Origin of the sequence: Nocardia sp. NPDC050712, assembly GCF_040654295.1 — a bacterium.
GTDB lineage: Bacteria > Actinomycetota > Actinomycetes > Mycobacteriales > Mycobacteriaceae > Nocardia.
The window spans coordinates 1,185,604-1,297,112 of record NZ_JBFAHT010000002.1 but is presented as its reverse complement, the minus strand read 5'-3'; the positions used below and the strand labels follow the sequence as shown (position 1 = coordinate 1,297,112).

Below are 111,509 nucleotides of genomic sequence, written 5' to 3'. Positions count from 1 at the left end.
CACCACCTGCTGTTCGTGCGCGACAAGTTCGACAAGCGCGCCGTGGCCACCGAGATCGCCGCCCGCGATGGTTTGACCATCATGTTCGTGCGCACCAAGCACGGCGCCGACCGCCTGGCCAAGCAGCTGCGCGGCGCCGGCGTCAACGCCGGCGCGATGCACGGCGGCAAGGCCCAGAACAATCGCGAACGCACCCTGGCCGCGTTCGCCGACGGCACCACCCCGGTGCTCGTCGTCACCGACGTCGCCGCCCGCGGCATCCACGTCGACGGCATTTCCCTTGTCGTGCACGTGGATCCGCCCGCCGAGTCCAAGGCCTACCTGCACCGCGCGGGCCGCACCGCGCGAGCCGGCGAGGACGGTGTGGTCGTCACGCTGGTCACCACCGAGGAGCGGGCCGACGTCGAGAAGATGACCCGCAAGGCGGGCGTCGACGTGGTCGGCGTGACGGTGCGCCCCGGCGACAAGAAGCTGATCGAGATCACCGGCGCCAAGCAGCCCTCGGGCGTGCCGATCGCCCCCGCGAAGGCGCCCGAGAACAACCCGGCCAAGAGCGGCGGCCGCGGCGCGGGCGGCGGTCGCCCGCGCCGTGCCGACGCCGAGTCCACTGCCGTGCCGACCCGCCGTTCGGGTGGAACCGGCCGTGGCACAGGCGGTTCGGGCCGCGGGGCCGGGAGTGGCTCCAGCCGCGGGGCCGCCGGTGGTTCCAGCCGCGGGGCTTCGAGCGGTTCCGGCCGTGGCGCAGCTCCGGCTCGCGACGAGAGCCGCGCGACCGGCGCTGCCCGCACCACCACCGCGCCCAAATCCACTGGCGCACACACCCGTTCCACCGGCGCCGCGTCCACCGGTCGCGCGACGCGCGCGGGCGGCACGGACACGCCCGGAAACACCCGCCGACGCGCCGGACGCCCCGAGGGCTCTCCGACGCACCGCAACCGCGGAGCAAACTAACCCGCGCCAGCTGCATAGCCTGATTCCAGACCGCATCGCCTCGCGCCCCCGCCGTCATTCGGCGGGGGCGCGAAGTGCTTCGACTGGGGATCCACCCCTCGCCAACCCCACCCCCGCACGCTGGGCCGGGCGACGCGCTGGGGATTGGGGAGTTGCGGCCGCGGCCGGGGTTCGAGGGAGACTGACGCGGTGCCAGAGCATCTGTGGGAGTCCGTCCTCTGCGCGGTAGTGGCCGCGCTGTTGTTCGCGGTGGCCGCGGTCGCGCAGCAGCGGGCCGCGGCCGCGGTGCCGGCGGGGACCGGGCTGATGGGGGCGCTGATCCGGAACCCGCGCTGGTGGGCCGCGCTCGTCGGCGACGGCGGTGGGTACGCCATGCAGGTCGCCGCGCTCGCGCTGGGTCCGGTGCTGCTGGTGCAGCCGATCCTGGTGAGCGCCTTGGTTTTCGCGCTGCCGCTGGCGGCCCGGCTCAATGGGCGGCGGATCTCGGCGCGCACCTGGGCCACGGCGGTCGCGCTGGTCGCCGCGCTGGCCTGTTTCCTGCTGATCGGCGATCCGACCGACGGCAATACCACCGCACCCCTGGGTGATTGGGTTTGGCCGTTGGCGTTGCTGCTCGGCTTCGTCGCGCTCGCCGTGCTGGTCGGACGAGGCGGTGACCCGGCCCGGTGCGCCCTATTGTTCGGCGCGGCCGGTGGGTCGCTGTTCGGGCTCGGGTCGGCGCTCACGGCGTGCGTGGCGGGTCAGTTCGATCGCGGCGTTCTCGCGCTGCTCACCAACTGGCAGACCTGGGCCTTGGTCGCCGCGGGCGTGGCCGGTTTCTACCTCCAGCAGCGCGCTTTCCACGTAGGCCCGCTAGCTGCTTCGTTGCCCGCGATCACCGTCGCCGAGCCGCTCGCCGCCGCCTTCGTCGGGTTGACGGTTCTCGACGAACGCCTGCGCACCACCGGTCTCGGCTTCCTCGCCGTGGCGGTCGCGGTAATCGTCATGTGTGTCACCACGATTCGCTTGTCCAGGACTCAGGCCGAGGAATCCACCAGGGAGGTCGTCGGCTGACACTCACCCGACGTCACAGCCGCACCCGACGGGGGCAGCCCCCAACCCCGCGGGCGCGCAGCAGGCGTCACCTTTCCAGGCGTTCACCCCTTCCTTGACCGCGATCACAGCGATCACCAGGGCAGCGATCGGATCGGCCCACGACCATCCGAACAGACTGTTGAGCACCAGCCCGACCAGCAGCACCGCCGACAGATAGGTGCACAGCAGCGTCTGCTTGGAATCGGCCACCGCCGAGGCCGAACCCAGTTCCCGACCGGCCCGGCGCTGCGCCCACGACAGCACCGGCATAACCACCAGACTCGCTGCCGCCAAGGCGATTCCGACCGACGAGTGCCGCGCCTCTCCGGCACCCACCAGTGCCCGGACCGCATCCACCGTGACGTAGGCGGCGAGCGCGAAGAACGAGAACGCGATGATCCGCAGCGCCGCCCGCTCCCGGGCCTGCGGATCCCGCCCCGCGAACTGCCAGGCCACCGCGGCCGCCGAGGACACCTCGATCACCGAGTCCAGCCCGAACCCGATCAGCGCGGTCGAGGAGACCCGCACCCCCTCGCTCAGCGCGACCGCCGCCTCGAGCACGTTGTAGGTGATCGTCGCGGCCACGAACCAGCGAATCCGCCGCGCCAGCAACGCTTTCCGCGCGCCGCCCGGCGCGTGCGCCAGCGGCATCCCCAGCTCCGTCATCAGCAGCACCCGTCGGTCGCGGCGCTCGGGCAGCACGCCGGATCAACGGCGAGCACCAGCCCGAGCAGATCGTCGAGCGCCCGGCCGATGCGCGGATCGGCCAGCTCGTAGCGGGCCCGCCGCCCCTCCGGCACCGCCACCACCAGCCCGCACCCGCGCAGGCAGGCCAGGTGATTGGACAGGATCTGCCGCGAGACCCCGATCCGCTCCGCCAGCTCCGAGGGATACCCGGGTGCGGCGCGCAAGTGCAGCAGGATCTGCGTCCGGGTCGCGTCGGAGAGCGCGTACCCGAAGCGCGACAGCGCGTCACTGTGGCGGATCGTGTCCATGCCCGGATAGTACAGAGAATTCTGTATTCAGATCAAGATGTACAAACTCTCTCGCACCCCCCGGCGCAAACGCTCGCCGATTACCCGGCAATGCCGGGTGTTTGCACAAATCGAGTCAGAGCCGGTTAGTATTGGTCAAGTGCAGTTTCTCCCTGGCCATCAGCCGCCCTACGACCTGACCTACGACGACCTCTTCCTGGTCCCGAATCGGACGGATGTGGCGTCCCGGTTCGACGTAGATCTGTCGACCGTCGATGGGTCCGGTACCACCATTCCGATCGTCGTGGCGAATATGACCGCGGTCGCGGGCCGCCGGATGGCCGAGACGGTCGCCCGGCGCGGCGGCATCGTGGTGCTACCGCAGGATCTGCCGCTCAGCGCGGCCGCCGACACCATCGCCTTCGTGAAGAGCCGCTCGCTCACCGCCGACACCCCGGTCACCCTGGATCCGGAGCGCTCGGTCTCCGAGGCCATCGCCCTGATGCACAAGCGCGCGCACGGCGCCGTCGTGGTGCTCGACGGCGACAAGCCGGTCGGCGTCGTCACCGAGGCCGCCTGCGCCGACGTGGACCGTTTCGCCCGCCTGCACGACGTGATGAACACCGACTTCGTCTCCGCGCCGGCCGACACCTCGCCGCGCGAGATCTTCGAGCAGCTCGAGGCGGGGCGCGCCAAGTTCGCGGTCCTCACCAACCCCGACGGCACCCTGGCCGGCGTGATGACCCGCACCGGCACCGTGCGCGCGGGCATCTACCAGCCCAACGTCGACGCCAACGGTCAGCTGCGCATCGCCGCCGCCGTCGGCATCAACGGTGACGTCGCCGCCAAGGCCAAGGCCCTGGTCGACGCGGGCGCCGACCTGCTGGTGCTCGACACCGCGCACGGCCACCAGGAGAAGATGCTGGAATCGCTGCGCACCGTCGCCGATCTCGGCCTCGGCGTGCCGCTGGTCGCGGGCAATGTGGTCTCCGCGCAGGGCGTGCGCGATCTGGCCGCCGCCGGCGCCACCATCATCAAGGTCGGTGTCGGCCCCGGCGCCATGTGCACCACCCGCATGATGACCGGTGTGGGCCGCCCGCAGTTCTCCGCGGTCGCCGAGTGCGCCGCCGCGGGCAAGGAACTGGGCGTGCACATCTGGGCCGATGGTGGCGTTCGTCACCCCCGTGACGTCGCCCTGGCCCTGGCCGCCGGCGCGTCCAACGTGATGATCGGCTCCTGGTTCGCCGGCACCTACGAGTCGCCCGGCGACCTGCGCACCGACCGCGACGGCAACCGGTACAAGGAGAGCTTCGGTATGGCCTCCAAGCGTGCCGTCGCCGCCCGCACCGCCACCGACAGCGGCTTCGACCGCGCCCGCAAGGCGCTGTTCGAGGAGGGTATCTCCAGCTCGCGCATGCGCCTGGACCCCGAACGCCCCGGCGTCGAGGACCTGATCGACCACATCTGCTCCGGTGTGCGCAGCGCCTGCACCTACGCCGGCGCCCGCAGTTTGCCGGCCTTCCACGACAAGGCCGTGCTCGGCGTGCAGTCCGCGGCGGGCTTCGCCGAGGGTCGTCCGCTGCCCAGCGGCTGGTAGCGCCGACACACCAGCACAACTCGGTCACCGGCCCACGCGATGCGTCGCGTGGGCCGGTACCATCATTGGCACGCCGGTCGTTCCGGCTCCCTGAATTCCACCGCCGAAAGGAACAAGTTGTCACCCGCGTCCAAGGGCGCCGCCAAGGAGGGCTCCTCTACCGAGCCGGGTGACAAACCCGGCGCTCTCCAACCCGCAGCCCCTTCCGACTCCGACGACCCCTCTCAACGCCGCCGTGACGGGTGGTGCCGGTCATGACCGTCGCACTCACCTTGCTCAGCCTGGTCGGGTTCATCGCCCTGACCGCGGGCACCGCATTGTTCGTCGCCGCGGAGTTCTCCCTCACCGCCCTCGAGCGCAGCACGGTCGAATCCCATGCTCGCGACGGTGACCGCCGCGCCCGCATGGTGCGCCAGGCGCATCGCACGCTGTCGTTCCAGCTCTCCGGCGCCCAGCTCGGCATCACCATCACCACCCTGATCACCGGCTATATCGCCGAGCCGGTCCTGGCCCGGCTGCTGAACCCGCTGTTCGACGCGTTCGGCCTCAGTCCCGGTGTCGCGGGCGGCATTTCGCTGGCCCTGGCCCTGATCCTGGCCACCTCGCTGTCGATGATCTACGGCGAACTGGTGCCCAAGAACATCGCCATCGCCAAGCCGCTGGCCACCGCGCGCTTCACCGCCGGACCCATGGTCGCGTTCTCGCGGGTGTTCAAGTGGATGATCCATTTCCTCAACAACACCGCCAACTGGGTGGTCCGGCGCCTGGGCGTCGAACCGGCCGAGGAACTGCGCTCGGCCCGCTCCCCGCAGGAACTGGGTTCGCTGGTTCGCACCTCGGCCCTGCGTGGCGCCCTGGATCAGCGCACCGCGCAGGTCATGGACCGGTCGCTGCAATTCGGCGAGCGCAGCGCCGAGGAACTGATGACGCCGCGGGTGAAGATCGAGGCCCTCGATCAGGACGACACCATCGCCGACCTGATCGAGGCCGCCGGGCGCACCGGCTTCTCCCGGTTCCCGGTGATCGATGGCGATCTGGACAACACCCTGGGCTTCGTGCACGTCAAACAGGCGTTCACGCATCCGGTCAGCGCCCGCCGCACCGTTCCGCTGCGCGTGCTCGCCGCGCCGGTGCCGGTGGTTCCGGCCAGCCTCGACGGTGACGAGGTGCTCGAACGAGTCCGTGCCGACGGCATGCAGGTGGCGCTGGTCGTGGACGAGTACGGCGGCACCGCGGGCATCGTCACCATGGAGGACCTGATCGAGGAGATCCTCGGCGACGTGCGCGACGAGCACGACGAGGAGGAACGCGACGTGCGGCGGGTCGGCGACGGCTGGGACTGCTCGGGGCTGCTGCGCATCGACGAGGTGTCCCGGGCGACCGGCTACGACGCGCCCGAGGGCGAGTACGAAACCCTGGGCGGTCTGGTGCTCACCCGGCTCGGCCGCATCCCCGTCGTCGACGACGAGGTCGTGCTGCCGAATTCGCCCGCGCACCACCGGCATCCGTACGAGACCGAGGAGGGCGGCTGGATCGCCCGGGTCGAGCGGATGGACGGCCGGCGCATCGACCGGGTCCGGCTCATCCCGGTCACCGGCGAGGTGCTCGAGGCACGCGAACGCGAGGCGGACCGCGCCGAGGAGCTCCGCGCCGACCTGCCCCTCGATCAGAATCAGGCGGATCAGGCCGAATTGACCCAGACCGAGTACAGCGCGGAGACCAGCAATGGGTGACCTGTTCGGAATCGCGCTCACGGTGGTGCTGCTGGCGGCCAACGCGTTCTTCGTCGCCGCCGAGTTCGCGCTCATCTCCGCTCGCCGCGACCGCCTGGAAGCCCTTGCGGCGCAGGGCAAGCGCAACGCCAACACGGTGATCCGGGCGGGCGAGAACCTGTCCATGATGCTGGCCGCGGCCCAGCTCGGCATCACCATCTGCTCGATCCTGCTGGGCCGGGTCGGCGAGCCCGCCGTCGCGCACCTGCTGGAGGGTCCGTTCGACCTGCTCGGCCTGCCGGAGGGGCTGCTGCATCCGGTCGCCTTCGCCGGCGCGCTGACCATCGTGGTGATCCTGCACATCCTCTTCGGCGAGATGATTCCGAAGAACATCGCCCTGGCCGGCCCGGAACGCAGTGCGCTGCTGCTGGTTCCGATCCACCTGGCCTGGCTGCGGCTGGCCCGCCCGTTGATCGCGATCTACAACTTCGCCGCGAATCTCTCGCTGCGCATGCTGCGGATCGAGCCGAAGGACGAGCTGGAGGCCACGGTTTCCAGCGTGGAGCTGGCCGAGATGATCGGTGAGTCCCGCTCGGAGGGCCTGCTGGACGAGGAGGAGCACCGCCGCCTGACCCAGGCGCTGGGCATCTCGGGCCGCACCATCGCCGATGTGATGGTGCCGCTGGCCATCACGCGCTCGGTGCCGTTGCGCGGCAACGGCACCACCCTGGGCGATATCGAGACCGCCGTCGCCGAGACCGGGTTCTCCCGGTACCCGGTCTGCGCCGACGACGGTTCACTGGTCGGCTATCTGCACGTCAAGGACGTGCTGGACAAGGTCGCCGACGAGAGTGCGGGGCCGAGCACCCCGATCCCCCGCACCGATATCCGGCCGCTGCCGACCATGGGCGCGACCACCACGCTGTACGAGGCGCTGGCCCGGCTGCGGCGCACCAGCAGCCACCTGGGCCGGGTCGTGGACAACCACGGCAACACCATCGGCATCGTGGCGCTGGAGGATCTGGTCGAAGAATTCGTGGGTACCGTGCGCGACGGGACGCACCGCGTGGCGGAATGACCGGGCCGGTCCTCGCCGAAGCCGACTGGCGGGCGCGCGCTGCCGAGCACCGCGCCCGCGTCGACGAGCTCGCCGGTCCGTACCTGGACCGGCGGGCCGCGGGCGCCACGCACCCGGTGATCGATTTCCTGTTCACCTACTACGGCCACAAGCCCGCCCAATTGCGGCGCTGGCACCCGGGTTTCGGTGTCGTGCTGGCGGGCGCGCGGGAGTACGACGGTGCGCGGGGGTATCACCGGGTCGAGGCGGGTCATACCGCCGATCCGGCGTTCCTGGCCAAGCGCCGCGACACCGTCGCGTTCGCCGCGGGCCTGTTGCGCGCCACCGCCGCCCGCCCGGCCCAGCTCTCCTGTTTCGGCCTGCACGAGTGGGCGATGGTCTATCGCACCGACGAGGTCCGCCATCAGCGGGTGCCGCTGCGCCTGGGCAGCGCGGGCACCGACGCGGTCGTCGAGTCGATGTCGTTGCGCTGCACGCACTTCGACGCGTTCCGCTTCTTCACCCCCGACGCCGTCGGCTTGAACGCCCAGCCCCTGTCGCGCGCCGACCAGGCCGACCGCGAGCAGCCCGGCTGCCTGCACGCCAACATGGATCTCTACAAGTGGAGTTTCAAGCTGGCCCCGCTCACCCCCTCGGACCTGGTGCTCGACTGCTTCGAATTGGCCTGCGCCGCACGCGAACTCGATATGCGGGCCAGCCCCTACGATCTCGCCGAGTACGGCTACGCGCCGATCGCGATCGAGACGCCCGCCGGCCGCGCCGAGTACGTGCGCCGGCAGGCCGGGATCGCGGAGCGGTCCGCCGTGCTGCGGGCCCGGCTGCGCACCATCTGCGAAGAACTCCTCACTCAGCCCTGAAACAGGGGTTGAAACGGAATGGATCATTCTGCTACTCTTCTATCAGAACAAACCATTCCGTTCCAAGGAGAAGATCGTGAACGACATTCGCCCCTTCCAGATCGACATCGCCCAGTCCGATCTCGACGATCTGCGCGAGCGGCTCACCCGGGCCCGCTGGACGCCGGCGCTGCCCGGCGCGGAATGGAGCAAGGGCGTTCCGGTCGACTACCTGCGCGGTCTCGCGCAGTACTGGGCGAACGAATTCGATTGGCGCAAGGTCGAAGCCGAGCTCAACCGGCACCCGCAGTTCATCACCGAGATCGAGGGCCAGCCGATCCACTTCAAGCACATCCGCGCCAGCCGGCCGGACGCGCCGGTCCTGCTGCTGCTGCACGACAACCCGGGTGGCGCGATGGGCCTGCTCGAACTGCTCGAGCCGCTGTCGCGGGACTTCGACCTGGTGGTGCCGTTCATGCCCGGCTTCGGCTTCTCCACCCCGCTGACCAGCACCGGCTGGACCGTTCCGCGGGTCGCCGCGGCCTTCGCGCAGCTGATGACCCGGCTCGGCTACGACCGTTTCGGCGCGCACGGCGGCGGTGGCGGCGCGAACGTCGCACTCGAACTCGGCCGTCAGGTGCCCGAGCGGTTGACCGGTCTGCACGTCAACGCCTACGTGGCGATGCCGGGCGAGGACTTCGAGGGCCTGACCGAGACCGAGCAGGCCCGGATGGCCACCGTCGAGCGGTTCATGCAGGACGGTTTCGGGTTCAACGTCATGATGTCGACCCGCCCGCAGACCATCGCGCACGCCCTCGACGACTCCCCCATCGGCGTGCTGGCCTGGGTCGTGGAGAAGTTCAAGGAGTGGAGCACCCCGGGCATCGAGCTGCCCGAGCAGGCCATCGCCAAGGACCGGATGCTCACCGACGTCAGCATCCAATGGTTCACCGCCACTTCGGGTTCCATCGCGCAGAGCTACCACGATGTGGCGCACGACCCGGGCGCCTGGGGGCCGAAGGAGCGGGTCACCGTGCCGACCGCGTTCGCGGTGTCCGCGGGCGATGTCACCATCCGGCGCTGGGCCGAGCGCGATGCCGAGGTGGCCCGCTGGACCGAATTCGATCGGGGCGGCGCCTATCTCGCGCTGGAGGAGCCCGAGCTGGTGGTCGCCGACATCCGGGAGTTCTTCGGGAGTCTGTGACAGTCACCCCGAACGACCCGGCGCCACGCGCCGGGTCGTTCCACATCGTGGTGCGGATTGCCCGAAACCGTTCCCTAAGTTACCGGCAGTTACTACCATGCAGTCAGTTCGTGCAACCGTCTGAGTCGGTTGCGCGGAGGACCGCAACCAACGAAAGTTTTTGGGGGACGCAACGATGCGCTCACTGCCGAGACCACGCCGCACCAGGCCGCTGGCCTTGCTCACCGTCGGCGTGCTCGCCGCCATGGTGCTGCCGAACAGCGCGTCGGCCGACCTGCAATCCGATATCGGCAATGCCGTCCAAGAACTCCTCGATCTCGGGCGCACCGCCGTGCCGCGCGCCGACTGCGGGCCCGGCTCGATGCCGGAATCCGGTCTGCAAGGCGACGTCCCGGCCGCCGACCGCGACAGCGGCCGCAGCACCCAGGGGTATCGCTGCAACATGTCGATGCTGGGCAACTTCCCCGGTCGCGGCGCCGGCATCACCTCCACCAGCTTCGAGCACTGCGCCTACATGGGCTCGTTCTTTCCCGGCGACCTGATCAGCGAGGGCCGCGGCGTGCAGGTGCTCGACGTCTCCGATCCGGCCAACCCGCGCCCGACCGCCAACCTCACCGAGCCCGCCATGCTGGCCGGCACCTGGGAAAGCCTGAAGGTCGATGCCGATCGGAAGCTGCTCGTCGGCACCGGTGTCCCAGTCGCCGAGGGCGTCGGCTATCTGTCGATCTACGACATCTCCGATTGCGCGCACCCGCGACTACTCAATCCCGGCCCCGGCACCAATCTGCTGATGCCGCTGCCGATCACCACGCACGAGGGCGGCTTCTCCCCCGACGGCAACACCTACTGGGCCTCGGGGATCGCGCCCGGCTTCGTCAGCGCCGTCGATATCGCCGATCCGGCCAACCCGCGCGTGGTCTGGCAGGGCCTGACCGGCATCGAGGCGCACGGCTTCGGCATCAGTCCCGACGGCAACCGCATGTATCTGTCCGCGCTCGGCGGTTTCACCGTGCTCGACATCAGCGCCGTGCAGCGGCGCGACCCGAATCCGCAGGTGCAGCACATCGGCCGGACGTTCTGGACCGACGGCTGGGCCACCCAGCACAGCATTCCGGTCACCTACGACGGCAAGCCGTACCTGTACACCGTCGACGAAGGCGGTTCCGGCGGCGTCAAACTCATCGATATCGCCAACGACACCAAGCCGAAGGTCGCGGCCAAGGTGAAGCTGGAGATCAATCTGCCGCAGCACATCGACAGCAATATCGGGTCCTCCATGGGCGGGTCGATCTTCGCCTACGAGTCGCACTACTGCGCCGCCGACCGCCCCGACAACCCCACCGCCCTGGCCTGCGGCTGGATCTCCTCCGGTATCCGGGTCTTCGACGTTCGCGACCCGTTCGCCATCCGCGAGATCGCCTACTTCAATCCGCCCGCCCGCACCGGCCGCAACCTCGAGCTCTGGAACTCCCCGCACGCCCTGGCCTCCATCATCGGCGTCCCGTTCATGACCTCGCTGCCGCTGGCCCGCACGGTGCTCGACGGCACCTTCAACCCCTACGACGCGCTCACCCCGCGCACCGGCAAGGTCGCCTTCGGCGACATGTCCACCGACTGGTGCTTCTCGCCGCCGGAATGGCGCGGCAACCAGCTCTACGTCTCCTGCTCGGACAACGGGTTCATGGTGCTGCAACTGGACAACGATGTGTATTCCGCGCCGGCGGACCAGCAGTCGATCGTCGGGTCCTAGCGTGCCGCGCCCGCTGCCGGGGCGGTTCCGGATCGCCGCGCTGGTCGCGACCGGCTTCACCCTGCTCGTGCTCGGCGCGGCCCTGCGACCCCTCGTCGTCGACGAGAACCCAACGGCCGCAGAGGTTCTCGACACCGTCGAGGTCGGCTTCACCCAGGACATGACCGCCCACCACCAGCAGGCCCTGCTGATGGTGCAGCGCCTGGACCCGGCCGCGAGCGCGCCGGTGCGGCGCCTGGCCCAGCAGCTCGCCGACACCCAGCGCATGGAGATCGGCACCATGCTCGGCTGGCTGCGCCTGGCGAACGCGTCGCCGATGCCGTCCCGCCCGATGGCCTGGATGCGCACCGAAGCCGGTGCGGCACATCAGCACTCCGGCACCTCGACGGCGACCGAAGCCGGTGCGATGCCCGGCATGGCGACCATGGCCGAGATGGACGCGCTCGCGGCCGCCAAGGGCCGTGACGCCGAGATCCTGTTCCTGCGGTTGATGATTCGCCACCATCAGGGCGGCATGAGCATGACCGAGGCCGCCGACCGGCTGCTGCGGGGCGGGCCGGTCAAGGAGACGGCGCGCTCGATGTTCCAGGCGCAGAGCCAGGAGGCCGGCGTCATGAGCGTCATGCTCGGCCAGCTCGCCCCGGACCCGGGGCCGTGACCGCGCAAACCGGCTCGGACGTGCGTATACGCCGTACACCCGGGGTCGGATAGGGTCGAGTCGACAACGATCAGTCAGTGAAGGGTTAACCGTGAACCGCGAAATGTCGGTCTTCGACAGCATTTATATCGCCGTGGACCCCTTGGTCGTCTATCGGCAGCTCAGCGATCCCACGCTGATGGGGCGGTGGAGCCCGGAGAATCTCGGGGCCACCGTGCGCGAGCCGCGCGAATCCAGCTACGTGGGCATGGAATTCGAGGGCGTCAACAAGCGCGGGCTCGCGAAGTGGGTGACCCGGTGCGTGGTCACCGCGGCGGACCCGGGCGAGCGCTTCGCGTTCCGCGTCGAGGCCATCGGCGTGCGCAAGCCCCGGTTCCGGGGCGCGATCGCCAGCTGGGAGTACCGCTTCGCCCCCGAGGACGGCGGCACCCGCGTCACCGAGACCTGGACCGACGATCGCGGCGGGTGGCCGAACGCGGCGGTGCAGGTCTTCGACCGGATCGCCACCGGCGGCGACCTGTTCTCGCAGTTCCAGGCCAAGAACATCCACCGCACGCTGCGCAACCTGAAGAAGCAGCTCGAAACCGCGTGATCCGCGCGGTCAATTCGTGAAACGGCTGACCTTGTCCGGGTGGATGACCAGGCGCACCTGCGCCGCGGCCAGCATTTCCTCGAGCTCGCCGGCCCGGACCGGGTCCTCGAGGTCCCAGTAGCGCGCGGCCAGCCGGGCGACCAGGTCGTGCGCGCCCTCGGTTTCGACCGTCGTATTACCGGCGACCGAGATCCAGCGCTCACGCTCGCCCACGGGGGCCGCGACGACGATCGAGGCCCGCGGATCACGCTCCAGCCGCCGCACTTTGAGCGTGTCCGAGCCCGTGAACAGCTGGATCGCACCCTCGTCGGTGGCTTCGAACCACACCGGCCGCGGCTGCGGCGGCAGCGGCGCCCCGGCCACGGACAGGAAGCCGTACAGGGGGCGGCCGAGGAACTCGCGATCCTCGATGGTCAGCGAACCGGGATCGGCACTCATCTAGACCCTTTCGTCAGGTAGTGGTTGCGGCGCTGACGCCGGATCAGAGCAGCGGGGCGATCGGGCTGCGGTCGACCTCGCGCAGGAGGTGCGCGACGTCGTCACAGACGAAGGCCGCGCCCTCGTCCTGGAGTTCGGCCCGCGAGATACCGCCGCTGAGCACGCCGACCGTCGGTACGCCGACGGCGGCGCAGGCGCGCACATCCCAGACCGCGTCGCCGACGAAGACCGCCCGCCGCGCGGGAACACCGGCGCGCTCGAGGGCGACCCGCACGATGCTCGGATCCGGCTTGGCGGTGTCGACATCCTCGCCGCTGGTCACGGCGTAGAGCACGGACTCGCTGTCCAGGAGTTTGCGCAGGATCGACAGCTCGTCCGGTGCCGCGGAGCTGGCCAGCAGCACGCGCAATCCCTGGTCGTGCAGATCGGCCAGCACCTCGCGGGCGCCGGGCAGCAGCGTCAGCTCGTCGGCGCTTTCCCGGTAGAAGCGAGAGTGCAGCTCGTCGGCGTGCTCGGCGGCCTTGTCGTCCAGGTCGCCCGCCAAGGTCTGGATGAGCGTCGCGCCGTCCATGCCGATGGCGCGGTGGATGCGCCAAGTGGGGACGATGACGCCGGCCTCGCGGAAGGCCGAGTGCCAGGCCCGGGCGTGCAGATAGTTGGAATCGACCAGCGTGCCGTCGACGTCGAACAGAACCGCTGCGGGATCGGGCACTACAACCTCCTCGACTGGGTCGAACGCGATGTCTGCCTCGACCGTAGCGCGGAGATCAGTACCGGGTGTCGGAGAAGGTGAGGGCATCGACCAGGCGAGTGGCTTCCTGGCGGCGCGCGAGCAGCGCGTCGTAGCGATCACCCGCGACGATCGTGGTGCGCAACTCGAAATCGAGCGCCTCCAGCCGGGTGCGCAACTTGGTGGCCTCGGCGCGCGCGACGGGGCCGTCGAGCTCGCGCAGCAGGTCCACGAACGCGTTGAATCGTTGTTCCAGACTGGGCACCACGCGGCTCCTTCCATCGCTTCGGCGGCCCGCTGCACGAGGACAAAGGGCTCTCAGGGCGATCGTGCATCAGCGCCGATGCGCAATCACCTCCACCCGGGCGGCCGAAACCGCACCGGACAGAGGGCAATTACCAGCAGGACGCGGACCTCCGCGCCCTGCCACTTCAAGATATAGCCGACCCGGCCGCGCGCGGCAAGGCCCCGGGTGCGCACGCGAAATCGGCACTTTCGGCACTCTTACCTGTGACGATGCGTCCGGGATGGACGGATTTTGTCGTGGCCTGAATGCGACCCGAGCCTTTCATTCCGAAAGACCAGGACGCGCCAGCGTATGTACTGGACCGTGCGGTCTGCTTCTGGCACCGTGTCCGCTATGACCACCTTGGAGACGGCCCCACAGCTGATCTATATGGTCGAGATCACCCGCGCCGGCGAACTCCTCGAATGCTGGTGGCACATCGGCAATTCCGGCAGCCCCGCCCAGGTCGCCGCCGCGCTGGACGAACTCGCCCACCGCACCCAGCGCGATCTACCGGCCCCCGGCGCCGACGACGCCCAGGAGCGCTACTGGCTGCGCTACCTGGTCTGCTGGCCGGACGGCGTCATCCTGGACAGCTTCGAAGGCCACCGGACCCCCTACCTGATCCCGTCCGAGCTACGCGGGCTCGCCTGCACCGTCACCGCGGCGGCGCAGCCGAGCAACCACTGCCCCTGACCATCGACTCGACCGGTTCGCCGAAGAGCCGACCCGCAGCGTCGCGGACCGGCTCTTCACGGCGTTTCAGCGGCTCAGTGCCGCGCGCTCGGCGTGCGCCACACCGCAAGGGCCGCAAGGGCACTCAGCGCCGCGCCGAACCACAGGACCGCGGTCAGTGCGACATGGTCGGTCAGTAGCCCGCCGAACAACGCGCCCAGCGCGATAGCCAGGTTGAACATGGCGGTGTTGAGCGCGGTCGCGGCTTCGGTGGAACCCGGTGCGGCGCGCAGGATCCAGGTCTGCACACCGACCGGGATGCCGCCGAAGGCCAGACCCCAGGCGATGAGCAGCACGACCGCGACGATCGGGGTCCCGCCGGCGAGGGCGAACACGGCCAGCATCGTGGCGAGCAGCGCGCTGATCGCGAGAACCGTGGCGCGAATCTCGCGACCGGCGGCCGCACCGGTGACGAAGTTGCCGATGATGCCCGCGACACCGAAGGCCAGCAGGGCGGGGCCGATCAGCTGCTTGTCGATTCCGCTGTGCGACTGCAAGAGCGGGCTGACGAAGGTGAAGGCGGCGAAGTGGCCGCTCACCAGCAGGAACGTGACCAACACACCGGCCCGGACGACGGGATTGCGGAACTGTTCGCCCAGGGTGCGCAGCCGGACCGGTTCGGTGGCCGGCATCGTCGGCAACAGCAGCAGCAACGTGACCACGACCAGCAGGCCCAGGCCACCCAGCACGCCGAACGCGACCCGCCAGTCGGCGAGTTCGCCGATCAGTGTGCCCGCCGGGATACCGAGCACGTTCGCGGCCGTCGCGCCGCCGAAGGCGATCGCGGTGGCCCGCGGCACATAGCGTTCGGGCACCATGCGCACCGCGATTCCGGCCGCGAGCGCCCAGAAACCACCGATCGCGATCCCGACCAGGAAGCGCGCGGCGAGCAGGATCGCGAAGCTCGGCGCGAACGCCGACAGCAGGTTCGCCACCACCATCAACGTGATCAGCCCGAGCAGCACGATCCGGCGATCGAGCCGCCCGATCGCGACCGGCAGCAGCGGCGCGGTGGCGGAGGCGACCAGGCCGGGCACGGTCACCATCAGCCCGGCCATGCCGTCGGAGACGTGCAGCGAGTCCCCGACCGCGGACAGCACGCCCACGGGCAACTGCTCGGAGGTCACCACCGAGAACGTGCCCAGCGCGACGCCCGCCACGGCGAACCAGCGCCGCAGCGGCACCCGCTCCGTCGCGTCGGCGAGAGGTGGTGTGGCAACAGACATTTCCATGCTCCTAGCTGTGAATTTCCAGAGAAGTGCCGAGATCAGTAGAGGCCGCCGTCGACCCGGATGGTCTGCCCGGAAATCCAGGCGGCGGCAGCGCTGGTGAGCCACATGACCACCCGCGCGGTGTATTCCGGCTGCCCCAGGCGGCCGCGCAGATTCCGCGGCACGAAGGCCGCGGAATCCATACCGGGACAGAAGGAATCGGTGACCAGCCCGGGCGCGACGGCGTTGACGGTGATGTCGCGCGCCGCCAGTTCGTGCGCGCCCGCCAGCACCAGCCGTTCGACCGCGGCTTTGGCCGCCGAATACAACCCGAGCCCCGCGGGCATGCCGGTGGTCAGCGCGCTGGTCAGCGCCACATAGTGGCCGTGATCGGCGAGATGATGGGCGGCGGCGCGCAGCGTGTTGAAGGCGCTGCGGGTATTGCGGTCGATGAGATGGTCGAAATCGGCGTCGGTGTTGTCCGCCAGCGGTTTTCCCAGTGCCGCGCCCACGGTGTGCACCACGATGTCGAGCCGGCCGTGCCGGGCCACCACACCGCCGAACAGGGTGTCCACATCGGCGGATCGCGTCGCGTCCGAGCGGATCGCCTCCGCGCTCACCCGGTGCCGGTCCAAGGCCGACAAGGTCCGGGCCGCGGCATGCTCGCCCTGGGCGTAACTGATCACCGTGGTGGCGCCGCGCGCCGCGAACAGTTCGGCGCAGGCCGCGCCCTGATTGCGGCTGCCGCCGACCACCATCGCCACCTTGCCCTCGAGATCGCGGGTCGGGAGTGTGGAAGTCATGTGCGCGCAGCCCTTTCGGAGGTCGGTGGTCGGGTTCCAGCCTGCTGCGCGCCCGGCGCGGGCGGAAACAGAAGTTTCCGGTGCCTGCCACCGGCGATCTCGGTTCCCGCCGGTGGCCCCGGGTCCGATAACCTCGTGCGCGTGATCGACCTGGATATCCGCCAGTTGCAGTCGTTCCTGGTGGTGGCCCAGGAACTGAACATCACCCGCGCCTCGGCCCGGCTGCACCTGAGCCAGCAGACGCTGTCCACCCAGATCCAGCAGCTCGAACGGGCATTGGGCGTGACGCTGCTGGTCCGGACCTCCCGCGGGGTGCTGCTGACGCCGGCCGGTGACGAGCTCGGGCGCGGCGGCAGCGCGGTGATCTCCGATCTGGGCGCGCTCACCGACCGGGTGCGCGCCGCCGACCGCGGCCGGCTGGGCACGCTGCGGGTGGCGTGCTGCCCCTACGCCACCGCCCTGTTCGCGACCGAGGTCGCCGACGCGATGGAAGCCGCGGTGCCGGGGCTCGAAGTCGAACTGACCACCGTCCGGACCCCACCCGAGGAGCGCGACCTCCTGCTGACCGGCGCGGTCGACGCCGCGTTCATGTGGCTCCCGCTGGGCGACAACCGATTCCAGCACGCCGTCGTGCGCGGCGACCGGCGCGCCGTCGCCCTGCCCGCCGGCCACCGGCTGGCCGAGCAGGACGCCGTCACCCTCGCCGACCTGGCCGACGAGCCGGTCCTGCGACCGGATATCTATCTCTCCGAAGAGAATCTGTGCCACTGGCTCGCCGACCCGCGCCCGGACGGCACCGCCGCGCCACGCGGTCCGAGGCAGGCCACGATCGAGGATTGCCTGCTGGCGGTCGCCCGCGGCAAGGGCGTCTGGCTGGCCCCGGAACCGCTGAGCCGCTGGATCCCCGCGTCCACGGTCGAGTGGCGGCCGGTGAAGGACGCGGACGTTTCCGAACTCGCGCTGGTGTGGACCGGGCAGACCAGTCAGCCCTTGATCGCCCGAATGATCGCCGAGGTGCGCGCGGTGACCGGCTGGGCAGCGGAGACCGACTGAACCGCCGGGCGGGCGCGATGAGCTTGACATTGTCACAGTGAGAAGGTGTTCTCTGTCTGTCGGAGGTGGTACCCATCAACGCGACACCACAGCACACCCAACTGCTCGACGCGCTGGCCGCGGCGAGCTCCTCGATCCGGCTGAAAGCGGCCTTGGCGGCCGGCACGCATCCGGAGGACGGTTTCGTCGACGCCCTCGTCGCGCGCTGCGCGGTCGAGCCGGATTTCTTCGTGCGGGACATGCTCACCTGGGCGCTGACCCGGCACGCGGCCGAGCTGACGGTGCCGAAGCTGCGCGCCGAACTCGGCTCCGGCACCGCGCAGGCGCGCAGCCAGGCGCTGCACACGCTGTCCAAGATCGCGGACCCGGCGGCCTGGCCCTCGATCACCCCGTCGTTACTGCGGGACGCCGACGACGAGGTCGCGCGGAGTGCCTGGCGCACGGCCGTCGTGCTCGTACCCGACACGGAGAAACCGCGGCTGGCCGCCGAGCTGGCCACGCAATTCGGCCGCGGTGACCGGCAGCTGCGGCTGAGTCTGAGCCGGGCACTGGTCGCGCTCGGCACGGTGGTCGAGCCCGTCCTGGAGGCGGCGTCGACGCGCGCGGATCCGGAGGTTCGGGCGCACGCACGCGCCACGGCGGAACTCCTGCGCGACCCGGACGCCGGATTCCACCTCGACATCGACGAGGCGAAGCGCGTCGCGGCACTCGGTCCGGAGCGGGCCGCCACGTGCTGATCGGCGAGGTGGCGCACCGCTCGGGGGTGAGCGCGCGAATGCTGCGGCATTACGACGCCCTCGGGTTGGTGCGCCCGACCGGCCGCACCGTGGGCGGATACCGGGAGTACTCCCCCGAGGACATCCGCCGGATCCTCTACGTCGAGGGCCTGCGCACCCTGGGCTTGTCCCTGGCCCAAATCGCCGGCGCCCTGGATGATTCCGGCTTCACCCCGGCCACCCTGGTCGCCGACCTCATCCAGCGGACCGAGGACCGGCTACGCCGGGAACGAGAACTCCTCGAACGGCTCCGCACGGTCGACGCGGCCGAGCCCGGCAGCTGGCAGGACGTGCTGCGCATCGTCGAACTCCTGCGCGGGCTCGGTTCCCAGCACGCCACCCGGCGGCTACAGGCGGTGCTGGCCCCGACGGAAAACACCTCGGCCCCTACCGAATTGCTGGCCGAGGCGCTGCTCACCGAGTCCGATCCGAACGTCGCGGGAGCCCTGCGGTGGGCTATCGCACGGGCCGGCGGCGACGGCGTGGCGACCCTGGCGGCCGGGCTGACCGCGCCGGAGCCGGAGGTCCGGCGGCGTGCGGTGCTGGCGCTCGCGGAGTTGCCCGGCGAGGACGTGACCGCGGCTCTCACCGAGGCGATGCGGGACACCGACACCACTGTCCGCCGCCATGCCGCTCTCGCGCTGGGTGCGCGCGGCGTCACCGCGGCCGTGCCGGAACTCGTCGCGACCGTGGTCGAAGGACCGAACGATGTCGAGGCGGGCGAATTGCTGGGTGCGCTGGCCCAGGACGCGCGGTGGGCGGACCGGATCATGAGCTGGCTCGTCGAGGCGCTCGAAGCACCCGGAGCGGACGCCGCGGCCCGGATCCGGCTGACTCAGGCACTCGCCGAAATGCCGGGGACCACCGCGCTGGAGGTCCTGCGGCAGCTCGCCGGTGACGCCGACCCGGCCGTGGCGCTCATCGCGTCGGCGTTCGCGAACATGCTCAGCGAGCGCTGAATCTACGTCAAGCGCTGTACCGCAACGTCTTTCGGTGTGCTCACCGAGCTCCCGCCCGGCACGGATTCGGCAGCGCCGACAGCGTGGCCAGGTCACAGACGCCGCCGGTCAACGCTTGAAACGGCGTGACGACCAACAGCACCAGCAGGCCGATGACGTTGCCCTGCTGCAACAGCCATGCCCCCTACTGCGCCGCCGCCGATCCGGAATCCACTGCCGCCGAACCGATTCCCGCCGCGATCGGCGACGTCTCGATCGGTTCGGCCGTCGCTCCCGCCGCCGCGGCAACAAGGGTAGCGGCGGCGACCGAGGCCGCCGCGAGCCGGAAAGTGGTACGCATCATCGCGCTCCTAGGACTAGAATACTCATTAACTTATTCTGATTGTGTCTGATGAGTAACGAGCCCAAGTCATTTTCAGCAGAATCACCTACGAAGAACTACGCGCCACTTACCACGGACGGAACTCACCACCCGGGCTCCGGCGACGGATCCGCCACACCGACCGACTCGGCCGCACTCGGCGCCCGCCACCCCGGCGGCGGATCCTCACCGACGAGCCCGTCCACCGCCTCCCGCAGGAGGTCGGCATGTCCCGTATGCCGGCCGTACTCCTCGATCAGGTCGCACACGAGGCGGCGCGCGCTGACCGCACTGCCGATCCGCTCGGAAATATGCGCCCGCTGCTCGAGCCCGCCCCGCGCCAACGCCGAATCCAGAGTGGCCCTTGATCGTTCGACCGTGGCATCCCACAGCGCATACAACTGTTCCGGACTGTCCTCGGCGGCCGAGGTGAAATCCCACTCGGGCTCGGCGTCCCAATCCGCACCGTCCCACGGCGGCCCCAGCGGTGTCCCGTTGAGCTTCGTGCCGAAACACTCGTCCTCGACCCGCGCCAGATGCTTGAGCAACCCACCGAGCGTCAGCGCCGAAGCACCGACACGCACGCCCAGCCCAGCAACATCAAGCCCCCCGGCCTTCCACCGAAACGTCGCGCGCAACCGCTCCAGCGCGCCCACCAGATGCTCGACCTCGGTCCCCGCGAGCGGCGGTTCCCATGGACATTCCCTGTCGGCCATCCCCCGAGCCTATTCGCCGCCGAGAAGATCGCCTGCGCCGTAACCCGTTCGAACGGCCCCGGCCGGACCTACCGACCTCGGCCCGTGACGGGGCTCGTTTCCGCTACAGATACGCTCATGCCACGCCACCAGGTAGATCCGTCCTCGCGCAGCTACCGTTTCTCCGCGCGAATAGTGGGTAGCCAGGCGTTGTCTCAGATGTGCGGCGAGCGGAGGTGAATGTGGTGACGACTCCCGCATGGCAAGTCCCGGGCGGCGATGAACAGGCCCTGGAGTTCGATCTCGACGCCACGCCGGCCTGGGAGATCCGGGATGCCGTCCGTGCGCTGCTCGCGCCCGACACCAGCGTCGTCGTCGAGGACGCGATCCTCATCATCGACGAAATGGTCGCCAACGCCCGCGAGCACGGCAGCCCACCCTGGCGCTGCCGCCTCGGCCTGCACACGACCCCGGCCCGGCTGCGCGTCGAGGTAGACGACAGCAACCCCGCCGACCCGCACCTGCGCACCCCCGATACGACGGGCGGCCGCGGCATGATCCTGCTCGACCGCATCGCCACCTCCTGGGGCATCGCCCACTACGGCAGATTCAAGACGGTCTGGGCCGAACTCCCCCTCGACTACCCCCGCCTCCCCCCGATGGGCGCGGCTCCGAAGCACCCCGGCTCCTAGCCGATCAAGGCCTCCTCGACGGTGTGATAGAGCGCCAAAACCTTTTCCAGGCCGGTGATTTCGAGGGGACGGATCACCGGACGGTTGGCATCGACGACGATGCGCAGTGGTTCCCGGCGGTTCTCGGCTTCGCGGCTGGTCGCGGCGAGGGTTTCCAGGGCCGCGCCGCCCAGGAAGCGCACGTCGGTCAGATCGAGGATGCAGTATCCGGCGCGAGTGCGTTCCAGGCCGCCTCGCACGGCCGCCGCCAGCTGCGCTGCCGTGTCGGTGTCGACCTCGCCGCGGATCGCGACGACGGCGACCTCGCCGACCATGCGGATCTCGACCCACAGGGTCGGGCCCGGCAGCTCTTCATGCTCACTCATGGTCGGCAACTATAGAGGCCGCCACCGACGGGTCCGCGCCGATCCGAAACGATGCGTAAGCGACGCATGCGGCCGCGGGGCTACTACAGTCGAGACATGGGCATCGAACGTTCGAGCGTCGTTCCCGCACCGCTGCGGCAGGTATTCGACTGGTATGCCCGGCCGGGCGCCTTCACCCGGCTCTCACCGCCGTGGCAACCGCTGTCGCTGGTCGAGGAGGCGGACTCGCTGGCCGACGGCCGCGCCGTCCTGCGCCTGCCGGGTGGCCTGCGCTGGATCGCCCGGCACGACCGGCGGGCTTTCGATCCGCCGCACCGCTTCGCCGACGAACTGGCCCGCGACGGCCTGGCCTCGCTGCCCGCGGCGCTCGCGATGCGCTGGCGGCACACCCACGAATTCGAAGCGGTGGACGACGAGCACACGCGCGTCATCGACCGGGTGGACACGCCCGTGCCGGCCGCGATCCTGAACTCCACCTTCGACTATCGCTATCGGCAGCTCGCCGACGACCTGGCCGCGCACCAGGAGGCCGCCCGGCACGGCCTGGGGAGCTCGACCTTCGCGGTCACCGGCGCCTCGGGGCTGGTCGGTGACGCACTGAGCGCCTTCCTCAGCACCGGCGGCCATACCGTGCTGCGGCTGGTGCGCCACCGGCCGCGCACACCGCAAGAGCGGCAGTGGGATCCGGCCGATCCGGACCCGGGCCTGCTCGACGGCGTCGACGCGCTGATCCACCTGGCGGGCGCCTCGATCGCGGGCCGGTTCACCGAGCAGCACCGGCGCGATATCACCGACAGCAGGCTCGCCCCCACCCGCGCGCTGGCGGAGCTAGCCGCACGCACCGGCCTGCGCACTTTCGTCTGCGCCTCCGCGATCGGTTTCTACGGCTACGACCGCGGCGACGAAACACTCACCGAGGACAGCGCGCGCGGCGACGGCTTCCTCGCCGACGTCGTCGCCGCCTGGGAGGACGCCACCCGCCCCGCCGCCGAAGCCGGCACCCGCGTGGTGAATGTGCGCACCGGCATCGTGCAGTCCCCGCGCGGCGGCACCTTGCGCCTGCTGCGGCCGCTGTTCGCCACGGGGCTCGGCGGCCGCATCGGTGACGGCTTGCAGTGGCTGTCCTGGATCGGCATCGACGATCTGATCGACGTGTATCACCGTGCGCTGTGGGACGATTCACTGTCTGGCCCGGTCAACGCTGTCGCCCCGAATCCGGTGCGCAACACCGACTACACCCGGGTCTTGGCCGCCACCCTGCACCGCCCCGCGCTGCTGCCGGTCCCGGCCTTCGGGCCAGCGCTGTTGCTCGGCTCGCAGGGCGCACGCGAACTCGCCACCGCCAGCCAGCGCGTCTCCCCCACGCGACTCACCGCGGCCGGACACCGCTTCCGCACACCGGATCTGGACGCCGCGCTGGCCCACCTGCTCGGCCGGGCGAGCGCCGCCTCCGGTTCGCCGGCGTAGGGACACCGCCACCGGGTAGTCCTCACCGTGAACGAGAGACGCAGCGAGGTGAGTCCGTGCCCGTCGACGGCAAGGCACTGATGACAGCCCTGTCCCGGTTCGCCCAATTACTACCCACCGAGTACGACGTGGCGACCGCATTGGACGGGCTCGTGCAGAGCGTCACCGACGTGCTCGGCCTGACCGGGGCGGGGGTGACCATGGAATCCCAAGGGCGGCTGCGGTTCATGGTCGCCCACAACGAGCGGCTCGCCACCATCGAACGGAATCAGGAGATCACCCAGGAGGGCCCCTGCGTGCAGGCACACGCGACCGGGAACGTGGTCGCCGTGAACAGCCTGCGAACCCATGTCGAGCGGTGGCCGCGCTACACCGCGGTCGCCTTGCGCCAGCGGATCGAGGCGGTGGCCGCGATCCCGATGCACCTCAGCGACAGCAAGATCGGCACCATCGAGCTCTACAGCGAGCCCGCGCGCACCTGGTCCGCCCCGGATCTCGAGGTCGCCCGCGTGCTGGCGGATATGGCCACCGGCTACGTCATCAACGCCGACAAGCGTCACCAGCAGCAGCAATTGACCGAACAGCTGCAGCAGGCGCTGCGGTCGCGAATCGTGATCGAGCAGGCCAAGGGCATCATCGCCAACGACCGCGGCATCACCACCGACGCCGCCTTCGAGGTCATCCGGCGCTACTCCCGCGATCACCAGGCCCGGCTGTACGCGGTCGCGCACGCCGTGGTGGACGCGGGTTTGCGCCTGTGACGCCTCGGGTAATCCGATAGGGAGACTGGATCGAGCACCGCGTCCCGCAGTGCCCGATTCGTTTCCTGTTTCCGCCCTGGTCCTCGGTGGATGACGTATCGCGAGGTGGCGGGCCTTCCGATCAACCCCCTCACTTCGTGATGCCGGAAACACGAGAGTGAAGGAGTTTCGCCATGATCCGCAAAAAAGACCTCGAAGGCATCGCGGTGTTCAAGGCGGCGGCCTGCGGACCCGACGGCGCCTGCGTCGGATTCGGCACCCTGCCCGACGGATCGATCGCGGTGTTCAACACCACCGACGACGACCACGGCCCGGTCGTGGTGTTCACACCCGCGGAATGGAACGCCTTCCTGCTCGGCGCGCGCACCTCGAACTTCATTCCCGCGTAATCACGAGCCGCGAAGGAGAATTCACGCGCTGACCGGCGCGAGCCCCCGCTTCACCCGGGCGAAATTGCCCGGTGACAAACCGTGCCAGGTGCGGAAGGCCGAGGTGAAGGCGGACACACTGGAGTAGCCGAGGCGGTCGGCCACGTTCTCCACCGTCAGCCCGGCACCGAGTAATTCCTCGGCCAGCAGGCCGAGGGTCTCGTTGCTGAGTTCTCGGAACGAGGTGCCCTCGTCGGCGAGGCGCCGGCGCAGCGTGCGCACACTGAGATTCAACGCGACCGCGATCCGCGACTGGTCGGCCATGCCGCCCTCGCGGACCAGCAGCTGGCGCACCTGCTTGCTGATGCCGACCCGGCTGCGCCTGCGCTGCACCAGTTCCGCGCACTGCTGCTCGTACATGCGCGCGCTCGCCACATTGGCCTGCGGCAACGGCAACTGCAGCACGCTGGTCCGCACGACCAGCGCCGTCTGCGGTGCGTTGAACCTGATGTTCTCGACGCCCAGGACGGCGCCGAACATCTCGTAGACGGGATGCGCGTCGAACTGCACCTCCACCCGCTCCACCGGAATCCGGGTGGCCAGCAGATCCTGCTGGATCGTGGAGATCGCCGCCAGATCCCGCTCTAGCGCGAAGCGCCGGATCTCCGGCGGCAGAGCCTGATCGTCGCGGCTGATCCGGACCTCGCTGCCCTCGTCGTGCAGGGTGTGCGCGGCGGCGGTGAAGGACAGATCCGCGTAGCGCAGGCCGATTTCCAAGGCGTGGCGCAGGCTCGGGCTGGTCAGCAAGGCGAACCCGAGCACGCCGAGACTCGGTGGATGGCAGAGCAACCCGGCCAGGAATCCCAGGCCGGGTTCGTCGTCGAGACCGGCGACGATGTTGCGCAGCACCGCCAGTTCCTGGCCCAGCATCACTTCACCCGCGGGTTCGTTCAGCTGTGACTCGGAGACGTCGGTGCCGCGCAGCACCGCGGCCGTGCTCAGGCCACGCCCGACGGCGTACTCCACCAGCAGGGCGACACTGGTAACGGGACGCAGACTTACCAGTTCATCCGCCACACGGCTCCTCGCAAAACGGTTGGCTCGGTACTACGGCCGGCTCCCCACGCCAGCCGGTCAATTCTAGACCGAGAGCCCGGATGACTTGCCGTTTCAGCGAATTGGACGCCCGTTCGACTATGTTCCCGCGGTGTCGAGCAGGAGTTTCGCCGCGACCGTCGCCCCATCGGTACCGATCATGGCCGCCACGGCCGTGGCGCGTGGCGCGGTGGCCAGCGCGGCGCCGAGCGCGGCCGACAGCGAATCGACGGTCGGGGCCGGGCCGTCGTGTGCCACACCGATACCCAGCTCGGCCACGCGGGCCGCCCAGAACGGCTGGTCCGCGATCTGGGGCACCACCACCTGGGGCGCGCCCGCCCGCGCGGCCGTCGTCGTCGTGCCCGCACCGCCGTGGTGCACGACGGCCGCGACCCGGGCGAACAACGCCTGCTGGTTGACCTCGCCGACCACGAAGCAGTCGGCGGCCTCGTCGACCGCGGTCAGCCCGGCCCAGCCGCGGGCCAAGACCACACGATGGCCTTGCGCACGCACCGCGGCGATGGCGACCTGGGCGATGTCCTTCGGGAGATAGGACGCGATGCTGCCGAATCCGATGTACACCGGCGGCTTTCCGGCGTACAGGAAGGTTTCCAGCTCGTCCGGGAGCGGGCGGTCGTCGGGCAGGATCCACGCCCCGGTCTGGATCAGATCGAAATCGGTCAGTCCTTCGGCCGGGCACAGCGTCGGATCCGCGGCCAACCAGGGCTGCTCGGTGAACACGTAGTCGCGGACGTTGTCGATCGGCGGCAATCCCAGCGCGGCCCGATGGGTGTTGAGCGGGCCGCCGTAGAGGGCGTTGACCCGCTCGGCGTCCTGCTTCCACAGCGCGCGATTGTCGGTCTCGGCCCCCGGCGACTGCTTGCCCGGCCGCGCGCCGGGACCGAAATACGGCGACGGCAGACCGTAGAGCTGGTAGGACGCGTAGACGTAGCGAATACCCAACTGCTCGGCCACATCTCGCGCACCGGCGGGCATCAGCCCGGTCGCCACGATCGCGTCACACCCTTCGGCCGCTGCCGTCAGCTTCTCGAACCGGGCGGCGACCAACTCCGCGGCGAACCGGAACGCGTCCTCCATGGTCGGTGGCTTCGTCCCCGCGACCACCGAGCGCACCGTCGGCCCGAGCGGCACCAGCGGCACCCCGACGCGCGCGAGCAGCGCCGCGAAGTCCTCGTCCGGCGGCGCGCACACGCGCACCTCCGCACCGAGTCCCCGCAACGCCGCCGCGAGCGCCGCCACCGGCTCGACATCGCCCCGCGACCCCACCGTCGTCAACAACACACGCACTTCGTGACCCTCGTTTCTGCAGGTAGTGGCTTTGGCTCGACGATTCTGCGCCACTACCCGGGTCTTGCCGCAAGCCCCCCGGTGCGCTATACGTTGAAGAGGGGAGGAATTACGACCGCACCTGATAGGTGAGCATCGCGAACTGACCGAACTGCTTCAGCTCGGTCAACCGCAGCCGCGAAGCCGGAATTCGGCGCGGCAGCAACTGCGCGCCACTGCCCAGCGTCACCGGCGCCACCGACGCGATGATCTCGTCCAGCAACCCGGCGTCGTCGAACTGCCCGACGAGTTCACCGCCGCCCATCAGCCAGATGTTCTTCGCCCCCGCGGCCTCGGCCATCTCCTTGTGCACCGAGGCCACCTCCCCGGAGACGAACCGCAGATTCGCGCCCGGGATCGCCGGGAGGTCGCGATGGGTGAATACCCAGCACGGCAGATCGCCGTACCATTTCGCCCACGACTCCGCCCCGTCGTTCGCTCGCACCCATTCATAGGTGGTCGCGCCCATGCACAGCGCGCCGACCTGCGCTACGAATCCGGAAGTCTCGCCTTCGGTCTGCCCGTCGTCCTCCACCTCGAACAACCAATCCAGCGAATTGTTCTGATCCGCCAGGAAGCCGTCGAGACTGGTCGCTGTGTAGTACTGAGTCGCCATAACCGCAATCCTGCCGCACAACCTTGACATCTACTGTCAAGGTTTCCGAGCGAGAGAATTCGTGTTGTCGGGGCGGCTCGGTAGGGTCGATCTCGATCGCGAGTGGGTGAAGGGGTTGTGCTGAATGGTTGAGGTGGCGGTCCGGATTCCGGGGTACGCGCACGGATATCCGGAGGTCGCGTTCGGCGGATATGTGGCCGGGCTGCTGGCCGCGCATTCCGCGGATCCGACCGAGTTGCGAGTCGATTTCCGGGCGCCGGTGCCGATCGAGACCCCGCTCACGGTGCGCGCCACCGACTCCGGAGATCGGGTGCTGACCACCGCCGAGGGCTTGCTGCTCGCGGAGACGGCGAAAGCGACGGTGACCATCACCCCGCCGCCGGTGCCGTCGTGGGCCCAGGCGCAGGCCGCCAGTGCGGCCGCGGCGACCACCGCCGACCGCCCGAGCACGGACTGTTTCGGCTGCGGGGCCGAGTGCGCACCGGGTCGCGGGATGCGATTGTTCACCACGAAGGTGCCGGGCCAGGAACTCATCGCGGGCGCCTGGACGCCCGACCCGCTGCTCGGTGGCGCCGACGGTACCCTCGGCCCCGAGCACGTCTGGTCGCTGCTGGACTGCCCCGGCGGCTGGGCCGCCATCACCATGCTCGGCATGCGGCCCGGCGCCGTCACCGCCGCACTCACCGCGACCCAGCTGCAACCGATTTCCGTTGGCGCGGACTACATTTCGTACGCCTGGGCGGATCGCCAGGATGGGCGCAAGTTCACCGTCGGCGTCGCGCTGGCCACCCCGGACGGCGAGCTGTGCGCGCTGTCCGAGGCGCTGTGGATCGGGCCGCGCGCGAGCTGAGATCCGCTCAGAACACGAACTGGGAGACCACACCCGCGAGGATGCCGCCCAGGGCGGGGCCGAGCACCGGCACCCAGGCGTAGCTCCAATCGCTGGAGCCGGCCGGCTGGGCCGCGCCCGGATCTGCCTCGGGATGCGCGCCGACCCGGACCGGGGTGCGCGCGGTGCGGCCGATGGGCAGGACGGCATGAGCCAGGCGCGGGCCGAGGTCGCGGGCGGGGTTGATGGCGTAGCCGGTCGGCCCGCCCAGCGAGGCGCCGATGCCGACGACCAGCAGCGCGACCGCGAGCGGCCCCAGCCCCGAGGGCGTGTGCCCGAACGAGAGCACCACCAGCACCAGCACGAAGGTCGCGATGACCTCGGTGAGCAGATTCCAGCGATAGTCGCGGATTTCGGGACCGGTGGCGAACACCGCGAGTTTCTTCGCGGCGTCGGGTTCGGCGTCGAAATGCTTCTTGTAGGCGAGATAGGCCAGGCAGGCGCCCACGAACGCGCCACAGAGCTGCGCGGCGATATAAACGACGGTGCTTTCCACACTTACCGTCACGCCCGGCGCGTAGACATCGGCGCCACTGGTCAAAATGCCCAGGGTGACCGCCGGATTCAGATGCGCGCCGGTTTTGAATGCCAGATAGACACCCGCCATGACACCGAGGCCCCAGCCGAAGTTGATCATCAACCAGCCGCCGTCGAAGCCTTTCGACTTCACCAGCAATGCATTGGCAACAACACCCGCGCCGAGGAGAACCAGGACGCCCGTACCGATCGCTTCACCGACAAATACCGCTCCGAGCTCCACCGCGCCTCCGTTTCGCCCACCCCTCCGACTGACTCAGCGGTTCGACAGTAACCTCAAACGATCTTCAGCTACTGCTCAGCAGGCGCGTGGCGGCGGGAAATTCAGGAGTTCTCGGTAAATCGGTACCAATCGCCGTCGAAGGTCTCGTACCCGATGCCCGGACCCTGCGGCCGGCCCAGGACCGGTGGCGGGTTGTCGGGGAAGTAGGCGAAGCCGGAACGATCCAGATCCGCCCCGTCGGTATAGAACAGGCAGCCGCCATCGCGGCGTTCCACAAAGCGGATCAGGTAGACGCCCAACCGGGTCCGCTCCCCCGGACCCACGCACTCGACCGCCTGGTCCTGCAGAATCCCGCGGCTGACCTCCCACCCGGCCCGTTCCGGAATCGCGTACCAGACCAGCGCGGCCAGCGCGCCGATGAACAGCGGTGCGGCCAGGCACAATTGGATCGCGTGGTAGCGCACCAGACCGATCAGCCCGAGCACCGAGGCGGTCAGGCCGAACCCCACCAGCGCCGCCCACAGCAGCGCCTTGGCAACGAAACCGCCCTGCGAGGCCAGCGACCAGCACAGCGCCAGGCACAATACGGCGACGATCACGGTGAGCGTGCCCTGGGTGAAGACGAACCATCGCGGCGGCCGGACCCGCTCGCCACCAATGCTCATGGGCACAACATACGTCGGCAACCGCGAGTCCGCATGAGAAAACCCCCCGTCCGATGCCCTCGAAGGAGGGACAGACCAGGGGGTTTCGCCGAGAGTTGGCTAGCGTGGCATCACAGCGGAGGGAATCCCGCGGAGCCGGTGGCCAGCCAATTCCAGAATGCCGCAGCGCGGTTGGTGATCAAAGCGACAATGTCGAGCGCGGTGCTTCCCATGTTTTCCTAACCTCGAGCGATCTCTCTATGCAGCGACCAGGGTAACGGATCGTATTTGCCGCTGCTCAACCACAGAAAACCACTCGGCGCGCGAATTCGGAAGCCCTCGAAAGCCGCTGCGCGGCGCGATATCTCGCCACCCTGGTTACACCCCGGCATGTACACGTCCAATCAGGTTAGGCTAACTTCTCTTACGTGTGATCGGCGTTACCCCCGCCGAATACGCATGCTGATGACAACACTGCCTCGGGCATACCCCGAGAGAAGTCAGGTAGAGATGAGAACTACTCCGAGCACCGGATCCACCGTGCTCAAGCGATCTTTCGGCATTGTGGGCACGACGGTCGCGGCCGTCGGACTGTTCGCGCCGGGCGCCGCGCACGCCGATGTCTTCGTACCGCTGCCGGACGGCCACAAGACCGCGCCGGGCGCGATCATCACCCGCACCGGCGAGAGCGCCCTGGTGTCGCCGTCCCTGGCCGCGAACGGCGCCGGTCGCGTCGTGTGGGTGTCGGGCCTGGTCGTCGCCGAGGTCACCGAGACGCCGGAGGGCAAGGTCGGTCCGGACTCCGGGCCCTCGAACGACCCGGGCAGCAACAACTCCGCCACCTTCGGCGCCTCCCAGCTCAACACCGGCTACATCATCGGCTGCCAGGTCAGCATCGGTGACGACGCGATCTCGGCGGGCGGCTCCGTCGGCGCCACCCTCAAGTCGGCCAAGGTGAGTGGCTCGATCGGGGTCCGGCTCAGCCCCGGTGAGGTGCGCTGGGTGCAGCTCGAGCGCGCCGACATCGTCAAGCCCGGAACGTATTCCGTGGACTACACCGACGTCGAGATGTCGATCGAAGGGTGCGCCGGTTACGCGCAGGCCCGGGCGTACACGAACCTCGAGATCATCGGCGAGAGCCACTGGAAGACGACGCTCTACGGGCAGCCGTTCAGCATCGGCTGATCCGGCATCGACCGCAGCACCTCAATCCGCACCGAACCCTCGAAGGGTTATAGCTACATGTTCAACCGCAGAAATAGCGCGGCCGTCTCCGGGCTGGCCGCCGCAGCAACCGCTATCGGCCTGCTGTCCACCGGGGCCGCCAGCGCCGACACCTTCATTCCGCTGCCGGGCGGCGAACTCACCCGCGAGCTGCCCAACGGCATGTCGATCACCGTGCGGCTGGTCGGCGAGTCGGCGGTCATCAACCCGTCGCTGGGCAGCACGCCGCTGCATCGCAACACCTGGGTTTCCGGGACCGCGCAGGTGGAACTCACCGGCGGCGACCGGTCCTCGGTCGGCGCGAAGATCGCACCGGGCTACATCGTGGGCTGCCAGGTCGACATCGGCGGCGGCCGGGTCAACGGCACGGCCCGGGGCACCACGGACGGCGAGAACGCCTCCGCGTCCTCGACCGCCGGCGGCCGGCTCACCCTGGGCCCCGGGCAGACCGGCCGGCACATGATCCTGGATCTGGAAGCCCCCGACGACTACGGCGACGAAGAGCACAGCCGCGCCAATTCGTTCCGCGGGCCCACCGGCAGCGTCAACTGGGCCGATACCACCCTGGCTCTCGACGGGTGCGCGGGCTACGCCCAGGCGCGCGCCTTCGTGATCGTGAAAGTCCGTGGCGCGCACGGCGTTTCCGTCGTTACCCTGTGGGGACAGCCCTTCAGCCTCGGCTGAGCACCACGGTCGGGCTCGGTGATCACAGACTGGTCGCCGAGCCCGGACCGCCGTGCCGATTCGAGTTCCGGTGGTGCAGCAGCGGATCCGGGATCGAACGGTTCAGCTGCCGGAGCTTCGAGTCCACCCGGCTGCCAGGACCGCGGCCTGCAACGCGTCCAGGCCGAACGCGTCGACCGGGCCCAGCGCGCCGGTGCCGAGTAGTCCACCGTCCAACGCGGTCCGAGCCGCCCACGCCAGGATCGCCGCGGTGAAATCGTAGGGATCGCCACCGGCGAGGGTGACGTTCGCCAGCGTCTGTCCGGCGGCGTCGCGCGCTTCGGCGACGGCCCAGGATCGCGTGCGGTTTCGCGCCTCGGCACCCGGACCGCCGGTGGAGCCCTTGACGATTCGGGCCAGCGCACCGTCGAGCCCGCGCTTGACCACGGGGATCCGCGCGACACCCGCGGTCAACCGCGATCCGGCCTGCAACCCCTGCGCCGCCAGCGGCGGCAAACCGAGGAAGACGTCGACCTCGCGCAGGTCCGGGTAGGAACGCGTCAGCGCGAAATGCTCCGAGCCGGGGATCGACACACCGGTGCGGGCAGAGCCTGCGACATCGAAGGAGCGCACCCGCGCCCCGGTCCGCTCGGTGACAACCCGTCCGCCGCGCAGCGCGAAGCCGGATTCGAACAGCATCCCGGCCATCGAGGCGCGCGTGCCGCCGCTGGTGCCCGGACTCCGCATGAAGTAGCCGACGTCGGCGGCCACGGCGGTGGGTGCGTCCCGCAGCGCCAGCCCGGCGGCCAGATTGCCCGGCACATAGTCGAATCCGAACGCGGTCAACAGCGCCGACCCGGCCGCGCGGGCCTGGTGATCCCGCTCGAAAACGGTTCGTATGAACGGACCTTCGCCGGTGGAGTCGATGTAGTGGGCGCCCGCCGCCAGCGCCGCCTCCAGCGCCGCCGCGCCGTGCCGCAAGAACGGCCCGACCGTGGTGACGAGGACATCGCCGGGATCGAGCAGCGCCCGCACCGACGCGGGATCGCTGACATCGGCGACCGCGGTCCGCACGCCGCCGAGGTCGGCGGCGAGTTTCGCCAGCGCTGTGGCATTACGCCCGGCCAGCACCGGTGCGGCGCCGCCCGCGACAAGAACTTCGGCGGTCAATCGACCGGTATACCCGGTCGCCCCGAACACTACGATCTTCGGCATCGCCGTCCTACCTGCTTCTGCTCGTCGTTGGACATGTCTAGCACGTCAGGTATTGAGACACATAGTCATTCACTCTCTTATCGTGCACTCCGGCACCGGTATGTCGAACCACTTGCCACTCCGCCACTAATGCGAGACACTTTGTCTCGTATTGAGTTGAGGCAGGAGCGTTCCGGTATGGCTGCGAGATCGGCGGGGACACCACCCCCGGGGCCCCGCCCTGGGCGCACTCGCAGTGAGACCGCGCGGCGCGCGATTCTGGAAGCGACCCGGGACCAGCTGGCCGAGCACGGTTACGACAAGCTGTCGATCGACCGCGTCGCCGCGGCCGCCGGAGTCGGCAAGCAGACCGTCTACCGCTGGTATCCGTCCAAGAGCGCACTGGTGGCCGAAGGCATCCTGCTCGGCTATGTCTTCAGTCCCGGCATCGATATCCAGGACAGCGGCGACGTCCGCCGCGACATCACCGCCTGGGCGCGGGCGTTCGCCGACTACAGCGTCGAACCCGGAGCGGCGGCACTCGTGCGGGCCGCGACCGCCGCCACCGCGGAAGACGCCGACGTCGCCGCCCGGTTCCAGGAGCAGATCACCGGTGCGACGCAGGCCGCACTGGCCGGACGCCTGCGCCGCGGCGTGGACGCCGGTCAGCTGACACCGGGAGCGCCGGTGGACACCGCCGCCGAAACCATTGTGGGCGCGCTGATCTACCGGATCCTCACCCGGCAGGCCCTGTCCCCGGCGTTCGTCGCCGAACTCGTCGACACCGTGTTCCAGGGCATCCAAGCCTGATCCCAAATATTCACTAGGAGTCTCGTATGTCTGACAGTGCAGCGGCACAACGTGATCGAAGCGTCGTGGTGGTGATCGGCGCGGGCGGAATGGGCGTGGCCATCGCCCGCAGGCAGGGTGCCGGTCGCCGCCTGGTCTTGGCCGACTTCGATGAGGTGGCCCTGCAACGCGCGGGTACCGACTTGCGCGGTGAGGGTTTCGATGTCGCGACCCACGTGGTCGATGTGTCCTCGCGCGCATCGGTCGCCGCGCTCGCCACCGCGGCTTCGATGGACGGGCGGGTGGCAGAGGTCATCCACACCGCGGGGCTGTCGCCGGTGCAGGCGCCGGTCGCCGCCATCGTGGCGGTCGATCTCCTGGGCGTCGCTCTCGTGCTCGAAGAGTTCGGTGCGGTCATCTCCCCCGGCGGTGCGGCAGTGGTCATTTCGAGCATGGCCGCCTACGGGGCTGCCCTCGACCCGCAGATCGAACAGCAACTCGCCGTCGTCGCGCCCGAGGAGTTGCGCGAGCTGCCGATCGTCAGCGGCCTCACCGACCGGGGCGCTGCCTACAGCGTGTCCAAGCGCGGCAATCAGCTCCGCGTGCAGGCGGCGAGCACCCGGTGGGGTGCGCGCGGTGCCCGGGTCAACAGCGTCAGTCCCGGCGTCATCGCCACTGCCATGGGCCAGCGGGAACTGGACGGCGAACACGGCGACATCATGCGGGCGATGATCGCCGGCTCCGGCACCGGACGGGTCGGCACCGCCGCCGACATCGCGGACGCGGTCGCTTTCCTGCTCGGCCCGGCCGCCTCGTTCATCACCGGCACCGACCTGCTCGTCGACGGTGGCGTAATCGCCATGCAGCGCGCGAGTTAGTCCAGACGCGAACGACTCCCCCGCAGGCCGAGTCAGCCGGTACCGGGCTCCTGCCCGGGCCGAATCGGACCCGCCTGTCTACGCTGCGCGAGTGACTGTTGCGGGACTGCTGCTGGCCGCCGGAGCCGGGCGGCGGTACGGGATGCCCAAGGCGCTGGTGCGTCATCGCGGGCTGTTGTTCGTCGAGCGCGCGGCCGAGGTGCTGCGCGCGGGCGGGTGCGAACCGGTGGTGGTCGTGCTCGGCGCGCGGGCCGCGGAGGTGCGCGCGGCCGCGACGCTCACCGGAGCCCTCGTGGTCGACAATCCGGACTGGGCCTCCGGCATGGGATCGTCGGTGCGGGTAGGGCTTTCGGCGCTCGGCGACTGCACGGCGGTGGTCGTGCTGCCGGTCGATACGCCAGGCGTCACCCCCGCTGCCGTGGACCGGCTGGTGCGGTTGGCAACGCCCTCGGCCCTCGCGCGCGCCACCTACGACGACGTTCCCGGACATCCGGTGCTGCTCGGCCGCGATCACTGGGCCGAGGTCGCGGAGCTGGCCGTCGGTGACGAAGGGGCGCGGCCCTATCTCGCACGGCAGCGCGTCCAGCCGGTGCCGTGCGGGGACGTGGCAGTCGGTACCGATGTCGACCGGCCCGAGGAACTGCCGAGCCAGGAACCGGATTACTAGACCTGCCACCGCACCGCGTGCTGCGGGCTCGGTGAGTCGTGCCGCAGTGGCGATTTCACTATTCTCTCTAAATGAGAATGCTATATTCACTCCCGGCAATCTAGATTCTTCAGCTGCGGAGTCACCCATGCGCACCATCCCTCCCGCCCTGGTCGAACGGTACGAGAGCGAGGGGTGGTGGACTCGGGACACCATCGGCGACATGCTGGCCCGCGGTCTCGAGGCCGCCCCGGACACGAGGTTCTGTGTGCACTCCGCGGACCGGCCGTGGTCCGGAACGTTCCGCGAGGTCGAGTTGGTGGCGCGGCGGCTGGCGGCCGGGTTGCGTGCGCGCGGGGTCCAGCCGGGCGATGTGGTCGCGTTCCAGCTACCGAACTGGATGGAGGCGGCCGCGACCTTCTGGGCGGCCTCGTTCCTCGGCGCGGTCGTGGTCCCGATCGTGCACATCTACGGCAGCCGCGAGGTGCGCTACATCTTGGAGTCGGTGCGGCCGCGGGTGTTCGTGACCGCGGAACGGTTCGGCACGTTGGTATTTCACGAGGATCTGAGTGCCGGGGTGCCCATTGTCGGCGTGGTCGGCCGGGATTTCGAGGACTTGCTGGCCGCCGAGCCGATGGCCGGGGTGGCGCGGGTGGACCCACGCGCGCCGGCCCTGTACGCGTTCACCTCGGGCACCACCCGGGCGCCGAAGGGCGTGGTGCACTCCCATCAGACGATGGGATGCGAGACCCGGCAGCTGGCGGCGCACTATCCGGCCGATCTGGGTCCGCAGCTCACCGCCGCGCCGGTGGGGCACTTCATCGGCATGGTGAACGGGCTGCTGATTCCCGTCCTCGACGGTGTCGCGGTGAATCTCGTCGATCGCTGGGATCCCGCACTGATCCTGGAACTGATGCGCACGCACGGAGCCACTGTCGGCGGCGGCGTGCCGTATTACATGACCAGCCTGATCGACCACCCGCACTTCACCGCCGAGCATCTGCGCTACATGAAGTACGCGGGCATGGGCGGCGCCCCGGTCCCGGCGTCGGTCACCGAACGGCTCACCGCACTGGGCATCACGGTGTACCGCGCGTACGGCAGCACCGAGCATCCCTCGATCACCGGATCCCTGTGCACCGCACCGGAAGCCAAGCGGCTCTATACCGACGGCACCACCCAGCCCGGGGTGGAGATCCGGCTCACCGACGAGGGTGAGATCGTGAGCCGCGGCCCGGATCTGTGTCTCGGCTACACCGACGACGCTCTCACCGCCGCGGCCTTCGACGCGGAGGGCTGGTACCACACCGGCGATATCGGATTCCTGGACGCGGACGGCTACCTGACCATCTCGGACCGCAAGTCCGACATGATCATTCGCGGCGGCGAGAACATCAGCGCGCTCGAGGTCGAGGAGGTGCTGCTGAGTCTCCGGGGCGTCGCCGAGGCGGCAGCGGTGGCCGCACCCGACGCGCGCCTGGGTGAGCATGTGGCGGCGGTCGTCCGCCTGCATCCGGGTGCACACCCGCCCTCGCTGGAGGACCTGCGGGCCCACTTCGCCGAAGCCGGTCTGGCGAAGCAGAAGTGGCCCGAGGAGATCCATCTCGTCACCGATTTCCCGCGCACCGGGAGTGGCAAGGTGCAGAAGTTCCGGGTTCGGCAGAACCTGCGGTGATTCAGCGGCCCCGCCACCGCGGCGGGCGCTTGCCCGCGAAGGCGCTGGGCCCCTCCTGCGCGTCGGCGCTGTGATAGCAGAGCTCGGAGGCGTGGCGGGCGGCTCGCAGCGCCGCGGATCGCCCCATTTCGGTGGCGAGCATGACGGTTTCGCGGGCGGCCCGCACCGAGAGCGGCGCGCCCTCGAGGATCTCGCGCGCCAATTCCAGAGCGGCATCGAGCAATTCGCCGGGTTCGGCGAGCCGATTCACCAGGCCGATCTCGTAGGCGCGCTGAGCGGTGACCGGTTTGCCGGTGAGCAGCAACTCCATCATGACGCGCTGCGGAATCATGTGGATCAGCGGCGCCGCCCAGGGCGAACTGCGTCCCACCCGCACCTCGGTGATCGCGAAGCGCGCACTGGTGCTCGCCACACACAGGTCACAGGCCTGCGCGATCATCCAGCCGCCGGCGAAAGCGACGCCGTTGACGGCCGCGATCGTCGGCTTGGACAGTTCGATGGTGTCGTAGGGCAGCGGGAACATATCGCGGGGCGGCACCGTCAACCCGGTCTCGACCATCTCTTCGAGATCACCGCCCGCGCAGAAGGCCCGCTCCCCCGCGCCGGTGAGAATGGCGACGCGCAACCGCGGATCGCGCTCGAAACGATCCCAGGCGGCGTACAAGCCCGCGCGCACATCCGGGGCCAGGCAGTTGTGCCGCTCCGGACGATTCAGCGTGAGGACGGCGATGCCGTCCGGGCGCGCGTCGAACAGCACCGCGTCGTTCATCAGAAACCTCTCCGCGCGATGGCGTGCGCCGCCCGCGCCAGCTCGTCTCGGAAGACCGGATGGGCTATCGCAATTAGCCGGCGAGCCCGTTCGGCCAGATCGCGTCCGGTCAGTTCGGCCGCCCCGAACTCGGTGACGACCACGTCCACCTCGCTGCGCGCGGTGGACACCGGGCCCGACAGCGTGGCGGTAATCCGGCTCACCGCCCCGCCTTTCGCCGTCGAAGGCAGCACGATGAGCGCGTGACCGCCCGGTGAGCGCGCGCCGCCGCGCACGAAATCCACTTGGCCGCCGGTCCCGCCCAGATAGGCGGCGCCGCTCTGTTCGGCGTTGACCTGACCGCCGAGATCGACCTCGATCGCCGAGTTGATCGTCACCAGCCGCTCCAGCCGGCCGAGCACGGCGGCGTCATGGGTATAGGACGTGGGGCACATGCGGATACCGGTATTCCGGTGCGCGAACTCGTAGAGCCGCCGCGTCCCGATGAGCGCGCCGGTCACCGACACGCCCCTGTCGATGCTCTTGCGCGCGTTGGTGAGAACACCCGCCTCGACCAGATCGACGATCCCGTCGCCGACCATCCCCGAGTGCACGCCGAGATCCTCGCGGTCGAGCAGCATCGGCAGGACGGCATCCGGCACCGCGCCTACGCCGGTCTGCAAGACCGCGCCGTCGCCGATGTAGTCCGCGGCGAAACGCGCTATGGCAATGTCGGTTTCGCTGGCACGCGCGGGCGGCAGCTGCACCGGCGGCCGAGAGACGCGCACACCGACGTCGATCTCGGCGCTGGACAACCTCGCGCCGAAGGTGTGCGGCACCTGCTCGTTGATCTCGGCCACCACGATTCGTGCCGCCGCTACGGCCGACGCCACGTAGTCGCTGACGAGTCCGAAGCTGTGATTGCCTTCGGCGTCCGCCGGTCCGACCTGCACGAAAGCGACGTCACATCCGAGTTGCCCGGCTTCGATCATCGGCCCGATCCGGCTCACGTGACACGGAATCACTTGCAGCGCATGGGCCTTCGCCATCGCACGCAGCGTCCCGATCGCGCCCATGCTGGACAGCGCGAAACTCCCGGACGTCTCCGGGGTGAACAGGCCCGAGAAGCTGGTGGCGGTGAAGACGGACAGGTCACCGATCTCCCGACCCTGCGCGATCAGGGCTTCGATCAGGGTCGTCGGCTCTCCGCACGCCTGACCGACGACTATCCGGTCTCCCGCGCGCAGAAACGCACCGAGCTCGGCGGGATCCTCGAGAATCTTCACGATTCCCGCTGCCGCGCAGTCGGCTTCACCGCGTCGGCGGCGGGCCAGCCGTCGTCCGCCCGCAGCGCGGCGCCGACCCGCGCGGTGTCCGCGCCGAGCCGAGGCGCCGGCCCGGCCACCGCGCCGGGTGTCCGCGAGAACCAGGCGGGCATCCCGGGAAACCGCACCGGGCCGTTCGGGCTCTCGACCGTCTCGAAGAATCCCACCGCGTTCAGATGCGCGTTGCCGAACAGGTCGCCGAGGGCACGGACCGGCGCGGCCGGAATATCCAGGGCGTGCAGCAGATCCAGCCACTCCTGGGTCGTGCGCTCGGCGAATGTCGCGCCCAGCAGGGCGTATACGGCGTCGATCCGCTGCGCGCGCTGCGCCAGGGTCGCGAATTCCGCACCCGCCCAGGCGGGTTGGACCGCCGCCACGAACGCCGCCCACTGCTTGTCGTTGTAGACCAGCACGGAGATGTAGCCGTCCCGGGTCCGATACGGTTTGCGGTCGGGAGCGACCGCGCGGGGGTAGACCGCGGGGCCGAGCGGCGGGTCGAACATCGCGCCGTTGGCGTGTTCCACCAGCATGAACGCCGCCATGGTCTCGAACATGGCGACCTCCACCTCCTGCCCCTCACCGGTCCGCTCGCGGTGGAACAGCGCCATGACGGTGGCCCACAGCGCGGTCAGCCCCGCCACCTTGTCGGCGATGATGGTCCCGGCATAGCCGGGCGCGCCGGTCAATTGCTGCTGCGCGTACGGCAGACCGCACTCGGCCTGGATGGTGTCGTCGTAGGCGGCGCGCTGCGCGTCGGGGCCGCGGCGGCCGTAGCCGTAGCAATTGGTGTAGACGATCGCGGGATTCACCGCGGCGACCTCCGGGTAGGCGAAGCCGAGGTCGGCGATCGCCCGGCCGCGCATGGAGTGGATGAAGACATCCGCGTGCCCGAGCAGATCACGCAGTGCGCCCGCGCCTTCCGGGCTCCGCAGATCGAGCACCACGCTGCGTTTGCCGCGATTCACGTTGACGAAGACTCCCCCGAGCCCGGGTTCGGGCCCGACCGAGATGTAGCGGGTGTTGTCCCCGGCCGGCGGTTCGATCTTGATCACGTCGGCGCCCATGTCGGCCATGATCTGAGTGCAGTACGGCCCCATGACCATTGCCGTCAGATCGACCACGCGCACCCCGGTCAACGGGCCCGAATGCCTCATCTGCCTCCGCTCCAGCGCTCTGTGCCGTTGGCGGTCACATTATCTGATTAATCCTTGCAAGGATAGTAAAGATACTGATATCAAGGGTGGCGTGGAAAGCAGCAGCGCCGCGGTAGCACCGCGGCCGACGTCCATCGCGACGGTGCTCGACGCCGCACTCGACGCGCATCCCGATGCGCCTGCGGTGGAAGCGGTTTCGGGCGTGTGGTCCTACGCGGAACTGGACGAGCGGGCGCACCGGGCGGCCGGTGCGCTGTGGTCGCTCGGCGTGCGGCCCGGCGACCGGGTCGCGGCATGCCTGCCCAACGATCTCGACATCGTCGCGGCTTTCCATGGCGCACAACGGATCGGGGCGATCTGGGCGGGCATCGGCGAGGCCCTGTCCGCGAGCGAGCAGGACGACCTCGCCACCCGCTGCGCACCGAAAGTCGTACTGGCCGGGGCGAACTGCCACCTCGATACCCCCGCATGCCTCGCCCCGGATCGATGGTCCGCTCTTCTGGCGAAGTCCGAAGCGGCCCCGCGCGTGCCACCGCACCTCGATGCTCCCGCCGGAATCGCCTTCACCAGCGGCACGTCCGGACACCCGAAGGCGGTGGTGCACAGCCAGCGCAATCTGCTGCTGCCGGGCGCCGCGCTGGTCGCCACCCGGGGCTGGGGCCCGGAACTGCGCAAGGGCGACAGCTTTCCGCTGACCATCCTCAATCTCATGGTGCTGTCCACCCTGCTCACCGCGCAGGCCGGCGGCTGCGCGGTCCTGATGAACCGGCGCGATGCCGACGGCGTCGCGGACTGGATCTCCGAACACCGCGTCACGGTGTGGAACGGCGCACCCGCGCAGCTCTACGATCTGGCCCGCAAGCCGCGGCGGGATCTCGGTTCGCTGCACGAGGTGTGGAGCGGCGGCAGCGATACGCCCGACAGCGTGCGCACCGCATTCGCCGACGCGCACGGGCTGGTCCCACGCGCGACCTATGGGCTCACGGAAGCACCGACGGTCGTTGCCATCGACCCCACGGGGAACGACTGGCGACCGGGCGCGAGCGGGCGCGTGCTGCCGCAGTACGACGTCGCCGCCTACGACGCGGCGATGAACCGGCTGCCGCGCGGCGAGCTCGGCGAACTGTGTATCGGCCCCGCGACTTCCGGTTCCTGGGCGCATACCTGGACGCCGTCGCCGGGCTACTGGGAGCGCGGCGGCCTCCGACCCGCGGCGCCTGCCCCGTACCCGACCGGAGATATCGGCACCGTCAGCGCGGACGGGTGGCTCAGCGTGCAGGATCGCAAGAAGCAGGTCATCATCCGGGGCGGGGCCAACGTCTATCCCCTCGAGGTGGAACGGGTCATCGGGCGACACCCCGGGGTCACGAAAGTCGCGGTGTGCCCCGCGCCCGACGACCGGCTCGGCGAGCGCGTCGCCGCGCTCGTCGAAAGCCCTGATGCCACCCTGGATTTCGAAGCCCTGGCACGGCGATGCCGGGTCGAGCTGGCCGGGTACAAGGTGCCCGAGATCTGGGCGCGCGTGGACGAGCTGCCCGTCAATGCCATGGGCAAGGTGGATCGCACCCGGCTGCCGGAACTCCTCGCGCGCCTCATCCCAGGGAGCCGGTCATGAGCGGCGCGCACCTCTTCGACCTGGACGGCCGGGTCGCCATCGTGACCGGCGCCTCCTCGGGCCTCGGCGCGGCCGTCGCCCGCGCCCTGGCCGGATTGGGCGCTCGCGTCGCGCTGGTGGCCCGGCGGGCCGATCGTTTGGCGGAGTTGGCGAAGGAGATCGACGGTGCCGCCGTGCCCTGCGACCTGTCCGATCCCGCGGGCATCGCCGCGATCGTGCCCGCGGTCGCCGACGCGCTGGGCTCGCCGGAGATCCTGATCAATGCCGCCGGAAACCGCTTCTCCACTGCCCGCGCCGAATTCGAGACTCCGGACGAGATCCGCCGCACCGTCGAGCTGAACCTGCTGGCGCCCCTGTTCCTGGCGCAGCAGGTCTTTCCGCGGATGCGCGCCACCGGACGCGGCGCGATCGTCAATGTCTCGTCCATCTCCGGCCGGGTCGGTATGCCCGGGATTCCGCAGGCGTCCTACGCGGCCAGCAAGGCGGGACTCTCGGGCCTGACCACGGAACTGGCGGTGCAGTGGGCGCGGCACCGCATCCGGGTCAACACGGTCGCGCCCGGCTTCTTCCGCAGCGAGATCACCGACAGCCTCTACGACAGCGCCCGCGGCAGCGAGTACCTGCGCCGCAACATCCCGCTACCCGAGCAGGCAACGGCACAGGACATGGTCGGCGCGATCGTCTGGCTCGCCGGCGACGCCGCGAGCTATGTGACCGGCCAGACCATCGTCGTCGACGGCGGCTGGACCGCCCGCTGAAAGGAATTGACCACATGTTTTCCGCACTTCTCGTCGAACAGGGCGACACCGGGCAATCGGTGGCGCTGACCAGCGTGGACGAGGCACGGCTGCCGGAGGGCACCGTCACCCTCGAGGTGGCGTACTCCACGCTCAATTACAAAGACGCGCTGGCCATTACCGGAACGTCGCCGGTCCTGCGCAAGTATCCGATGGTCCCGGGCATCGACCTGGCGGGCACCGTCACCGCGAGCACCCATCCGGAGTGGTCGCCGGGCGATCACGCGGTCCTCAACGGCTGGGGCGTCGGCGAAAGCCACTGGGGCGGCCTGGCACAGCGGGCCCGGGTCGACGGCGACTGGCTGGTGCCGCTGCCCGTCGCGTTCACCGCCCGGCAGGCGATGGCGATCGGCACCGCCGGGTATACCGCCGCGCTCTGCGTCGAGGCGCTGCTGGCGCACGGGGTGCGGCCGGATCAGGGCGAGGTGCTGGTCACCGGGGCGACCGGCGGCGTGGGCAGCGTGGCCATCGCGCTGCTGGCCGCGCGCGGGTTCACCGTGGCCGCGGCCACCGGCAAGACCGCCGAGGCCGAGTATCTACACGGGCTCGGCGCGGCCGGTGTGGTGGATCGCGCCGAACTCGCCGCGCGCGGTAAAGCGCTGCAGAAGGAGCGCTGGGCCGGTGTCGTCGACGCGGCGGGCAGTCACACCCTGGCCAATGCCTGTGCCCAGACTCGCTACGGCGGCGCGGTAGCCGCGTGCGGTCTGGCCCAGGGCATGGACTTCCCGGGCACCGTCGCCCCGTTCATCCTGCGCGGGGTGACCCTGATCGGCATCGACAGCGTCATGGCCGCCCGGCAGCGCCGCACCGCCGCCTGGGCCCGGCTGGCCGAGGACCTGAAACCCGGAGCGCTCGAGTCGATTACGCGCGAGGTCGGGTTGGCCGAGTCGATCGCGGCCGCGCAGGAGCTGATGGCCGGCACCGTGCGCGGCCGCATCGTCGTCGACGTCAATCGATAAGCAGGAGACGCAGTGAGCAAGAAGACCACAACATCCGAGACCGTCGAACTCGACCTCTCCGATGTCGAACCCCGGGTCGGCCGGCCGGTCGGCGGCGGGCAGCTGTGGGAGCCGTGCAGCGCCTCCGATATCCGGCGCTGGGCCATGGCGATGGACTACCCCAACCCGCTGCACTGGGATCAGCGCTTCGCCCGCGACTCCCGCTACGGCGGCCTGGTCGCACCGCAATCCATGGCCGTCGCACTGGATTACGGGCACGGGTGCGCACCTGCCTGTGTCGGCCGGATCCCGGGCAGCCATCTCATCTTCGCCGGTGAGGAGTGGTGGTTCTACGGGGCTCCGGTGCGGCCCGGCGACCAGCTCTTCCAGGAGCGCCGCTTCCACGACTACAAGGTGGCGGAGACGAAATTCGCCGGGCCGACACTGTTCTCGCGCGGCGACACCACCCACCGCAACCAGCACGGCACCCTGGTCGCCCGCGAAAGGTCCACCACCATCCGCTATCTCGCGGAGGAGGCCCGCAAACGCGGCATGTACGACAAGCAGGCCGGGGAGTTGAAGTCCTGGACGCCCGCGGAGCTCGACGCGGTGCACGCCCTGCGCACCGAATGGCTGATGTCCAACCGGCAGGGTATCTCCCCGCGCTTCGAGGAGGTGAAGATCGGGGACACGTTGCCGCGCCGGGTGATCGGACCGCACAGCATCGCCAGCTTCACCACCGAGTACCGGGCCTTCCTGTTCAACATCTGGGGCACGTTCGAATGGGTGACGCCCGCCGGGGTCGAGGATCCGTGGGTGTATCAGGATCCGGGCTGGATCGAGGGCTTCGCCTTCGACGAAGAGGGCGCGATGATCGATCCGCGCAAGCGGGACGGGCTCTACGTCGGGCCGTCGCGCGGCCATACCGACAACGCGAAGGCCGACGAGGTCGGCATGGCGCGCGCCTACGGCTACGGCGCGACCATGGGCGCGTGGTGCACCGACTATCTGGCCTATTGGGCGGGCACCGACGGCTTCGTGCGCCACATCAAATCGGACTTCCGGCTGCCCTCCTTCGAGGGCGATGTGACCTACTTCGATGCCGAGATCGTCGGTAAACAAGCGCTGTCGACGTGGGGCGTCCCGGTGGTCGAGGTCAAGCTGCGCCTCACCGATCAGAACGGCGGCGTGCTGGTCGACGCCACCGCCGAAGTCGAGCTGCCATGAGTACCACACCGGCACCGCAGGATTCGATCCTGTCCGGTCCGCCGCTGGACAGCGAGCCGGGGCTCGGGACGCTCACCCTGCCGGGCTTCCTGCGGGAGGTGACCGAACAGTACGGCGACCGCGAGGCGCTGGTGGCCCGAACCCCAGCCGACATCACGCGATGGAGCTATACCGACCTGTGGGAGCGCTCGGTCGAGGTGGCCCGGGCACTGCACGCGATCGGGCTGGGCAAGGACGGCCGGGTGGGCGTGCTGATGACCAATCGGCCGGAGTGGATCTCGGCGGTCTTCGGCACCGCGCTGGCCGGGGGCGTGGCCGTCACGCTGAGCACCTTTTCCACACCGGCCGAGCTCGATCAACTGCTCCAGACCTCCGGAGTATCGGTGCTGCTGTTCGAACAGCGGGTCCTGACAAGGGATTTCGCGCAGGTACTGACCGAACTGGAACCGCGACTCGGCACCGCCGCGCCCGGCGCACTGCGCTCGGCGCGCTATCCGTTCCTGCGCCACCTCGCCACCGTCGGCGACGCGGGCCCCGCCGTCGACACCTGGGCCGAATTCCTCGCCCGTGGTCACGGCGAACGTCCGGAATCGATCCAGGCGACCGCCGCGACGGTGCGCCCGAGCGATCCGGCCGTACTGTTCTTCTCCTCGGGTTCCACGAGCACCCCGAAGGGAATTCTCAGCGCGCACCGCGGGGTGGCCATCCAGCTGTGGCGGTTCCGGCGCATGTACGGCTTCACTCCGGAAGACGAAGTCCGCGGCTGGTCGGCCAACGGCTTCTTCTGGTCCGGCAATTTCGCGCTGGCGCTGGGCGCGACGCTGGCCTGCGGCGGATCCCTGGTGCTGCAACCGACCTTCGATCCCGCCGAAGCTTTACAGCTGATGCAGGCCGAGCGGGTGAACTTCCCCTTCGCCTGGCCGCACCAGTGGGAGCAGCTCGCGGGCGCGCCCGGCTGGGATCGCGCCGATCTCAGCAGTATGCGCTTCGTGGACGCGCGCAGCCCGTTCGCCCAGCATCCCACCGTCACCTCGCGGTGGACCGAACCCAACCACGCCTACGGCAACACCGAAACCTTCACCATCACCACGTCTTTCCCGGCCGACACCCCCGAGGAGGTGCACGCGGGCAGCAACGGCGTCCCCTTGCCCGGAGTGACGATCAAGATCGCCGACCCGGGCACGGGCGCGGTGCCGGCCCGCGGCGAGAGCGGCGAGATCTGCGTCAAGGCACCGACGCTCATGCTCGGCTACATCGGCATCCCGCGCGACGAGACCCTGGACGCGGACGGGTTCTTCCACACCGGGGACGGCGGCTACCTGGACGCCGACGGCCGCCTGTTCTGGGTCGGCCGCCTCACCGACATCATCAAGACCGGCGGCGCGAACGTCTCCCCTGTCGAAGTCGACGAAGCCCTCGCCGCCTATCCGGGCGTCAAACTCGCGCGCACGGTCGGGGTGCCACACGAGACGCTCGGCGAGGTGGTCGTCGCCTGCGTGGTGGCCCACGACGGCGTCGTGCTGGATGGCGAGCGAATCCGCGCCTTCCTGCGCGAACGGCTCGCCAGCTACAAGGTGCCGCGGCATGTACTGCCGTTCGCCGAGGACGATTTCGCGCTCACCGGCAACGCCAAGATCAAGGCCGCCGAACTGCGCGCCCTGGCCGCGCAGCGGCTCACGACCTGACAATCGAAGGAGAATCCCATGACCAAGCGCGACCTGCCGTACCAGCTCTTCGATGCCGACAATCACCTCTACGAGACCCGGGAGGCACTGACCAAGTTCCTGCCCGACCGCTATCGCGACGCGATCAAATACGTCGAGGTCGACGGCCGGACCAAGATCGCGATCCGGGGGCAGATCAGCAACTACATCCCCAATCCCACTTTCGACGTGGTCGCCCGGCCGGGCGCGATGGAGGACTACTTCAAGCACGGCAACCCCGACGGCAAGAGCATGCGCGACATCTTCGGCAAGCCGATTCCGTCGTCGCCCGCCTTTCGCGAACCCGCGCCGCGCCTGGAGCTCATGGACGAGTTGCAGATCGATCGGGCCCTGATGTTCCCCACCCTGGCCAGCCTGATCGAAGAACGCATGAAGGACGATCCGGAACTCATCCACGCGGTCGTGCACTCGCTCAACCAGTGGCTGCACGAAACCTGGTCCTTCAACTACGCCGATCGCATCTTCACGGTCCCGGTGATCAGCCTGCCGATCGTGGACAAGGCCATCGAGGAGCTGGAATGGGTGGTCGAGCGCGGCGCCCGCGCCATTCTGGTCCGCCCGGCCCCGGTACCCGGCCTGTACGGTCCGCGGTCCTTCGCGGTGCCGGAATTCGACCCGTTCTGGAAGCGCGTGGTCGAACTCGACGTGCTGGTCACCATGCACTCCTCCGACAGCGGCTACGCCCGCCACGCCTCGGAATGGGACGGCGGTTCCCGGGAGATGCTGCCCTTCCAGATCAACACCTTCAAGATGATCAACGAGTGGCAGCCCATCCGTGACGCCATGGCCTCCTGGGTCTGCCACGGCGCGCTGTTCCGGTTCCCGGAGCTGAAGATCGCGGTGATCGAGAACGGCGCGGCCTGGCTACCGGGCCTGCTCGACAGCCTGGCCACCGTCTACAAGAAAGCCCCGCAGGGCTTTCCGAGCGACCCGGTCGAGGCGATCAAGAAGATCCACGTCAGCCCGTTCTGGGAAGAGGACCTGGTGGAGTTGTCGCGGGTCATCGGCGCCGATCATGTGCTGTTCGGATCCGACTACCCGCATCCGGAGGGGCTGGCCGAACCCGCGCGCTACGTGGACGAGATCAAGGACCTGCCGCTCGCGGACCAGAAGTTGATCATGGGTGGCAATCTCGCCCGGCTCTTGAACGTCTGAGCGCGCGCCGCCCTACCGTAGGGCGATAACGCGCGGACGCCCGTTCAGTTCGCCCCGGTAGAAGGTCTCCACCGGGGCGATCGGCACGTCCGGTAGAGCGACGGCCGCCCAGGCCCGCGCCTTGAACGCGCGCGCCGCATAACTCAATCGGTACTCCGTCGCACGAATGCGGGCACCGAACTCCGGCGGCCGCGACGGGCCCCACACGATGATCTCCATCGGTGCCCGCGACAGCTGCCCGAGCACACAATCCCGCACCCGCTCATCGGAGTCGTACAGCTCGCCGGATACCGCGATCGCCTGCGGCGCGAGCTCGCGCACAGCGGCCGCCGGGCTCGCTTCCGGGTCCAGAACGTGCGCCCCGAGGATGCGCAGGGGCCGCGGGTCGGTCGGCGCGGTGAGGACCGTGACATCCCATCCGGCCATGGCGCGGTCGCAGAGCCAGCCGCCGGCGGATCGCACCGTATCGAGGGCACTGGGGGCGAAAACCGCCATCCGATACCACTGTTGCCGTCGGGGGCGCGCTGTCATCGTCGACTGTCCTTCTCGGTGCTGCCGGACTGCTGGATCGCCGCGCCGTAGCGCGCGGAGATGCGGCGGCGCTGCGCCGCCGGGGTGCCGTAGAGAGCGCGGTTCAGAGTGGCGCGCTCGAGATAGCGGTGGATGCCGCTGTCCCAGGTGTAGCCGTAGCCGCCGTGCAATTGCATGGCCTTGCCGGCGAGGTCGACCGCCGCGGCGCAGGCGTGGGATTTGGCCATGGCGACGGCGATACCGGCACCCGGCGCCGCGGCCGCCACCTCACGTACCGCCGCGCCGACCAGGTGCCGGGACACGGTGAGTCGCACAAGCATGTCGGCGCAGGCGTGTTTCACCGCCTGGAATGTGCCGATGGGCCGGCCGAATTGGGTACGGGTGCCCGCGTACGCCACGGTGGCGTCGAGGACGGCCGCGCTCAGGCCGAGGCTGTCGCAGGCGATGGTGAGGGCGGCGCGGTCGTGCAGCTGTCCCACGGCGGCGACCGGGTCACCGATGAAGTGCTGGATCGAGTCCGGGGGCACCGCGAGTTCGTCGGCCACGATGCCGCCGAAGCTCCGGGTCGAATCCAGTAGCGGCCGCGGCACGATGCCGACGGTGTCCGCGGCCACTGAGACCACGACAGGCAGACCGTGCGGATCCGCGGCGACGAGGAGCAACCGGTCCGCCCGCGGCAGGTCCGACACGAATTCCGCACGGCCCGACAGTGTGAGGCGACCGCCGGAATACCGGAGCCGAAACGGCGGCACCGTGGCATCGCACGCGCCCGCGTCGGCCGTGAGTGCCACCGCCACCGTGCGTTCTCCCGCGGCGAGGTCGCGCAACAACTGGTCTCGCGCGGGCTCGGGCTCGAGCGCGAGACAGGTTCCCACGGCGAGGACCGCACTCGGATAAGACCCCACCGCGACGGCCCGGCCCCATTCCCGCAGGACGACCGCGGATTCCGCGAACGTCGCTCCAGCGCCGTCGAATTCCTCCGGCACCTCGAGCCCGAGCCACCCTTGCCGGGCTGCCACCACCGGTTGGACGGACCCGCCCGGGCCGGTTCGCGCCAAGAGATCTCGTGTCACGTCGCGCAACTCCGCATGCAGTGCAACGAATTCGGAGGCCGGCGAGGTTGTTTCGATCATCGCCCGGCCACCGGTTCCCGGGGCAGCCCGAGGCCGCGTTCCCCGATGATGGTGCGCTGTATCTCGCTGCTACCGCCGGGGATCGTCCACTCCCAGGACCCGAGGAAATCCAGCACCCAGGCCCCGGACTCCCAGCCCCCCGACCTCGGTTTACGCAGCACGCCGTGGGCCGCCACGCCGCCGAGCTCAGCACCGAAGTCGGTGAGGCGCTGGAGCAATTCGCTGTAGTACAGCTTCACGATCGAGGCGTCGGCCGGGCCCGTGGCCGACCGGTCGTGGCGTTCCACCAGATCGCGGCACAGTGCACGCAACCCGGTGATCTCGGTATCGAACGTAGCCAGCCGGTCCAGAACCACCGGGTCCTCGATCGGGCGCCGGCCGTCCGGATCAGGTCGCGTGCACGCCTCGAGCAGCCACCGGAACCCGGCGTTACCCAGCCGCTCGGCCAGCTCCAGCATTGTCAGGCCGCGCTCCGCGCCGAGCGTGCGCTGCGCGACTTGCCAGCCCGCGTGTTCCGCGCCGACCAGATTCGTGACGGGAATCCGCACCTCATCGAGGAAGATCTCGCAGAAGTGCGATTCGCCGGTCGCCTGGCGAATCGGGCGCACGTCGACGCCGGGTGAACGCATGTCCATCAGGAAGTACGAGATGCCCTGACGTTTGGGCGCATCGGGATCCGTTCGGGCCAGCAGCAGACACCAATCCGCGAACTGCGCTCCACTGGCCCACACCTTCTGCCCCGTCACCACATAGTTCTCGCCGTCGCGCCGCGCGGTCGTGGACAACGCCGCCAGATCCGACCCGGCACCCGGTTCGGAAAAACCCTGCGCCCAGATCTCGCCGTCGAGAATGCCGGGCAGATGACGCTCCCGCTGAGCCCGCGTGCCCGCCGCGAGCAAGGTCGCGGCCGCATGATGGATCGCCACGAACCCCAGCACCAGCCGCGGTGCATCCTGAGCGGCAAGCTCCTGATACAGCACCACCTGCCGGGCGACCGACATCCCGCCGCCCCACTCCCGCGGCCAATGCGGCACCGCGAACCCCGCGCCACGCAGGGCGCGAAACCACTCCCGCTGAAAAGCGACAAATTCGGCGTCGGTCGCATCGGTCTGCGCCGCCCGCCAGTCGCCGGGAATATGCGTGCGGCACCAGTCCCTGACCTCGGCCCGGAATTCGATGAGCGGGGTCAGACCGGTGCCCGCCGCCTGCGCGTTGCCGGCGGTCATCGCGTGGCCGCCCGCCGCCGCAACGCCACGAGCCGCGCGCGGTGCTCGTCGGACTGCATAGTGACCACTTCGGCCGCGAACCCCGCTTGCAACGGGCCCGCCAGCGCTTGCGAAAGGTGCATATTGACCACGCGTTTGGTGCTGCGCAGCGCCTCGGCCGGCTGCGCCGCCAATCGTTCGGCCAGCAGTTGTGCGGCGGGCAGCAAATCGTCGGCCGCCACGACGCGGCTCGCCAATCCGAGCTGCACGGCGGTCGGGGCGTCGATGCGATCACCGGTGAATAGATACTCCCGCGACCGCAAGATCGGCGTCAGCAACGGCCAGAACGCCGCACCGCCGTCCCCGGCGACCAGCCCCACCGCGACATGCGGATCCGCCAGATACGCCCGCTCGGAGATCAAGGCGATATCGCTCAAGATCGCAAGGCTCGCCCCCAGCCCCACCGCCGCGCCGTTGACTGCGGCGATCACCGGCAACGGAAACCGCAGCATCTCCTCGATGATCTGCGCACCCTCCCGGATGCTTTCGTCCCGCGCTACCGGATCGTCGAGAAACGAGCTGATCCACTCCAGATCGCCGCCCGCGCTGAAAGCCCGCCCCGCCCCGGTGAGGATGACCACCCGCGCTTCGCGGTCCGCCGCCAACTGCCGCCAGACATTGGCCAGCGCCCAGTGCATCTCGGCATCGACTGCATTCAGCTCGCCGGGACGATCCAGCACGACCACGCGAACCGGCCCCTCGCTTCGCACCCGCACCGCGTCGGGAAGTTCGTATTCCATACCCTCACGCTCCCTGCGCTTTTCCCGAAAACAGCCCGGTCAGCCCCCGACGCCCGATCCGGCGCGTCAAGAGCTCCTCGGTAGCGGCACTACCGAGCGGCAACCGGCGCAGCGGCAAGCTGTACCGCGACAGCCACGACAACGGCGACTCGTCACAAAACCCGAGCGCACCGTGCAGCTGATGCGCCACCCGGAACACGATCTCCGCGGCCTCGAGCGCACCCAGCCGCAACGCCAGCGCGTCCTCGACCACCCCGGGATCCCCGGAGCCGATGCCGCACAGCGCATACCGCGCCAGCAGGTCCACCCCCCGCCGCTCGACCTCGGCCTCGGTCAGCTGAAACTGCACCGCCTGAAATTCCGCCAGCGGCCGGCCGAATTGCTCCCGGACCAGCACATGCGCCCGCGTGAGATCCACCGCCCGATCCAACATCCCGAGCAACGTCCAGCACGGCAGCACCAGCCCGAGCGCCAGATCGCGCGCTCCCGCACCGTCCGCCGCCAGTCCGACCATGCCACCCGCACCCGGCTGCTCAGCCGCTGTAGCGGCGGTCTGCCATTGCAATCGGACGCTGAACGCGGTCTGGCGGGGCGGCCCCTCGGCATCCGTCACTGTGACGTTGCCAGGTGTGCCATCCAGTGCCACTGCCGCCCAGCGGAAGTCATCGAGTCCCGCCAGTTGTCCGCGGGGGTCGCGTTCGGAAATCACCACCAGGCCGTCGGCGCCGCGATCGGGGCGGACCAAGCGTTCGGCCACCGGATAGGGAACAGCCCAGTAGCCCGCACTTCGGCACAGGGCAGCAGCAGCCTCCAGTTCGCCAACGTCCAGCCGGGGCGCCAGGTCCCAAACGCCGAGGCTGGCGAGGACCGGTTCGGCCAGTTCCCTCCGCAGCCGCTGGTCGTGTTCCGCGCGCCGCAGAAGCGTATCCCCGCCGGCCAGTTCGAAGGCCCGCCTGGCTTGCCGGCCGAATTCCAGCGCCTCGGGTGACAGTTGCACGTCCATCACGCCCTACCTTCTGCTGCGCCGGTGGTCGTCCGGACGGATCGGTATGCGCGCGGGACCGTCATTACGCCGCACCGTCCAACAGCGTGCGCGCCAAGAGAATTCGCTGCATCTCGATGCTTCCCGAAGCCACGGTCGAGGCCTGCGCGTATCGCCAGTGGTCAGCGACCGCACGCCGGTAGCGACGCCCGGGTTCGTCGTCCGGCGCGGCGGCGGCGATCTCGGTGAGGACGGCGGCGCTGTCCTGGTCGAGCCGGGTGACCGCGATCCGGTAGGCGGCAGCGTCACCCGGCGCGACCTGCCCTTCCTGCTGCAAGGCCAGGACTTGATACGCGAGCAGCCGGGCGCGCCGGCAGTGGGTGAGCATCCGCGCCCACCGTCCGCGCAACTGTGGCACGAGCTCCTCCCAGCGCGTCTCCCCGAGCACCTCCGGGGCGGTGTGCAGCAACCTTTCGCACCGGGCATACCGCGCGATCCCGACCCGCTCGAAGGCCAGCACCTCCCGCACCACCTGCCACCCCTCCCCGACCCGACCGAGCACATCGGCCTCGGTGGCCCGCACACCGTCGAAGAACACCTCGTTGAGGTGGTGCGGCCCCAGCATCGAGCGAATCGGCCGGACCTCGATACCGGGACTCGACATCGGTACCAGGAAGACGGTGAGCCCCTGCTGCTTTCGCCCCTCCTTGGTGGTGCGGGCGAGCAGGAAGCACCACTGCGCCATCTGCGCGTAGGAGGTCCAGATCTTCTGCCCGGAGATCGACCAGCCGTCCCCGTCCGGGCGGGCGGCGGTGCGCAGCGAAGCCAGATCCGACCCGGAGTCGGGCTCGCTGAACCCCTGGCACCAGATCACCTCGCCCCGCGCGATCGACGGCAGATGTTTGCGCCGCTGTTCCACACTGCCATGCCGCATGAGCGCCGGACCTACCCAGTTCACCCCCATGTATTGCGCGCCACGGGGCTCGTGCCGCGCCCACATCTCCTCGCGCACCACGGTCTGTTCCCACACCGAGGCATCGCGGCCGCCGTACTCCGCGGGCCAGGCCGCACACAGCAGTCCCCGATCGGCGAGCACGCGGCAGAAGCGCTGTGCCACAGCCAGATCGGCCGGATCGTCGGTGAACGCGCCGAGGAAGTCCGGGGGCACTTCCGCCGCCACGAGCCGGCGTAGTTCGCCGCGCAGGCGCGCCGCGGCTTCGCCCATCTCGAAGTCCATGGGGCGAACCGTACTTCAATCCTCATAAGGATAGCAATGTTTGAATGGTCAAAGGCCTGTGGGTAAACTCGCGAGGTGACCAACCCCCGCCGAGCCAGGATCCCGCAACGCCGCATCGCGGAAACCGTTGCCGCGGAACTGCGCACCCGCATCCTGAGCGGCGAGGACGACTACCGGCTGCCCACTCAGGACCAGCTGGTCCAGGACTTCGGGGTCAGCTACCCCTCGATCCGGGAGGCCCTGCGCATCTTGGAGACCGAGGGCCTGGTAACCGTCCGGCGCGGCAATGTCGGCGGCGCCGAGGTGCACCGCCCGAACGAATCCTCGGCGGCCTACCACCTCGGGCTGGCCCTGCAGGGCGCGCGGGTCACCCTGGGCGATCTGGCCTCAGGCCTGCGCACCCTGGAACCGATGTGCGCCGCCGAATGCGCGCGCCGCGCCGACCGCGCCGAGGTGGTGATCCCGGCCCTGCAGGCCAATATCGGGTCCTGCGAGGCCCTGATCGGCGAGGGCATCGAGTTCACCCACACGGCACGGGCGTTCCACGACCTGGTCGTGTCCTTCACCCCCAACGCCACGGTGCGCTACGTGGTGAGCAGCCTGGTCGCGCTCTGGTCGGCCCAGGAGGAGGCGTGGGCCGAAGTGCTCACCAAGCGGGGCGAATATCCGTCGCCGACCGACTCCGCGGAGGCCGTGCACACCCACGTGCGCATCACCGAGGCGATCGCGGCCGGCGATGACGTGGAGGCCGAGCGCCTCTATCGCGTCCACCTCGCCGCCACCCAGAAACTGGTGCTGGATCGGTTCGACAACGGCGTGGTCAACGCCTCCGCCGACGTGGTGCGTCAAGCCATGCAATCGAGCCGCGGGATGCGGATCTAACTCCGCCGAACCGCGTCTCCCCCGGCCTGGCCCGCGAATCCTTTCGCGGGCCAGGCTTTTTCCGGCCCGGACGACCAATTGTCAAGTATTGCTATCCTTATGAGGATTGTCGTACTGTGACCCCACAAGCCAGTGGCCTGCATCACGAAACGGACCGATTCGGCCGTCGCGCAGATCGCCACGCACATCGACGTTCTCACCGTTCAGGGAGGCCCGCCTTGAGTCAGGGCGCGCGCTACAGCAGCACCACATCCATCACCTCCACCGCGGGGGTGCACATCGAACGACTCACGCCTCCGAGCCGCCTGTTCGGCGCGAACGGCCTGCGCACCGGCGCCGACGATCGCATCTACGTGGCCCAGGTCGCGGGCAGTCAGATCAGCGCCCTCGACGTCACCACCGGCGATCTGGAGACCATCAGCGCCAAGGGCGGCGACATCATCGCCCCGGACGACATCGCCTTCGACGCCGACGGCAACCTCTTCGCCACCGAGTACATGGACGCGCGAGTCAGCCTGCGCGGCAAGGACGGTCGCACCCGCGTCCTGCGCGACGACCTGCCTGGCGCCAACGGCATCACCGTGCACCGGGGCCGGTTGTTCGTCAACGAATGCCGGGTCGGCGGGCGCTTGCTGGAGCTACCGCTCGATGGCAGCGCCCCGCGCGTCCTCCAGGACAACCTGCCGATGCCCAACGCCATGGAGGTCGGCCCGGACGGCCTGCTCTACTACCCGGTCATGGGCACCAACGACATCTGGCGGATCGACCCGGAAGGTGGTGTCCCCGAACGCGTTGCGGGTGATCTCGGCGTTCCCGACTCGGTCAAGTTCGACGCCGCGGGCTTCCTCGTCTCCACCCAGGTGCAGACCGGCGACGTGCTGCGCATCGACCCGCGCACCGGCGACCGGCAGGTGCTGGCCCGCCTGGCTCCCGGCCTGGACAACTGCACCTTCGTCGGCGACCGGCTGTTCGTCTCCAGCTTCACCGGGGAGATCACCGAAATCCTCGCCGGCGGCGCGACCGAGGAAATTCTCCCGGGCGGTCTGATGTGGCCCCTGGATCTGACCGTCGGCCCGGACGGCACCCTCTACCTGGCCGACGGCACCTATCTCTACCTGTTCCGCGACGGCGAATTGCACCAGATCGCTTCGCTTTTCAGCCCCGGCACGCCCGGCTACGTGCGTGGCATCACCGCCGTCGGCGAGGAGTTGCTGTGCACCACCTCCACCGGCGAGGTCGCCTACTACCGCCCGGGCCCCGACGCCCAGACCAAGATCGTGGCCCAGGGTTTCGACCAGCTCTACGGCGTCGCGACAACCGCGGACCGCACGATCGTCGCCGCGGAGCTGGGCACCGGGCGGGTGCTCTCGATCCGATCGGGGCAGGTCTCGGTGCTGGCCTCGGGCCTGACCGCGCCGATGGGTGTCGCGTTCGGCCCGGACGGCACCGTCCTGGTCTCCGAATCCGGCGCCGGGCGCATCGTCTCGATCAGCGGCAGCGGGGTGGACACCGTCATGGACGGACTGGAAACACCACAGGGAATCCTGGTGCGCGGCAAGCAATTACTGATCGTCGACGCCGGACTACAGGCACTGATCGGCGTCGATCTCGAGACCGGGGCACGCCAGACCCTCGCCACGAATCTTCCGGTCGGCGCACCGCCCGGCGTGGTCGCCAAACCCCTGCGCGGCACGCCGCCGTTCTCGGGTCCGATGGGTCCGTTCGCGGGGATCACCGCGGGACCGGACGGCACCGTCTACCTCTCGGCCGACGCCGAGGGCAGCGTCCTGGCGCTGCGGTTCACCGAGTAGCGGCCATGGAACACAACACTTTTCCCGGTTTGGCCGGGCGCGTAGTCATCGTCTCCGGTGCGGGCGGCGGCGGTATCGGCACGGCGGTGACCCGGCTGCTCGCCGAAGCCGGGTCGACGGTCATCGCGGTGAGCCGGTCGAAAGATAATCTCGCCACCCATATCGAACCGCTTGCCGCCGCCGGCCTTCCGGTGCTGCCGGTGGCGGCCGACGCCGCCACCGACACGGGCATCGCCACGGTGCTCGAGCACGCCCGGCACGCCGAGGGCGACCTGTACGGCCTGGTCAACGTGGCCGGCGGCGCCGCGCCCGCGACCTGGATGCCCGCCACCCGGGTCACCCGCACCGACTGGCGCGCCCTGTTCACCCAGAACCTGGAAACCATGTTCTTCATGAGTCAGGCGGTCGCGGCCGAGCTGACCGCGCGCGGTCTACCCGGGTCGATCGTCTCGATCTCCTCGATCAGCGGCATGAACACCGCGCCGTTCCATATCGCCTACGGCACCGCCAAGGCGGCCCTGGTCGCCGCGACCCGCACCCTGGCCGTCGAGCTGGCGCAGCTCGACATCCGGGTCAATGCCGTGGCACCTGGCGTCACCGAAACCCCGGCGTCGCGGGCCTATGTCGGCGCGGATCCCGAGCGGGATCGCCGGGCCATCGCCATGGGCCGGCGCGGCCGGCCGGAGGAGCAGGCGGGCGCGGTCCTGTTCCTGCTCTCCGAGCTGGCCGGCTACATCACCGGCCAGACCCTGCTGGTGGACGGCGGCCTGAACCTGAAGTGGACCCACCTCGGCGCGGACCACACCTCCCTGTTCCTCGAGGACGACGGCTTCCGCGCCGCCATCACGCATTGACACCACGGTTTCCCCAGGAGGACGCCATGACCGACATCGATTCCGCACCGGCGCAACCACTCTCGACTCCGATGACGATCGGTGTGGAGGCCTACATCTCCCCCGACTACGCCCGGGCCGAGGGCGACAAACTGTGGGCCAAGGTGTGGCAGCAGGCCTGTCGCGTGGAGGAGATCCCGCGCGTCGGCGACTTCCTCACCTACGAGATCGGCATCGACTCGATCCTGCTGGTGCGCACCGCGCCGGACACCATTCGCGCCCACCACAACGTGTGCGCGCATCGGGGTCGCCGGCTGGTCGACATCCCGCCCGGCGCGCACGATGCCCGCGGCAGCCGCAAGCAGTTCGTCTGCGGGTTCCACGGCTGGCGCTACGACCTGGAGGGCAACAACACCTTCGCGGCCGAACGCGCGGACTGGCCGTGCGGGTTGACCGAACGCAACGACGGCCTGACCGCTGTGCGGGTCGACACCTGGGGCGGCTGGGTCTGGGTCAACATGGATCCGGACTGCGAACCGCTGCGCGACTTCCTGGAACCCGCGGCCGGTCTGCTCGAGCATTTCGAGCTGGAGAACATGCGCTATCGGTGGCGGCGCTGGCTGACTTTCGAGTGCAACTGGAAGGTCGCGTTCGAGGCGTTCATGGAGACCTATCACGTGCCGTACACCCATCCGGAGTTCATGAACTTCGGTCAGTTCCTGGGCTGGGCTCGGACGCAGGGCAAGCACAGCAATATCGGATACGACGCGCCCAAGGGCATGGAGGAGAATCAGGCCAAGGTGCGGCTGGGCAGCGGTCCCGACGCCCGGGTCTCCACGGCTACGTTGCAGAACTTCACCTGGGAGAACGCCAACACCAACACCACCCGCACACTGGTCGACGTCGCGAACCGCCTGGTGGACGAATTGCCGGCGGGCACACCGGCGCCGGAGGTGCTGCGGTATTGGCTCGACACCGCCCGCTCCGAGGACGAGGCGCGCGGCGTGGTCTGGCCCAAGGTCGACCCGGGCATCGTCGCCGCGGCCGGCACCGCCTGGCAGATCTTCCCGAATTTCCAGATCGGGCACGCGCTGAACAACATGCTCTGCTACCGATTCCGGCCGTACGGGCAGGACCCCGACAAATGCGTGTTCGAGGCCGCCGTCTTCGAACTGTTCCCGCCCGGGGCGGAACCGCACACCGAATGGGAGTACACCCCGGTGGGCGATCCGAACTGGCGCTCGGTCCTGCCGCAGGACTTCGACAACATGGCCGCCGTGCAGCAAGGCTTGAAGAGCCGTGGCTTCTCCGGCCCGAAACCCAACCCCTATCGCGAACGCAGCGTCGTCAACCTGCATCACAACCTCGCCGCGTACATGGGCACCGGCGCGCCCCGCGATCTGGCCTGAATCACCCACCCCAGCAAGGACGTTCGAATGCACGACTGTGCGCCCACCCAGACTCCCGAGATCGACCTGCCGGCTTTGCGCGAGCGCTATCTCGCCGAACGCGACAAGCGGCTGCGCACCGAGGGCCAGGGCCAGTACCTGGTGACCGAGGACGGATTCGACGAGTTCTACGCCGCCGATCCCTACACCGCGGTCGTGCCGCGCGCACCGATCACCGCCGAGATCGGCGTGGCCGTTCTCGGCGGCGGCTGGGCGGGCCTGATCGCCGCGGCCCGGCTCGAGCAGGCCGGGGTCACCGATTTCCGGATCATCGAATTGGGCGGAGATTTCGGCGGGGCCTGGTATTGGAACAGATATCCCGGCATCCAGGTCGATACCGACAGCTACAGCTACCTGCCGCTGCTCGAGGAAACCGGATACATCCCCACCGAGAAGTACGCCCGGGGCGACGAATGCTTCGAGCACGCCCAGCGGATCGGTAAGCATTTCAATCTCTACGAGCGCACCGTATTCAGCACGCAGGTGCGGTCGCTGGCGTGGGACGAGGCGAGCGAGCGCTGGCGGATCGGCACCAATCGGGGTGACGAGTTCCGCGCCCGGTTCGTCATTATGGCGCAGGGGCCGTTCAACAAGCCCAAACTGCCCGGCATACCGGGTATTCACGAATTCCAGGGGCACACTTTCCACAGCGCGCGCTGGGACTACGACTACACCGGCGGATCCGTGCGGGGCGGGCTGGACAAGCTGGCCGGTAAACACGTGGCGGTGATCGGTACCGGTGCCAGTGGCATCCAGGTGATTCCGCATCTCGCGCAGGCCGCGGAACATCTGTACGTCTTCCAGCGCACACCCTCCTACATCTACGACCGCGGCGATGTCCCGACCGACCCGGAATGGGCCGCCGCACTGCGACCCGGCTGGACCCGCGAGCGCAAACGCAATTTCCACACCGCCGCGTTCGAGGCGTTCGCGCCCGGCCAGCCGGATCTGATCTGCGATGGCTGGACCGAGGTCAGCCGCAACCTGGCGGCGCACCTGAGCGCCACCGGCGGCTGGGCGACGCTGACTCCGGAGAAGTTCATGGAGTTGCGCGAGGTCGAGGACTACAAGGCGATGGAGCGCGTCCGCGCGCGGGTCGACGAGGTGGTGCGCGATCCCGCGACCGCGGCGGCGCTCAAGCCCTACTACCGATTCCTGTGCAAGCGGCCGTGTTTCAGCGACGAGTATCTGCCCACCTTCAATCGCGCGAACGTCACCCTCGTGAACGTCGCCGAAACCAAAGGCGTGGAACGCATTACCGCCACCGGCATCGTCGCGGCCGGCATCGAACACGAGGTGGACTGCATTATCTTCGCCAGCGGCTTCGAGATCACCACCGATCTGAATCGTCGCCTCGGCATCGCACCGTTCACCGGACGGGACGGGCGCTCGCTCTACGACCATTGGGCCGACGGATACCAGACCCTGCACGGGCTCACCACCCACGGCTTCCCGAACATCTTCTTCACCGGATTTCTCCAGGGCGGCGTCACCGCCAGCACCACCGATATGTTCGATCAGCAGGCGGGGCACATCGCCTACATCCTGGCCCGCGCCGCCGAATCCGGCGCCACCACGGTCGAACCCACCGCCAGGGCGGTCGCCGAATGGTGCGCCACGGTGCGCGAGACGGCCGTCGACAACTCCAATTTCCAGCGCGAATGCACGCCGGGTTACTACAACAACGAGGGCGAGAAACAGATTCGCTCGCACCTCGGCGAACCCTATTGGCCCGGCTTCCACGCTTTCGAAGACCTGCTCGAGGCGTGGCGCGCGACCGGCGAGCTGCCCGGCCTCACCCTAGGCGCGTAGGGGCACCGCATGACTCAGCTCAGATTCGACGATCGCGTCGCCGTCATCACCGGGGCGGGACGCGGCCTGGGCCGCGCCTATGCCGAATTGCTGGCCGCCCGCGGCGCGCGCGTCGTGGTCAACGACCCCGGCGGCACCCTGCGCGGCGACGAGCACGGGGAGGACGTGGCCGCCGAGGTGGTGCGGGCGATCCGGGAGTTCGGCGGCGCGGCGGTCGCCAGCACCGACTCGGTCGCCACGCCCGCCGGCGGGCAGGCGATCATCGATACCGCGCTGAACACCTTCGGGCGTCTCGACATCCTCATTCACAATGCGGGCACCGTGCGCCCCGGGTCGCTGTCGGAGTTGAGCTTCGAGGATTTCGAAGCGGTGCTCGACGTGCACCTGCGTGGCGCGTTCCACGTCGTCCGGGCCGCCTTCCCGCAGATGAGCGCTGCCGGGTACGGGCGGGTCGTGCTCACCTCCTCGATCGGCGGGCTCTACGGCAATCAGCGCGTGGCCAATTACGCCGTCGCCAAGTCCGCGATGATCGGGTTGTCGAATGTGGTGGCACTCGAGGGCGCGGCGGTCGGCGTGCGATCCAACGTCATCGTGCCCGCCGCGCTGACCCGCATGGCCGAGGGCATCGACACCTCGGCCTACCCGCCCATGCAACCGGAACTGGTCGCACCGGCGGTGGGCTGGCTGGCCCACGAATCCTGCTCCATCAGCGGCGAAATGCTGGTCGCCATCGCGGGCCGGGTGGCCCGCGCCTATATCGCCGAGACGCCCGGCGTGTACCGGCCGTCCTGGACCATCGAGCAGATCGCCGAGCACATCGCCGGTATTCGCGACACCGCCGGCGACGCCTGGATTCTGCCCGTCGTCCCCTCCGCGCACATCGATCACATCGTCAAGAGCTTCGCCCTGGCGACCGAAGGGAAGTGACCATGGGAGTCAAAGTCTACGAACGCCTCCTGGACCTGTTCGAAGCCGAGGGCATCAGCACCCTCTTCGGCATCCCGGACCCGAATTTCGTGCACCTGTTCCATCTCGCGCAGGAGCGCGGCTGGACCGTGGTCGCCCCGCACCATGAGGAATCCGCCGGTTTCATGGCCGAGGCGGTCTCCCGGATGACCGGCAGGGCCGCCGTCTGCATCGGGACGCTCGGCCCGGGCGTGGCGAATCTGGCGGGCGCGATGATGTGCGCCAAGGTCGAGAATTCGCCGGTGATCTTCCTGGGCGGGCAACGCTCCCGGATCACCGAGCAGCGGGTGCGGCGGGGCCGCATCCAGTTCGTGAAGCAGTCCGGGTTGTTCGAGCCGTCGGTGAAATACACCGCGAGTATCGAATACGCCGACCAGACCGACGAAGTCATCCGCGAGGGCCTGCGCAGGGCGCTGTCCGGAACACCCGGGCCGGTGTATATCGAGTACCCGATCCACGTCATCCAGGAAGAGCTGGACGTGCCACCGGCCCTGCCGCCGCACCGGTATCGCCTCGTCGGTCAGACCGCCGGGCCCGACGCGGTGGCCGACGCGGCGGCGCTGATCCGCGCGGCGAAGCAGCCGATCCTGCTGGCCGGTCACGGGATCCACACCGCCCGCGCCGGGCAGGCGGTCCGCGCGCTGGCCGAGGCGATGGCCTGCCCGATCATCCAAACCTCCGGCGGCACCTCCTATATCGAAGGCCTGGCGGACCGCACCTTCCCCTACGGCTTCTCCCCCGCCGCGGTGGACGCGGTGGTGACATCGGATCTGTGCCTGGCCATCGGCACCGAACTCGGCGAACCGGTGCACTACGGCCGCGGCCGGCACTGGGTCGCGGGCGAGGCGGCGCGCAAATGGATCATGATCGAGCAGGACCCGACCGCCATCGGCGTGAACCGTCCGATCGACGTGCCCCTGGTCGGCGACCTGCGCGCCATCGTGCCGCAATTGACCGCGGCACTGCACGACACACCCCGCGCACCGACCCCGGAATTGGCGGGCTGGATCGAGCAGGACGCGGCCCGGCTGGCCGAACTGGCCGCCGCGGCGCCCTCCGGCCTGTCGCCCGTGCATCCCGCGCGCCTGATAGTCGAAGCGACGCAGGCCTTTCCCACCGACGGCATCATGGTCCGGGACGGCGGCGCCACCACGATCTTCGGCTGGACCTACTCCCAGGCCAAGCCGCGCGATGTGATCTGGAACCAGAACTTCGGCCATCTCGGCACCGGGCTCCCCTATGCCGTGGGCGCTTCCGTCGCCGACGGCGGCAAGCGACCGGTCATGCTCATCACCGGGGATTCATCCTTCCAGTTCCACATCGCCGAACTCGAGACGGCGGCGCGCCTGGGGCTGCCGCTGGTGTGCGTCGTGGCCGTCGATTACGCCTGGGGACTCGAAGTCGGCGTCTACAAGCGGACTTTCGGGCCGGGCTCGCTCGAGACCGGCGTGCACTGGAGCACCGCGACCCGTTTGGACAAGGTCGCCGAGGGCTTCGGCTGCTACGGCGAATACGTCGAGCGCGACGCCGATATCGCGCCCGCCATCAAACGCGCCTACGCCAGCGGCAAGCCCGGCGTGATCCATGTGGCAGTCGATCCGAAGGCGAACTCGGAGGAGATGCCCAGCTACGACGAATTCCGGACCTGGTACGCGGAGGGAATGCAGTGATGCGCGACTACTCGAAGTTCTATATCGGCGGCCAGTGGGTGGATCCGGCGGGACCGGGCACCTTCGAGGTGGTCAACCCGGCCACCGAGGACGTGGCCGGCACCGTCGCGGCGGGCACGGCCGCCGACATCGATCGGGCCGTCGCCGCGGCCCGGCACGCCTTTCCCGCCTGGTCCGCGACGACGGTCGCCGAGCGGAGCGAGGTGCTGCACGCCATCGCCGAGGCCTATCAGAAGCGCCGGGACGATTTGGGCGCGGCGCTCACCGAGGAGATGGGCGCGCCGCGCGCGCTGGCCAATGGCTTCCAACTGGACTTGGCGGCCGGGCATCTGGCGAAAGCGATCGAGGTGCTCGAGCACTACGCCTTCAGCGAGCAGCGCGGTCCGACCCTGATCGTGAAGGAGCCGATCGGCGTCTGCGGCCTCATCACGCCGTGGAACTGGCCGTTGAGCCTGATCGCGGTCAAGGTGTTCCCGGCGCTGGCCACCGGCTGCACCATGGTGCTCAAGCCCTCCGAGAAATCCCCGTTCACCGGTCAGCTCTTCGCCGAGATCCTCGATGCCGCAGGCGTTCCCGCGGGCGTGTTCAACCTGGTGCAGGGCGACGGTCCCGGCGCCGGAGCGCCGCTGTCGGCGCATCCGGGAGTCGACATGATCTCCTTCACCGGTTCTACCCGGGCCGGCATCGAGATCGCCCGCAATGCCGCGCCCACGGTGAAGCGGGTCACCCAGGAACTGGGCGGTAAGAGCCCCAACATCGTGCTCGACGACGCGGCGTTCGCCGCCAATGTCGGTAAGGGTGTGGCCGCGGTGACGCTCAACGCCGGTCAAACCTGCAGCGCCACTACGCGAATGCTGGTGCCACGAGGCCGGATGGCCGAAGCCGTCGAGGCGGCGCGCGCGGCGGCCGAACAGGTCACCGTCGGCGATCCGACCGGCACGGCCGACCTCGGCCCCGTGGTGTCCGCCGCGCAGTTCGAGCGGATCCAGGGGCTCATCCAGCAGGGTATCGACGAGGGGGCCACGCTGGTCACGGGCGGTGTGGGCCGGCCGGAGGGGCTGGCGCGCGGCTACTACGTCAAGCCGACGGTGTTCGCCGATGTCGGCAACGACATGACCATCGCCCGAGAGGAGATCTTCGGCCCGGTGCTCAGCATCCTCGGCTACGACGACATCGACCACGCGGTGGCCCTGGCCAACGACACCGAGTACGGCCTCGCGGCCAATATCGCGGGCGCCGACCTCGACCAGGCACGCGCGCTCGCCCGCCGGATCCGGGCCGGGTACGTCTCCATCAACGACGGGTTCGACTTCTCCAGTCCGTTCGGCGGCTACAAGAAGAGCGGAAACGGCCGCGAGTGGGGCGAATTCGGGTTCGAGGAGTATCTGGAGACCAAGGGCATCCTCGGGTACGCGGCGGCGCCGCAGTGACCAGGTCCTCGATCACCACGAAAAAACTCGGCGCACGTGTCGGGGTGGAGGTGCTCGACGTCGATGTCGAGCGCCTGCTGCACGACGACGAGCTCGCCGCGGGCTGCGTGGATCTGCTCGAGGAGCACAGCGTGGTGCTCTTCCGCGAACTGCACGCGGGTGACGCGGCGCAGGTCGCCTTCTCCCGGAAACTCGGCGACCTGGTGCAGTTCGGCAAGTACGCGAACCCGAACGTCATGGAGATCAGCTTCGACCCGGCCAACCCCAACGCGAAATACTTCCCCAGCAACGACTACTGGCACATCGACGGGTCGATGGACGCGGTCCCGGCGAAGACGTCCGTGCTGAGTGCGCACGTGATCACCGAGCGGGGCGGCGAGACGGCTTTCGCCAGCACCTATGTCGCCTACGACGAGCTGTCCGCCGCCGAGCGGGAACGATTCGCCGGACTGCGGGTGGTGCACCGGATGGAGCGGATTCAGCGCCTGAGCTACCCCGAGCCCACCCCGGAGCAGCTCGCGGACTGGGCGCGCTGGCCCGACCGCGTGCACCCGCTGGTGTGGACCCACGAGTCCGGACGCAAGTCACTGGTGATCGGCGCGAGCGCCGCCCACATCGTCGGCCTGGATGCGCGGGAAAGCCGAACCCTGCTCGACGATCTCGAACAGCGCGCGACCACACCCGATCACGTCCTGACGCACACCTGGTCGGTCGGGGACCTGGTGCTGTGGGACAACACCGGGCTGGTGCACCGGGCCTGCGAATTCGACCGGTCGCAGCCGCGCCGCATGCATCGCTCCACGGTCGTCGGCGAGGAGTCGATCAAATGACCTCTCGCACAGCGATCGTCACCGGCGGCGCGTCCGGGATCGGCCTGGCGATCGGCTCCCGGCTGGCTGCGGACGGCGCACTGGTCGCGCTCTTCGATGTCGACGGCGGCGCGGCGCGGGCGGCGGCGGCCGCGATCGGCGCGGCGGGCGGCAAGGCCGTCGGCCTCGGCGTCGACGTCACCGACCGCGCCGCCATCGACAGCGCGGTCGCCGAGGTCCGCGCCACCCTCGGCGCACCGGCGATTCTGGTCAACAGCGCCGGCATCACCGTCGCGGGGCCGTTCCTCGACCTCACCGCCGAGGTCTGGAACCGGGTGCTGGCGGTGAACCTCACCGGCGCGTTCGACTGCTGCCAGGCGGTGCTGCCGGACATGATCGCGCAGGGCTGGGGACGCATCGTCAACATCTCGTCCTCCAGCATGCACAGCGGTGTCGCCGGGATGGCCGCCTACGTATCCGCGAAGGCGGGCATGGTCGGGCTGACCAAGGTGCTGGCCCTCGAATTCGGCCGCGCGGGCGTCACCGTCAATACGATTCCACCCGGCTTCATCGAAACGCCCATGATGCGCGACAGCCTGCGCAAAGGCGTTTTCAGTATGGATGAGCAAATCGCCAAGACCCCCGTCGGCCGCGTCGGACGGCCCGAGGACATCGCCGCCACCTGCGCTTTCCTGGTGAGCGAGGAAGCCGCCTACCTGACCGGGCAGATCATCGGTGTCAACGGCGGCCGCAACACCTGAGTTCGAAAGGACAGAGATGCCCCGTATCCCACCCACACCAGAGCCGGACTGGTCGGCGGAGATGACTGCCTTTATCCAAGAGTTCCGCGGCTCGGCCCGTGCGGGCACACCGAAGGCGGGTCGCCAGAGCGGGGCCAACCTGTTGGGCACGCTCGCGCGCTACCCTGCGCTCACCAAGCCGTTCTTGATTTTCAATCGGCATCTGCTCCAGAGCAATTCACTCTCGCCACGACACCGGGAGCTGCTGATTCTCCGGGTCGCGCATGTGCGCGGCAGCGACTACGAATGGGCCCAGCATGTGTTGCTGGCCGCGGAGGCGGGGCACGGGCCACAGGACATTGTGCGGGCGGCCGAAGGGCCAGATGCTCCCGGCTGGGCACCCACCGAACGAATGCTCGTCCTGGCCGCCGACGAACTGCTCACGGATGGCGTGATCACCGAAACAACATGGGCCACACTGGAAACGGACTTCAACGAACGTCAGCTGATGGACCTCGTTTTCACGGTGGGCACCTACGCGCTCCTGGCCATGGCTTTACGCACGTTCGGCGTCGAACCAGAACCTGGCCTGGTCCCACACCTGCCCGCCGCCCGGACAGACCTCGCACGGTGAGGCACATGCGGCCTATGAGAACGACGGGAGACCCACGATGTGGACCCAGGCCGAACTGGTGCGGCTGATGGATGTTCAGCCCCTGACCGCGGGCCGCTACCGCGCACCCGCGCACGGCCCGACCGAGCGCAATGTCGTGGAGGCCGGGCAACTGCTGGGTGCCGCCGTGGTGGCGAGCGCCAAACAGGTGCCCCACCAGCGGGTGGTCTCGGCGTCGATGATCTTCTCACGCGCCGCAGCACACGACGCGGCACTGGACTTGACGGTCGACCTGCTGCGCGGCGGTCGCACCTTCAGCTCCGCGCAAGTCCGGGTACACCAGCACGATTCGCTGTGCGGCGCGGCCATCGTGCTCCTGGACGCGGATCCTCCCGACCTCATCCGCTCGACGGCCCCTATGCCCGAGGTCGACCCGCCGAGCCGGCTGCGCTCCCACGAGCTGCCCGGCGCGGTGGTCGCGGGACGCGATATCCGCGTCGTCGGCGACGCCTACACCGATGACGCGGCCCGCGTCGGCCCACCGGAGCTGTTCGTCTGGACCAGATTTCAGGACGAACCGGAACACCGGTACCTGCACGCCGCGCTGCTGACGCAGTCCACCACGCACTGGACGGTCGCCGCCGCGCTACGCCCGCATCCGGACTTCACCCAGTCGATGGCACACCACTCGCTCTCCGCCGGAATCACCATGGCCACCATTACGTTTCACGATACGGCCGACGTGACCCAGTGGCTGCTCTACGCCACCCGGGTCATCTATGCCGGGCGCGGCCACGCGCAGAGCGAGGGCCGGGTCTACACCGAGGTGGGCGGCTTGCTGGCCTCCTACTCCGTGCACGCCATGGTGCGCGGCTTCGACTACCCGAACAACCAGGGCGGCACGGCATCCCGCGCCGTTCTCTAGAGAAGGGACCGCCGATGGAGCCATCCGGTTTCGCGAGCCGGCCGGACTACCGAGTCGGCATCCAGCGCATCCGCAACCTGATCCGGGTGACGCACATGGGCGAGACACTCGCGGAGTCGAGCACGAGCCTGCTCGTGGCCGAACAGGATCACGGCGTTGTCTTCTACCTGCCGGAAGACGATGTGACCTTCGATCTGCTTGTCCCGCACGAGCACACCTCGCGCTGCCCGTTCAAAGGCATCGCCCGGTACTGGCGACCAGTGGCCGGACCGGACCCGGTGGCCTGGGAATACCACGACCCCTATCCGGAGGTCGCGCTCTTGCGCGGGCACCTCGGCTTCTACCAGGACCGGGTCCGCGTCGAGATCGGCGTGGCGGATCCCGCGGTCAGCGCTCCCTGGGCGGGCCGATGACCTTGGTCAGGCATTCCTCGGCGAAGGCCAGCACCTCGAGGTGGTAGGCGGCGGCGCTGTAGCCCAGGCTCAGATTGTGCCCGGCGTCGCGCAGCACCTCGAGCTCCACCCGCGGCGCAGCACTGAACATCCCGGTGTACTCGGCGAGCGCCTCGGCGTCGGTGCGCCACACCTGCTCGTGCTCACCGACGGTGATGTGCAGGGGGACCTGCACCTGCGCGGCCAGGCCCGGGAATTCGTCGCGGGAGCGCAGGTGCGCGGCGACGCCCTCGTGCTCCGGGCGCGGTGCCCCGATCGCGGCGCCGCCGACCAGTTCGGGCGGGTAGGCCTGCTCCGGATGCCAGACCAGATGCCGGACGCTCCCGGCCCGCCCGCTCCCGAGCGGCGCCGCCATGTTCGCCTCGGCCCCGGAACCACCCAGCTCCATGCCCAGCAGGTGCGGCCCGCGTGCGTCGGCCGCCATCCGCACGGCGAGTTCGCAGCCGGCCGAATGTGCCAGCAGGAAAACCCCTTTGCCGCGCGGGCGCGCTCCGAGGACCGCCTCCAGGGCGGCGTACATCAGCTCCATCCGCCGGCGCGGGTCCGCCAGCAACTCCGGATACGCCGCGCTGCCGCCGTATCCGGGCCGGTCCAGCGCGAGCGCGGTGTATCCGAGCCGGGCCGCCGTGCGCAGCAGCGAGAGCCGGGGGTGGCCGGGGCAGTCGAAGTAGCGGGAGGTGGTCTGGCCGCCGTGCAGTGCGAGCAGTACCGCGCGCGGCTGCGGCACTTCGGCCAGCAGGCCGGTCATCGGGATGCCGTCGATTTCCGCGACCACCGGGACCGGGCGCTCGTATTCCAGCTCGAGCAGATCGAATTCGGTGAGTGTCATGACTTGCCCTCTCTACTTCGATTCATGACCCGGTCCGCGGCCGCCCAGTGCGCGTCCTGAACCCAGAGCCGCGCGAACGCGGTGACCGCCTCCTGCGCCGGGACACCCGCCAGCACGCGCTTGATCTCCCCGGCCGGCCGATTGGCCAGCGCGCGAGCCAGCGCGCGCCAGCCGTCCTCGAACTCCGCCCGCGGCAGGACTTTCTGCACCAGACCGATCCGCTCGGCTTCGACGGCGTCCAGCGCGACACCGGATCCGGCCAGTAGCAGCGCCCGGCTGCGGCCGACCAGCTCGGCCAGCCGCTCAGCGCCGCCCCAGGCCGGCATGATCTCCAGGGCGACCTGATTGAACCCGATCTTGATGTCGTCGGCCGCCACTCGAATGTCCGCGGCCACAGCGACTTCCGCGCCGCCGCCGAAGGCGTGCCCGTTCAGCACGGCGAGCACCGGAGCCGGGAATTCCGCCAGCTGGTCGCAGATCCCTCGCATCCGCCAGGCCATCGCCGCGGCCTGCGCCTCGGTGCGTAACGCACTGAGCTCCTTGAGATCTCCGCCGGAAACGAAGGCCTTGTCGCCCGCGCCGCGGATGACCAGCGTGCGCGCGCCGGCCGCCGCGGTGATGGCCTTGTCCAGCTCGTCCATCGTGGCCGGCGCGATGGCGTTGCGGGCGTGCGGGCGATCGATCGTGATGACCGCGACCCCCGCGTCCAACTCCAGGTCGACCATGTCGGGCACTCCCATCTGAAATCTTGATTCTCCTCTACGGAGAATAACCTAACCGCACGGTATCGACCGATGACTCGATCAACCACGGCACCTGGGCATTGCCAGGCATGCCGAGTGAGAATACTATTCTCACAAACCGCGAAGGAGGATTCCATGACGGCGATTAGCCTGCCGTACCCGCTGTTCGACGCCGACAATCACCTCTACGAGACCGAGGATTCGCTCACCAAGTACCTGCCCGACAAGTACAAGAAGGCGATCCAGTACGTCCAGGTGAACGGCCGCACCAAGATCGCGGTGCGCGGCCACATCAGCGAGTACATCCCCAACCCCACCTTCGAGGTGGTGGCGCGGCCCGGCGCGATGGAGGACTACTTCAAGAACGGCAACCCGGAGGGCAAGAGCAAGCGCGAGATCTTCGGCAAGTCCATGAAGGCGGTGCCGGCCTTCCGCGAGCCGGGCGCCCGCCTGGCGCTCATGGACGAACTGCGGGTGGACCGCAGTCTGATGTTCCCGACGCTGGCGAGCCTGGTCGAGGAGCGCATGCGTGACGATCCGGAGCTGATCCACGCCGTGGTGCACGCCCTGAACGAATGGCTGCTGGAGGCTTGGGGTTTCAACTACGAGAACCGGATCTTCACCACCCCGGTGATCTCGCTGCCGATCCTGGACAAGGCCATCGAGGAACTGGACTGGGTCGTCGCGAACGGCGCCAAGGCCATCCTGGTGCGGCCCGCCCCGGTCCCGGGCTTCCAGGGCCCGCGCTCGTTCGCGCTGCCGGAATTCGATCCGTTCTGGAAGCGGGTCGTCGAGCACGACATCCTGGTCGCGATGCACTCCTCCGACAGCGGCTACTCCCGCTTCGACGCCGAATGGGAGGGCAGCAAGACCGAGATGCTGCCGTTCCAGACCAACGCGTTCCGCATGGTCAACGAGTGGCGGCCGGTGCAGGACACCGTGGCCTCCTGGGTGTGCCACGGCGCGCTGTTCCGCTTCCCGGAGTTGAAGCTCGCGATCATCGAGAGCGGTTCGGCCTGGCTCAAGCCGCTGCTCGAAACCCTCACCGACGTCTACAAGAAGGCGCCCGAGGGCTTCGGCATGCAGGATCCGGTCGCGGCGATCAAGAAGAGCATCCACGTCAGCCCGTTCTACGAGGAGGGGGTCACCGAACTGATCGACCTGGTCGGCGTGGACCGGGTGCTGTTCGGTTCGGACTACCCGCATCCCGAGGGCCTGGCCGAGCCGACCCATTTCGCCGATATGCTCACCCACCTGCCCGTCGAGGATCAGGCCAAGATCATGGGTGGCAATCTCGCGCGGCTGCTGGGCGTATGACCGAATCCTGCTCGACGCTGCCGCAGCTGGTCCAGCAGGCGGCCGACCGCTTCGGTGCTGCCGAAGCGGTCGTCGACGGGCCGCTGCGGCTGAGTTTCACCGCACTGGCCGAGCGGGTGCGCCGGGCCGCGGGCGCCTTCGCCGCGGCGGGTATCGACAAGGGCGACCGGGTCGCGATCTGGGCGCCGAACTCGGCCGAGTGGATCATCGCGGCCTTCGGGATACTGACCGCGGGCGGCGTGCTGGTGCCGGTCAACACCCGGTTCCGCACCGAGGAGGCGGCCGACATCCTCCGCCGCAGCGGCGCGCGCATGGTTCTGGTCCAGCAGGATTTCCTCGGCGTCGAGTACACCGCTCCCGACGGCGTGCGGGTGGTCGATCTCCGATCCCAGTTCCTATCCCGTGGTGCACCTTTCGAACGCGAGGTCAGCGGCACGGATATCGCCGATGTCGTCTACACCTCGGGCACGACCGGAAAACCCAAGGGCGTGATGATGAATCACGCCCAGACGCTGCGGATGTACGCCGAGTGGTGCGATCTGGCCGACCTGCGCCCGGGCGATCGCTATCTGATCGTCAACCCGTTCTTCCACACCTTCGGCTACAAGGCCGGCGTCGTGGCCGCCCTGCTCCGCGGCGCGACCATCCTGCCGGTGGCGGTCTTCGACGTCGAGCGCGTGCTGGACCTGGTGGAGCGCGAACGCGTGACCATGCTGCCCGGGCCGCCCACCCTGCTCTCCTCGCTCCTACTGGCCACGGGCTCGCGCGACTTGTCCTCGTTGCGCGCCACGGTGACCGGGGCCGCGGACATCCCGGTGGAGCTGATCCGGCGGGTCAGCACCGAGTTGCCGTTCCGTTCGATCATGACCGGCTACGGGCTCACCGAGGCGGGCACGGCGACCGCGTCCCGTCCCGGCGACACCTTCGAGCAGATCGCCGGCACCGTCGGAACACCCTGCGCGGGTATCGAAGTGCGCATCGCCGACGACGGCGAGGTCTTGGTGCGCGGCTACTCCGTGATGCAGGGCTATCTCGACGACCCGGTGGCGACCGCGCAGGCCGTCGACGCCGACGGCTGGTTGCACACGGGCGATCTGGGCAGCCTCGATGCCGACAACCGGCTCCGGATCATCGGCCGGAAGAAGGACATGTTCATCGTCGGCGGCTTCAACGCCTACCCGGCCGAGATCGAAGGCATCTTGCTCCAGCATCCGGCCGTGGCGCAGGTCGCGGTCGTCGGTGTCGCCGACGAGCGGCTCGGGCAGGTCGGCAAGGCGTTCGTCGTCGCGGAAAGCGTTGTCGCGGAAGCGGACTTGCTCGAGTGGGCGCGGGCGCACATGGCCGGGTACAAGGTGCCGCGCTCGGTCCGGTTCCTGGACCGGCTGCCACTGAACGCGACCGGAAAAGTACAAAAGGACCAACTGCGATAGCGGATGCACTGTTATTCTCTTGGGAGAGTGACATTCTCCACCAGTGAGATTTACGATCTCACCCATACGGGACCGGCGTGTACAGCCCCGCCGTCCCAGTCACATAGCGAGGAATCACATGAACATCGACGACCTGATCCTGGTGAGCATCGACGACCACGTCGTCGAGCCGCACAACATGTTCGACGGCCGGGTGCCGAGCAAGTGGGCCGAGGAGACGCCCCGGGTCGTGGTCGACGAGAAGGGCGTCGACCGGTGGATGTATCGCGGCCGGCCCACCGGCGTGGCGGGTCTCAACGCCGTGGTGTCGTGGCCACCGGAGGAATGGGGGCGCGATCCGGCCGGCTACGCCGAGATGCGCCCGGCCGTCTACGACATCCACGAGCGCATCAAGGACATGAACGCCAACGGCATTCACATGTCGATGTGTTTTCCCACCTTCGCCGGGTTCAGCGCGGGACACCTCAGCCACTTCAAGGACGAGATCACCGTCGCCATGATCCAGGCCTACAACGACTGGCACCTCGAGGACTGGGTCGGCGCGTACCCGGAGCGCTTCATTCCCAATGCCATTCTGCCGCTGTGGGATCCGGCCCTGGCCGTCGCGGAGATCGAGCGACTGGCCGCACGCGGCTGTCATTCGGTGACGATGGCCGAGCTGCCGCACATCGACGGGCTGCCCAGCTACCACGACGGCGAGTACTGGGGGCCGGTCTTCGCGGCCCTGTCCGATCACGACACGGTGATGAACCTGCACATCGGGCAGGGCTTCGGCGCCCTGCGGCTGGCCCCGAACGCGCCCATCGACAATCTGATGGTGCTCGCGCCGGGCATCTCCATGATCGCGGCGCAGGATCTGTTGTGGGGACCCGCTTTTCGCACATATCCGAAGCTCAAGGTGGCGCTGTCCGAGGGCGGCATCGGCTGGATCCCCTACTTCCTGGACCGCTCGGACCGGCACTACACCAATCAGCGCTGGCTGCGCCGCGACTTCGGCGGCAAGATGCCCAGCGAGGTCTTCCGGGAGCACGTGCTGGCCTGCTACGTCACCGACAAGACCGCGCTGAAAATGCGGCACGAGATCGGTATCGACACCATCGCCTGGGAATGCGACTATCCGCACTCGGATTCGCTGTGGCCCAACGCGCCCGAATTCGTCCTGGCCGAGCTCCAGGCCGCCGGCGCGGACGACACCGATATCGACAAGATCACCTGGCAGAACGCCTGCCGATTCTTCGGCATCGACCCGTTCGCGCGCACGCCGCGCGAGCAGGCCACCGTCGGCGCGCTCCGCGAGCGCGCCAAGGACGTCGACATCTCCACCCGATCGCGCAAGGAATACGCCGAGCTCTACGCCCAGCGCGCGCACTGACACACCTTCAGCACCCAGCTTCATCGATCGAAAGGAAAGTCCCGTGGGAAGAGTCGAGGGCAAGGTTGCCTTCATCACCGGGGCAGCCCGCGGCCAAGGCCGCAGCCACGCCGTCCGGCTGGCCGAGGAGGGCGCGGACATCATCGCGGTCGATATCTGCCGCGATATCGACAGCATCGGCTACTCGCTGTCCACCCCGGAGGATCTCGAGGAGACCGTCCGGCTGGTGGAGAAGGCCGGGCGGCGGATCGTCGCCGAACCGGCGGACGTGCGCGACGCCGCGGCGCTGCGCGCCGTCCTCGAGCGCGGTGTGGCCGAATTCGGCCGCCTCGACACCGTGGTCGCCCAGGCGGGCATCGCCGGCATGAAGGGTCAGCCGCAGTGGCAGGCCTGGTCCGATGTCATCGACACCAATCTGGTCGGCGTCATCAATGCGGTGCAGGCCGCGCTCCCGCATCTCGCGGACGGCTCCTCCATCATCGCCACCGGCTCGGTCGCCGCGCTGATGGACGTCAGCAAGGTGGACCAGCCCGGCAAGGATCCGGGTGGCGTCGCGTACCTGGTCGCCAAGCGACTGCTGTCGCAGTACGTCCACGAAATCGCGACACACCTCGCGCCCAGGATGATCCGCGCCAATGTCGTGCATCCGACGAACTGCAATACCCCCATGCTGCAGAGCGAGCCGATGTACCGGTCCTTCCGGCCCGATCTCGAACACCCGACCCGCGCCGACGCCGAGCCCGCGTTCCACGTCCAGCAGGCGATGCCGGTGCCCTATGTCGAGCCGGAGGACATCACCAACACGGTGCTGTTCCTCGCGTCCGACGAATCTCGTTTCATCACCGGCTCCCAGATACGCGTCGACGCCGGCGGCTATCTGAAGTGGTACGACTACCACATCTGAAGGGAACGAAATCGTGAAAGTCCGAGTCGATCCGGACCGCTGCCAGGGGCACACACTGTGCGCCATGATCGCCCCGAAAGCCTTCGAGCTCAGCGAAATCGACGGCCACTCGTCTCCCGTCAGCGCAGACGTCCCCGCCGATCAGGAGGCCGAGGTGCGCGAAGCCGTGCATTCCTGCCCCGAGCGCGCGATCTCCATCAGCGAATAGAGGGCCGAGAATGACCACCGAGCGTAAACAGCCCAACTTCCATTTCGACCGGTTCGCGCCGGATTATCGCGACAACTTCCAGGCCATCACCGAGGAAATGCACGGGAAATGCCCTGTCGCCTGGACCGATACCCACGAGGGCCACTGGGTGGCCGCGGGCAATCGGGAGGTCTTCGAACTCTCCCGCTGCCCGCACACCTCCAACGACCATGACCCGCAAGGGGTTCGGCGTGGCTACCGGGGCATCAGCATCCCGCCCTCGCCCCGGGCGCGGGGTATCCGGGGCGGCATTCTGGAAATGGACGAACCCGAGCATCGCGAACTGCGCTCGGTGCTGAACCCCTATCTGTCCCCGGCCGCGGTGAAACGGTGGATACCGTTCATCGACGAGGTGGTGCGCGCCGCGATCGACGAGAAAATCGAGAGCGGGCGCATCGATTTCGTCGACGACCTGGCCAATATCGTCCCCGCGGTGCTGACGCTGGGCATGCTCGGCGTCCCGTTGCGCAAATGGGAGGTATACAACGAGCCGGTGCACGCGGCGGTCTACACCCATCCCGAGTCGGAAGACTATCCGCGCGTCGCGGAAATGCACCGCACCATGGGCATCGACCTGCTCACGAACATGGCCGAGGTCAAGGAGCGGCCGCGTCCCGGCTTGATCCACGCGGTCACCCAGGCGACCATGAACGGCGAACCACTGCCCGACATGGAAGCACTGGGCATGCTCGCACTACTCATCGGCGGCGGCTTCGACACCACCACCGCACTCACCGCGCACGCCCTGGAATGGCTCTCGCAGAATCCGGACGAGCGCGAAACCCTCAGCAAGGAACGCGACGACCTGCTCGACGCGGCCACCGAGGAGTTCCTGCGCTACTACACACCCGCGCCCGGCGACGGCCGCACCATCGCCGAGGACTGCGAGGTGGCCGGCAAACAGTTCGAGGAAGGCGATCGCGTCTGGCTGTCCTGGGCAATGGCCAACCGGGACCCCCAGGTCTTCCAGGACCCGGAGCGGCTCATCCTGGACCGGAAAGGCAACCGCCACTACAGCTTCGGTCTCGGCGTACACCGCTGCATCGGCTCCAACGTGGCTCGCACGGTCTTCAAACGCATGCTGGTGGCGGTATTCGACCGAATCCCGGACTACGTCTGCGACGCCGAGACCACAGTCCACTACGACACCATCGCGGTCATCCAGGGCATGCGGCACCTACCCGCCACCTTCACCCCGGGCCCACGCCTGGGCCCGGGCCTCGAGGAAACCCTGGAGAAATTGCAGAAGGTCTGCGACGAGCAGCGGCTCGCCGAACCGGTGACAGTGCACAGGGACGCCGCGCAGATCTGAGAACACGACCATGCGAGGAGGCGATGTGGCCGAAGCGTCAGGACGACCCTTGCCGCTGCTGACCCTGGACAACGAATTCTTCTGGACTTCCGGCGCGGACGGCCGGCTGCGGATTCAGGAGTGCGGGTCTTGCGCGGCGCTGATCCACCCACCGCAACCGGTGTGCCGCTACTGCCGCGGCCACGAACTGGGGGTGCGGGCCGTCTCGGGCTTCGCCACACTGGCCGGATTCACCGTCAACGAGCGGTTCGGCGGGCCCGGGTTGCCCGCGCCCTACGTCGTGGCACAGGTTGCGCTGGAGGACGACCCGCGAGTCCGGCTGACCACCAATGTGATCGACTGCGACCCGGCCGATCTCGTGCTGGGCATGCGGGTCGAGGTGGCCTTCCACGCCGACGGCGACGTCTGGCTGCCCCTGTTCCGGCCGGTCGCCGACCAGCCCGACCCGGCGCCGCTGCCGGTCGACGAGATCGCGCCGCAGGAGATGTGGCGCGAGGTCCGCCCGATGATCCGGCAGCGAAAATTCGAGGACGAGGTCGCGCTGACCGGCGTCGGCATGTCCGAGATCGGGCGCAGGCTCATGGTGCCACCGCTACAGCTGACGGTGCGCGCCTGCGAACGCGCGGTCGCCGACGCCGGGCTCACCATGGCCGACATCGACGGTCTCTCCTCCTATCCCGGCGGCGGCAACCTCGGCGGCTTCGCCGAAGGCGGGGTCACGGCCCTCGAAGCCGCGCTCGGCATCCGGCCCACCTGGCACAACGGCGGCATCGAGACCTTCGGTCCCGGTGGCTCGGTCATCGCGGCCATGCTGGCGGTCGCGGGTGGGCTGGCCCAGCACGTCTTGTGCTTCCGTACCGTCTGGGAGGCCACCTTCAACGAGCTGATGCGCAGCGGCCGCGTCACCCCGTCCGGCGGCCGCAGCACCGGCTGGATGGCGCCGTTCGGGGCCACCTCCGCCGCGCACACCCTGGCCCAGAACGCCCAGCGGCACTTCCACCGCTATGGCACCACCCGCGAAACACTCGGCTGGATCGCGCTCAACCAGCGCGCCAACGCCGAACTCAATCCCGCCGCGGTGTACCGGGATCCGATGTCGATGGCGGACTATCTCGCGGCACGCACCATCACCACACCGTTCGGCCTCTACGACTGCGACGTCCCCTGCGACGGCGCGGTCGCGGTGATCGTCTCGGCCCGCGACGCGGCGCGCGACCTGCCCAAGCCGCCGGTACTGGTGGAGGCCGTCGGCACCCAGATCATCGAGCGGATCGAATGGGATCAGAGCACTCTGACCCACGAGCCGCAGGTGCTCGGTCCGGCCGCGCACCTGTGGACGCGAACCACTTTGCGCCCCAGCGATGTCGACGTCGCCGAGCTCTACGACGGCTTCACCTTCAACTGCCTGTCCTGGATCGAGGCGCTCGGCTTCTGCGGGATCGGCGAGGCCGGCGACTTCCTCGAGGGCGGGAAGAACATCGCGCGAGACGGCTTGCTGCCGTTGAACACCCACGGCGGTCAGCTCTCCCACGGTCGCACCCACGGCATGGGTCTGCTGCACGAGGCGGTCACGCAGCTGCGCGGCGAAGCCGGGGACCGGCAGGTCCCGGGCGCCCAGGTCGGCGTGGTCTCGAGCGGCGGCCTCACCCCGGGCGGCGCGATCCTGCTCCGCGGCGACACCTGACGCCGGCCCGCGCACCAATCACGTGGACAAGGACTGCAAATGAACCTCGCGAGCACCGCCGACCAGCGGCTCTTCCAGGAGACCACGCGAGATTTCCTCGCCGGCACGGTCCCGCTCACCACCGTGCGCGCGCTCGGCGAGAGTGGCACCGGGCTGGATCGCGACTGGTGGCGACGCGGAGCCGAGCTGGGGTGGACCGCGCCGCTGGTACCCGAAACCCTGGGCGGGGGCAGCGTTTCCGGCCGTCCACTGACCGAACTCGCCGGTATCGCCGAGGAATTCGGCCGGGCCTGCGCGCCCGGCCCCCTCGCCGCTACCAGCGCGGCGCTCACCGGATTGGCACGCGCGGGTGCGCGATTCGCGGAGCAGATAGGCGCGATCGTCGCCGGTGCCGCGATAGCCACCTGGGCGGTCTATGAACCCGGCCGCGGGCTCGACCTGAGCGTTCCGGGCTGCCTGGCCGCGCCCGAAGGCGACGGCTACCGATTGACCGGGATCAAGGATCGCGTCGAATACGGGTCGGACGCCGATCTATTTCTGGTGACGGCGCACAGCCCCCACGGGCCGGTGCAGTTGCTCGTACCCGCGACCGCGCCCGGAGTGCGCGTCACACCCACCTGGACCCTGGATCTGGTCCGAACCACGGCGCGTGTCGAATTCGCCAGTGTCGCTGTCGAATCCGCGGCAGTGATGCAGCACGGCCCGGCCGCCGCGGCAGCCGCCCGCGCCCAGTTGCAGGTGGCGTCCACCCTGACCGCCCTCGAGATGACCGGCGCCACCGAGCGCGCCTTCGACGCCACTGTCGCGTGGATGTTCGACCGCTACACCTTCGGCCGGCCGCTGGCGTCCTATCAGGCGCTCAAGCATCGGATGGCCGACAACAAGACCTGGCTCGAAGCCTGCCGCGCGACCGCGTGGGCCGCCGCCGCGGCGTGGGACGACGCCGTCGAATCCGCCGCCGAAGCCGCCGCGGTCGCGAAAGCCTATGTGGGAGATCGCTCCCCGGTAATCGTGCAGGACTGCGTGCAGCTGCACGGCGGGATCGGGGTCACCTGGGAACACGACCTGCACCTGTACCTGCGGCGCGTCACCCTCGGCCGCGCCCTGTACGGCACGCCCGAGGAACAGTATCGCCGCATCACCGAATTCTTGGAGCAGACCGCCGCATGAGCACCACCGAGATCGAACCCGTCGCGGACTTCCGCGAACGCGCCCGGCGCTGGCTGAAGGACACCCTCGAACCCACGACCAAGTCTTATACCGGTGCGGACGACGACGCGATCTGGGAGCGCGCTCGCGAATTGCAGCTCCTCCTGAACGAGGGCGGTTTCGCCGGTATCTGCTTCCCGAAAGCCTATGGCGGGCAAGGGCTCACGCCAGCCCATCAGCGCGCCTTCACCGACGAGTCGCTCGGCTACGAGATGCCGCTGGTGCTCAACGTGCCCACCCTCGCCATCTGCGCGGCCACCATCCTGGACCTGGGCACCGAGGAGCAGAAACGCGCCCACCTGCCGGCGGTCCTGCGCGGCCAGGAGATTCTGTCGCAGTTCCTGTCCGAACCGCGCGGCGGCTCGGATCTGGCCGGTCTCACCACCCGCGCGGACCGCGACGGGACGGAATGGCTCCTCAACGGCTCCAAAATCTGGAGTTCCGGCGCTTACGGCGCCGACTACGGCCTGTGCCTGGCGCGCACGAACTGGGAGGTACCCAAACACGATGGGCTCACCTTGTTCCTGGTGCCGTGCCACGCGCCCGGTGTGACGATCCAGCGCATCAAGCAGGTCACCGGGTCGACCGAGTTCTGTCAGGAGTTCTTCGACGATGTGCGACTGTCGGCCGATTCGGTGCTCGGTGAGGTGAACGGCGGCTGGGCCGCCACACAGCGGCTGCTCAACCACGAGCGCGCTGCGGTCGGCGGCACCTCGCCGTATACCAGCGGCGCACGACCACATCTGGGCGGCGACGTCACCGCCCTGGTCGAACTGGCACGCGCCGTGGGCGGAATCGAGGACCCTCGCGTCCGGGAGGACATCGGCGCGGCCCGCGCCCGCAGCATCGTCCGGGATCAACTCATCGCCCACGTCTCCCAGGCCATCGCGTCAGGCGTCATGCCGCCCACCGCAGGCTCGCTGGTGCGCGTATTCAGCGCCGAGAACGCTGGGCTCCAGGCGGATACGGCGATAAAGATCGCAGGGGCCGCAGCCGCCACCGCGGGCACACATGATCCCGACCACCGAATCGGCTCGGACTACCTGTTCCGCGCGGCTTGGAGCCTGGCAGGCGGCAGCACCGAAATGTCTCGCAACATCATCAGCGAACGCCTGCTGGGCATGCCGAGAGAACACGCAGCCGACCGCGGCATACCGTTCAACCAGGTAAAACACGGTCGCTAACACTTCAGCCGCAGAAAAATCCCCGCCTTCTCGAGAAATTCCTGGAACGTCCCCACAACGGGGCACCCGTCGACGCGGTCAGCATCCGGCTGAGACCAGAGTAGTAAGTCCGGTAGGGCAGTCAACGCAACCCATCATTTCGGTTGCAACCCCGTACCACAGTGCTCGGGGAGACTGCACCGGCCCGTGATGTCCTGCCCACACCCCCAATGGCCCAGGCTCGATTGGGCAACCACCCGTCCGGGGTTTACACCCCAATAATTTTGGTTACGCCGAGAGCCCTACCGGGCTTGGCGATCACCTCGGGATGCGAATGCCGAACGGGACCTCGGTGGCCCGCTGTGGTCCGGTTGAAGACAACGACAAGAATTTTAATTTGTTGCATAACAACGTTTTTCGTTCACTTGTCCAGTGTGAAGAGGTCGAATTCAGACCAGATTTTCGATAGCTTCCGGCTCTGGCCGACGGTAGAATTGGCACATGCGTTCGAGCGATGAGGCAGCATCGGAACCACGGGTCACCGACCCGTTGGTCGATGCTGTCGCCGAGTTGCTCGATGCCTCCCTGGTGGCGTTGACCGATGCGGGCGTGCTGGATGCGATGCGGGATGTCGAGCAGGCCAAGCGGCAGCTTGCCGCCGTCGAGCATCGCTTGCTTGTGGCTGCCGACGAGCGAAACCTGACGTACCACACCGGGGCCGGGACGCTGAAGAAGCTGTTGACCCAAACTCTGCGGATCTCGCATCCCGACGCCGCCGCCCGGGTCGCGGCCGCCAAAACTCTCGGCACCTGGCACGACATGGCGGGCGCCGAAGTCCAAGCCTTGCACCCGGTCACCGCTGCCGCGCAGGCCGACGGCGCGATCTCGACCGACCATGTTCGCGAGATCGCGAAGGTGCTGAAGCAGATCCCCGGATCCACCGCCAACGCCGGTTTCGAAGCCGCCGAGCAGATCCTGGGTGAAGCCGCCCGGCAGGTGCTGCCCGAAGACATCACCAAGATCGGCCGCGACATCCTCGCCCGCCTCGATCCCGACGGCACACTCACCGACGATCGCGATCGGCAGCGCCGACGCGCCCTGCGGATCGGCAGCCAGCGCGGCGATGGAATGTCGCCGATCAGCGGCGAGATCACCCCGACCCTGCGCGCCCTCCTGGACCCGGTCATCGCGAAGATGGGCCGACCCGGCATGAACAACCCCGATGATCCCGAAAGCCCCACCGGCAGTGCCGAAAACACCGGTCGTGATGTCCTCGACGCGGCAGCCCGGCGGGACACCCGCAGCTCCGCGCAACGTACACACGACGCCATGGTCGCGCTGCTGTCCCCCGGCGTCGACCCGGCCGAGCTCGGTTCACATCGTGGGCTGCCGGTCTCGACGATTTTGTCGATCTCGGTCGACGATATCGAATCCGCCGCCGGGGTCGCGACCACCGCGACCGGCGGCACCGTCCCGATGACCGATGCACTGGCGCTGGCCGAACGTGCGCTGCCTTGGCTGGTGGTGTTCGATCACGCCGGAGTCCCCTTGCATTTGGGTCGCACGAAACGTCTCGCCTCACCGGGTCAGCGAATGGCATTGATCGCCGCCCTGCACGGCTGCACCCGTCCGGGTTGCGAGGCGCCCGCGAGTTTGTGTGCGGTCCACCATGTCACCGACTGGACCAAGAACGGATCCACCGACATCGGCAACCTGACTTTGGCGTGCGACCGCTGCCACGCCCTGGTCCACGACGGGCCCGGCGGGTGGCAAACCATCGTCATGGATTCGGCCTCGGACCACCCCGGCCGCACCGGATGGATCCCACCACCGCACATCGACCCGACCCGAACCCCACGGGTGAACCACCGCCACCACACCAGCGAACTCCTCGCCACAACCCTGGCACACCTCCACACCGCCAAGGAACAGTCGCGCGACCACCGCCGCTGGCTACGCGAACAACAACTGCAGCCGGCCGCCTGACAGGCGGAGGTTCACGCGCGCACGTCGCAGAACGGGGCTGCGCCTCGGCTGTTCTCAGTGATTCGCCTGCTTCATTCGTTCCAGGTCCACCAGAATCGGGAACCCGTTGACGCTCAACGCATTTCCGTGCCCGGTTTGGTGGATGTCGAACACCGACTGGATCGCGGCATAGAAGCCCTGGATATCGAGCGTCTGATTTACCGCGCGCTTGGCCTGTCGCAGGCCGAAAGCGGGCATCGCCGCGATCTGCCGCGCCAACGCCAACGCTTCCGCGTCCAGTTCCGCGCGCGGCACCACCTTGTTCACCATGCCGAACCGCTCGGCCTCGGCCCCGCTCACCGACCGGCCTGTGAACAGCATCTCCTTCGCCTTGCGTGGCCCCAGTTCCCACGTGTGCCCGTGGTATTCGACACCGCCGATACCCATGAGCACCACCGGATCGGAGAATTGCGCGTCGTCGGCGGCGATGATCAGGTCGCACGGCCAGCACAGCAGCAGCCCGCCCGCGATACAGCGGCCCTGCACCGCGGCGATGGATGGCTTCGGCACATTCCGCCAGCGCAGCGAGTATTCCAGGTAGCGGCGCGATTCGATCGCGTAGAGCGACTCCAGCGTGATCTTGTCGGGCCGGGGCGCGGCGCCCTTGATGTCGTGACCGGAGGAGAAGTGCTTGCCCGCGGCGCGCAGCAGAATAACCGCGACCTCGTCGTCGGCGGCGGCACGCTGCCAGGCGGCGTCGAGTTCGTCCAGCAGCGCCGCATTCTGCGCGTTGGCCACCTCGGGCCGGTTCAGTGTGATCGTCGCTACCTGGTCAGCGACCTCGTAGTGAATATTCATCGGGAGCTCCTCATAGCACAGCTGCGACCACTGTCGTATGCAACAATCGGAGAATTAGATTCTCTCAGTACGCAATCAAGGATCTCATAGGTGCAGGAGCGAAGCGACCGTGACCACCAGTCCAACCGACGAGCCCGCCTGGAAACAGCGGGCCGTCGAACGCTCGCTGCGCACCGCCAAGCTGCGCGCGGAGCTGCGCGTACAGCGCTTTCTCGACGCCGCTCGCGCGATCATCACCGAAAAGGGCACCACCGACCTCACCGTCCAAGAGGTCGTCGATCGGTCCCGCCAGTCCCTGCGCAGCTTCTACCTCCAATTCGACGGCAAACATGAGCTGCTGCTCGCCCTGTTCGAAGACGCCCTCAACCAGTCCGCCGACCAGATCCGCGTCGACACCGCCGACACCGCGTCGCCCCTGGACCGGCTGCGGATCGCCGTCGAGCTGCTGTTCGAACGCTGCCGCCCCGACCCCGAGACCCAGCGTCCACTGTTCACCGATTTCGCGCCGCAGTTGCTCGCCACCCACCCGGCCCAGGTCAAGATCGCGCACACCGGCCTGCTGGCACTGTTCACCGAGCTGATGACCCAGGCCCAAGCGGCAGGCGCCGTGCGCGCCGACATCACACCGCGCCGGATGGCGGCCCTGGTCATGCAGACCGTCATGTTCACGGCCCAATCGCCCGGAAATCCCGATCGCAACGGTCCCCAGGCGATCACCGCCGACGAGGTATGGGATCTGTGCGCACGGGGCGTCTCACGTCAGGAGTGACTATGCCGACCACCGGAAAGCCGTATCGGGTGGCGCAGTGGGCCACCGGCACCATCGGCCTGCGCGCACTTCGCGCGGCGCTCGACCATCCGGAACTGGCGCTGGCCGGACTGTATTCGCATTCGCCCGCGAAAATCGGTCGCGACGCGGGCGACCTGTGCGGACTGCCCGCCACCGGAATCCGGGCTACCGACAGTCTGGCGGCCATCCTCGAACTGGGCGTCGACTGCGTGCTCTACATGCCGCGCGCGTTCGACCAGGAGACAGTGCTCGCCCTCCTGTCCGCCGGCACGAATGTGGTGACCACGTGCGGACTGTTCCATCACCCGCCGAGCATGGATCCCGCCCTGCGCACGCGCATCGAGGCGGCGTGCGCGACCGGCGGCTCCTCGATCCACAGCACGGGCTCCAGCCCGGGCTTCATCACCGAGGCACTGCCTTTGACGCTAGCGTCGGTCCAGCGCCGCGTCGACAGCCTGACCATCGACGAATACGCCGACCTCTCCCAGCGCGACTCCCCCGCAATGCTTTTCGAAGTCATGGGCTTCGGGCAAGCCCCCGCCGACTTCGACCAGGCCCGTGCCGACCACCTCGGCGCCGGCTTCGGCCCGTCGCTACGCCTGCTCGCCGACGCATTCGGCATCCCCGTCGACACCGTCACCGCACACGGCCGGACAGCCACCGCCCGCCACCGAACCACCATTGCCGCCGGCACGATCGAAGCGGGAACCGTCGCCGCGCAACAGATCACAGTCACAGCGCACTCGTACGGACAGGCCGCCCTGCGCTTCCGTGCCACCTGGTACTGCACCACCGACCTCGACACCGATTGGCCCCTCCGCGAGACCGGATGGCACCTCGAGCTCGCCGGCGACGCCCCCTTGGACATCGACATCCGCTTCCCGATTCCCTTGACCCGCATGGCCGAGACCGCCCCCGGCTACACCGCCAACCGCGCGGTCAACGCCGTCCCCGCCCTCTGCGCCGCACCGCCGGGCATCCGCACCACCATGGACCTCCCGCACCTCGTAGGTGCGTGGTGACAACCGGCGCTGCCCAGATCGCAGCGATCCACACTGGCCTGCTGCACGGGGGATTGGACCTGTCCCCGACCGGAGTGCCCCGAACGCCCCTGATCGTTGTCGAACTCGATGATCTCGCGGTGGCCGGGCGGGCGACCATCGCGCGCGCCGCCGCCCTGCTTCGGGAGAGTCTCCCGCTGACGGTGGGTCTGCTCCGGCGACCACTCACCGCTGCGGTCGAGCCGCTGCTCGACGCGCTGACCATGACACTCGGCGATGTTCGGGTGCGCACCGGCACGCCGGAGGACTGTCTCTCGCGCGAAGTGGTGCCGGTACTCGATGTCGATGCGGCACTGCAACAGCTGAGGGCCGCTGTCGCACACGCACCCCAGGCGGCGCTGGCTTGCGAACACCTGCTGAGACGGACCAGCACCGTGGACACCACCTCCGCACTGGCCGCAGAGGCGGCGGTGTATTCGATGTTGCTGGGCGGGAGCGAATTCGCGCGCTGGTCGAACGAGCGCGACGCGACCCGGCGGGCCCGCACACCAGAGCGCGGCCCACTGCGGCCAGGCCGCTCAGACCCCGGAGACGACCTGGTGCGGATGCGGCGGGAGGCCAGCACGCTCACGATCATGCTGAACCATCCGTCACGGCGTAATGCGCTCAGCGTAAGGCTGCGGGAAGAACTACTCGCGGCTCTGGCAGTCGCCGAGTCGGACTCCGGGATCGACGCCGTAGAGTTCACCGGTGCCGGGCCGGCCTTCTGTAGCGGCGGCGACCTGGCCGAGTTCGGTGCGGCCACGGATCCGGTCGCCGCCTATCTGGTGCGATTGGACCGCGCGCCGTGGCGGGTGCTGGATCGGATCTCCGGCCGGCTGACCGCCCGGGTACATGGCGCGTGCATCGGCGCCGGCGCCGAAATGGCGGCGTTCGCGGGGGAAGTCGTTGCGGCACCGGATACTTGGTTCCGCTTTCCGGAGGTCGCGATGGGGCTCATCCCCGGCGCCGGCGGCACGGTGAGCGTGCCGCGCCGCATCGGACGGTGGCGTGCGGCGTGGCTCATGATGAGCGGAGCCCGACTGTCCGCCCCCGAGGCACTGCGGTGGGGCCTGGTCGACCAGGTCACCGGAACACCAGGCTGACCTATGGGGAATACGTTGCGGCGCATCTACACTGACGCCAGCCATCCAGCGCAGACCGACCCTGCCGCCGAGGATCCGGCACCGCGATCTGATCCCGCGCCGGCGTCGAGTGACTCTCGAGGCTGCCCCGTCATGAGCTGGGCGGCATCGGGCGGCATGGCGCTTACCGGCCACCGCGACAAGGCACCGGCCTTGTCACCCGCACCCGCCTTCGAGTTACTGGGTGCGGCGTCGCGCGCACTGTCCGAGGTGACCGGACAGGCGGGCAACGAAGTGGTGATCGACCCGGCGGCAACAGTTTTCGGGCGCGCCGGTTGGTCCGGGCGCGGACGCGACGGCAGGCAGTCCGTCGGGGGCACGAGCAGAATCCTCCGGACGGCCGACGGCTGGTGCGCGGTGACCCTGTCCCGGCCCGACGATCACGCGGCGATTCCGGCGATACTCGGTGCGGCGCCGAAGTCGGATGCCTGGACCGCGCTCGCCACAGCGGCCCGCCTGTGGTCGGCGAAGGATTTGGTCGACCGTGCTCAATTGCTCGGCGTACCAGCCGCGGTCGTGCCGCCGAGATCGTCAGTTCCGTCGCGGCCACGGTTCCGGGCCGCTGTGGCGCCCGGCGCCGAGTGTTCGTCGGCACTGCGAGCGGATATGCCGCTCGGGCCGCACATCGAGGTTCCGTGGCGGACTTCTCGCATTGCCGCGGTGGATCCCGCTGCCAGCCTGCGGGGTTGCCTCGTGGTCGATCTCTCGGCGTTGTGGGCGGGGCCGTTGTGTGCGCGATTGCTCGGGTCGGCGGGTGCCCGGGTGGTGAAGGTGGAGAGTGTGCATCGGCCGGACGCGTTCCGGGCCGGGAATCCGGAGTTGTACCGGTGGCTGCACGACGGGCACGAGTTCCGGTGCGTTGATTTCCGAAGTGCCGCTGGGCGTGCGGAATTGGCGGCGTTGATTGCGGCGGCGGATGTGGTGATCGAGGCGTCCCGGCCGCGAGCGCTGGCGCAGCTCGGGCTCGCGCCGGCGGACGTGGCGCATCGGCCCGGGCGGGTGTGGCTGAGTCTGACGGGGTACGGCCGGGGCGAACCGATGCGGGTCGCCTTCGGTGACGACGCCGCGGCGGCGGGCGGTCTGGTCGGCTGGTGCGGTGACGAGCCGGTGTTCTGCGGCGATGCGATCGCTGATCCGCTGTCCGGGATCTGTGCGGCGCTCGCAGTCGCGACCGCGGTGCGCGCGGGTGGGGGCGTGTTGATCGATCTGTCTATGCGCGCTACCGCGGCGGCGTTCGCGGCGGCGCCGGAGGTCGCTCACGGGCCGCATCGGGTCGTGCCGGACGGCAAGGAATGGGTCGTGGACTGCGCTGCCCACGGACTCACCCAGCGTGTCCTTCCGCCGCCGATCCCGGACCGGTATCCCTTGCCGCCGAGCGGTATTCGATGCTGATCCGGCGGGCCCGGATCTTCGGCAGCCGACATACCGATGTCCGTTCGGCCGGGGGGCGGATAGTCGAATGCGGAACAGCCTTGCGTCCGTTGCCCGGCGAGGACGATATCGACGCGCGCGGCGGATGGTTGCTGCCTGGATTGCACGACCACCACATCCATCTGCGGGCCCTCGCCGCATGCGCCGATTCGGCCGACCTGGGCCCGGAGCGGATCTCCGGTCTAGACGGTCTGACCGGCGAGCTCCGCCGTCTGGACGCGGAACTTCCTGCCGGGCAGTGGATTCGGGGCATCGGGTATCACGAGTCGGCCGCTGGGGCTCTGGATCGGTCAGTGCTCGACCGCGCCCTGCCCGATCGCCCGCTCCGGATACAGCATCGCAGCGGGGCGCTGTGGATGCTGAATTCAGCCGCCGCTGCCGCGATCGATCTCCCTGGGTGCGCGGCCCCCGGCGTCGAACGTGATGCGGCCGGGCAGGTAACCGGCCGGTTGTGGCGCATGGATTCCTGGCTGGGCGTGCGAATCCCGACGGTGCCTCTGGATCTCGCCGCGCTCAGCAGCCGGGCCGCACAGTGCGGGATCACCGGATTCACCGATGCCACACCGGGGCTGGCACAGCACGAGGTGTCGGGACTGGCGGCGGCGGTGGCCGATGGCCGGATCACACAGCGGCTGCACTGCATGGCTCCCCCGTCGATCAGCGATCCACAGATCGAGCGTTTCACGCTCGGGCCCACCAAGATCCTGCTGGACGACGCCACCCTTCCGAGATTCGATGATCTCGCCGGCGTCCTCCGCGCGGCGCATGCCGCGGGCCGCCCGGTCGCCGTGCACTGCGTGACCCGCGTGCAACTGATCCTCACCCTCGCGGCACTCGACAGCGCGGGCGCGCGCCGGGGTGACCGAATCGAGCACGGCGCGATCGTCCCGGATTCGGTGCTGGACCACCTGCGAGCGTTGGCGCTGACCGTGGTGACACAGCCACACTTCCCCGTCGAACGCGCGGCCCAGTACGCACGCGAGGTGCCGGACGAGGATCAGGCAGACCTGTGGCGACTGGGGACGCTGCTGGACGCCGGAGTCGCGGTCGCGGCCGGGACGGACGCGCCGTTCGGCGGGGCCGACCCGTGGCGAGTTATAGCAGCCGCCACCACGCGCGAGCCGAATGCGTCTGCTGTGGAGGCAGTTCCGTTGCTTCACGCGCTGCCACTTTTCTTCGGCCGAGCCGAGCAACCCGCGGTCCCGCGGACGGTGGCACCGGGCGCGGCTGCCGATCTCACTTTGCTGTCCGCCACTCCGGAGGACATCACCGCCCATCCGGCCGCCGGCGGCGGGTGCGTCACCGCCACCATCGTGGCCGGGCACCCGACGTATCTAGCCGAGCGGTGATCCGGGGCCCCCGAACCCCGCCAGTGGGCTTTCGTCGCAGGCTCGCGCCGGGATTCCCGGCATCCCGATCGCCACGCTCCCCCTCCTCGAGTGATCCTGTGAGGGGCGTGGCGCGCTGATGCGATCGGCGGCGAGCAAGGCCGACTCCCCGTGTCCGCGGACGCATTCCGGGTCCGGTCCGTCCAACGGCAGCCCGGTGAAGAATTTCGCTGCCATGCACCCGCCGCGGCAGCTGTCGAAGGCCGAGCAGGAGGTGCAGGCGCCACCGGTCTGGGGGCGGCGGAGGTCGGTGAAGCGCTCGGATTCGCGCCAGATTCGGGTGAAACCGCCCGCGGAGCGGATGTTTCCGGCCTTGAACTGGTCGTGGATGGCGAAGGGGCAGGCGTAGACGTCGCCGATCGGGTCGACCAGGCAGACCACGCGACCGGCACCGCACAGGTTCAGGCCCGGCAAGGCCTGTCCGTAGGCGGCGAGGTGGAAGAACGAGTCGCCGGTCAGCACCTGGTCGCCGTGGTCGAGCAGCCAGTCGTACAGCGTCCGTTGCTGTTCCGGCCGCAGGTGCAGGTCGTCCCAGCTGTCCGCGCCGCGACCGGAGGGCCGCAAGCGGGTGAGCCGCAACTGGGCGTCGAACAGGTCGGCGATGGCCAGGAGGCCGTCGAGCTGGTGCACATTGTGGCGGGTCATCACGACCGAGAGCTTGAAGCCGTCGGCGCCGGCGGAGGCCAGTAGCTCCATGGCCCGGATCGCGGTGGCGTACGAGCCTTTGCCGCGGACAGCGTCATTGACGGCCTCGGAGGCGCCGTCGAGGGAAATCTGCACGTCCACATAGCTGTTGGCAGCGATGCGGGCCGCCGCCGCGGGGTTGATTCGCACGCCGTTGGTGGAGAATTTGACGCCGACGTGGTGTTCGGTCGCGTAGTCGAGGATCTCCCAGAAGTCCGGGCGCACCGTAGGCTCGCCGCCGCCGATGTTCACATAGAACACCCGCATCCGTTCGAATTCGTCGATCAGCGCCAGGCATTCGGCCGTGCTCAGCTCCCGCGGATCCCGCCGCCCCGAGCTCGACAGGCAGTGCACGCAGGCCAGATTGCAGGCGTAGGTCAGTTCCCAGGTCAGGCAGATGGGTGCGTCCAGGCCGGATTGGAACTGCTCGACCAGTGGCAGCGGTGTGACCGTCATGCGACATCCTGCTTCCGGATCATCTCGGTGGCGGCCAGTCCGGCCAGGGCGTTGCGATAGGCGGGCAGATCGGCGGCGGTCACCCCGGCGAGCGCGCACGCCTGCCGCGCTGAGGCCGTCTCGCCCAGCGTCCGGACCACCTGGAACAGCACGGGGCTCTTCAGAAACGACAGCCGCCGGGTGCCGAAGTGGTACAGCAGTGCGCCGAACCGTTCCGGCCGGACCGAGACCTGCTCGGAGAGTTCCCAGGCGACGTCCAGTTCGAAGGTCCGCCGCGGATCAGTAGACACCGCACATTCCGTCGATCGAAACCTCTTCCACCAGGGTCTCCTCGACCAGCGAAGTATCTTCGCCGTCGAAAGTGTTGCTGCTCATACCATCTCCTGTTTCTCAGTTCCGGTGCGAAGTTCACACCGTGACGACGGCGCTCCGGTGCATCCGCAGCGCGGGGCGGGCGGGCAGCACGAGCACCGTGCCGAGCCGCGTCGCCAGGGCGAACGCCTCGGCGCGCGCGCCCAGCACCGAGTGCGACCAGGTCCACCCGCAGTCGTAGGGCGCGAGGGTGTCCGCGGTCCGGACGAAATTCGAGCGTTCCAGCAGGTCGGCATCGAGGGCGAGGCCGTAGAGCGCGAACGCGCCCGACAGCTTCACCGCCAGCGACCCGTCGCAGACGACATGGACCACACCGCCCGGTCCCGCATGCCAGACCGACCGTTCCAGCACCGCTCTGCGGCGTGCGGCGCTCCCACAAACCAGGGCGACCACCTCGCTCATCGCCCCGGCCCCTCGAGCAGGGTCACGGCGGCGACGGCCGTCGGCCCACCGACGGTGTGCGCCAGTCCGATGCGCGCGCCGTCCACCTGGTTGACGGCGCTCCCCCGCAGCTGTTCGAACAACTCGACGCACTGGGCGACGCCGGTCGCGCCGGGCGGGTGTCCCTTGGATTTGAGACCACCGCTGGTGTTGACCGGCAGCGTTCCGCCCGGACCGGTGGCACCGGATTCGACGAGCTTGTACGCCTCGAACCGTTCGGCGAAGCCGAGGTCCTCGCAGCTGATCAATTCGACGCCGGTGAAGAAGTCGTGCACCTCGGCGACATCTACGTCGGACGGGGTCAGGCCGGCCATGGCGAAGGCCCGCCGGGCGGCCCGCACGCTGGCCGGGAAGGTGGTCATGTCCCGCTTGTGCTGGTGCATCACCGAATCCAGGCCCAGCCCCACCCCGCGCACCCACACCGGATGATCGGTATAGCGGTCCACCACATCCTCCGCCGCCAGTATCAGGGCCGCCGCGCCGTCGCTCTGCGGAGCGCAGTCGTAGACCCCGAACGGCGTCACCACGGTCGGCGCGGCGAGCGCCTGCTCCATGGTGATCTCGAACTGCAAGCGCGCCTTGCGGTTACGGGAGCCGAACCGATGGTTCTTGACCGCGACCATCGCGAGATGCTCCCGGGTGGCGGGCGACTCGTGCAGGTATCGGGTGACGTGCATCGCGAACTCGGCCGGTGAGACCAACCCGAGCGGGTAGTCCCAGGCGTTGTCGCGCGACATCGCCTCCCAGCCCCACAGCATGTCCTTGGAGGCCGACTCGCGCAGCTTGTCCGCGCCCAGCACCAAGGCCACGTCGCAGGCCCCGGAGGCGATGCCGAACAGCGCGTTGCGCAGCGCGTCATGACCGGTGGCGCAGGCGTTTTCGATGCGCGACACCGGGATGTCGGCAAGCCCGAGGGTGTCGGCCAGGATGCCGGACGGGAACCCGTCCGCGGTGCCGCACTCACCGAACCAGGCCGCCTCGATATCGGCCTTGGCCAAGCCCTTGTCGACGGTGGCGGCGCACTCGGCGAACGCCATCGGCAGCAAATCCTTGATGCCCAGTGCGAAATGCTCGGCGAAGGGCGTCATCCCCGCGCCGACGATGGCAACCCTTTTCATACTGTGACTTCCTTGTCCGGCTCGAAGGCATAGCCGTAGTCGGGCACGCCCGAGCGCACCGCCACCCGCCGCAGCGTCATCCGGCCCCGATCGCCGATGTCGACGGTGCCCGGTTCGGTGCCGGTCACCTTCGCCAGCGCCCGCACCCCGACCTCGTCGAGTTCCACGATGACCAGCGAGTAGGGCGTCTTGAGGCCGGGCACCGGAACGTGCACGGTGACCTCGGTGTACACGGTGCCCGTGCGCGGCAGGGGCACCAGGCTGTAATGGGTGCTGAGGGTGCCGTCGTCGCCCACCCGGTAGCGCGGCGGAAAATCCAATTCCGTTCCGCCGGGATGTTGTCCGGCGACCCAGCGCACCTTGGCCTCGAAGGCCCGCTCGTAGGCGGCCAGCGAGATGAGCAGCTCGGCGCCGGGACGCAACACGCCCTCGGGTTTGGGCCGGGCGACCGGTTCGCGCCGATGGACCCGCGCACTGCCACTCGCGACCGCGATCCCGAACAGGCTCCCCTGCTCCACCCCGACCAGGGGGCCCGTCTCGCCCGCCTCGGCCAGCGCCGCGAGCGCGAACAGACCTGAGCTGGCACCGAAAGTGGGCAGCGGCACCGGATTTCCGGCGCACAGTGCGACCGCACGCTCGTGCTCGACACCCGCTACCGCCACGGGCACGTCCAGCCAGGTGGCCTCGAACGCGGCCAGCAGTCCGCGGGCGTGCAGCAGCCGGGGATCACCGTAGTCGTGCACCTCGCCGGCCGCGGTGCGGGTGCGCACCGGCAGGCTGCGCGAGATCCGCGCCGCCGTACGCACTTCCAGGCCGCGATCGGCGGTCAGCACCGCCACGGCCCCGGCGGGCGCCAGGTCGACGCCGATGACCAGCGTGCGCGGCCGCGCCGAACTGACCGCGTCCAGCGCGGCGGGCGCACCGCCCAGCCGCTCGACGACCTCGAGCTCCGGATCCAGGCCCAGCCCCGCCAGCAGTGCCGCGGCGTTGCCGCCCTCCAGCAGCGGCAGGTCCCGGCTCACCAGGATCACCACGTGTGCCGCACCGGCACCGGCCTCGAGCACGGCCCGCCCGGCCTCCACGGCCAGCGTCACCGCGTCCTCGTCGTCACCGGGCACCCGGTGCCCGGCCGCGCCCCAGCACGGCAGATACGTTCCTATCGCGGCGATGTGCGGCATCGAACTCTCCCACTCTTCTCCAACGCCGGCGCTCCTAGGTGACCGCGCCGGCGGTCTTCAGCGCGATGATGCGATCCCAGTCCAGGCCCAGTTCGAGCAGCACGTCCTCGGTCTGGGCCGCGAAGCCGGGGGCCGGGCCGGTGTCGGGGGCGGTGAGGTCGAACTGCACCGGGTTGGCGACCAGGTCGAGTTCGCCCGCGCGGACCAGATATTCGTTCGCGCGCACTTGCGCGTCGTCGGCGACCTGGCGCGAATCCTGCACCGGCGCCCACGGTCCCGCCAGGGTGGCGAACCGTTCGGACCATTCGGCCAGGGTGCGGGTGGCGATCGCCTCTTGCAGGATCGCCACGGCCGCAGCGGTATTGGCGGCCAGCTGCGCGCCGGTCTCGAAGCGCGGGTCGTGCGCGAGTTCCGGGCGGTCGATGTGCTTGCACACGTCCGGCCAGAATTTGGCCGGTTGCATCATGACGAAGGAGAGATAGCGGCCGTCCGCGGTGGCGTACAGCCCCGAGAGCGGATTGGTCGGTGACCCGTGCGCGCCCAGCGGCGGCGCCACCATCGGCTTGTCCAGATGCACCGAGAGCGCGACCCCGTGCCCCATCGCCCACACACCGCTGCCCAGCAGCGAGACGTCCACGACCGACGGTTCGCCGGTGCGCTCCCGCTTGAGCAGGGCCGCCGCGATCCCGCCGGCGAGATTGGTTCCGGAAATGGTGTCGCCGAAGGCCGGGCCGGGCGGTGGCACCATCCCGGCCACACCGGCCGGGGTGAGGCTGGCGGCGATTCCGCCGCGCGCCCAGAACGCGGTCATGTCGTAGCCGCCCTTGCCGGACTCCTCGCCCCGCGGCCCCAGCGCACTGCCGCGCGCGTAGACGATTCGCGGGTTCACCGCGCGGATCTCGTCCACATCGATGCGGAACTTGCGCCGGTGATCAGGCAGGAAGCTGGTCAGGAACACATCCGAGCGCTGAGCGAGCGCGTAGAGGACTTCCCGCCCCTCGGGAGTGGACATATCGAGCCCGACGCTGCGTTTGCCGCGGTTGGCGTGCTCCCAGTTCGGATTCGGGTCGCCCCGCACCTCGAACGCGCCGGTGCGGCGCAGCCCGCGCTGCGGGTCGCCCGTCACCGCGTGCTCGATCTTGATCACCTCCGCACCCCATTCGGCGAGCACCGCGCCCGCCGAGGGGACGAATCCGTACATCGCGACTTCGAGCACCCGGAAGCCTTCCAGCGGCTTCATCGGATCACCGCCGCGTAGGTCTTGCGCTCCAGGAACTCCTCGAGCCCCGCGACGCCGGACTCACGGCCGATGCCGGACTGCTTGTACCCGCCGAAGGGCGCGTCCGCGGCGAAGTAGTTGCCGCCGTTGATGCTCATCGTGCCGGTGCGGATGCGGCGGGCGACGGCCAGCGCGCGTTCGTCACTCGCGCTGAACACCCCGCCGGACAGCCCGTAGATGGAGTTGTTGGCGATGCGCACGGCATCGTCGTCGTCCTCGTACGGGATCACCACCAGCACCGGCCCGAAGACCTCCTCCTGCGCGATCTCGCTGTCGGGGTCGACTCCGGCCAGCAGCGTGGGGGTGTAGAAGAAGCCCGGATCGACCTTGGTGCCGCCGGTCACCAACGTCGCACCGGCGGCCACCGCACGCTGCACCATGGCGTCGACCTTGTCCCGCTGCCGGGCGCTGATCAGCGGTCCCATATAGGTTTTCGGATCACCCGGATCGCCGTAGCGAACGTGTCCGAAGTTCGCCGCCACCTTTTCGACCACCTCCTCGTGCCGCGCACGCGGGACCAGCAGTCGCGTGGTCAGGGCACAGCCCTGCCCGGCATGGGTGACCACGCTGAAGGCCGCGAACAGCGCGGTCAGGTCGAAGTCGGCGTCGTCGAGCACGATCATGGCGGATTTGCCGCCCAGTTCCAGGAACACGCGCTTGAGGCTGTCGCCGGCCGCAGCCATGATGCGCCGGCCCACGGCGGTGGACCCGGTGAAGGTCACCATGTCCACATCGGGATGGGTGGTCATCACCTCGCCGACCGAAACCTCCGAGGAGGCAATAACATTCACGACCCCGGCCGGAACGTCGGTGTAGCGCGCGATCAGCTCGCCCAGCGCCTGGGTGATCAGTGGCGTGTCCGGCGCGCCCTTGAGCACGACGGTGCAACCCGCGGCCAGCGCGGGCGCGAGCTTGGCCAGCGCCAGCTGATTCGGATAGTTGTAGGCCACGATCGCCGCGACGACACCGGCGGCTTCCTTCTCCACCCAGCGCCGATGCCGTTGCCCCCGGGCCTCGATCTCGGGCAGCTCCTCGGTCAGCGGATGACTCTTCAGCAGGTCGGCGTAGTAACGCACCAGGCCGATCGGGATGTCGAGCTGATTGCCGAGGGTGAGCGTGCGGGTCGCGCCGACCTCCGCGATCGTCAACTCCCGCAGTTCTTCCCGGTGGTCGAGCAGCGCCTGATGCAGCTGTTCCAGGCAGCGCACGCGCAGTTCGGTGTTGGTGGCCCAGTCGGTGCTGTCGAAGGCCCGCCGGGCGGCGGCGATGGCGGCTTCGGCATCGGCCACCGTGGCGTCGGGCGCCTGGCCGAGTACCGCACCGGTGGCGGGGTTGAGCGAGGCGAAGGTGCGCTCCGGCGCCACCAGCTGCCCGTCGATGAGCAGCCGGCGGCCCAATTCGCCTGACTCCCCGTTCTCGTGCCCGGCGCCCGTACCCGACGGCGCCTGGTCCTGAGTGTGCATCCCGCCTCCTCAATTTGTGAAAACTAGATTCTCATAGATGGAGAACCTTGCGATCGCTTTGGCTGAATCTAGCCTGAAGGCCAAACTTTCGTAACCCCCATCACAGTCGATCGATCATCAGGACCACGCACCGCGACCAGCCGATGTCCGGCAAAAGACCGTGGACTTGCCGGAAGGAAGTTTGCGAGAGTAGCGTTCTCCAAATAAAGAAGGGAGATTCTTGTGATTCAGACGAGAGCGCTCAGTCCAGCCCTGGGAGTCGAGGTCACCGGTGTCGAGGACCTGCTCGACGAAACCGTGGTCAGCCGCTGTCTGGAGGCCTTGACCTGGCGGGGCGTCCTGCTGATCCGGGGCCTGCACCTGGACGACGAGGCGCAGTTGGCTTTCAGCCGGCGCCTGGGCGCGGTCCTCGCCCCGGCCGGAAAGGAGATCTTCAAGATCTCCCTCGACCCCGCCGTGCAGCCCTCGGCCGAATACCTGAAGAGCACGTTCCACTGGCATATCGACGACACCACCAACGAGGTGCCCGCCAAGGCGACCATGCTCACCGCCCGGCACGTGGCCATGAGCGGCGGCGGCACCGACTTCGCCAGTACCTACGCCGCCTACGAGGCCCTGCCCGAACAGGAACAGAAGCGCTACGAACAACTGCGCGTCGTGCACAGTTTCGAAGCGGCGCAACGGCTTACCCACCCGAACCCCGCCGAGGCGGAACTCGCGGCCTGGCGACGGCTGCGCAGCCACGAGACCTCCCTGGTCTGGCAGCGCCGCGACGGCCGCCGCTCCCTGGTCATCGGCGCGACCGCCGACCACATCGTCGGCATGGATGCCGCCGAAAGCCGGGCCCTGCTGGACGAACTGCTGGAGTGGACCGCGCAGGAACGGTTCCGCTACACCCACGAGTGGGCCGTCGACGATGTGGTGGTCTGGGACAACACCGGCATGTTGCACCGCGCACTGCCCTACGACCCGGCCTCGCGGCGCACCATGCACCGCACCACCATCGCCGGCGAAGAGGCCTGGGCGTGACGGCGCCGTCCAAGACCGCGGTCGTCACCGGCGGCGCGTCGGGTATCGGCCTGGCCGTCGCGAAACGGCTACGCGCCGACGGCTATTCGGTGGCCACACTGGATCTGCGCAGATCACACGACGACGATCTGGCGTTCACCGCCGACGTCACCGATCCGGCCGAGGTATTCGACGCGCACACCGCCATCCGCGAAAAGCTGGGGCCGGTAACGGTTCTGGTCAACGCGGCGGGCATGGAGGGGTTCAAGCGTTTCGCCGATCTGTCCTTCGAGGAGTGGCAGCGGATCATCGCGGTGAACCTGCACGGCGTCTTCCACTGCGTCCAGGCTGTGCTGCCGGACATGCTGGATACCGGCTGGGGCCGGATCGTCAACATCTCCTCCTCCAGCGCGCATTCGGGGCAGCCGTTCATGGCGCACTACGTCGCGGCCAAATCGGCGGTCAACGGCCTGACCAAAGCGCTCGCGCTGGAACTCGGGCCCTCCGGCATCACCGTCAACGCGGTACCGCCGGGCTTCATCGACACCCCGATGTTGCGCGGGGCCGAAGAAAAGCGGTTACTCGGCGGGAGCGTGCAGGACCACATCAAGCGCACCCCCGTGCGCCGGGTCGGCCGGCCCGAGGACATCGCCGCGGCCTGCGCCTTCTTGATCTCCGAGGAGGCCGGGTACATCACCGGGCAGATCCTCGGGGTCAACGGCGGACGGAACACCTAGATGGCGGCGGATCTCGCGCTGCTGCTGGTGCGGCTGGTAGTGGGCGCCACGATGGTCGCGCACGGCGTCAACCACTGGGTGGGCGGCGGCCGGATCGCCGGTACCGCTCGCTGGTTCGGCGGACTCGGGCTGCGCTACCCGACCGCGCAGGCCTGGTTCAGCGTGATCACCGAGATCGGCGCGGGCGCGCTGCTCGCGCTCGGGCTGCTGACGCCGCTGGCGTGCGCGGCGGTGGTCTCGGTGATGCTGGTCGCCGGGCTGCTCGCGCATCGGGCCAACGGTTTCTTCGTCTTCCGTGAGGGTTACGAATACGTCCTGGTGCTGGCGACGGCCGCGCTCGCCCTCGGCCTGCTCGGGCCGGGGCGCTGGTCGCTCGACCATCTCGCCGGTATCGAGATCACCGGGTGGGGTGGCGGCGCGATCGCGCTCGGCCTCGGTAGCGCCGCGACGGCGGTCCTGCTGGCCGTGTGCTGGCGGCCCGAGGTCGAGGCGCCAGAGTGCGCGCAGGGCACACCTACGGAATCCGCTGCGCCACAAATCGAGACGATCACGGAGGAGTATTGATGCGGGTCGGATTCATCGGGCTCGGCATCCAGGGCGGGCCGATGGCGCGCCGGATCGCCGAGGCGGGTCACCCCACGACCCTGTGGGCCCGGCGGGCCGAGGCGCTGGAACCGTTCCGCGACACCCGGGCGGCCGTCGCGGACTCCCCCGCCGACCTCGCCGCCGCCAGCGATCTCGTCTGCGTGTGTGTAGTCTCCGACGCCGATGTGCGCGAGATCCTCACCCGGCCGGACGGGATCCTGGCCGGGCTCCGGCCCGGTGGCGTGCTCGCCGTGCACAGCACCGTCCACCCGGACACCTGCGCCGAGCTTGCCGAAACGGCTGCTGCCCAAGGGGTTTCACTGCTCGACGCACCCGTCAGCGGCGGTGGCCCGGCCGCCGCCGCGGGCACCCTGCTGGTCATGGTCGGCGGCGACGACGCGGTCGTGCGGCGCTGCCGGCCGGTGTTCGACAGTTACGCGCGGCTGGTGGTCCATCTCGGCGGCGTCGGCACCGGGCAGGTCGCCAAGATCATCAACAATCTGCTCTTCACCGCCAACCTCGCTACTGCCGTGAGCACGCTCCGACTCGGGGAGAGCCTCGGCCTGGATCCGAAAAGCCTGGGTGAGCTCATCTCACAGGGCACCGCGAACAGTTTCGCGCTGGGCCGCGTCGTCGCGGGCGGCGGGCTGGACAGCATCGCCAAGCATGCGGCCGGGCTGCTGCGCAAGGACGTCGATCTGGCCGGCGATCTGGCCGCGCGGGCCGGAGACGGGGACGGCATCGTCTTCGAGGCCGCGCGCGACACCCTGTCGGTCATGGATCGGCTGCTCGCCTGAGGAGAGGAGAACCGATGCGGGTTGGATTCGTCGGGGCCGGGCGAATGGGCGCGCCCATGGTGCAACGCCTGGTTGCCGCAGGGCATGAGGTTCGGGTGCTGGCACGCGATCCCGCCACCCTTGCCGGACCGGCCGGGGCGAGCGTGACTTCACGGCCGTCCGAGGCCGCCGCGGACGCGGCCGCGGTGCTGGTGTGCGTCTTCACCGACGAGCAGGTGCGGTCGGTGTGCCTGGACGGCGATCTGCTCTCGGCCATGCCGCCCGGATCCGTACTCGTCGTGCACACGACCGCGCGCCCGGACACCATGACCGCGGTGGCCGAGCACGCCGCGCGGTACGGCGTCGAGGTACTCGACGCCGCCGTGAGCGGCGGGCCGCACGATATCGCGGCGGGCACGCTGACCGTCTTCACCGGCGGCACCGACGCGGCCGTGCGCCGGATTCAGCCGGCGCTGTCCTGCTACGCCGATCCGATTCTGCACGTCGGTCCGCTCGGCGCCGGTCAGCGGGTGAAGCTGCTCAACAACGCCGCGTTCGCGGCGCAACTCGGTGTCGTCGCCGAGATCGTCCGGCTCGCGGAACAATTCGGGCTCGACGAGGCCACGGTGCTGCGGGCGCTACCGCATGGCAGCGCGGGCGGCCGCGCCCTCGCCGGTGCGGCGGCCCGCGGCTCGATCGGCGAATTCATCGCGGCCGTCGGCGATTTCCTCACCAAGGATGTCGCGGCGGTGCGCTCGGCGTTCGCCGATCTCGGCACGCTGGACCCGCTCATCGACGCCTGTGCCTTCGAGCCACCGGCGAGACGATGAGGCGCCGGCCTCAGACGCCCAGCGATTTCGCGATGATGACCTTCATGACTTCGCTTGTCCCGGCATAGATCCGGGCCACGCGCGCATCGGTGTACAGGCGCGCGATGGGATACTCCATCATGTAGCCGTAGCCGCCGAACAACTGCAGGCAGCGGTCGACCACGCGGGCCTGGACCTCGGTCGAGAAGAGTTTCACGCGGGCGGCGTCGGCGCCCGAGAGCCGGCCGGCCACCAGCTCCAGCACCGCGTTGTCGACCAGGGCCTGGGCGGCCTCGATATCGGTGGACATCGCGGCCAGCTCGAATTTGGTGTTCTGGAACGAGGCCACCGGCGTACCGAAAGCCTTGCGCTCCTTGACGTATTCGATGGTGGCGGTCAGCGCGGCGCGGGCCTGTGCCACCGAACCGACGGCGACCGTCATCCGTTCCTGGGGCAGGTTGTGGCCCAGATAGCCGAAGGCCGCGCCTTCCTCGCCCAGTCGGTTGGCGACCGGCACGCGCACATTGTCGAAGGACAGCTCGACGGTGTCCTGCACCTTGCAGCCCATCTTCTCCAGCACCCGGCCCTTCTCGAACCCGGGCATGCCGTCCTCGACCACGAGCAGGGTCAGTCCGGCGCGGCGGTTACCCGGATCGGTGGCACTGCGCGCGACCACGACCACCAGGTCGGCGAGCAGGCCGCCGGTGATGAACGTCTTCGACCCGTTGAGTACGTAGTCCGCGCCGTCGCGGACGGCGGTGCTGCGCATGCCCGCCAGGTCGGAGCCGGTGCCGGGCTCGGTCATGGCCACAGCCGTGAGCAGCCGGCCGGCGGCCAGGCCGGGGAACCAGCGTTGCCGCTGTTCGGCATTCGCGTATTCCAGGAAATACGGGAGGATGACGTCGACCTGTGTGCGCACCGTACTCAAGGTGACCAGCGCCCGTTGCGCCTCCTCTTGCAGCACCGCGTTGTAGCGGTAGTCCGGCAGCCCCGCTCCCCCGAATTCCTCCGGGATCGCGGTCCCGAGCAGCCCCAGCGCGCCGAGCTGTTCGAAGACCGCGCGCGGCATCTGCCCGGCCTTCTCCCAGGCCGGATAGTTCGGCACCACTTCCTTGTCGATGAACTCGCGGGCCAGCTGCCGGAACGCCTCGTGGTCCGGGGTGTAGATATCCCTGCGCATTCCGGTTCCTTCAGGCCACGAGCTCGACGATGGTGGCGTTGGCGGTCCCGCCGCCCTCGCACATGGTTTGCAGGCCGTAGCGAATTCCGTTGTCGCGCATGTGATTGACCATGCGGGTCAGCAGCACCGCCCCGGACCCGCCGAGTGGATGCCCGAGGGCGATCGCCCCGCCCAGCGGATTGCACTTGGCCGGATCCGCGCCGGTCTCGGCGAGCCAGGCCAGCGGGACCGGCGCGAACGCCTCGTTCACCTCGAAGACGCCGACCTCGGCCAGGTCGATTCCGGCCTTGTGCAGCACCTTCTCGGTTGCCGGTATCGGGCCGGTGAGCATGAGGACCGGATCCGAGCCCGCCACCGCGCCCGCGCGATAGCGCACCAGAGGCCGCAGACCCAGCTCACGAGCCCGTTGCGGCGTGGTGATCAGCAGGGCTGCCGCGCCGTCCGAGATCTGGGAGGAGTTGCCCGCGTGAATGGTTCCGTCGTCTCGGAAGGCGGGCTTCAATCCCGCCAGCTTCTCGACCGTGGTGCCGCGGCGGATGCCCTCATCCGCGGTGATGGAGCCCGAATCAGTAGCGACGGAGACGATTTGGGCGTCGAACGCGCCGCGGTCCTGCGCGACGGCGGCCCGCTCGTGCGAGAGCGCCGCGAACTCGTCGAGCCGGGTCCGCGTAAAACCCCACTTGCGCGCGATCAGCTCGGCCGAAATGCCCTGGTTGAACGAGAAATCGTCGTATCGGGCGAGCGCTTTCGGGCCGTACGGGCTGCCACCCGCTTTCGCGGCGCCCAGCGGCACCCGGCTCATTACCTCGACGCCACCGGCTACCACCACCTCCTGCTGGCCGGACATGACCGCCTGGGCCGCGAAATCCAGGGCCTGCTGGCTGGATCCGCACGCGCGGTTGACCGTCGTGCCCGGAATGCTCTCCGGCCAGCCCGCGGCCAGCACGGCGTAGCGGCCGATATTGCTGGATTGGTCACCGACCTGAGAGACGCAGCCCCACACCACGTCGTCGATCACCGCCGGATCGATGCCGGCACGTTCGACGAGGGCGTTGAGCACTACCGCGGACAGGTCCGCCGCGTGCATCCCGGACAGGCCGCCGTTACGTTTACCGACGGGAGTGCGGACCGCCTCGGCAATGACTACCTCACGCATGTGTTCTCTCCTGTTCGTCCATGGCCCAGCCACCGGTGAAGCGCGGCTCGCGCTTCTCGGTGAAGGCCGAGAATGCTTCCGGCGCGTCCGTGGTCGCGAAGTTGATTCCCTGGGCCCGCGCCTCGGCGGCCAGCGCCGTGCGCAGATCGCTGCTCGCGCCCTCGTTGAGCAGTGCTTTGGTTTGCGCCAGCGCCACGGGCGGGCCCGCGGCCAGGCGCGCGGCGAGATCGTCGACGAAACCGTCGATCTCGGCGCCCGGCACCACCCAGGTGACCAGGTTCAGCTCCCGGGCCTGGGCCGCGTCGATCGTCTCGGCCAGCAGTGCCAGCCGTTTGGCCTGTTGCGGGCCGACCAGGTGCGGGAGCAGCCAGGAGCCGCCCAGATCCACCGACAGACCGCGGCGGGCGAAGATCTGCGCGAAGGTGGATTCCGGGGTGGCCACGACGAAATCGCAGCCCAGGGTCAGGTTCCAGCCCGCGCCGACGGCGACGCCGTCCACCTTCGCGATGGCGGGCATGGGGAGTTCTTGCAGTTGCAGGGCGACCTGGCTCAGCAGGCGCATCTTGCGTGCCGGGTGACCGGCGGTCAGCACCGAGACATCCGCGCCCGAGCAGAACGCCCCGCCCGCGCCGGTGAGTACCAGGACGCGAACGTCGGGGTCGTCGCCCGCGGCGATCAGGGCATCTCGGAGGCGCGCCCACATCTCCCAGGTCACGGCGTTCTTGCGGCGTGGGCGATTGAGGGTCAGCGTGCGGACGCCGTCGTGGTCGGTGACGAGCAGGTCGGGTTCAGTGGTCATGATCTCTTCTCACAGGTGGGTGTCCTCGCGGCACTGCCGTCAGCTGTAGGCGGGACCGATCGCGCCCTGCGCCCGAAGATCTGCGATTTCCGCACTCCCGCAGCCACATTCGGCCAGCACAGCATCGGTGTGCTGACCCAGCCCGGGTACCGCGCCCATGGGTGGCGTGTAGCCCGCCACGATCGCGGGCGGCAACAGCGACGGGATCGGCCCAGCCGGGGTGTCGATGGTGCGCCACCGGTCACGTTCCACCAGTTGCGGATGGTCGAGCACCTCGCTGGGCAGGTTGTAGCGGGAGTTGCCGATGCCGGCGGCGTCGGCGGTCTTTTGTATTTCGGCCAGTTCGTGTTGCGCGCACCATTCGCCGATGGCCGCGTCCAGTTCCGCGCGGTGACGGACGCGGCCCGGATTGCCGTGAAAGCGGTCGTCGTCCGCCAAGTCCGGGCGGCGCAGGATCTCGCGGGCCAGGCGCTGCCATTCCCGGTCGTTGGTGGTGCCGAGGACCACTGTCTGTCCGTCGGCGGTGCCGTAGGAGCCGTAGGGCGCGACCGCCGGTGAGCTCATGCCCAGCGGCTGCTGGTCCACACCGGCGTGGCGGGCGTAGGTCAGGTGGTAGCCCATCACGTCGGCCATCGTGTCGAACAGGCTGACCGCGATGCGCGCACCCGGGCCGGGACCCGAGCGCAGGCGCTCGCACAGCTGCGCCAGAATCGTCAGCGCCGCATAGAGTCCCGTCGTCACGTCCGCGACCGGCGGTCCCGGTTTCGCGGGGGCATTCGGGAAACCGGTGACCGCGCAGACGCCCGCCTCGGCCTGCACGAGTAGGTCGTAGGCGCGCTTGCGGGACAGCGGCCCGCCCGTGCCGAAGCCGTCGATCTCGACGGCGATCAAATGCGGGTGGCGGGTCGCCAGCTCCGCGGGCGCCAGACCCAGGCGGCCCGTCGCGCCGGGCGCGAGATTCGAGACCAGCACGTCGGCCCGAGCCAGGAGGCGATGCAGAATATCTACTCCCGCAGTCGATTTCAGGTCGAGCGTCACCGATTCCTTGCCGCGGTTGACCCAGACGAAGTGGGCGGCCTGGCCGTGCACCACGTCGTCGTAGTGCCGGGCGAAGTCGCCACCGGCCGGGTTCTCGATCTTGATCACCCGCGCCCCGAAATCAGCCAGGGTGCGCGTGCACATCGGCGCGGAGACCGCCTGCTCCAAGGCGATCACGGTGACACCGGACAGTGGGCCGTACGACTCAGCGTCGCCCATCACATCACCATGCCGCCGTCCACCGGCAGCACCTGGCCGGTGATGAAAGCGGCGGCGTCCGACGCCAGGAATACGAACGCCCCCGCGACCTCTTCCGGTTCCGCCCAGCGCCGCAACGGGATTCGGTTCAGCATCTGCGCGGCGAACTTCTCGTCGGTCCGGATGGTGGTGGTCATCGGCGTGGCGGCCAGCGGCGCGAGCGCGTTCACCAGGATCTGCTTGCGTGCCAGTTCCCGGGCCAGGGATTTGGTCATGCCGATGATGGCGGCTTTGGCGGCGGAATAGTTGATCTGCCCCAGGGTGCCGACGAGGCCGGCCGAGGAGGTGACGTTGATGATGCGCCCGGTGCCGTCGGTGGGCATGTGCGGCAGCGCGGCCTGCGAGCAGGTGAACGTGCCGACGGCGTGGATCTCGAACAGCCGCCGCACCGAGTCCGCGGTGGTGGCCGCGAACATGGCCGGGTCGGTCACGCCCGCGTTGTTGATCACGATGTGCAAGGTCCCACCCGCCAGCGCCGCGGCCCGTGCGGCCGCCGCGTCGGCCGCCGCGCGATCGGACACGTCCAGGGCGAAGCTCTGTGCCACACCGCCGTTGGCGACGATCTTCTCGGCGACGACCGCCGCACCCGCCTCGTTCATGTCCGTCACCAGCACCGCCGCCCCCGCCTCGGCCAGCGCCACGGCCACCGCGGACCCGATGCCACCCGCCGCGCCGGTCACCAGCGCCGCGCGCCCGGTGAGATCGAAAAGTCCGTTCCTGCTGGCCATTCAGTAGCTCCTCGGCATTCCCAAAGTGTGTGATCCCAGGTAGTTCAGGATCATTTCCTGACTGATCGGCGCGATCTTCATGACGCGCGCCTCCCGGAAGTAGCGGGCCACGTGATATTCCTCGGCGTATCCCATGCCGCCATGGGTTTGCAGCGCGCGATCGGTCGCGGTGAATCCGGCCTCGGCGCACAGGTATTTGGCGGTGTTCGCCTCGCGGCCGCACGGCTTCCCGTTGTCGTAGAGCCAGGTCGCCTTGCGCAGCATCAGTTCCGCCGCGTCGAGATGAGCCAGGGAGTCGGCCAGGGGGAACTGGATGCCCTGATTCTTTCCGATCGGCCGGCCGAAGACCTCGCGCTCGTTGGCGTACTTCACGGCGCGGTCGAGCGCGACCCGGCCCAGGCCCAGCGCCTCGGCCGCGATCAGCATCCGCTCCGGATTCAGTCCGTCGAGAATGTATTTGAAGCCCTGGCCCTCTTCGCCGACCCGGTCCGCCACCGGAATGCGCAGCTCATCGATGAACAACTCGTTGGAGCTGACCGCGTTGCGGCCCATCTTCGCGATCGGCCGGATATCGATGTGCGCGCGGTCCAGATCGGTCAGGAACAGCGTCATCCCGTCGGTCTTCTTGACCACGTCGTCGTAAGGCCGGGTGCGGGTCAGCAGCAGGATCTTCTCCGATTCCTGCGCCTTGGAGATCCACACCTTGCGGCCGTTGACGACATAGTGGTCGCCGTCGCGGCGCGCGAAGGTGGTGATCCGGGTGGTGTCCAGGCCCGCACCGGGTTCGGTGACGCCGAAGCACACGTGCAGGTCACCGCGTGCGATGCGGGGCAGTGTGCGCTGCTTGAGTTCGGCGGACCCGTGCACCACGACCGGCTGCATGCCGAAGATCGACATATGGATCGAACTGGCGGCGTTCATGCCGCCGCCCGAGCGTGCCACCTCCTCGGCCAGCAGCGAGGCCTCGGTGATGCCCAGGCCATGGCCGCCGTACTCCTCCGGGATAGTGATGCCCAGCCAGCCGCCGCGCGCGACGGTGTCGTAGAACTCCGTCGGAAACTCGTGTGCGCGATCCTTCTCCGACCAGTAGTGGTCGTCGAATTTCTTCAGCAGTTCGGCGACGGACTTCCGGATCAGTTGCTGATCCTCGGTCGGTTCGAAACTCATGCCCGCGGACATATCGGCTCCTTCACGGTCGCACTCCGATCAATCCGACGCGGGCAGCGGTTTGGCGGCCTTGATCGTCATCGGTTCTCCGTCGCAGCTCAGCGCGCCCGAACCGGACGCGGTGCACAACACTTCGACCGACTCGTCGGCATTGACATAGCGTTTGCCGATGAGCGTCACCGGCGCACCGGAATCCGGCTCGCCCTTCGGCGCCCCGCTGGCCGAAACCATCGGCGCGCCGCCGCAGGTCAGTGTGGGCGGCGCGCCGGCGGGCACCCGCACGGCGACGACGCGCGTGCCGCAGACCGAACTGGCGAGCTGCTCACCGGGTCGTAGTGGCGATGCTGTCATGCTCAATCTCCTTTCCGGGCAACCGATCTGCCAGCTGAGCCAGATCGAAGGACTGCCGGGCCATCCAGAAACGCAGGACCCCGGTCAGCGAATAACGCAGGAACACCGCGGCTCCCACCACGCTCACCGCGACGCCCGTCAGCGCGATGATGATGGCGTCGCGCTGCGCCAGCGGATCGGAAGTGTTGTGCGACATCAGATAGGCCAGCACCGCCAGCACCGGCCCGGCCACCAGCAGCCCGATGCCCAGGCGCAGCCACAGGCCGCCGCGGCCCGCGGCCGGGTCCGGGATCTTCAATTCAGCGATCTCGCGGACGAAGCGGTCCGCGCGTGTCTCGGTCATACGGAACTTCCTAGATAGAGTGCTGCCAATTCCTCGCGCAGTCCGTCGCCCGGACTGCCCTGGTGTTCGATCCGCCCGCGCACCAGCACGGCGGCGTAGTCGGCGATATCGAGTACGGCGGCCGCGAACTGTTCGACGATCAGGACGGCCAGGCCCGTCCGCGCGATCTCGGCGACCTGGTCGTAGAGCTGCCCGACGACCAAAGGCGCCAAGCCCATGGACAATTCGTCCAGCAGCAGCACCGCGGGTTCGGTCGCCAGCCCGCGGGCCAGGGCGAGCATCTGCTGTTCGCCGCCGGACATGGTGCCGGCGATCTGGTTCGCCCGCTGAGCCAGAATCGGGAACCGGGCGTAGGCGACCTCCTCGATTCGCGCCAGCGGCTGACCGGTGAAGGTCATCATCAGCAGGTTGTCGCGCACCGACAGGTTCGGGAACACGCCCCGGCCCTCGGGTATCGAGCACACTCCGGCCCGCGCCAGGTCGCGCGGGCTCGCGCCGGAGACGTCGCGGCCGCCGAGCAGCAACTGCCCCTCCGCGACCGGATGCACACCCGCGGCGACCTGCAACGTCGTGGTCTTGCCCGCGCCGTTGGGCCCGAGCAGGGCCACCACCTGCCCCGGCGCGACCGCGAGGTCGACGCCGTGCAGCACCGTGATGGCGTCGTAAGCGGCTCGGACGCCACGCAATTCGAGCAGAGCGCTCATAGGTCCCCCAGGTAGGCGGCCAGCACGGTCTCGTCCCGGCGGATCACCTCGGGCGGACCCGAGGAGATGATCTTGCCGAGGTCCAGCACGAACACCTCGTCACAGACGCTCATGACCAGCCCCATGTCGTGCTCCACGAGCACGACCGCGGTGCCGTCGGCCGCCAGCGCCCGCAGCAGGGTCGCGAAGCGCTCGGTCTCCGCGCCGTCCTGACCCGCCGCCGGTTCGTCGAGCAGCAGCAGGCTGGGCTGGGCGGCCATCGCGCGCCCGACCTCGACCAGGCGCGCGGACCCGGTGGGCAGTTCGTCGGCGCAGGTGTCGGCTACGCCGGTGAGCCCGAGCCGGTCGATGATGCCGGTGACGGTGGTCGCGGCCCGCCGCCGATGCGGCCCCAATTCCGCCGCGACCAGCAGGTTGTCGCGAACGGTCAAGCGGCCGAACAGTTCCAGGCGCTGGAAAGTGCGCGCCAGCCCGTGGCGGGCGCGCCGGGCCGGGCCCATCCGGGTGATGTCGCGGCCGTCGAGGTGGACGGTGCCCGCCGCGGGCCGGCGCAACCCGCAGACGACGTCGAACAGCGTGCTCTTGCCGGCGCCATTGGGCCCGATGAGCCCGGTGATGCGGCCGCGTTCGGCGCGCAGCCCGGCGCCGTCCAGGGCGTGGCGGCCACCGAAGGTGACCCGCACCCCCTCAACCTGCAGTAACGACGGCATGGTCGAGCACCTCCCGATCCTGGGCGCGCCACGGCCGGCGCACACCCCACCACTCCACGGGCACCTCGGGTTCGGCGTGCGGCCGCTGCCGGGACCGAGCCCAGCCGCGGACCACCAGCGCGGCGATCAGGGAACCGCAGAACAACACCCAGCCGTCGATCACTTCGGCGAGGCGCAGCAGCCACAGCAGCACGGGGACACCGATCAGCAGCCCCAGCGCGAGCCGGTCGTAGAACACCGGATTCCAGCCCGCACGCAGGCGCGCCACCGCGCCGGCCCGGACCACGCCGCCGCCGAAAGCGATTCCGGCCAGCGCGGGTACCACCTCGACGAGGTTCTGGGTCGAGGGCCACAGCGCGGGGACAGCGGTCAGCGGGCCGAACAGCGCCACACCCACGAACAATCCGGCGCCGATCGCGCCGAGCCCGGCGAAGACCGCGACCAGGAAGATCGGCAGGCCCGCGACGAAATTGAACTGGTCGGCGGTGACCGAACGCAACTGCATCCCGTACAGCGCGCCGCCCAGTCCGGCGATACCCGCCGACAACGCGAACACCGAGACCTTGGCCAGCAGCAGATTTCCGCCCAGCGTGGCGTAGGCGGCCTCGCTGTCGCGCAGGGCGATCAGGCGGCGGCCGAACCGCCCGCGCCGCAGCAGCACGACGCCGAGTCCGGCCAGGGCCAGGCAGACCGCCGCGAAGACCGTGATCTCCGCGGTGCTGTCCAGCCGCAAGCCGAACAACCCCGGCCCGGTCAGCTCGATCGAGCCCTGATCGAACAGCGCGATCCGCACGCCGAGGACTTCGAACGAGGGCAGCGTGAAGATCCAGCGATCCAGCACCACCGCGAACGCGGCGGTGCCCAAAGCCAGGTAGACGCCCGAAAGACGCAGGGCCGGAAGGGCGATCACCGCCCCCGCGGCCGCGGCGATGAGCACGGCCACCGGGAGCGCCCACGCCTGCCCGTGCGGGCCCAGATGCGCGTAGGCGATGGCGCCGATGCCCGCCATGCTCAACTGGCACAGCGAGAGCTGACCGGCGTATCCGGCCAGTGGCACGAACGACAGCGCGATCACGCCGAAGGCGAAGATCCGCCCGTAACTGATCAGATCGGATTCGCCGAGCACGGTCGCGAGGATCAGGCCGAACAGCACCACCACCGCGCCGAACACCAGCGTGCCGCGCAGCGTCGGGGTCGGCACCTGGCTCAGCTGCCGGTCCCGGCCGCGCAACCGGCCGTGCGGGAACACCAGCAGCGCCAGGAACAGCAGCAGCGCGGGCGCGGCCAGCCGCAGTCCGGGTAGATACGCGTTCTGCGGCAGGTATCCGGCGAGATAGCTTTCCAGACAGCCCACCACCACCGCGCCGAAGAAGGTCATCGGCAGACTGCGCAGACGCCCGAAAACCGCCGCGGTGTAGGCGCTCACGATGAGCAGGGACAGCTGGGCCGCGTCCAGGTTCACCATCGGGGCGATGAGGATTCCGCCCACCGCCGCCAGCTCGATGCCCAGGATCCAGGCCACCCGATTGGCCCGCACCGGATCCGCGCCGGTCAGGCCGACCAGCGCCCGATCGTCCACCCCGGCACGCATTTCCGCGCCGGTCCGGGTGCGGAACAGCAACAGCCGCAAGCCGATCGCGACGGCGACGGCCACCGCCATGGTCAGGGCCTGATGCCAGGTGATGGTGGCCGAGCCGAGCCGCAGCGGTGTCATCTCCGCGAAGAACGCCGGCAGGGTGCGGGCCTTGTTCGGATCCCAGATCCACCGCGCCGCGGCGATCAGACCGCTCAGCAGGGCGACCGTCATCACCAGGCGCTCGGCCTCGCCCAGCCGCTGCACGGTGCGCATCGCCCGCTCCACCAAGAGCCCGGACAGCGGCGCGAGCACCAGTAATACCAGCGGCAGCGCCACCACGACGGGGACGCCCCAGCCGATCGTCAGCTGCCAGTAGGTGAAGGCCGCCATCATCCCGGCCGCGCCGTGCGCGAAATTGAAGACGCCGGTCGTGGTGTAGGTGAGCACCAGGCCACTGCCGATGACGGCGTAGATGGCGGCGGTGCTCAACCCCACGAGCCCGAAGGTGAGAAACTGTTCCATTATTCGACGTCGTTCACGTTCTTGCCGACATCGGCGAGGGTGAGCGGCCGGTCGTAGGCGCCGGTGTAGCGGTAGGCCGGAACATCACAGCGGAACGGGCCCTGATTCGGCTGGAAATCCGCGGACTTCCAGCCCTGCGCGGTGGCCTGAACCACGTTGAAGCACTTGGGCGGGGTGTCCCGGTCGGCGACCACGGTGGGCGCGTTGAGCCCGCCGCCGGTCCACGCGGTCTCCTTCGACGCCGCGGCGATGAGGCAGGCCCGGGTGAGTTGATCGCCGCAACTCGCCGCCGATTTCGCGAACAGCAGCCACGCCGAGAAGGCACGCAGCGTGGGCATCGTGATGTCGGCCTCCGGGGCGTACTTCTTGTACAGGTCGAGCAGTTGCTGTGTGGCTGGTACCGCGCTCGGGCTCTCGGCCGGGACCGTGCCGCCGAGGTCGGCGTAGTTGTTCTGGAAGCTGAGCGATTTGCCGACGGTCTCCAGGAAGGAGCTGTGATACGAGTTGTTGTTCGCGTCGATCCAGTCCAGCTTGTAGTCCATGCCGGTGAGGACGTCCTCCAGCTTGGCCAGCTGCCGCCAGTCACCCAGGAACATCAGGCCTTTGACGCCCTTGCTCTTGATGGCCTGCGCGTACGGCGTCCAATCCGCGACGCCGCTGGCGGGATAGAGATCGTTGTAGACGAAGGTCGCACCGCCGGCGGTCATCGCCTCGGCGAACTTCGTCCCCATCACCTTGGTGACCGGCGAATCGCCGTTGATCATGCCGACCGCGCCCGCGGATCCGGGATGCGCTTCCTTCAGCAGCCAGTGGTAGTAGCCGGTGTACTGGAAATAGTTCACGTAGGCGCTGGCCGAGGCGTTGTATTGCAGATCCGATTGCACGTTCTGCTGCTGCGAGATCTGCGCCGGGAAGTCGGGCAGCAGGCAGGACAGCCGCTCCTTGACGCCCAGTCCGTCGAGCGCGGCGCCACCGCCGACGAGCGCGAAGTCCTCCCGGCAGGCATCGAGCATGCGCTGGCGGACTTCCATCAGCTTGGCGTCGCGGGTATCGGTGACGATCTTGCGGCCGTTGATGCCGCCCGCCGCGTTACACCATGTGGTGAATACCTTCGCCGCTTCCGGGAATTCGGAGTTTTTGGTGAACCCCATGTCGGTGAAGACACCGACCTTGATCTCGGTAGCGGTGACACCCTGCGCCGACGCGGCACTGGGCCGGCCGGGACCGCACACCCCCTTCAGGTCGCCGAAGTCACCCGAGGTCAGGCCCTGGGCCACCGCGGCTTCCTCGGTGCCCGGGCCGCTGCGGCCGCCACACCCGGTGACCAGCACCAGCGCCGCCACCAGTCCGATGAGTACTTGCTGCGATTTCACGCTGAATCCTTCGTTCTCGCCCTCGATTCCGGCAGCTCAGCAGACCGTCGTCTGGCCGCCGCTCTGGATCGCGAGCAGCGCGCAGAAGGTCGCGGCCGCGACCTTCCACTGCCCTGCCTCCTTGATCGCCTGCCCGGACTGATCGGGCAGCACCGGATTCCCGTTGAGCAGCAGGGTGTACTTGACGTCGGCATGACTGCTGTCGCCGAACTTCACCTCCGCGACCGTGACGCTGGTGCCGGTGGCCTGCGGGTTGAGGGCCATGCCCTCGAGGGCCTGCTGGAACGCCGAGCCCTTTTCGACCAGCCCGGCGCGGGTGGCGGCGGGGGTCTGCCCGTTGAAGAACGTCACGTAGGCGTCGGT

The 111,509-nt window shown here is 69.2% G+C and carries 114 protein-coding genes (2 of these 114 only partly in view); 64 read left to right on the top strand and 50 right to left on the bottom strand.

From position 1 onward, the window contains the following. Together AB0H76_RS16790 and AB0H76_RS16785 are read left to right on the top strand one after the other, a co-directional pair. A protein-coding gene (locus tag AB0H76_RS16790; protein ID WP_357323933.1) for a DEAD/DEAH box helicase crosses the window boundary here: on the top strand, window positions 1–951 show its 3' portion. The gene continues 657 nt to the left of window position 1, outside the view; only the last 951 of its 1,608 coding nucleotides appear in the window; its start codon lies beyond the left edge, outside the window; its stop codon occupies window positions 949–951. 189 nt (window positions 952–1,140) lie between these two features. Further along, window positions 1,141–2,004, top strand: coding sequence for a DMT family transporter (locus tag AB0H76_RS16785; protein WP_357323931.1), 864 nt, complete (start codon window positions 1,141–1,143; stop codon window positions 2,002–2,004). 3 nt (window positions 2,005–2,007) lie between these two features. Here the strand turns inward: AB0H76_RS16785 and AB0H76_RS16780 are convergent, their stop codons facing one another. Together AB0H76_RS16780 and AB0H76_RS16775 are read right to left on the bottom strand one after the other, a co-directional pair. Continuing rightward, window positions 2,008–2,691 carry a cation transporter gene (locus tag AB0H76_RS16780; protein WP_357323929.1) on the bottom strand — a complete coding sequence of 228 codons (684 nt, stop codon included), beginning with the start codon at window positions 2,689–2,691 and terminating at the stop codon, window positions 2,008–2,010. Continuing rightward, window positions 2,691–3,020 (bottom strand): metalloregulator ArsR/SmtB family transcription factor, encoded by a 330-nt coding sequence (locus AB0H76_RS16775; protein WP_357323926.1) that lies wholly within the window; start codon window positions 3,018–3,020, stop codon window positions 2,691–2,693. The genes AB0H76_RS16780 and AB0H76_RS16775 overlap by 1 nt, the downstream gene beginning before the upstream one ends. A gap of 139 nt (window positions 3,021–3,159) precedes the next feature. Between AB0H76_RS16775 and AB0H76_RS16770 the strand changes: the two genes are divergently transcribed. The 8 genes from AB0H76_RS16770 (at window position 3,160) to AB0H76_RS16735 (ending at window position 12,426) form a co-directional block, all read left to right on the top strand. Further along, entirely contained in the window at window positions 3,160–4,596 is a 1,437-nt protein-coding gene (locus tag AB0H76_RS16770) for a GuaB1 family IMP dehydrogenase-related protein (RefSeq protein WP_357323924.1), read from the top strand. Between the two features lie 254 nt (window positions 4,597–4,850). Next, entirely contained in the window at window positions 4,851–6,329 is a 1,479-nt protein-coding gene (locus AB0H76_RS16765; protein WP_357323921.1) for a hemolysin family protein, read from the top strand. Continuing rightward, a complete protein-coding gene (locus tag AB0H76_RS16760) occupies window positions 6,322–7,386 on the top strand; it encodes a hemolysin family protein (protein WP_357323919.1) in 1,065 nt (354 codons plus the stop codon). Before AB0H76_RS16765 ends, AB0H76_RS16760 begins: the two co-directional genes overlap by 8 nt. Next, window positions 7,383–8,243: a 3-methyladenine DNA glycosylase gene (locus AB0H76_RS16755; RefSeq protein ID WP_357323916.1), complete on the top strand. Its 861-nt coding sequence runs from the start codon at window positions 7,383–7,385 to the stop codon at window positions 8,241–8,243. The genes AB0H76_RS16760 and AB0H76_RS16755 overlap by 4 nt, the downstream gene beginning before the upstream one ends. A gap of 76 nt (window positions 8,244–8,319) precedes the next feature. Continuing rightward, entirely contained in the window at window positions 8,320–9,426 is a 1,107-nt protein-coding gene (locus tag AB0H76_RS16750) for an epoxide hydrolase family protein (RefSeq protein WP_357323913.1), read from the top strand. A 175-nt stretch (window positions 9,427–9,601) separates the two neighbouring features. Continuing rightward, window positions 9,602–11,176, top strand: coding sequence for a hypothetical protein (locus AB0H76_RS16745; protein WP_357323910.1), 1,575 nt, complete (start codon window positions 9,602–9,604; stop codon window positions 11,174–11,176). Window position 11,177: 1 nt separating this feature from the next. After that, a complete protein-coding gene (locus AB0H76_RS16740) occupies window positions 11,178–11,834 on the top strand; it encodes a DUF305 domain-containing protein (protein WP_357323907.1) in 657 nt (218 codons plus the stop codon). Window positions 11,835–11,925: 91 nt separating this feature from the next. Then, on the top strand, window positions 11,926–12,426 hold the full coding sequence (locus AB0H76_RS16735) for an SRPBCC family protein (RefSeq protein WP_357323905.1): 501 nt from the start codon (window positions 11,926–11,928) through the stop codon (window positions 12,424–12,426). Window positions 12,427–12,435: 9 nt separating this feature from the next. On the opposite strand, the gene AB0H76_RS16730 is transcribed toward AB0H76_RS16735, so the two are convergent. Genes AB0H76_RS16730 through AB0H76_RS16720 form a run of 3 tightly spaced genes read right to left on the bottom strand, consistent with a single transcriptional unit; the run spans window position 12,436 to window position 13,859 of the window. Next, entirely contained in the window at window positions 12,436–12,864 is a 429-nt protein-coding gene (locus AB0H76_RS16730; RefSeq protein ID WP_357323902.1) for a pyridoxamine 5'-phosphate oxidase family protein, read from the bottom strand. Between the two features lie 43 nt (window positions 12,865–12,907). Then, complete coding sequence (locus AB0H76_RS16725) at window positions 12,908–13,576, bottom strand: HAD family hydrolase (RefSeq protein WP_357323900.1); 669 nt, start codon at window positions 13,574–13,576, stop codon at window positions 12,908–12,910. Between the two features lie 55 nt (window positions 13,577–13,631). Then, window positions 13,632–13,859 (bottom strand): hypothetical protein, encoded by a 228-nt coding sequence (locus tag AB0H76_RS16720; protein WP_357323897.1) that lies wholly within the window; start codon window positions 13,857–13,859, stop codon window positions 13,632–13,634. 375 nt (window positions 13,860–14,234) lie between these two features. Here AB0H76_RS16720 and AB0H76_RS16715 point away from each other — a divergent pair, with 375 nt between their 5' ends. Continuing rightward, window positions 14,235–14,576: a hypothetical protein gene (locus AB0H76_RS16715; RefSeq protein WP_357323895.1), complete on the top strand. Its 342-nt coding sequence runs from the start codon at window positions 14,235–14,237 to the stop codon at window positions 14,574–14,576. Window positions 14,577–14,650: 74 nt separating this feature from the next. Here the strand turns inward: AB0H76_RS16715 and AB0H76_RS16710 are convergent, their stop codons facing one another. Both AB0H76_RS16710 and AB0H76_RS16705 read right to left on the bottom strand, forming a co-directional pair. Further along, window positions 14,651–15,841 (bottom strand): MFS transporter, encoded by a 1,191-nt coding sequence (locus AB0H76_RS16710; RefSeq protein ID WP_357323892.1) that lies wholly within the window; start codon window positions 15,839–15,841, stop codon window positions 14,651–14,653. Window positions 15,842–15,882: 41 nt separating this feature from the next. Then, entirely contained in the window at window positions 15,883–16,629 is a 747-nt protein-coding gene (locus AB0H76_RS16705; protein ID WP_357323890.1) for an SDR family oxidoreductase, read from the bottom strand. Window positions 16,630–16,770: 141 nt separating this feature from the next. Here AB0H76_RS16705 and AB0H76_RS16700 point away from each other — a divergent pair, with 141 nt between their 5' ends. The 3 genes from AB0H76_RS16700 (at window position 16,771) to AB0H76_RS16690 (ending at window position 19,417) form a co-directional block, all read left to right on the top strand. Further along, entirely contained in the window at window positions 16,771–17,682 is a 912-nt protein-coding gene (locus AB0H76_RS16700; protein WP_357323887.1) for a LysR family transcriptional regulator, read from the top strand. A 74-nt stretch (window positions 17,683–17,756) separates the two neighbouring features. Then, window positions 17,757–18,419 carry a HEAT repeat domain-containing protein gene (locus tag AB0H76_RS16695; RefSeq protein ID WP_357326212.1) on the top strand — a complete coding sequence of 221 codons (663 nt, stop codon included), beginning with the start codon at window positions 17,757–17,759 and terminating at the stop codon, window positions 18,417–18,419. Then, window positions 18,413–19,417, top strand: a complete 1,005-nt coding sequence (locus tag AB0H76_RS16690; protein WP_357323884.1) for a HEAT repeat domain-containing protein — start codon at window positions 18,413–18,415, stop codon at window positions 19,415–19,417. The genes AB0H76_RS16695 and AB0H76_RS16690 overlap by 7 nt, the downstream gene beginning before the upstream one ends. Window positions 19,418–19,457: 40 nt before the next feature. Here AB0H76_RS16690 and AB0H76_RS16685 read toward each other — a convergent pair whose 3' ends face one another. From AB0H76_RS16685 to AB0H76_RS16675, 3 genes are all read right to left on the bottom strand, one after another. Then, window positions 19,458–19,589: a hypothetical protein gene (locus AB0H76_RS16685; RefSeq protein ID WP_357323882.1), complete on the bottom strand. Its 132-nt coding sequence runs from the start codon at window positions 19,587–19,589 to the stop codon at window positions 19,458–19,460. Between the two features lie 12 nt (window positions 19,590–19,601). Then, window positions 19,602–19,757, bottom strand: coding sequence for a hypothetical protein (locus tag AB0H76_RS16680; protein WP_357323879.1), 156 nt, complete (start codon window positions 19,755–19,757; stop codon window positions 19,602–19,604). A 125-nt stretch (window positions 19,758–19,882) separates the two neighbouring features. After that, a complete protein-coding gene (locus AB0H76_RS16675; RefSeq protein ID WP_357323877.1) occupies window positions 19,883–20,494 on the bottom strand; it encodes a DUF664 domain-containing protein in 612 nt (203 codons plus the stop codon). A gap of 224 nt (window positions 20,495–20,718) precedes the next feature. Between AB0H76_RS16675 and AB0H76_RS16670 the strand changes: the two genes are divergently transcribed. Next, on the top strand, window positions 20,719–21,165 hold the full coding sequence (locus tag AB0H76_RS16670) for an ATP-binding protein (RefSeq protein WP_357323874.1): 447 nt from the start codon (window positions 20,719–20,721) through the stop codon (window positions 21,163–21,165). Here AB0H76_RS16670 and AB0H76_RS16665 read toward each other — a convergent pair. Further along, complete coding sequence (locus AB0H76_RS16665; protein WP_357323872.1) at window positions 21,162–21,530, bottom strand: anti-sigma factor antagonist; 369 nt, start codon at window positions 21,528–21,530, stop codon at window positions 21,162–21,164. The genes AB0H76_RS16670 and AB0H76_RS16665 overlap by 4 nt on opposite strands. Window positions 21,531–21,626: 96 nt before the next feature. Here AB0H76_RS16665 and AB0H76_RS16660 point away from each other — a divergent pair, with 96 nt between their 5' ends. From AB0H76_RS16660 to AB0H76_RS16650, 3 genes are all read left to right on the top strand, one after another. Continuing rightward, window positions 21,627–22,997: a TIGR01777 family oxidoreductase gene (locus tag AB0H76_RS16660; protein ID WP_357323869.1), complete on the top strand. Its 1,371-nt coding sequence runs from the start codon at window positions 21,627–21,629 to the stop codon at window positions 22,995–22,997. A 56-nt stretch (window positions 22,998–23,053) separates the two neighbouring features. Beyond that, window positions 23,054–23,758 (top strand): GAF and ANTAR domain-containing protein, encoded by a 705-nt coding sequence (locus AB0H76_RS16655; protein WP_357323867.1) that lies wholly within the window; start codon window positions 23,054–23,056, stop codon window positions 23,756–23,758. Window positions 23,759–23,931: 173 nt separating this feature from the next. Further along, complete coding sequence (locus AB0H76_RS16650; RefSeq protein WP_357323864.1) at window positions 23,932–24,147, top strand: DUF397 domain-containing protein; 216 nt, start codon at window positions 23,932–23,934, stop codon at window positions 24,145–24,147. Window positions 24,148–24,168: 21 nt separating this feature from the next. Here AB0H76_RS16650 and AB0H76_RS16645 read toward each other — a convergent pair whose 3' ends face one another. The 3 genes from AB0H76_RS16645 to AB0H76_RS16635 form a co-directional block, all read right to left on the bottom strand. Then, on the bottom strand, window positions 24,169–25,203 hold the full coding sequence (locus tag AB0H76_RS16645) for an AraC family transcriptional regulator (protein WP_357323862.1): 1,035 nt from the start codon (window positions 25,201–25,203) through the stop codon (window positions 24,169–24,171). 117 nt (window positions 25,204–25,320) lie between these two features. After that, window positions 25,321–26,529 carry a glycosyltransferase gene (locus AB0H76_RS16640; RefSeq protein WP_357323859.1) on the bottom strand — a complete coding sequence of 403 codons (1,209 nt, stop codon included), beginning with the start codon at window positions 26,527–26,529 and terminating at the stop codon, window positions 25,321–25,323. Between the two features lie 109 nt (window positions 26,530–26,638). Beyond that, a complete protein-coding gene (locus AB0H76_RS16635) occupies window positions 26,639–27,184 on the bottom strand; it encodes a dihydrofolate reductase family protein (RefSeq protein ID WP_357323856.1) in 546 nt (181 codons plus the stop codon). Window positions 27,185–27,308: 124 nt separating this feature from the next. On the opposite strand from AB0H76_RS16635, the gene AB0H76_RS16630 reads away from it, so the two are divergent. After that, the gene (locus tag AB0H76_RS16630; protein ID WP_357323853.1) at window positions 27,309–28,034 is read left to right on the top strand and encodes a hypothetical protein; all 726 of its coding nucleotides are present in this window, start codon (window positions 27,309–27,311) and stop codon (window positions 28,032–28,034) included. A 7-nt stretch (window positions 28,035–28,041) separates the two neighbouring features. Here AB0H76_RS16630 and AB0H76_RS16625 read toward each other — a convergent pair whose 3' ends face one another. Next, the gene (locus AB0H76_RS16625; protein WP_357323851.1) at window positions 28,042–28,833 is read right to left on the bottom strand and encodes an MIP/aquaporin family protein; all 792 of its coding nucleotides are present in this window, start codon (window positions 28,831–28,833) and stop codon (window positions 28,042–28,044) included. Between the two features lie 101 nt (window positions 28,834–28,934). Continuing rightward, window positions 28,935–29,498, bottom strand: a complete 564-nt coding sequence (locus AB0H76_RS16620; RefSeq protein ID WP_357323848.1) for a hypothetical protein — start codon at window positions 29,496–29,498, stop codon at window positions 28,935–28,937. 489 nt (window positions 29,499–29,987) lie between these two features. Here AB0H76_RS16620 and AB0H76_RS16615 point away from each other — a divergent pair, with 489 nt between their 5' ends. Both AB0H76_RS16615 and AB0H76_RS16610 read left to right on the top strand, forming a co-directional pair. Further along, complete coding sequence (locus AB0H76_RS16615; RefSeq protein WP_357323846.1) at window positions 29,988–30,662, top strand: MspA family porin; 675 nt, start codon at window positions 29,988–29,990, stop codon at window positions 30,660–30,662. A 57-nt stretch (window positions 30,663–30,719) separates the two neighbouring features. Continuing rightward, complete coding sequence (locus tag AB0H76_RS16610; protein WP_357323843.1) at window positions 30,720–31,385, top strand: MspA family porin; 666 nt, start codon at window positions 30,720–30,722, stop codon at window positions 31,383–31,385. Between the two features lie 102 nt (window positions 31,386–31,487). Here AB0H76_RS16610 and AB0H76_RS16605 read toward each other — a convergent pair whose 3' ends face one another. Next, on the bottom strand, window positions 31,488–32,579 hold the full coding sequence (locus AB0H76_RS16605) for a saccharopine dehydrogenase NADP-binding domain-containing protein (RefSeq protein WP_357323840.1): 1,092 nt from the start codon (window positions 32,577–32,579) through the stop codon (window positions 31,488–31,490). A gap of 177 nt (window positions 32,580–32,756) precedes the next feature. Between AB0H76_RS16605 and AB0H76_RS16600 the strand changes: the two genes are divergently transcribed. From AB0H76_RS16600 to AB0H76_RS16585, 4 genes are all read left to right on the top strand, one after another. Next, window positions 32,757–33,368, top strand: coding sequence for a TetR/AcrR family transcriptional regulator (locus AB0H76_RS16600; RefSeq protein WP_357323837.1), 612 nt, complete (start codon window positions 32,757–32,759; stop codon window positions 33,366–33,368). A 26-nt stretch (window positions 33,369–33,394) separates the two neighbouring features. Beyond that, window positions 33,395–34,225, top strand: coding sequence for an SDR family oxidoreductase (locus tag AB0H76_RS16595; protein ID WP_357323834.1), 831 nt, complete (start codon window positions 33,395–33,397; stop codon window positions 34,223–34,225). A 91-nt stretch (window positions 34,226–34,316) separates the two neighbouring features. Next, complete coding sequence (locus AB0H76_RS16590) at window positions 34,317–34,892, top strand: nucleotidyltransferase family protein (protein ID WP_357323831.1); 576 nt, start codon at window positions 34,317–34,319, stop codon at window positions 34,890–34,892. A 127-nt stretch (window positions 34,893–35,019) separates the two neighbouring features. Beyond that, window positions 35,020–36,546 carry an AMP-binding protein gene (locus AB0H76_RS16585; RefSeq protein ID WP_357323829.1) on the top strand — a complete coding sequence of 509 codons (1,527 nt, stop codon included), beginning with the start codon at window positions 35,020–35,022 and terminating at the stop codon, window positions 36,544–36,546. A 1-nt stretch (window position 36,547) separates the two neighbouring features. On the opposite strand, the gene AB0H76_RS16580 is transcribed toward AB0H76_RS16585, so the two are convergent. The 3 genes from AB0H76_RS16580 to AB0H76_RS16570 are packed head-to-tail and all read right to left on the bottom strand — an operon-like array spanning window position 36,548 to window position 39,773. Beyond that, entirely contained in the window at window positions 36,548–37,315 is a 768-nt protein-coding gene (locus tag AB0H76_RS16580) for an enoyl-CoA hydratase-related protein (protein WP_357323826.1), read from the bottom strand. Further along, on the bottom strand, window positions 37,315–38,580 hold the full coding sequence (locus AB0H76_RS16575) for an acetyl-CoA hydrolase/transferase C-terminal domain-containing protein (RefSeq protein ID WP_357323824.1): 1,266 nt from the start codon (window positions 38,578–38,580) through the stop codon (window positions 37,315–37,317). The genes AB0H76_RS16580 and AB0H76_RS16575 overlap by 1 nt, the downstream gene beginning before the upstream one ends. Beyond that, window positions 38,577–39,773, bottom strand: a complete 1,197-nt coding sequence (locus AB0H76_RS16570) for a CoA transferase (protein ID WP_357323821.1) — start codon at window positions 39,771–39,773, stop codon at window positions 38,577–38,579. The genes AB0H76_RS16575 and AB0H76_RS16570 overlap by 4 nt, the downstream gene beginning before the upstream one ends. A gap of 91 nt (window positions 39,774–39,864) precedes the next feature. Here AB0H76_RS16570 and AB0H76_RS16565 point away from each other — a divergent pair, with 91 nt between their 5' ends. From AB0H76_RS16565 to AB0H76_RS16540, 6 genes are read left to right on the top strand one after another with little or no spacing between them, the layout of a single operon-like run. Beyond that, a complete protein-coding gene (locus AB0H76_RS16565) occupies window positions 39,865–41,388 on the top strand; it encodes a class I adenylate-forming enzyme family protein (RefSeq protein ID WP_357323819.1) in 1,524 nt (507 codons plus the stop codon). Further along, the gene (locus AB0H76_RS16560; RefSeq protein ID WP_357323816.1) at window positions 41,385–42,146 is read left to right on the top strand and encodes an SDR family oxidoreductase; all 762 of its coding nucleotides are present in this window, start codon (window positions 41,385–41,387) and stop codon (window positions 42,144–42,146) included. Before AB0H76_RS16565 ends, AB0H76_RS16560 begins: the two co-directional genes overlap by 4 nt. A gap of 14 nt (window positions 42,147–42,160) precedes the next feature. Further along, the gene (locus AB0H76_RS16555) at window positions 42,161–43,144 is read left to right on the top strand and encodes an MDR family oxidoreductase (RefSeq protein WP_357323813.1); all 984 of its coding nucleotides are present in this window, start codon (window positions 42,161–42,163) and stop codon (window positions 43,142–43,144) included. Window positions 43,145–43,156: 12 nt separating this feature from the next. Beyond that, window positions 43,157–44,350, top strand: coding sequence for a MaoC family dehydratase N-terminal domain-containing protein (locus tag AB0H76_RS16550; RefSeq protein WP_357323810.1), 1,194 nt, complete (start codon window positions 43,157–43,159; stop codon window positions 44,348–44,350). Continuing rightward, a complete protein-coding gene (locus tag AB0H76_RS16545) occupies window positions 44,347–46,035 on the top strand; it encodes an AMP-binding protein (protein ID WP_357323809.1) in 1,689 nt (562 codons plus the stop codon). The genes AB0H76_RS16550 and AB0H76_RS16545 overlap by 4 nt, the downstream gene beginning before the upstream one ends. A gap of 18 nt (window positions 46,036–46,053) precedes the next feature. Beyond that, entirely contained in the window at window positions 46,054–47,229 is a 1,176-nt protein-coding gene (locus tag AB0H76_RS16540; protein WP_357323807.1) for an amidohydrolase family protein, read from the top strand. Window positions 47,230–47,241: 12 nt separating this feature from the next. Here the strand turns inward: AB0H76_RS16540 and AB0H76_RS16535 are convergent, their stop codons facing one another. The 6 genes from AB0H76_RS16535 to AB0H76_RS16510 all read right to left on the bottom strand — a co-directional run bounded on the left by AB0H76_RS16535 (window position 47,242) and on the right by AB0H76_RS16510 (window position 53,117). Continuing rightward, window positions 47,242–47,724, bottom strand: a complete 483-nt coding sequence (locus tag AB0H76_RS16535; RefSeq protein WP_357323804.1) for a hypothetical protein — start codon at window positions 47,722–47,724, stop codon at window positions 47,242–47,244. 32 nt (window positions 47,725–47,756) lie between these two features. Next, a complete protein-coding gene (locus AB0H76_RS16530; protein ID WP_357323801.1) occupies window positions 47,757–48,893 on the bottom strand; it encodes an acyl-CoA dehydrogenase family protein in 1,137 nt (378 codons plus the stop codon). Next, window positions 48,890–50,119, bottom strand: coding sequence for an acyl-CoA dehydrogenase family protein (locus tag AB0H76_RS16525; protein ID WP_357323798.1), 1,230 nt, complete (start codon window positions 50,117–50,119; stop codon window positions 48,890–48,892). Before AB0H76_RS16525 ends, AB0H76_RS16530 begins: the two co-directional genes overlap by 4 nt. Continuing rightward, the gene (locus AB0H76_RS16520) at window positions 50,116–50,898 is read right to left on the bottom strand and encodes an enoyl-CoA hydratase/isomerase family protein (protein WP_357323795.1); all 783 of its coding nucleotides are present in this window, start codon (window positions 50,896–50,898) and stop codon (window positions 50,116–50,118) included. Before AB0H76_RS16520 ends, AB0H76_RS16525 begins: the two co-directional genes overlap by 4 nt. Window positions 50,899–50,902: 4 nt before the next feature. Beyond that, window positions 50,903–51,901 carry an acyl-CoA dehydrogenase family protein gene (locus AB0H76_RS16515; protein ID WP_357323792.1) on the bottom strand — a complete coding sequence of 333 codons (999 nt, stop codon included), beginning with the start codon at window positions 51,899–51,901 and terminating at the stop codon, window positions 50,903–50,905. A gap of 64 nt (window positions 51,902–51,965) precedes the next feature. Then, window positions 51,966–53,117 (bottom strand): acyl-CoA dehydrogenase family protein, encoded by a 1,152-nt coding sequence (locus tag AB0H76_RS16510; protein ID WP_357323790.1) that lies wholly within the window; start codon window positions 53,115–53,117, stop codon window positions 51,966–51,968. A gap of 75 nt (window positions 53,118–53,192) precedes the next feature. Here AB0H76_RS16510 and AB0H76_RS16505 point away from each other — a divergent pair, with 75 nt between their 5' ends. From AB0H76_RS16505 to AB0H76_RS16445, 13 genes are all read left to right on the top strand, one after another. Beyond that, a complete protein-coding gene (locus tag AB0H76_RS16505; protein WP_357323787.1) occupies window positions 53,193–53,999 on the top strand; it encodes an FCD domain-containing protein in 807 nt (268 codons plus the stop codon). A gap of 218 nt (window positions 54,000–54,217) precedes the next feature. After that, on the top strand, window positions 54,218–55,810 hold the full coding sequence (locus AB0H76_RS16500; protein WP_357323784.1) for an SMP-30/gluconolactonase/LRE family protein: 1,593 nt from the start codon (window positions 54,218–54,220) through the stop codon (window positions 55,808–55,810). 5 nt (window positions 55,811–55,815) lie between these two features. Continuing rightward, the gene (locus AB0H76_RS16495; RefSeq protein ID WP_357323782.1) at window positions 55,816–56,664 is read left to right on the top strand and encodes an SDR family oxidoreductase; all 849 of its coding nucleotides are present in this window, start codon (window positions 55,816–55,818) and stop codon (window positions 56,662–56,664) included. Between the two features lie 26 nt (window positions 56,665–56,690). Then, window positions 56,691–58,052, top strand: a complete 1,362-nt coding sequence (locus AB0H76_RS16490) for an aromatic ring-hydroxylating dioxygenase subunit alpha (RefSeq protein ID WP_357323779.1) — start codon at window positions 56,691–56,693, stop codon at window positions 58,050–58,052. 27 nt (window positions 58,053–58,079) lie between these two features. Then, window positions 58,080–59,903: an NAD(P)/FAD-dependent oxidoreductase gene (locus AB0H76_RS16485; RefSeq protein ID WP_357323776.1), complete on the top strand. Its 1,824-nt coding sequence runs from the start codon at window positions 58,080–58,082 to the stop codon at window positions 59,901–59,903. Between the two features lie 9 nt (window positions 59,904–59,912). Further along, on the top strand, window positions 59,913–60,830 hold the full coding sequence (locus AB0H76_RS16480; protein ID WP_357323773.1) for an SDR family NAD(P)-dependent oxidoreductase: 918 nt from the start codon (window positions 59,913–59,915) through the stop codon (window positions 60,828–60,830). 2 nt (window positions 60,831–60,832) lie between these two features. Further along, window positions 60,833–62,539, top strand: coding sequence for a thiamine pyrophosphate-binding protein (locus AB0H76_RS16475; protein ID WP_357323770.1), 1,707 nt, complete (start codon window positions 60,833–60,835; stop codon window positions 62,537–62,539). Then, window positions 62,539–63,969: an aldehyde dehydrogenase family protein gene (locus tag AB0H76_RS16470; RefSeq protein WP_357323766.1), complete on the top strand. Its 1,431-nt coding sequence runs from the start codon at window positions 62,539–62,541 to the stop codon at window positions 63,967–63,969. Before AB0H76_RS16475 ends, AB0H76_RS16470 begins: the two co-directional genes overlap by 1 nt. Then, complete coding sequence (locus AB0H76_RS16465; RefSeq protein WP_357323763.1) at window positions 63,966–64,799, top strand: TauD/TfdA family dioxygenase; 834 nt, start codon at window positions 63,966–63,968, stop codon at window positions 64,797–64,799. Before AB0H76_RS16470 ends, AB0H76_RS16465 begins: the two co-directional genes overlap by 4 nt. After that, window positions 64,796–65,539, top strand: coding sequence for a 3-oxoacyl-ACP reductase FabG (gene fabG, locus AB0H76_RS16460; RefSeq protein ID WP_357323760.1), 744 nt, complete (start codon window positions 64,796–64,798; stop codon window positions 65,537–65,539). The genes AB0H76_RS16465 and fabG overlap by 4 nt, the downstream gene beginning before the upstream one ends. Window positions 65,540–65,600: 61 nt before the next feature. Further along, window positions 65,601–66,152 carry a carboxymuconolactone decarboxylase family protein gene (locus tag AB0H76_RS16455; RefSeq protein WP_357323757.1) on the top strand — a complete coding sequence of 184 codons (552 nt, stop codon included), beginning with the start codon at window positions 65,601–65,603 and terminating at the stop codon, window positions 66,150–66,152. Between the two features lie 37 nt (window positions 66,153–66,189). Further along, window positions 66,190–67,056, top strand: coding sequence for an acyl-CoA thioesterase domain-containing protein (locus tag AB0H76_RS16450; protein WP_357323754.1), 867 nt, complete (start codon window positions 66,190–66,192; stop codon window positions 67,054–67,056). A gap of 14 nt (window positions 67,057–67,070) precedes the next feature. Next, the gene (locus AB0H76_RS16445; protein WP_357323752.1) at window positions 67,071–67,469 is read left to right on the top strand and encodes a DUF427 domain-containing protein; all 399 of its coding nucleotides are present in this window, start codon (window positions 67,071–67,073) and stop codon (window positions 67,467–67,469) included. Here AB0H76_RS16445 and AB0H76_RS16440 read toward each other — a convergent pair. Beyond that, window positions 67,444–68,337: an alpha/beta hydrolase gene (locus AB0H76_RS16440; RefSeq protein WP_357323749.1), complete on the bottom strand. Its 894-nt coding sequence runs from the start codon at window positions 68,335–68,337 to the stop codon at window positions 67,444–67,446. The two genes, AB0H76_RS16445 and AB0H76_RS16440, sit on opposite strands and share 26 nt — an antisense overlap. After that, window positions 68,334–69,062 (bottom strand): enoyl-CoA hydratase/isomerase family protein, encoded by a 729-nt coding sequence (locus AB0H76_RS16435; RefSeq protein ID WP_357326209.1) that lies wholly within the window; start codon window positions 69,060–69,062, stop codon window positions 68,334–68,336. The genes AB0H76_RS16440 and AB0H76_RS16435 overlap by 4 nt, the downstream gene beginning before the upstream one ends. Before the next feature lie 153 nt (window positions 69,063–69,215). Between AB0H76_RS16435 and AB0H76_RS16430 the strand changes: the two genes are divergently transcribed. From AB0H76_RS16430 to AB0H76_RS16385, 10 genes are all read left to right on the top strand, one after another. Further along, complete coding sequence (locus tag AB0H76_RS16430; RefSeq protein WP_357323746.1) at window positions 69,216–70,397, top strand: amidohydrolase family protein; 1,182 nt, start codon at window positions 69,216–69,218, stop codon at window positions 70,395–70,397. Further along, the gene (locus AB0H76_RS16425; protein ID WP_357323743.1) at window positions 70,394–71,827 is read left to right on the top strand and encodes a FadD3 family acyl-CoA ligase; all 1,434 of its coding nucleotides are present in this window, start codon (window positions 70,394–70,396) and stop codon (window positions 71,825–71,827) included. Before AB0H76_RS16430 ends, AB0H76_RS16425 begins: the two co-directional genes overlap by 4 nt. 118 nt (window positions 71,828–71,945) lie before the next feature. Further along, window positions 71,946–73,199: an amidohydrolase family protein gene (locus tag AB0H76_RS16420; protein ID WP_357323740.1), complete on the top strand. Its 1,254-nt coding sequence runs from the start codon at window positions 71,946–71,948 to the stop codon at window positions 73,197–73,199. 43 nt (window positions 73,200–73,242) lie between these two features. Beyond that, entirely contained in the window at window positions 73,243–74,103 is an 861-nt protein-coding gene (locus tag AB0H76_RS16415) for a mycofactocin-coupled SDR family oxidoreductase (RefSeq protein WP_357323738.1), read from the top strand. Window positions 74,104–74,116: 13 nt separating this feature from the next. After that, entirely contained in the window at window positions 74,117–74,311 is a 195-nt protein-coding gene (locus tag AB0H76_RS16410; RefSeq protein WP_357323735.1) for a ferredoxin, read from the top strand. Between the two features lie 10 nt (window positions 74,312–74,321). Beyond that, the gene (locus tag AB0H76_RS16405) at window positions 74,322–75,662 is read left to right on the top strand and encodes a cytochrome P450 (RefSeq protein WP_357323732.1); all 1,341 of its coding nucleotides are present in this window, start codon (window positions 74,322–74,324) and stop codon (window positions 75,660–75,662) included. 25 nt (window positions 75,663–75,687) lie between these two features. Next, window positions 75,688–77,346, top strand: a complete 1,659-nt coding sequence (locus tag AB0H76_RS16400; protein ID WP_357323730.1) for an OB-fold domain-containing protein — start codon at window positions 75,688–75,690, stop codon at window positions 77,344–77,346. A 39-nt stretch (window positions 77,347–77,385) separates the two neighbouring features. Then, window positions 77,386–78,516: an acyl-CoA dehydrogenase family protein gene (locus tag AB0H76_RS16395; protein ID WP_357323728.1), complete on the top strand. Its 1,131-nt coding sequence runs from the start codon at window positions 77,386–77,388 to the stop codon at window positions 78,514–78,516. Then, on the top strand, window positions 78,513–79,739 hold the full coding sequence (locus AB0H76_RS16390) for an acyl-CoA dehydrogenase family protein (RefSeq protein WP_357323725.1): 1,227 nt from the start codon (window positions 78,513–78,515) through the stop codon (window positions 79,737–79,739). The genes AB0H76_RS16395 and AB0H76_RS16390 overlap by 4 nt, the downstream gene beginning before the upstream one ends. A gap of 480 nt (window positions 79,740–80,219) precedes the next feature. Continuing rightward, window positions 80,220–81,704 (top strand): DUF222 domain-containing protein, encoded by a 1,485-nt coding sequence (locus AB0H76_RS16385; protein ID WP_357323722.1) that lies wholly within the window; start codon window positions 80,220–80,222, stop codon window positions 81,702–81,704. 54 nt (window positions 81,705–81,758) lie between these two features. Here the strand turns inward: AB0H76_RS16385 and AB0H76_RS16380 are convergent, their stop codons facing one another. Next, complete coding sequence (locus AB0H76_RS16380) at window positions 81,759–82,541, bottom strand: enoyl-CoA hydratase (RefSeq protein ID WP_357323720.1); 783 nt, start codon at window positions 82,539–82,541, stop codon at window positions 81,759–81,761. 109 nt (window positions 82,542–82,650) lie between these two features. Here AB0H76_RS16380 and AB0H76_RS16375 point away from each other — a divergent pair, with 109 nt between their 5' ends. The 5 genes from AB0H76_RS16375 to AB0H76_RS16355 all read left to right on the top strand — a co-directional run bounded on the left by AB0H76_RS16375 (window position 82,651) and on the right by AB0H76_RS16355 (window position 88,296). Next, on the top strand, window positions 82,651–83,310 hold the full coding sequence (locus AB0H76_RS16375; RefSeq protein WP_357323717.1) for a TetR/AcrR family transcriptional regulator: 660 nt from the start codon (window positions 82,651–82,653) through the stop codon (window positions 83,308–83,310). A 2-nt stretch (window positions 83,311–83,312) separates the two neighbouring features. Further along, window positions 83,313–84,353, top strand: coding sequence for a dihydrodipicolinate reductase (locus tag AB0H76_RS16370; protein WP_357323714.1), 1,041 nt, complete (start codon window positions 83,313–83,315; stop codon window positions 84,351–84,353). Beyond that, entirely contained in the window at window positions 84,350–85,477 is a 1,128-nt protein-coding gene (locus tag AB0H76_RS16365) for an enoyl-CoA hydratase/isomerase family protein (RefSeq protein ID WP_357323711.1), read from the top strand. Before AB0H76_RS16370 ends, AB0H76_RS16365 begins: the two co-directional genes overlap by 4 nt. Window positions 85,478–85,609: 132 nt before the next feature. Beyond that, on the top strand, window positions 85,610–86,908 hold the full coding sequence (locus tag AB0H76_RS16360; RefSeq protein WP_357323708.1) for a CoA transferase: 1,299 nt from the start codon (window positions 85,610–85,612) through the stop codon (window positions 86,906–86,908). Between the two features lie 80 nt (window positions 86,909–86,988). Further along, window positions 86,989–88,296 carry an amidohydrolase family protein gene (locus tag AB0H76_RS16355; protein WP_357323706.1) on the top strand — a complete coding sequence of 436 codons (1,308 nt, stop codon included), beginning with the start codon at window positions 86,989–86,991 and terminating at the stop codon, window positions 88,294–88,296. Here AB0H76_RS16355 and mftC read toward each other — a convergent pair. Genes mftC through AB0H76_RS16315 form a run of 8 tightly spaced genes read right to left on the bottom strand, consistent with a single transcriptional unit; the run spans window position 88,282 to window position 95,326 of the window. Further along, a complete protein-coding gene (mftC, locus tag AB0H76_RS16350) occupies window positions 88,282–89,475 on the bottom strand; it encodes a mycofactocin radical SAM maturase (protein WP_357323703.1) in 1,194 nt (397 codons plus the stop codon). The genes AB0H76_RS16355 and mftC overlap by 15 nt on opposite strands. After that, window positions 89,472–89,765 (bottom strand): mycofactocin biosynthesis chaperone MftB, encoded by a 294-nt coding sequence (mftB, locus tag AB0H76_RS16345; protein WP_357323700.1) that lies wholly within the window; start codon window positions 89,763–89,765, stop codon window positions 89,472–89,474. Before mftB ends, mftC begins: the two co-directional genes overlap by 4 nt. Beyond that, a complete protein-coding gene (gene mftA, locus AB0H76_RS16340) occupies window positions 89,755–89,850 on the bottom strand; it encodes a mycofactocin precursor MftA (RefSeq protein WP_357323697.1) in 96 nt (31 codons plus the stop codon). Before mftA ends, mftB begins: the two co-directional genes overlap by 11 nt. 33 nt (window positions 89,851–89,883) lie before the next feature. Beyond that, window positions 89,884–90,249 carry a hypothetical protein gene (locus AB0H76_RS16335; protein WP_357323694.1) on the bottom strand — a complete coding sequence of 122 codons (366 nt, stop codon included), beginning with the start codon at window positions 90,247–90,249 and terminating at the stop codon, window positions 89,884–89,886. Then, complete coding sequence (locus tag AB0H76_RS16330) at window positions 90,246–91,406, bottom strand: beta-ketoacyl synthase N-terminal-like domain-containing protein (protein WP_357323691.1); 1,161 nt, start codon at window positions 91,404–91,406, stop codon at window positions 90,246–90,248. The genes AB0H76_RS16335 and AB0H76_RS16330 overlap by 4 nt, the downstream gene beginning before the upstream one ends. Next, window positions 91,403–92,584: an OB-fold domain-containing protein gene (locus AB0H76_RS16325; RefSeq protein ID WP_357323688.1), complete on the bottom strand. Its 1,182-nt coding sequence runs from the start codon at window positions 92,582–92,584 to the stop codon at window positions 91,403–91,405. The genes AB0H76_RS16330 and AB0H76_RS16325 overlap by 4 nt, the downstream gene beginning before the upstream one ends. A 34-nt stretch (window positions 92,585–92,618) precedes the next feature. Further along, a complete protein-coding gene (locus AB0H76_RS16320) occupies window positions 92,619–93,824 on the bottom strand; it encodes a CoA transferase (protein ID WP_357323685.1) in 1,206 nt (401 codons plus the stop codon). Continuing rightward, window positions 93,821–95,326, bottom strand: coding sequence for an aldehyde dehydrogenase family protein (locus AB0H76_RS16315; RefSeq protein ID WP_357323682.1), 1,506 nt, complete (start codon window positions 95,324–95,326; stop codon window positions 93,821–93,823). Before AB0H76_RS16315 ends, AB0H76_RS16320 begins: the two co-directional genes overlap by 4 nt. A 222-nt stretch (window positions 95,327–95,548) precedes the next feature. Here AB0H76_RS16315 and AB0H76_RS16310 point away from each other — a divergent pair, with 222 nt between their 5' ends. The 5 genes from AB0H76_RS16310 to AB0H76_RS16290 are packed head-to-tail and all read left to right on the top strand — an operon-like array spanning window position 95,549 to window position 99,262. Continuing rightward, window positions 95,549–96,355, top strand: coding sequence for a TauD/TfdA family dioxygenase (locus AB0H76_RS16310; protein WP_357323679.1), 807 nt, complete (start codon window positions 95,549–95,551; stop codon window positions 96,353–96,355). Further along, a complete protein-coding gene (locus AB0H76_RS16305) occupies window positions 96,352–97,071 on the top strand; it encodes an SDR family NAD(P)-dependent oxidoreductase (RefSeq protein WP_357323676.1) in 720 nt (239 codons plus the stop codon). The genes AB0H76_RS16310 and AB0H76_RS16305 overlap by 4 nt, the downstream gene beginning before the upstream one ends. Next, window positions 97,072–97,635, top strand: a complete 564-nt coding sequence (locus AB0H76_RS16300) for a DoxX family protein (protein ID WP_357323674.1) — start codon at window positions 97,072–97,074, stop codon at window positions 97,633–97,635. Then, the gene (locus AB0H76_RS16295; protein WP_357323672.1) at window positions 97,635–98,453 is read left to right on the top strand and encodes an NAD(P)-dependent oxidoreductase; all 819 of its coding nucleotides are present in this window, start codon (window positions 97,635–97,637) and stop codon (window positions 98,451–98,453) included. Before AB0H76_RS16300 ends, AB0H76_RS16295 begins: the two co-directional genes overlap by 1 nt. 14 nt (window positions 98,454–98,467) lie before the next feature. Continuing rightward, window positions 98,468–99,262: an NAD(P)-dependent oxidoreductase gene (locus AB0H76_RS16290; protein WP_357323669.1), complete on the top strand. Its 795-nt coding sequence runs from the start codon at window positions 98,468–98,470 to the stop codon at window positions 99,260–99,262. 10 nt (window positions 99,263–99,272) lie between these two features. Here AB0H76_RS16290 and AB0H76_RS16285 read toward each other — a convergent pair whose 3' ends face one another. The 13 genes in view from AB0H76_RS16285 to AB0H76_RS16225 are tightly spaced (at most 39 nt apart) and all read right to left on the bottom strand, a layout consistent with a single transcriptional unit that may run on beyond the window. Further along, the gene (locus AB0H76_RS16285) at window positions 99,273–100,421 is read right to left on the bottom strand and encodes an acyl-CoA dehydrogenase family protein (protein ID WP_357323666.1); all 1,149 of its coding nucleotides are present in this window, start codon (window positions 100,419–100,421) and stop codon (window positions 99,273–99,275) included. Window positions 100,422–100,431: 10 nt separating this feature from the next. Next, window positions 100,432–101,577 (bottom strand): thiolase family protein, encoded by a 1,146-nt coding sequence (locus AB0H76_RS16280; protein ID WP_357323663.1) that lies wholly within the window; start codon window positions 101,575–101,577, stop codon window positions 100,432–100,434. Further along, complete coding sequence (locus tag AB0H76_RS16275) at window positions 101,570–102,376, bottom strand: enoyl-CoA hydratase (protein WP_357323660.1); 807 nt, start codon at window positions 102,374–102,376, stop codon at window positions 101,570–101,572. Before AB0H76_RS16275 ends, AB0H76_RS16280 begins: the two co-directional genes overlap by 8 nt. A 39-nt stretch (window positions 102,377–102,415) precedes the next feature. Beyond that, window positions 102,416–103,633, bottom strand: coding sequence for a CaiB/BaiF CoA-transferase family protein (locus AB0H76_RS16270; RefSeq protein ID WP_357323657.1), 1,218 nt, complete (start codon window positions 103,631–103,633; stop codon window positions 102,416–102,418). Beyond that, window positions 103,633–104,400 (bottom strand): SDR family NAD(P)-dependent oxidoreductase, encoded by a 768-nt coding sequence (locus AB0H76_RS16265; protein WP_357323654.1) that lies wholly within the window; start codon window positions 104,398–104,400, stop codon window positions 103,633–103,635. Before AB0H76_RS16265 ends, AB0H76_RS16270 begins: the two co-directional genes overlap by 1 nt. Then, a complete protein-coding gene (locus AB0H76_RS16260) occupies window positions 104,401–105,579 on the bottom strand; it encodes an acyl-CoA dehydrogenase family protein (RefSeq protein WP_357323651.1) in 1,179 nt (392 codons plus the stop codon). A 27-nt stretch (window positions 105,580–105,606) separates the two neighbouring features. Then, window positions 105,607–105,918 (bottom strand): hypothetical protein, encoded by a 312-nt coding sequence (locus tag AB0H76_RS16255; RefSeq protein ID WP_357323648.1) that lies wholly within the window; start codon window positions 105,916–105,918, stop codon window positions 105,607–105,609. Further along, entirely contained in the window at window positions 105,890–106,261 is a 372-nt protein-coding gene (locus AB0H76_RS16250; RefSeq protein WP_357323645.1) for a hypothetical protein, read from the bottom strand. Before AB0H76_RS16250 ends, AB0H76_RS16255 begins: the two co-directional genes overlap by 29 nt. Continuing rightward, the gene (locus AB0H76_RS16245) at window positions 106,258–106,965 is read right to left on the bottom strand and encodes an ABC transporter ATP-binding protein (RefSeq protein ID WP_357323643.1); all 708 of its coding nucleotides are present in this window, start codon (window positions 106,963–106,965) and stop codon (window positions 106,258–106,260) included. The genes AB0H76_RS16250 and AB0H76_RS16245 overlap by 4 nt, the downstream gene beginning before the upstream one ends. Beyond that, window positions 106,962–107,675: an ABC transporter ATP-binding protein gene (locus AB0H76_RS16240; RefSeq protein WP_357323641.1), complete on the bottom strand. Its 714-nt coding sequence runs from the start codon at window positions 107,673–107,675 to the stop codon at window positions 106,962–106,964. Before AB0H76_RS16240 ends, AB0H76_RS16245 begins: the two co-directional genes overlap by 4 nt. Next, the gene (locus tag AB0H76_RS16235; protein ID WP_357323638.1) at window positions 107,653–109,773 is read right to left on the bottom strand and encodes an ABC transporter permease; all 2,121 of its coding nucleotides are present in this window, start codon (window positions 109,771–109,773) and stop codon (window positions 107,653–107,655) included. The genes AB0H76_RS16240 and AB0H76_RS16235 overlap by 23 nt, the downstream gene beginning before the upstream one ends. Then, window positions 109,773–111,146 carry an ABC transporter substrate-binding protein gene (locus AB0H76_RS16230; protein WP_357323635.1) on the bottom strand — a complete coding sequence of 458 codons (1,374 nt, stop codon included), beginning with the start codon at window positions 111,144–111,146 and terminating at the stop codon, window positions 109,773–109,775. The genes AB0H76_RS16235 and AB0H76_RS16230 overlap by 1 nt, the downstream gene beginning before the upstream one ends. A gap of 36 nt (window positions 111,147–111,182) precedes the next feature. Then, window positions 111,183–111,509: the 3' portion of a hypothetical protein gene (locus AB0H76_RS16225; RefSeq protein WP_357323632.1), read on the bottom strand. The gene runs 174 nt beyond the window's last position; only the last 327 of its 501 coding nucleotides appear in the window; its start codon lies off the right edge, out of view; the stop codon is at window positions 111,183–111,185.

What these genes read in the sequence shown, in the direction of transcription:
- AB0H76_RS16425 (WP_357323743.1), top strand. Translation starts at nt 70,394, where the DNA reads ATGACCGAATCCTGCTCGACGCTGCCGCAGCTGGTCCAGCAGGCGGCC.
- AB0H76_RS16405 (WP_357323732.1), top strand. Translation starts at nt 74,322, where the DNA reads ATGACCACCGAGCGTAAACAGCCCAACTTCCATTTCGACCGGTTCGCG.
- AB0H76_RS16595 (WP_357323834.1), top strand. Translation starts at nt 33,395, where the DNA reads ATGTCTGACAGTGCAGCGGCACAACGTGATCGAAGCGTCGTGGTGGTG.
- AB0H76_RS16515 (WP_357323792.1), bottom strand. Translation starts at nt 51,901, where the DNA reads ATGGACGTGCAACTGTCACCCGAGGCGCTGGAATTCGGCCGGCAAGCC.
- AB0H76_RS16605 (WP_357323840.1), bottom strand. Translation starts at nt 32,579, where the DNA reads ATGCCGAAGATCGTAGTGTTCGGGGCGACCGGGTATACCGGTCGATTG.
- AB0H76_RS16450 (WP_357323754.1), top strand. Translation starts at nt 66,190, where the DNA reads ATGTGGACCCAGGCCGAACTGGTGCGGCTGATGGATGTTCAGCCCCTG.
- AB0H76_RS16330 (WP_357323691.1), bottom strand. Translation starts at nt 91,406, where the DNA reads ATGAAAAGGGTTGCCATCGTCGGCGCGGGGATGACGCCCTTCGCCGAG.
- AB0H76_RS16610 (WP_357323843.1), top strand. Translation starts at nt 30,720, where the DNA reads ATGTTCAACCGCAGAAATAGCGCGGCCGTCTCCGGGCTGGCCGCCGCA.
- AB0H76_RS16475 (WP_357323770.1), top strand. Translation starts at nt 60,833, where the DNA reads ATGGGAGTCAAAGTCTACGAACGCCTCCTGGACCTGTTCGAAGCCGAG.
- AB0H76_RS16420 (WP_357323740.1), top strand. Translation starts at nt 71,946, where the DNA reads ATGAACATCGACGACCTGATCCTGGTGAGCATCGACGACCACGTCGTC.
- AB0H76_RS16235 (WP_357323638.1), bottom strand. Translation starts at nt 109,773, where the DNA reads ATGGAACAGTTTCTCACCTTCGGGCTCGTGGGGTTGAGCACCGCCGCC.
- AB0H76_RS16270 (WP_357323657.1), bottom strand. Translation starts at nt 103,633, where the DNA reads ATGGGCGACGCTGAGTCGTACGGCCCACTGTCCGGTGTCACCGTGATC.
- AB0H76_RS16560 (WP_357323816.1), top strand. Translation starts at nt 41,385, where the DNA reads ATGAGCGGCGCGCACCTCTTCGACCTGGACGGCCGGGTCGCCATCGTG.
- AB0H76_RS16630 (WP_357323853.1), top strand. Translation starts at nt 27,309, where the DNA reads ATGGTTGAGGTGGCGGTCCGGATTCCGGGGTACGCGCACGGATATCCG.
- AB0H76_RS16435 (WP_357326209.1), bottom strand. Translation starts at nt 69,062, where the DNA reads ATGGTCGACCTGGAGTTGGACGCGGGGGTCGCGGTCATCACGATCGAT.
- AB0H76_RS16390 (WP_357323725.1), top strand. Translation starts at nt 78,513, where the DNA reads ATGAGCACCACCGAGATCGAACCCGTCGCGGACTTCCGCGAACGCGCC.
- AB0H76_RS16520 (WP_357323795.1), bottom strand. Translation starts at nt 50,898, where the DNA reads ATGGAATACGAACTTCCCGACGCGGTGCGGGTGCGAAGCGAGGGGCCG.
- AB0H76_RS16545 (WP_357323809.1), top strand. Translation starts at nt 44,347, where the DNA reads ATGAGTACCACACCGGCACCGCAGGATTCGATCCTGTCCGGTCCGCCG.
- AB0H76_RS16260 (WP_357323651.1), bottom strand. Translation starts at nt 105,579, where the DNA reads ATGTCCGCGGGCATGAGTTTCGAACCGACCGAGGATCAGCAACTGATC.
- AB0H76_RS16335 (WP_357323694.1), bottom strand. Translation starts at nt 90,249, where the DNA reads ATGAGCGAGGTGGTCGCCCTGGTTTGTGGGAGCGCCGCACGCCGCAGA.
- AB0H76_RS16445 (WP_357323752.1), top strand. Translation starts at nt 67,071, where the DNA reads ATGGAGCCATCCGGTTTCGCGAGCCGGCCGGACTACCGAGTCGGCATC.
- mftC (WP_357323703.1), bottom strand. Translation starts at nt 89,475, where the DNA reads ATGACGGTCACACCGCTGCCACTGGTCGAGCAGTTCCAATCCGGCCTG.
- AB0H76_RS16675 (WP_357323877.1), bottom strand. Translation starts at nt 20,494, where the DNA reads ATGGCCGACAGGGAATGTCCATGGGAACCGCCGCTCGCGGGGACCGAG.
- AB0H76_RS16440 (WP_357323749.1), bottom strand. Translation starts at nt 68,337, where the DNA reads ATGACACTCACCGAATTCGATCTGCTCGAGCTGGAATACGAGCGCCCG.
- AB0H76_RS16360 (WP_357323708.1), top strand. Translation starts at nt 85,610, where the DNA reads ATGAGCTGGGCGGCATCGGGCGGCATGGCGCTTACCGGCCACCGCGAC.
- mftA (WP_357323697.1), bottom strand. Translation starts at nt 89,850, where the DNA reads ATGAGCAGCAACACTTTCGACGGCGAAGATACTTCGCTGGTCGAGGAG.
- AB0H76_RS16530 (WP_357323801.1), bottom strand. Translation starts at nt 48,893, where the DNA reads ATGATCGAAACAACCTCGCCGGCCTCCGAATTCGTTGCACTGCATGCG.
- AB0H76_RS16765 (WP_357323921.1), top strand. Translation starts at nt 4,851, where the DNA reads ATGACCGTCGCACTCACCTTGCTCAGCCTGGTCGGGTTCATCGCCCTG.
- AB0H76_RS16570 (WP_357323821.1), bottom strand. Translation starts at nt 39,773, where the DNA reads ATGAGGCATTCGGGCCCGTTGACCGGGGTGCGCGTGGTCGATCTGACG.
- AB0H76_RS16780 (WP_357323929.1), bottom strand. Translation starts at nt 2,691, where the DNA reads ATGACGGAGCTGGGGATGCCGCTGGCGCACGCGCCGGGCGGCGCGCGG.
- AB0H76_RS16730 (WP_357323902.1), bottom strand. Translation starts at nt 12,864, where the DNA reads ATGAGTGCCGATCCCGGTTCGCTGACCATCGAGGATCGCGAGTTCCTC.
- AB0H76_RS16710 (WP_357323892.1), bottom strand. Translation starts at nt 15,841, where the DNA reads ATGTCTGTTGCCACACCACCTCTCGCCGACGCGACGGAGCGGGTGCCG.
- AB0H76_RS16295 (WP_357323672.1), top strand. Translation starts at nt 97,635, where the DNA reads ATGCGGGTCGGATTCATCGGGCTCGGCATCCAGGGCGGGCCGATGGCG.
- AB0H76_RS16540 (WP_357323807.1), top strand. Translation starts at nt 46,054, where the DNA reads ATGACCAAGCGCGACCTGCCGTACCAGCTCTTCGATGCCGACAATCAC.
- AB0H76_RS16585 (WP_357323829.1), top strand. Translation starts at nt 35,020, where the DNA reads ATGCGCACCATCCCTCCCGCCCTGGTCGAACGGTACGAGAGCGAGGGG.
- AB0H76_RS16480 (WP_357323773.1), top strand. Translation starts at nt 59,913, where the DNA reads ATGACTCAGCTCAGATTCGACGATCGCGTCGCCGTCATCACCGGGGCG.
- AB0H76_RS16315 (WP_357323682.1), bottom strand. Translation starts at nt 95,326, where the DNA reads ATGCACACTCAGGACCAGGCGCCGTCGGGTACGGGCGCCGGGCACGAG.
- AB0H76_RS16580 (WP_357323826.1), bottom strand. Translation starts at nt 37,315, where the DNA reads ATGAACGACGCGGTGCTGTTCGACGCGCGCCCGGACGGCATCGCCGTC.
- AB0H76_RS16555 (WP_357323813.1), top strand. Translation starts at nt 42,161, where the DNA reads ATGTTTTCCGCACTTCTCGTCGAACAGGGCGACACCGGGCAATCGGTG.
- AB0H76_RS16495 (WP_357323782.1), top strand. Translation starts at nt 55,816, where the DNA reads ATGGAACACAACACTTTTCCCGGTTTGGCCGGGCGCGTAGTCATCGTC.
- AB0H76_RS16265 (WP_357323654.1), bottom strand. Translation starts at nt 104,400, where the DNA reads ATGGCCAGCAGGAACGGACTTTTCGATCTCACCGGGCGCGCGGCGCTG.
- AB0H76_RS16325 (WP_357323688.1), bottom strand. Translation starts at nt 92,584, where the DNA reads ATGCCGCACATCGCCGCGATAGGAACGTATCTGCCGTGCTGGGGCGCG.
- AB0H76_RS16760 (WP_357323919.1), top strand. Translation starts at nt 6,322, where the DNA reads ATGGGTGACCTGTTCGGAATCGCGCTCACGGTGGTGCTGCTGGCGGCC.
- fabG (WP_357323760.1), top strand. Translation starts at nt 64,796, where the DNA reads ATGACCTCTCGCACAGCGATCGTCACCGGCGGCGCGTCCGGGATCGGC.
- AB0H76_RS16485 (WP_357323776.1), top strand. Translation starts at nt 58,080, where the DNA reads ATGCACGACTGTGCGCCCACCCAGACTCCCGAGATCGACCTGCCGGCT.
- AB0H76_RS16755 (WP_357323916.1), top strand. Translation starts at nt 7,383, where the DNA reads ATGACCGGGCCGGTCCTCGCCGAAGCCGACTGGCGGGCGCGCGCTGCC.
- AB0H76_RS16680 (WP_357323879.1), bottom strand. Translation starts at nt 19,757, where the DNA reads ATGCGTACCACTTTCCGGCTCGCGGCGGCCTCGGTCGCCGCCGCTACC.
- AB0H76_RS16660 (WP_357323869.1), top strand. Translation starts at nt 21,627, where the DNA reads ATGGGCATCGAACGTTCGAGCGTCGTTCCCGCACCGCTGCGGCAGGTA.
- AB0H76_RS16470 (WP_357323766.1), top strand. Translation starts at nt 62,539, where the DNA reads ATGCGCGACTACTCGAAGTTCTATATCGGCGGCCAGTGGGTGGATCCG.
- AB0H76_RS16715 (WP_357323895.1), top strand. Translation starts at nt 14,235, where the DNA reads ATGACCACCTTGGAGACGGCCCCACAGCTGATCTATATGGTCGAGATC.
- AB0H76_RS16650 (WP_357323864.1), top strand. Translation starts at nt 23,932, where the DNA reads ATGATCCGCAAAAAAGACCTCGAAGGCATCGCGGTGTTCAAGGCGGCG.
- AB0H76_RS16240 (WP_357323641.1), bottom strand. Translation starts at nt 107,675, where the DNA reads ATGCCGTCGTTACTGCAGGTTGAGGGGGTGCGGGTCACCTTCGGTGGC.
- AB0H76_RS16290 (WP_357323669.1), top strand. Translation starts at nt 98,468, where the DNA reads ATGCGGGTTGGATTCGTCGGGGCCGGGCGAATGGGCGCGCCCATGGTG.
- AB0H76_RS16510 (WP_357323790.1), bottom strand. Translation starts at nt 53,117, where the DNA reads ATGGACTTCGAGATGGGCGAAGCCGCGGCGCGCCTGCGCGGCGAACTA.
- AB0H76_RS16250 (WP_357323645.1), bottom strand. Translation starts at nt 106,261, where the DNA reads ATGACCGAGACACGCGCGGACCGCTTCGTCCGCGAGATCGCTGAATTG.
- AB0H76_RS16615 (WP_357323846.1), top strand. Translation starts at nt 29,988, where the DNA reads ATGAGAACTACTCCGAGCACCGGATCCACCGTGCTCAAGCGATCTTTC.
- AB0H76_RS16395 (WP_357323728.1), top strand. Translation starts at nt 77,386, where the DNA reads ATGAACCTCGCGAGCACCGCCGACCAGCGGCTCTTCCAGGAGACCACG.
- AB0H76_RS16745 (WP_357323910.1), top strand. Translation starts at nt 9,602, where the DNA reads ATGCGCTCACTGCCGAGACCACGCCGCACCAGGCCGCTGGCCTTGCTC.
- AB0H76_RS16600 (WP_357323837.1), top strand. Translation starts at nt 32,757, where the DNA reads ATGGCTGCGAGATCGGCGGGGACACCACCCCCGGGGCCCCGCCCTGGG.
- AB0H76_RS16705 (WP_357323890.1), bottom strand. Translation starts at nt 16,629, where the DNA reads ATGACTTCCACACTCCCGACCCGCGATCTCGAGGGCAAGGTGGCGATG.
- AB0H76_RS16385 (WP_357323722.1), top strand. Translation starts at nt 80,220, where the DNA reads ATGCGTTCGAGCGATGAGGCAGCATCGGAACCACGGGTCACCGACCCG.
- AB0H76_RS16490 (WP_357323779.1), top strand. Translation starts at nt 56,691, where the DNA reads ATGACCGACATCGATTCCGCACCGGCGCAACCACTCTCGACTCCGATG.
- AB0H76_RS16430 (WP_357323746.1), top strand. Translation starts at nt 69,216, where the DNA reads ATGACGGCGATTAGCCTGCCGTACCCGCTGTTCGACGCCGACAATCAC.
- AB0H76_RS16620 (WP_357323848.1), bottom strand. Translation starts at nt 29,498, where the DNA reads ATGAGCATTGGTGGCGAGCGGGTCCGGCCGCCGCGATGGTTCGTCTTC.
- AB0H76_RS16300 (WP_357323674.1), top strand. Translation starts at nt 97,072, where the DNA reads ATGGCGGCGGATCTCGCGCTGCTGCTGGTGCGGCTGGTAGTGGGCGCC.
- AB0H76_RS16535 (WP_357323804.1), bottom strand. Translation starts at nt 47,724, where the DNA reads ATGGCGGTTTTCGCCCCCAGTGCCCTCGATACGGTGCGATCCGCCGGC.
- AB0H76_RS16380 (WP_357323720.1), bottom strand. Translation starts at nt 82,541, where the DNA reads ATGAATATTCACTACGAGGTCGCTGACCAGGTAGCGACGATCACACTG.
- AB0H76_RS16275 (WP_357323660.1), bottom strand. Translation starts at nt 102,376, where the DNA reads ATGACCACTGAACCCGACCTGCTCGTCACCGACCACGACGGCGTCCGC.
- AB0H76_RS16245 (WP_357323643.1), bottom strand. Translation starts at nt 106,965, where the DNA reads ATGAGCGCTCTGCTCGAATTGCGTGGCGTCCGAGCCGCTTACGACGCC.
- AB0H76_RS16370 (WP_357323714.1), top strand. Translation starts at nt 83,313, where the DNA reads ATGCCGACCACCGGAAAGCCGTATCGGGTGGCGCAGTGGGCCACCGGC.
- AB0H76_RS16525 (WP_357323798.1), bottom strand. Translation starts at nt 50,119, where the DNA reads ATGACCGCCGGCAACGCGCAGGCGGCGGGCACCGGTCTGACCCCGCTC.
- AB0H76_RS16455 (WP_357323757.1), top strand. Translation starts at nt 65,601, where the DNA reads ATGACTGCCTTTATCCAAGAGTTCCGCGGCTCGGCCCGTGCGGGCACA.
- AB0H76_RS16285 (WP_357323666.1), bottom strand. Translation starts at nt 100,421, where the DNA reads ATGCGCAGGGATATCTACACCCCGGACCACGAGGCGTTCCGGCAGCTG.
- AB0H76_RS16255 (WP_357323648.1), bottom strand. Translation starts at nt 105,918, where the DNA reads ATGACAGCATCGCCACTACGACCCGGTGAGCAGCTCGCCAGTTCGGTC.
- AB0H76_RS16280 (WP_357323663.1), bottom strand. Translation starts at nt 101,577, where the DNA reads ATGCGTGAGGTAGTCATTGCCGAGGCGGTCCGCACTCCCGTCGGTAAA.
- AB0H76_RS16775 (WP_357323926.1), bottom strand. Translation starts at nt 3,020, where the DNA reads ATGGACACGATCCGCCACAGTGACGCGCTGTCGCGCTTCGGGTACGCG.
- AB0H76_RS16635 (WP_357323856.1), bottom strand. Translation starts at nt 27,184, where the DNA reads ATGGCGACTCAGTACTACACAGCGACCAGTCTCGACGGCTTCCTGGCG.
- AB0H76_RS16665 (WP_357323872.1), bottom strand. Translation starts at nt 21,530, where the DNA reads ATGAGTGAGCATGAAGAGCTGCCGGGCCCGACCCTGTGGGTCGAGATC.
- AB0H76_RS16320 (WP_357323685.1), bottom strand. Translation starts at nt 93,824, where the DNA reads ATGAAGCCGCTGGAAGGCTTCCGGGTGCTCGAAGTCGCGATGTACGGA.